The organism is Rhizobium sp. BK275 (genome assembly GCF_014193555.1).
In the GTDB taxonomy this organism is placed as follows: domain Bacteria; phylum Pseudomonadota; class Alphaproteobacteria; order Rhizobiales; family Rhizobiaceae; genus Rhizobium.
Genome location: NZ_JACHZL010000009.1, coordinates 57131 through 165154, shown reverse-complemented (window position 1 = coordinate 165154; position 108024 = coordinate 57131). Strand labels below are relative to the sequence as shown.

Genomic DNA, 108024 nt, shown 5'->3' with positions numbered 1-108024 from the left:
GCCGGCGTGCCGGTTTTCGCCGCCGATATCAAGGGCGACCTTTCGGGCATCGCCGCCAGGGGCGAGCCGAAGGATTTCCTCACCAAACGCGCCGAGCAAATCGGTTTTACCGACTATGAGTTCGACCAGTTCCCGGTCATCTTCTGGGATCTCTTCGGCGAGAAGGGCCATCGCGTGCGCACGACCGTCGCCGAGATGGGGCCGCTGCTGCTGGCACGACTGATGGACGCTTCCGAGCCGCAGGAAGGCGTCATCAATATCGCCTTCAAGATCGCCGACAAAGCCGGCCTGCCGCTGCTCGACCTCAAGGATTTCACGGCGCTGCTCAACTATATGGGCGAGAACGCGTCGGAGCTTTCCAGCCAGTTCGGCCTGATTTCCAAAGCTTCCGTCGGCTCAATCCAGCGGGCGCTGCTGGTGCTGGAACAGCAGGGCGCGGAACATTTCTTCGGCGAACCGGCACTGAAGATTTCCGATATCATGCGCACGTCGAACAACGGTTACGGGCAGATCTCCGTGCTTGCCGCTGACAAGCTGATGATGAACCCGCGCCTCTATGCCACGTTCCTGCTGTGGCTGCTTTCCGAGCTCTTCGAAGAGCTGCCTGAGGTCGGCGATCCCGACAAGCCGAAGCTCGTCTTCTTCTTCGACGAAGCGCATCTGCTCTTCAACGATGCGCCGAGGGTACTGACCGAGCGCGTGGAGCAGGTGGTACGCCTCATCCGTTCGAAGGGCGTCGGCGTCTATTTCGTCACGCAGAACCCGCTCGACGTACCGGAGACGGTACTCGCCCAGCTCGGCAACCGCCTGCAGCATGCTTTGCGCGCCTATTCGCCGCGTGAGCAGAAGGCCGTAAAGACGGCCGCCGACACGTTCCGCCCGAACCCGGCTTTCGATTGCGCCACCGTCATCACCAATCTCGGCACCGGCGAGGCGCTGGTCTCGACGCTGGAAGCCAAGGGCGCGCCTTCGATCGTCGAGCGCACGCTGATCCGCCCGCCGTCCGGCCGCGTCGGACCGGTGAGCGATGCCGAGCGTCAGCAGATCATGGACCGCAGCCCCGTGCTCGGCGTCTATGACGAGGACGTCGACCGTGATTCTGCCTTCGAGATGCTGGCCGCACGCGCCAAGAAAGCCGCCGATTCGGAAGCTGCCAAGCGGGCGCAGGAAGAGGCCCTGGCGCCACAGGAAGGCAGCACCACGTCCGGCTGGACGCTCCCCGGCTTCGGTGGTGGCGACGACGACCAACCCGCGCGAGGCCAGTCCCGCGGCCGCTCCGGCTATCAGCGCGAAACGGTCGTGGAAGCGGCGATGAAGAGCGTTGCGCGCACCGTGGCGACCCAGGTCGGGAGGGCGCTGGTACGGGGCATATTGGGAAGCCTGAAGCGGTAGTACACAGCTGAGGTTGCAGTACTGAGGCCGATAACAAAAAGTTGCAAAGAACTTAAGTATCCGCTAAAATAACTTCGGGGATCAGCTTGGAGTACTGCGATGCTGAAGTACCTTATTGCAGTTGCCTTTATTGTTGTCGCCGGAATAACCAGTCCCGAACAGACAAATGCTGCGGGTCCGTGTAATCCTGCGGTTCAGAAGTGTATCTAGGCAAACGATAAGACGCCATGAGCGATCTTATTTACGTTGGTTTCGTAGTAGCCGGCGCGATGACACTTGTCATTGAGGCCTACAGAAACTTCAACGCCCCCAACGCCAGGCATCCATTCGAGCTGCACCCAATTTTGAAGGATGTAGAGGTTCGCAACCTTTGCACGACGGGCGAGATTGTTGCGGGCTTTGCCTTCTATGCGGCGCTTTACCTAATTGCCTATTCTGTCGTCCTGAGTTCCGCCGAGGTCTACGGGCTGCTTTCACAAGCTAACAGCGCGCTCGGTGAGATCGGCGCGACCGATGGCGGCAGCAGCATAACGGAACCCGATATCAATAACGTGCTGCAACTGTCGTCAGGCGACTACAACAAACCAATAATCGTTTCTGCCCTGATCATCTCGTCGCTTTCCATTGGAGCGGTGAAGCCCATAGAAACGACCATGCGGTCGCTCGCCCACCGTCTCGCCGGCGTGCCCAGAGGCATCTATCGCGTCATCGAACACCTGCGGGATGCTGACTATGCCGTGCTGATGGCCGAACACCCAAAGCCGCTTGTAGAGAGCTTCGAAGAGCATGCGGGAGACAAAATGCCCGAGTGGCGAGAACAGATCGTCGATTCGCTTACGGCCATCGATTGCCTGCTGGTCGCAACGGACAGCAAGAACAGGCTGCTTTATTTCCCGCTCTACAATCTGGAACGACTGAGGGGCCTTTCTGAAAAGATTGCGAACGATATCGCCGATCTGCAGGATTCAATAGAAAAGCTGTCCAACGAGGACCCATCGACGCTGCATATCAAATACGCCGAACTCGCAGGCAAAGCGATCATGTGCCGCTCCAACATCATGGCCTTCTTTGCGGTGCTCTACATCCGCAATGATCACGCCGTCTTCAGCTCGCGCAGTCAGCGAGCACGCAAGGGAGATCCGATTGCCGGCCTTAAAGAGGAAATCGAGGCCGCAGAAAAGGATGAGCAGAACTCATTCGGCCTCAGCATTCTGACCGCTTTCGTGCTCGCGTTCCTGGTCACCTTCGCGCTGTACTACAAATGGCACTATTGGCAGGGTATCGACACGCCGACGATTTTCCAGCCTGCAGCCTACGCTCAGAACGTCGACGCTGACCTGCTGACAAGCTGCCAGAAGGCATTCAGCAGTGAGTGCGATCCCATCGTGTATGCCTGGCGCAGTACGCAGATCCGAACCATCCTCGCAACGGTTACCTGGGATCAATTGCAGACGCTGTTGCTGACGGTCTTCAGTGTCCTGTTCGTCATCTTGGGGCGTGAGGTCCGCATCGAGCAACAATCCTGGAGAAGCAACTGGAAATTCACCCAGTTTCCGTTCTTGAAGCTGCTCTCCATGTCGCTTCTATCGGGGCTCGCTGCAGTCTTTTTAACTGCCCTCGTTCAATTGGTACGTCTGTGGTGGGACGCCAATTTCGAACTCACGCAATCACAGATAATCATACTCTTTCAGGATAATGGCCGCTTTTTCGCCCTGCAGGCCATCTCGGGCATTATCTTGGCGATGGCAGCACTGGTCCTGATGGACAAGCACAGTGAACGGCCCGGACGCTCCACGATGATAATCGCAGCAGTGGCAGGAGCAATCTACCTGCTCTATCAATGGGCTCTTGTGTTCCTGAGCTACGGTTTCACACCAGGCCCGTCGCAGGCCTATTTCTCATGGACATTTCGCGATGCTCTGATCTTCAGCATCCTGCCGGTTTCCTTTCTACTGATTTTCGCCTTTCTTCTGGAAGTCGGCGAAGACAAAGCTGAAGGGGATACTTCCAAAGACCAAAGTTAGGATGGCCAGATGAAAGCAAGCACGCGCTTTACTTTCCTCTTCTGCATGATCTTTCTCGCCGCAGGCCTCATCACGCCACTGCGGTCAACGGCGTATGGTCAGGAGAAGCCAGAACAAACCGGACGGCTGGCGATCGGGGTACGCAGCAAGACTCAACCCTTTTCATACAAGCTGCCACCAGGCGTGATTGACAGTGATGCGACGCGCGGCCCGCTGAGCCGGGCGGGTTATGGCGGTTATATGATCCGTCTCTGCGATGCTGCCCTTGCTGAGATGCTGGTTGATCCGGATATCTCCCCGCCTATCAAGATGGAGAATATCAAAGTCTATGACATCGACGAAGGTGCCTGGGTTGGAGAAAAAGCCGCAGTCTCAAACAATCTGGTCGACGGACAGCAGGAGCCTGCCGCATCTCGTTTTCTGAATCTCGGTAGGAAATTCGATATTCTCTGCGACGCTGCGACAATTACAAATGGGCGTCGCGATACCATCGTTTCTCCTCCGGTATTCCTGACGGGAATTGGCTACCTGGCATTGAGAGGTCAGCCTGCACGGAGCGATCCCTGTGGAAAGGCAGATGCGACGCAGAAACTGGTGGACGGCAAGCCTATATCCGAATCCTCGCCCGCGCTGATTGGGCTCGTCGGCGGGACGACGGCGCAAACTCGTGGATTGCAGGCTCTCGTCGACGCAAGGGAGATGCCGGAATACGAGAGTAACCTGATCGCGGAGCTACGACAGGACAAGTCACATATGTGCCAAGACGGAAAGGTTCTCGTGAGAACTTACAAAACCCACGAGGATGCGGCAAAGGCCTTCTGCAATGATCAATCCTTCCGCTATTATGTTGGCGATCTTGAGATCATCCGCACTTATGTCAGCGCAATACCCGGCTGCAGATTCGACAATGGTGCGATCACCTACACCAACGACCGCTACGCCATATTCGGCAAAGCGGTCGGAAGCGACAATACATCCCCGGCCTCAAAAAACATGGAGCGAGAGCTTCTGGTGGCACGCTTTTTTGTCACTCTCAATCAGAAGGTCGTGTTCAACCCTTCGATCCTGGATAAGGCCTACGACGACAGCTTTCCCGGCCTGCCGCAAAGCCGCAAACTGAAACTCTTCTATTGGAGTATTCGCGGAGAACACCTGCCCGATGCAACCGACTCAGCGCCGGAGATCGATAAATCTCAGTGACGCGTTAAGTCGCGTCAGCGCTTACGGACAAATTCCGTGCGCAGGACGAGACCTTTGATCGTATCGTGACGGCAGTCGATTTCCTCCGGATTATCCGTCAGACGGATCGAGCGAATGACCGTGCCCTGCTTCAGGGTCTGGTTGGCGCCCTTGACCTTGAGGTCCTTGATAAGCGTGACGGAATCGCCATCCTTCAAGACGTTTCCCGAGGCGTCGCGAACCTCGGACGCGGCCTGTGCGGCTGCGGCCATCTCGGAGGCCGGGCGCCATTCGCCCGTCGCCTCGTCGTAAACATATTCGTCGTCGCCACCGGCCATGATATTCACCCTCGATCAGGAATTTCTTCAGTTCATGATCGGCCGCATATACGATCACGCGCTGTTGCGCAACCGCAGTGGCAGACTGGGAAGCGCGTCACGTGGGCCTGCCGGCAAATGGGCGATAAGCATGCCACGCTTCCCTGACAATGCGTCAACATCGGTGAGCGGCAATAGTGTCGGGATCAAAGCGGCCGCGACATGAAGACTTCGGTGTGGCTGATTTCAGCGGGCACAGCGTGAAAAGGCGGGCAATGAACGAAGCCGAAGGCTTCGTAGAGGGAGAGCGCGCTCTTCAAATAGGCTGCGGTATTGACGAGCATGGTAGTGCGTGCGCTCTTCTTCGCTTCGTCGAACACCCTTTGCATCAGCACATTGCCGACGCCCCGGCCGCGAAAAGCGGGGTCCACGAAGAATTTATGGATCTCCATGGCATCCGTCTCGAATGGCGCGAGTGCGATGCAGCCCGCCGGCGCTCCCTCCCATCGGGCGATGAACATCATGGCGTCGTCGGAGCCGTATTTCCGGGCGAGGCTTTCGTGATTTTCGCCGTGGAAAAGCGCCATGACGATTTCGGCGGGAACGCCGTGGGCACGCCCGAGCTCCACATCCAAGGCACCGAGCGCCTCGCAGAAGCCGGCGGCGATCACGAAATCTTCTCTGCTGCCTACCCTTGAAACGGAAATCATCTCAGGTCCCCGATCCCGGCTGATGAAGGTCTTTCATACCATCTGAGCGTGTTTACTGCCATCGTGATCCCTTGTTTCCAGCCGCAAGCAATGGTATTTCTCCGCTGCAACCGAGAAAAAAGGAGGGCTGCGCGTGAATACCTACTTCCGGCATCATCGCCAGCCTGGCCCAGTCAATGCCCTGCAGATGCGTTTGCAGGGCTGACCAGAGACCGTTTCTCGCTAATCTCTTCCTGGTCTGCCCCTAGTGGCATTGCTGCACCTGAATGCCCGCCGTTTAACCTGCAGCATTTCATAATCCGCCAAGCATAACGCGCTTTTCCGTCGATGGCTGGAAGCCCCGGATATGCGCGATCGCTCGGCAAGACCAGGATCAGATCATGACCCTCATCAATATCCGCAATCTCGGCATCGTGCTATCCACGCCGCTGTTTTCGAAGCTCAACCTCGTCGTCAATGCCGGCGACCGGCTTGGCCTCGTGGCCGCGAACGGGCGCGGCAAATCCACCCTGCTCAGGATCATGACTGGCGCACTGGAGCCGACCGAAGGCGAGATCACCAAAGCGCGGGGGCTCACCATCGGCCATGTCGAGCAGAATGTGCCGTCAGCACTTCTCGACGCCACTTTCCGCGACGCCGTCTTGCACGCCCTTGCGCCCGATCAGGCCGAAAGCGAAAGCTGGCGGGCGGATGTCGTGCTGGAATCTCTCGAAGTGCCCGAGGAGTTGCGCGAACGGCAGCTCCGGCAGCTCAGCGGCGGCTGGCAGCGCTTGGCATTGATCGCCCGCACATGGGTGAATGAACCCGATGTGCTGCTGCTCGACGAGCCGACCAACCATCTCGACCTCGAAAAGATCGCACAGCTCGAGAACTGGCTGAATATGCTGCCGCGCGACACGCCCGTCATCATCTCCAGCCACGACCGCGCCTTTCTCGATGCGACGACCAACCGGACCCTCTTCCTGCGGCCGGAGCAATCGGCTGCCTTCTCCCTGCCCTACAGCCGGGCGCGTGCCGCGCTCGACGAAGCGGATGCTTCGGATGCGCGACGCTACGAAAAGGATATGAAGACGGTCGAGCAGCTTCGCAAGCAGGCGGCGAAGCTCAACAATATCGGCATCAATTCCGGCAGCGACCTGCTGGTGGTCAAGACGAAGCAGCTGAAACAACGCGCCGAAAAGCTGGAGGAGACGGCAAAGCCCGCTCATCTGGAACGGTCGGCCGGTGCAATCCGGCTCGCCAACCGCGGCACGCATGCCAAGGTTCTGGTGACGCTTGGAGATGCCGAGGTCACGACGCCTGACGGTACCCTGCTCTTTCGCACGGGCCGGCAGTTCATCTGCCAGGGCGATCGCATCGTGCTGCTCGGCCTCAACGGCGCCGGCAAGTCGCGTCTGATCTCGACGCTGAGGGGCGCGATTGCAGAGCCGGAGACGACAAAAGCCGGCATTAAGGCCACGCCCTCGCTGGTGCTCGGCTATGGCGACCAGCTGCTGGCCGATCTCAGCGATGCCGACACACCGCTGCAGACGATCATCCGCCGCTTCGATGTCGGCGACCAGCGGGCGCGTTCGCTGCTGGCCGGCGCCGGGATGACGATCGAGATGCAGGGCAAGCCCGTGAAGCTGCTCTCCGGCGGGCAGAAGGCGCGGCTCGGCATGCTGGTGCTCAGGCTGACGCAGCCGAATTTCTACCTGCTCGACGAGCCCACCAACCACCTCGATATCGAAGGGCAGGAGGCGCTGGAGAGCGAGCTGATGGCGCATGAGGCAAGCTGCCTGCTCGTCTCGCACGACCGCAGTTTCGTGCGGGCGGTCGGCAACCGCTTCTGGCTGATCGAGCGGAAAAAGCTGGTGGAAGTGGAGAGCCCGGAAGGGTTCTTTGCGAGTGTGGGGGCTGGGTAACGGAAATTGGGGGTGGATTTCGTCTGCTGGTGTGCCATTTAGCCCCCTCATCCGACACTTCGGGCCACCTTCTCCCCGCTGGGGAGAAGGGACGGAGACGTTGCAGCCCCCCCACTTCTCCCCATCGGGGAGAAGATGCCGGCAGGCAGATGAGGGGCCACGCGGCACCCCTTACCCTCCTCATTCCGACATTCGGCCACCCCTACCGCTTGCCCGCCGAGAGGCAGAAATAGGCCCCCTGCGGATCCATCCCCTGACAGACCCAGCCGCCGGGAACTTCCATGGGACCGTTGACGACCTTGCCGCCGCCGGCATTGACGCGCTCGATCGCAGCATCGAGCGCCGGCACGGTGAAGTAATAGGACCAGAAGGCCATGCCGACTTCGGGCGGTCGGGTCATCATGCCGCCGGTCTGTTTTCCGTGTTCGGCGAAGATGTGGTAGACGCCCATCGGCCCCATGTCGAAGTCCTGATCCTTCGTCCAGCCGAAGAGCTTGGAATAGAAGTCGAAGGCCTTGGCGCCATCATTGGCGTAGAGCTCGCGCCAGCCGACATGGCCGGGCGTGTCGAAAGGCAGCTCCGGCGGCGGATTTTCCATCGGCAGCGGCGTCATGATGCAGAGCACCGCCCCGTCAGGATCGGCGACGACGGCGAAGCGGCCGATGCCCGGAATATCGGCCGGCTGGCGGCGGATGGTCCCGCCATTTGCCGAGAAGTCGCGCGCCGACTGATCGACATCGTCGACGGCGACGTAACCGGTCCAGTTCGGCGGAATGCCCTGCCCTTCAAGCTCTGCCGGAAAAGGCATCATACCGGCGACCCTGACACCGTTTGCTTCGAAGATGGTGTATTCCGGCTGGTCTGCCGCCGGCATTTTGCTCGACGTCCAGCCGACGACCGAGCCGTAGAATTTCGCCGCCGCATCGGGGTCCGGCGTCATCAGTTCGCACCATATGAACTTGCCATGCGTATTGGACATCGTGTCCTCCTGGGTCCACGCTTGAGTTCAGTCTTGAAATTTGCCAGGCGATTTCAGCCCTTTCGGGTATATCTGGCTTCCATGAACTGCTTCCAAGAGCCGTCAGGCTCACGGGTGCTCGATGTGAAGGTTCTCGTGATGTCATCGAGGAAGGTGATCTGCTCGCGATAGTCGGCAAGGCCGCTGCCGTCGAAGGCCGGCCCCTTTGTATAGAGCGACAGGACATTGCCTGACGGCTCGACCTCGCCTTCATAAGTCCACATGTAATCCATCATGGAGCCGATCCAGCTGCCGACATATTTACCCTTGCTCGGGTCGTAGCCAAGCGTGAGTATCGTCGTCGCCTGTTTGCCATCGGTCATTTCGCCGCTGCCTTCAGCGACGAACCAGATACCCTGCAGGGACCGAACGGTCTCTTCCCAGGGCTTCTGACCGGTCATGTCCGGGGCATTGACGGTCCATCGACCGACCATTCTCTCCAGAAAACTATGCTCCTTCAGCACTTCTGCAGTCTTCATCGTCCTTCTCCTCCGGATGATGGGTGGCTGACTAGATGCCTCATGCAATTCCGGACGCAAAAGCGGCTGGAATTGCGTTAGTGGCAGGATGAGGCTTGAGGGGCTTCCTCATATTCATCGTGGCGTTTTACGAAATCCATGGTCGAATCTTCGTTGCGGCCCTTGGGCGCGTGATCCAGGATCATCAGCGTACCGAGGATTTCTTCCGCGCCGCGGGCATAGCTCGAATAGGTATGGAACACTTCGCCCTTCTCATTCCGGTAAAAGGCCGAAAGTCCGGGCAGCTCATCATTGGCGTCAGAGGGCGCTATTGGAGAGAAGTTATAAAAGACCTTGTCTTTGGCAAGGTCCTCAGGCGTGAAAGATACGTGATAATCGAAGTTGAAATCGCTGCCGAAGGACGAAACCCAAGGGAAATTCCAGCCCATGCGCTTCTTGTAGGCCTCGATCTTGGCGAGCGGCGCACGGGCGACGGCAACAAGGGTCACGTCGTGGTGGTTGAGGTGGGGCAGCGTGCCGTCAAGATGATCGGCGAGGAATGAGCAGCCGGGGCAACCGGCCTCCCATTCGGGGCCGAACATGAAGTGATAGACCATCAGCTGGCTGCGGCCATCGAAAAGGTCGGCGAGCGATTTCGGCCCTTGCGGCGTGTCGAACATATAGTTCTTGTCGACTTTCACCCAGGGCAAAGCCATGCGCTCGGCATTCACCTTGTCTCTCAGATGGGTCGCCTCTTTCTCTCTCAGGAGCAAAGCTCGGCGGGCTTCGAGCCATTCCTCGCGGGAAACGACGGGATTTTGAGTCATCTTGTTCAACATGGTCTGCGCCCTCCTCCGGCGCGCCGGTATTTTCCGGCAGATAGTCTCCTCTTCTTGACTAAATACATTGATATCAATAGAAATAGACCATGTCAAACTCGATCGCGATTCCTTTTTCCACAACGCTTCTGGTGCGGGACACGTGCCTGTGCCTGCATGTTCAACGCGCCGCCCGTGCGCTCGCAAGGCTGTTCGACGACGCGCTGCGGCCCGTCGGCCTTACCAACGGCCAGTTCTCCCTGCTGATGTCACTGAACCGACCGGAGCCGCCGCCGATGGGTCCCGTCGCAAGCCTGCTCGCCATGGACCAGACGACACTGACCGCGGCACTGAAGCCACTGCAGCGCAGGGGCTTCGTCGATGTGGTGCCGAACCCGAGGGATCGGCGCGGCCGTCTGCTCTGCCTGACGGATGATGGGCGGGCGGCACTAAAAGAGGCGCTGCCGATCTGGGAAAGCACGCACGCGGCACTGGAAGCAAAACTGCCGAATGGCGATGCGGATGGGCTGAGGCGCGACCTGCTGCACCTGGCGTGATCCTGCAAAGCCGGGAATCTGACGACTGCAAAATCAGCCACAAAAAGCCTCTTGACTTAGAGTGCACTCGAAGCCGTAGCTTCCTTGGCGTCGTGACGAGAACAGGTGTCTCATGAAGATCAGTGACCTCGCGAAACGGTGCGGTCTGTCGGCTCATACGCTGCGTTACTACGAGCGTATCGGCCTGCTGCCCTATGCTGATCGCGACCGATCCGGACAACGCGACTACGACGCTTCCATCCTTTCCTGGATCGAGTTTGTCGGCCGTCTGAAGACGACGGGCATGCCGATCCGCGACATGCTGCTTTACGCAAAGCTTGCCGACAAGGGGAAAGCCACTTTCAGCGAGCGTCGAGAGATGCTCGAAGAGCATCGTGAGCGTGTCCGGGTCCATTTGGCCGATCTCGAAGCCTGCCTTCGCGTCCTCGACGGCAAAATCGCCTCTTATGCGGAGGCGGAAGAAAGGATGAGAGATGACAAACGGAACATTGCAGACACGCCGGCTCGGGCAAGGACTTGAGGTCGGATCGATCGGCCTCGGCTGCATGGGCATGAGTTGGGCCTATGGCGCAACGGAAGCGGACAGGGGCGAGGCGATTGCGACGATCCATCATGCGCTCGATCGCGGCGTAACTCTGCTCGATACCGCCGATGTCTACGGCCCGCATACCAACGAAGAGCTTGTGGGGGAAGCGATCAGAGGCAGGCGTGAGCAGGTTGTGCTTGCGACCAAGTTCGGCATTATACGCGGATTGGAAGCAATACCTGGCACCCAGACAGTCAACGGGCGGCCCGACTATGCCAAGGCCTCCTGCGAAGGGTCCTTACGGCGCCTCGGCGTCGACCACATCGACCTCTATTATCTCCACCGCGTCGACCCCAACACCCCGATCGAGGAAACGGTCGGCGCGATGAAGGAGCTCGTCGAAGCCGGCAAGGTCAGGCATATCGGCCTGTCGGAAGCCAGCCCTGAAACGATCCGCCGGGCGCATGCCGTGCATCCCGTCACGGCTGTCCAAAGCGAATATTCGCTCTGGTCGCGCGATCCTGAAGGTGGCGTGCTGCAGACGCTGCGCGAACTCGGGATCGGGCTCGTCGCCTATTCGCCGCTTGGGCGCGGCTTCCTGTCGGGCGCGATCCGGTCCGTCGACGATCTTGCGCCTGACGACTACAGGCGGAACTCGCCGCGATTCATGGGTGACAATTTCGAGCGCAATCTCGAACTGGTCGGCGTGGTCGAAGAGATTGCGCGCCGCAAGGGCGTGACACCGGCGCAGCTGGCGCTTGCCTGGGCGATGGCACAGAGCGAACATATCGTGCCGATCCCCGGCACCCGCCGCCGCAGCCGGCTGGACGAAAATCTCGGAGCGGCCGCCATCGATCTGACGGCACAGGATCTCGAGGAAATTGCCAGGACCCTGCCCCGCGCTGTTGGAGATCGCTACGGCGAAATGGGCATGCGCGAAGTCAACGGATGAACATCCTGACAGTACGAAGTCTTCTCCCCGGCATCCGGGGAGAAGACAGGACATTGTCGCGGCATCAGCGCGTCAGGTCGAGCGCTGCAAGATGATCAGGCAACCGTGACCGGAACTTCGGTCGAGGTGCGCATGGCGTGGCTGTAAGGGCAGACGATATGGGCGGCCGCAGCGAGCTTTTCGGCGGTGGCCTTATCGACACCCGGGATGTTGACCGTCAGCGCAACGTCGATGCCGAAGCCGCCGCCATCTTCACGCGGGCCGATGCCGACGGTTGCGGAAACCGTTGTTTCCTCGGGAATCTTGACCTTTTCCTTGCCGGCCACAAATTTCAAAGCACCGAGGAAGCAGGCCGAATAGCCGGCTGCGAAGAGCTGTTCGGGATTGGTGCCGGTTGCGCCGTCGCCGCCGAGTTCCTTCGGCACGGTCAGCGTGACGTCGAGAACACCGTTTTCAGAAACGGCGCGGCCTGCGCGGCCACCGGTGGCGGAAGCTTTGGTCGTGTAGAGAATAGGCATGACAATCTCCTTTGGTTGGCCCTGTTCGATCGGGTTGGATTTCTATTATTGCACAATTAAATTGTACGCAAGTGAATTTTGCAAATTGCATTCGGAATCTGAAAGGAGGAGAATGAAGACCTCCAGGGATGGCAGACATGAAGGCGAGAACGGCGAAAGTGATGGAAATACCGGAAGAGGAAAAGCGGCTGGAGAAGCAGCTCTGTTTCGCGGTCTACGCGACGGCGCATGCTTTCACCCGTGCCTACAAGCCCATACTCGACAGGGTGGGCCTCACCTATCCGCAATATATCGTCATGCTGGTGCTTTGGGAAAAGGCCGAACTGCCGGTCAAAACGATCGGCGAACAGCTCGATCTCGATTCCGGCACGCTCTCCCCCCTTCTCAAGCGGCTGGAGCAGAACGGCCTCATCAAGCGCCTCCGCGATTCCCGTGACGAACGGCAGGTCATCGTGTCGCTGACGCCGAAGGGTCAGTCGATGAAGGGCGAGATCAATACGATCATGTCTTCTATCGGCGAGGCGATCGGCTGTACGCTGGAGGAAATGGCCGCCATGCGCGACATGCTGCACCGGCTGCGGGGCAATCTCAACGCCAGCATATAGGCGGAGACGGATTACAGCCTGAAACAGACTGCCCGCGCCTGATAGGCGCGGGCAATTTGCGCTATTCCGCTGCCTGATAGGCCTGCTGGCGAACCGTAGCGGTCTTCGGGCCGACAGCGGCAAGCAGGGTAATCAGGATCGCCAGCAGCGCCACGAAGACGATGCCGCCGACATAGGGATCCCAGCCGAAGTGCGGGGCCGCAGCAAAGATCGCGGAAGCCGCCGCCAGCACGACGCCGCCGCCGATCTGGAAGGAAACAAAGAGCAGACCGGAAGCAAGACCCGACTTGTCCTCCTCGACATCGGAGAGCGCGGCGACCTGGATTGCCGGATAGGTCATGGCATAACCGACACCGAGCGGGATCTGGTTGAGGGCAACCAGAATGATCGGATCGATATGGCCGACCAGCGCCACCCAGAGGATGTAGCTCGTGGCCTGCAGGCCGACGCCGACCGCCATCAGGCCCGTCGTGCCGCGGTTCTGCGCCACCGTGGCAAAACGTGGCGCGAGGAACATGACGCAGACGCCGCCGAAGGCGAAGCAGAAGCCGGTGGCGAAGGCCGACCAGCCGATGACATCCTGATAGTAGAGCGTTGCGATGAACTGGAAGCCGACATAGGCCCCCTGGAACAGCGCGGCAATCGCATTGGCATGGCTGAGCTTTGCCCTGCGGAAGATATGCAGCGGCACCATGGGATCGGCATGGCGCGATTCCACGATCAGGAAGAGTGCGATCAGTACCACGGAGGCGACGAGCGACCCCCAGGTGAAAAAGTCATGCCAGCCGGCAGCCGCGGCATTGGTGATGCCGAAGACGAAGAGCAGCAGGCCGGGGGTGATTGTCAGCGCGCCGGCCCAATCGAAATGCTTGCGCCCCTCGCCGCGGCGCTCATCCGCAGGCAGGACGAAGGGAGCGATCGCAAGTGTGAGGATCGCGACCGGGGCGCCCATGACAAGCGTCGCCCGCCAGCTGACGATGGTGGCCGCGCCGCCGAGCACCATGCCGAGCACGAAGCCGGTGGCCCCCGTCGAGGCGAAGACGCCGAGCGCCTTTGCCCTTTTCTCGCCTTCACCGAAGACGGAGAGCAACAGGGCGAGCGCCGCCGGTGCCGTGAAAGCGGCGGCGATGCCCTTTACCAGACGGGCGGCGATCAGGGTCGGGCCGCTATCGACGAAACCGCCGGCGATGCTGGCGGCCGCGAAGATGCCGAGCGACCAGAGGAAGACGCGGCGGTGGCCGAAAAGGTCGGCGACGCGGCCGCCGAGCAGCAGGAAGCCGCCATAACCCAGCACATAGGCACTGACAGCCCATTGAAGCGAGGTTGCCGGCATACCAAGTTCGGTCTGGATCGCAGGCAGGGCGACCCCGATGGTGGACACATCCATGGCGTCAAGGAAGTTCGCAGCGCAGAGCAGCAGCAACGCCAGGCTGGCTCCGCGTGAAGATGGGGAATTGGACATCAATCTCAGTTCCTTCTTTGCTGCCGCTCTTGCCGGGAGGCTGGCCGGCGGCAGGGAACGAGAAAATGTACAGCTTCCAACCCTATTGCAAATTGATAGTACCCATGTCAGGTATTACTGATAATGATGAATGACGCTATCCTTCGCAAAATCGATCTCAACCTTCTGCTCGCCTTTTCAGTGCTGATGCAGGAGCGCAATGTCAGCCGTGCAGCCGAACGGCTGCTGCTCGGCCAGCCCGGGCTTTCCGCCGCGCTCAAGCGGCTGCGCGAGGCGCTGGATGACGAGCTGTTCGTGCGCGTCGGCCGCGGCCTGCAGCCGACGGCGCGGGCGCTGGCCATCGCACCGGCGATCGAGGATGCGCTGTCCGGCATCGAACGGGCGATCCGCCCGCCCACTGGCTTCGATCCGTCAACCTGGCAGGGTGAATTCCGCGTCGGCATGTGCGACAATCTAGAGACGGCCTTTTTCGGCCCTCTCGTCGCGCGGCTGCGTCAGCTTGCACCCGGTGCGCGGCTCGTCGGCATTGCCGCCGACAAGCGCGACGCCGCTCAGATGCTCGATGACGGTGCTTTCGAATTCAGCATCTCCGTTCACGGCGAACCGGCTTCCTGGCATATCCGCAAGCCGCTTTTCGAGCAGTGCTCGATCGCCATCTACGATCCGCAGCAATTGAAGCTGAAGCCGCCGATCAGCGTCGAGGATTTTATCGCCGCGCCGCATATCGCCATCTCCTTCCTCGGCAACGCCAGCACGGCGCTCGATGCTGCGCTCAACAAGGTTGGCCTGAGCCGGAATGTGGTGGCGACGGTTCCCCGCTATTCGGCCGTGCCGCCGGCATTGAGAGCCATGCCGTCGATCGCCGTCGTGCCGGAATCGCTCGGCCGTTGCATGGCGCAGCTTCATAATCTCGAGGTGTCGATGCCACCGATCGAGCTGCCGGCTGACCCGGTGTCGATGCTGTATCGGCGAGTGGACAGGGCGGACGAGCGGGCGGCCTGGTTTCGGCGGTTGTTTGTCGAGGTGGCGGATGCGGCGCTGCTTGCTTCGGGGTGCAAGGCGGGGATTTGCGCTGAGGCGGCTTGAGAATACTTCAAATGGAAAAGGAAAACCGCCCGATCGGGCGGTTTTTTGTTTTGGCTTGGCACCCCTCCAGCCCTTCGCCTGGGCTCAGGGCGTTCGTCGTTACAATCGATTCACTGGATCGATTGTTGCCGCTGCGCGGCATCACTCCGGCCCGGCGCTTTCGCTTCGGGCGTTCGTCACTGCAATCGATTCACTGGATCGATTGCTCGGGCTTCGCCCGACCGCTCCTCACTGCCAAACAACAACAGGGGTTTTGTTGGGGACGCGATCGTAGAGGTCGATGATGTCTTGGTTCAGCAGGCGCACGCAGCCCGAAGAGACGGCCTTGCCGATGGAGCGCCATTCGGGATTGCCGTGCAGGCGGTAGAGCGTATCTTCGCCGTTGGAGAAGATATATAGAGCGCGCGCACCGAGCGGATTCAAGAGGCCTGGCTCCATGCCACCACGCTCGATCGAGTATTTCGCAAGCTCCGGCTGGCGGGCAACCATCTCATTCGGCGGCTTCCAGCGCGGCCATTTCTGCTTCCACTGGATCACACCGTTACCCGACCATGCAAAACCTTCGCGGCCGATGCCGACGCCGTAGCGCATCGCCATGCCGCCGGGCTGGACGAGATAGAGGAAACGCGAGGGCGTATCGACGACAATGGTGCCGGGCGGCTGGCCTGTCGGATCCACGACCTGCTGGCGATAGTAGCGCGGATCGATCTGCTGGTAGGGAACGGCGGGGATGAGGAAGCCGCCGTCTTCGATTGGACCGTACATGACGGCAAGTTCTGCTTCACCGGGCACGCTCGTCGTCTGGAACGGGCGGAAAGGAGAGCGGTAGCTGATCTGCATGCCGCCATTTTCGACCGTATTCGACGTGGAGGCACAGCCTGCCAGCGCGGAAGCCGCTGTCAAAGCCGAAAAGGAAAGAAAGCTACGACGGGAGAGAGGTTTATCGAGGCTCATGACGCGGGACTGATTTCCTTCGTGATGCGGGGCTTGCAATAACGCAGCTCACCCCTGATTCGTCCAATGCCGAAATCTGCTACAGCGCCGCGCGCCTTCAGACGCGCAAAGGACGCTGCAGCACTTTAAATTGCTCATAATTTTATCCTTAAAGCGATTCCGATTTAAGGAATTATGCCAGGGAAAAATCTATCGGCTTAAACTAAATAAACCATAGCATCACGCAGACGTGTCCAGCCGCGGGCAGACGATCTCGCCTGCCCTGTTGCAGCCCTACATCACAACGATCTCGGACTTGGCCGGAACGCGGTCGTAGAGGTCCACTACATCCTGATTGAGCATGCGCACGCAACCGGAAGAGACAGCCTTACCGATGGACTGCCAGTCGGGCGTGCCGTGGATGCGATAGAGGGTGTCCTGGCCGTTCTTGAAAATATACATGGCGCGGGCGCCGAGGGGATTTGCAAGGCCCGGATTCATGCCGCCATTTTCCGCAGAGAAGGGACGAACTTCCGGCTGGCGGGAGACCATTTCGACCGGCGGTGTCCAGCGTGGCCACTTCTGCTTCCACTGGATGACGCCGCGGCCCTTCCAGCCGAAGCCCTCGCGGCCGAGGCCGACACCGTAGCGCATGGCCTTGCCATTGCCTTCGACGAAATAGAGGAAGCGGTCCTGCGTATCGACAACGATCGTGCCGGGGCGTTCGTTGGTCTGGTAATCGACCTCCTGGCGCAGATATTCCGGACGGATGCGAGTGGCGGGGATGGCCGGCAGCGTGAAATCGCCGTCCCTAACCTGGCCGTACATGCCCATATCGAGGCGCAGCGGGTTGCTGACCGGCAGGCCGTAGGTCTGGTTGAACTGCGTCTGATAGAGTTCGCGCGTATGCGGCACCGGCTGATCGGGAAGGGGCTTGACGCGACGCGGATCGACACCCGGCGGCTCGTAGAAGACCGGCGAAGTTTCCAGCACGAAGCGCGCCGGGGAATCAGCTGCGACATCCGGAACGAGAATGTTGCAGCCGCTAAGCGACGTTGCGGCAGCAACGAGCCCGGCAAACGGGAAAGCCCGGCGCAGAAAATTCATGAAACCATCCTCATCAGCGATAACAGAGACAGCATTATCTGCCCGCAGGATGGCATTCGCGGCTGGCGCGAGGCTGGCGGCCGAAGGTGAAATCGACCGAAAAAGCCTGACCCGCATCCGGCAGCTATCAGGCGGCCACACCGTGAAAGAACTGGATGCTTTGCGCGATCTCGGCCGGCAGCGCCGAGGTGTGGTTGCCGGCGACCGTATCGGCTTCGATCTGCGTACCCGCCGCACGGGCACGCGAGACGAGCAGATCGGCGCGATCGTTGAAGTGGGACTCTTCCTTGCCGTGCAGCACGTGCACCGGGCATTTGAAGCTGTGCGCGTAGCAAAGCGCCGTGCGCACCTCGAATTCATGCGCGTTGGAATCGTCGAAGCGGATGTCTTCGGGATAGCGGTTGAAGAAGCGGAAGGCATCTGCGTTGCCTGAAATCGGCACGGCGGCCCGAAAATGATGCGTACTCATAGCCGTCAGCATGGTCAGCGTGCCGCCGACGCTGTGACCGGCGATGAACAGGCGCTCGGGATCGACGCCCGGCAGATGGCGCAGACGCTCGGCCGCCGCGAGCACGTCGTCCACCTCGTCGTAAAAGCCGGAGAAATTGCCCATCTGGCCGTTTTCGCCGCGCACGGACGGCATCATCACGACATAGCCGGCATCCATGTAAGGCTTCACGAGCTGCCAGTGGCCGATGCCCATGGCATTGCCGCCATGGAGGAAGAGGATGCCGGGCTTGGGCTTTCGTTCGCGCTTGTACTTCGAAACCCAGGCGGTCAGTTCCAATTCGCCGCCGTAGCCGGAGCGATAGAAGATGCGGTCGGCATCGGCCGGTGCTGTCAGCGGCTCGTATTTGTCCGGCGCCGGCCCCTTCTGCAGCAGCTTGGTGCGGAAGTGGCGGCGAACGCCGGCATAATCATGCTTGGCGAGCCTCGGAACGTCGGGCACATCGAAGGCATTCGCAAGGCTTGGCAGCAAAAGAGAACCGGCCATGCCTGCAAGCAGGCCGCGGCGTTGACGGAAAAAGGCATTTCGTTCTTGCGAGCTCATACGCGGCACCCATCATTTCCCCGGCTCAAAAAATCTGCACCGGAAGAGCGCTGCCGCCAATACACATGCTGTTGAAAACGGCGGGCCTGCGTCATTGTTGCGCAGGCAGATGCCATCAACCCGCCTTGGCGTCGATCATAGCAATGAGGGTGCGCAGGCGATCGGCCTCGTAGGAGGGCTTGTCGGGGCGCAATCTCGCGATGCGGGGAAAGCGCATGGCGACGCCTGACTTGTGACGAGTGGATCGATTGATTCCCTCGAAGGCAACTTCCACCACGAAGCCGAATTCCTTATCCGCCCGCACTGCCCTGACCGGACCGAAGCGTTCCGTCGTATTGTTGCGCACGAACTTGTCCAGCACTTCGAGCTCAGCATCGGTAAAGCCGAAATAAGCCTTGCCGACGGGAACAAGCTGCTCGCCGTCCTCGTCGTCCGCCCAGACGCCGAAAGTGAAATCCGAATAATAGCTGGAGCGCTTGCCGTGGCCGCGCTGGGCATACATCAGCACGGCATCGACGTTGTAAGGGTTGCGCTTCCACTTGAACCACGGCCCCTTCATGCGGCCAGCCTGATAGATGCTGTCGCGGCGCTTGATCATCACGCCTTCGATGACGGGATCGGGCGGGGCGGCGCGCAGATCGTCCAGCTCCTCCCAGGTCGAGAACGGCACCAGCGGCGACAGGTCGAAGCGGTCATGGGGCGCGCGATCGATGACGTCGGAGAGCCGCCCGCGGCGCTCGATATAGCTGTTGCCGCGCACATCCTGCTCGCCGTCGAACAGCATGTCGTAGGCGCGGATGAAGGCGGGATATTCCTCCAGCATCCTTGAGGTGACCGTCTTGCGATTGAGACGCTGCTGCAGATCGGAGAAGGTGCGGGTCGGACTGTTGGAACGCGCCGTACCGCCGACCAGCAATTCGCCGTCGATGACGCCGGAAAAGCTGATCGATTCCAGGATATCCGGAAAGGCACCAGAGATGTCGTCGCCGGAACGGGAGTAGATCCTGCGCGTCTCGCCGGAGCGGGACAGCTGGACGCGGATGCCGTCCCATTTCCACTCGGCGGCATAATCGGCAGGGTGGAGGGTACCCAGATCGCCCTCTTCTACCGGATTGGCAAGCATGACGGAATGGAAGATGGCGGGCGTGGCGAGCACCGGCTTTTCTTCTCCGCCTTCCAGCCATTTGAACAGGCTTTCATAGGGCGGCTGCAGGCCATGCCAGAGGGTCTCGATCTCGGTGACGTCCCTGCCGCCGAGATCGGCGAGCGCCTGCTTGGCGAGACGGGCGGAAACGCCGATACGCAGCGCCCCGGTCGCCAGCTTGATGAAGGCGAAGCGGCCGGAGGAATCGAGCCGGTCGAGCAGGTCGCGCACGAAGCTGCGCACCTCCGTACGGCCGAGCGAATTCATTTTGACGACCACTTCGCCGAGGCGCGGTTGGGCGAGTGCGGAGCGGTCAATATCGCGCTCATTGTCCCAGACCAGCGAGATCGTTTCGGCAAGGTCGCCGACATAGTCATAGGAATAGTGAAAGAGCACCTCGTCCATGCGCTCCAGCACCAGCTCGCGCAGCATGGCGGGCTTGACGTTGCGCACCTCCAGCGTGCCGGCAATGACGGCAAGGCCGTAGCCGCGGTCTGGGTCCGGCGTGTCGCGGAAATAGTCGGTCAGCAGCTTCAGCTTGCCGTTGCGGCTGGGAGTGAGGACCAGGCGGTCGAGGAGGTCGGCGAAGGCTTTCATGCTGAGCCTCCATCCCTTCTCCCCCGCGGGGAGAAGGTGGCCCGAAGGGTCGGATGAGGGGGCCTCCAGCGCCGAATGTGAATTGTTCGTGTGACAGATAGCTCTTGCCGTGCGGCCCCCTCATCCGGCTGCCGCCACCTTCTCCCCGCTGGGGAGAAGGGATGTTTGGTCGGCCGCTCGCTAAACTTTGCGATTCGTGGTGAGGGGTTTTCGGCGACAAACTCCATCCTCAATCCCCCTCATCCTCATAGCCCACCAGATGCAGCGGCTTGGCCTTGATGCCCTGCAGCTCGCACCAGCGGACCAGCGCCTCCTCGCGGCCGTGGGTGACCCAGACCTCCTGCGGGGCGAGCTCGGTGATCGTCTCGGTCAGTTCCGGCCAGTCGCAATGATCGGAGATGACGAGCGGCAGTTCGACGCCGAGCTGCTTGGCGCGCTGGCGCACCATCATCCAGCCGGACGCGAAGGACGGCAGCGGATCGTTGAAGCGGCGTGCCCAGCGGTCGGCAAAAGCCGAGGATGGGCCAACGACGACGGCGCCCTTGAAGGCGGACTTGTCGCGGCTTTCGATCGTCGCCGGAAGGAGTTCGCCGAGATCGATGCCCTGGCTGATATAATAGTCGCAGAGCCGTTCCATGGCGCCGTGGATATAGATCGGCTCGCCATAACCGGTATCGCGCAGCAGGCGGATGACGCGCTGCGCCTTGCCGAGCGCATAGGCGCCGACGAGGTGCGTGCGTTCGGGAAACTGGCGCAGCGAGGCGAGAAGCTTGCCGGTCTCGTCGATCGGATCGGGATGGTGGAAGACCGGCAGGCCGAAGGTCGCCTCGGTGATGAAGACATCGCAGGGTACCGGCACATAGGCCTCGCAGGTCGGATCCGGGCGACGCTTGTAATCGCCTGATACGACGATGCGCGTGCCGTTCTTCTCGATGGCGATCTGCGCCGAGCCGAGCACATGACCGGCGGGATGAAAACTCACCTTCACGCCGTTGACGACGAGTTCCTCCCCGAAAGCGACCGGCTGTTCGCTGGCTGAGAAGCCGTCACCACAGCGGATGCGCATGATGTCGAGCGTCTGGCGGGTGGCGAGCACATTCATATGGCCCGGACGGGCATGGTCGGAATGGCCGTGGGTGATCAGCGCCCGCTCCACCGGCCGCACCGGATCGACGTAGAAGCCGCCTTCCGGACAATAGAGCCCCTCGGGGGCGGGATAGAGCAGCGCGTCTGGTCTCATGACAGCAAAGATAGTGGGAAATGCGTTTTGCGCCAGAGGGATACACGGTGCCAAATTTTAGCCGTGAAGGCGGGCCATGCCGCCCTCCGTCCATTGCATCCGCCCACAAGCCTCGTTAGCTTCGCCCGCGCAGCAGCAGGGAAGCGAATGAGAGACGCATGCGGACTGTTATCGAATACGGACTACTGGCGCTCGGGTTGATGCTGCCTGCCGCGGCCGCGGCAACCGACTGGCAGCCGAGCGAAGAGGTGAAGGCTTATGCGATCACCGGCCGCACCGGCATGGAACTCTACCGGTCCATCGGCGAACGCGGGCCGCAGGCCGGGCCGGGACGGGTCATCGCGCATACGACTTTCAAGCTGACTTGGACGCGCAAATACGAACAGCAGGGCAGTGCCTGCACGCTCACCTTCGCGAGACCGAAGCTCACCATCATCTACACGCTGCCGAAAGCGCCGAATGACCTCCCAGCGGCCACCAAGGCAAGCTGGGAGAGCTTCATCGCTGGCGTGCGCACCCATGAGCGCTGGCATGGCGAGACGATCATCGAAATGGTCAAGGAGATCGAGACGCTGAGCAACGGCTTCTCCGTGCCCGACGATCCCGGCTGCAAGAAGATCAGGCCCGAGCTGACGGTGCGGCTTGGAGAGCTCTCCAACAAACAGCGCCAGCGCGGCCGGGATTTCGACCGCGTGGAGATGAGCGAGGGCGGCAACATTCAGCAGCTCATCCTGAAGCTGGTGAACGGTCCCTGACAGGTTCAGAGCACGGCGAGAAAAGCGTCGACGCGGCTCCAGGTGGCATCCGCCGCCTTTGCATCGTAATCGGGCAGCGACGGATCGGTGTAGAGATGACCGACGCCGGGATAGAGAAAGACCTCCAGGCCGATATTGGCTCTTGCAGCATGCGCGCGCCATGCCGCCACTTCATCTGCCGGCTCGAAATCGTCGGGGTCTGCCAGATGGACCTGAACGGGAATGCCTTCGCGCGCATTGGCCGGAATCTCCGCGATACTGTGCAGCAGGAGCATGCCCGATGTCTGCGGTCGGCTCGACCAGAGGCTTGCGGCAATGCCCACCCCCATGGAGAAGCCGCCGAGGACGGCCGATGCCGGCAGGTCGGCAACCGCCTTTTCGGCCCGCTTGCAAAGTTCGGCCCAGCCGATCTCCTTGCGAATAGAGAAACCTTCCTCGATCGTCTGCCCTACCCTGCCGCCGTAGAGATCGGGTGTCACAACCTGATGGCCGGCCGCGCGCAGACGGGCCGCGGCATCCCGTTCAAGGGACCGAAATCCGTAGACCGAGTGAAAAAGTGCAATCGCTGCCATCACTATCTCCCTCTTTTGTGGGCTCAACATAGGGTTTCTGCAACGTGAAGGCGAGACTTAGCCGATAAATGCCGCAAATGAGCCAAAGAACCACCGGAATCGCTTTCTAGGCATTTGCCGGCGCACGACCGGAGGGGATGATGGGACAGAAGCTCAAATATGCAGGCGTGGCGGTTCTCGCCTTTGCCGCCGCAGTTTATCTCAACAATACCAGCTTTTTAGCCGAACATCGCGAGAGCAAGCCACTGCTTCTGGCGCATCGCGGCATCGCCCAGCGTTTCGACGAGACGGACCTCAAGAACGACACCTGCACGGCCGCGCGCATGCTGCCGCCGAAGCACGATTATCTGGAGAATACGATCCGCTCCATACAGGCGGGTTTCGATGCCGGTGCCGACGTGGTGGAGGTCGACGTGCATCCGACCACCGACGGGCAGTTCGCCGTTTTCCATGACTGGACGCTCGATTGCCGCACGGATGGGCATGGCGTCACGCGCGAACACTCCATGGCCGAGATGAAGACACTCGACATCGGTTATGGCTATACGGCCGATGGCGGCAAGAGTTTCCCTTTCCGTGGCAAAGGCGTCGGTCAGATGCCGACCCTTGACGAGGTGCTTTCCGCCTTTCCGGACAAACATCTGCTCATCAATGTGAAGAGCCGCGCCCCCTCAGAGGGCGAAAAGCTCGCGGCCGTGCTGAACGGCCTGCCGGTTGAGCGGCGCGCCAGGATCATCGTCTATGGCGGCAACGAGCCGATCGACCGGCTCCGGCAATTGGCGCCCGATATCCGCACGGCTTCGCGCGCCAGCCTGATGGGCTGCCTCACCGGCTATATCGGCTATGGCTGGACGGGTCTTCTGCCTGACGATTGCAAGAATGTGATGATGCTGGTGCCGATCAATTATGCGCCCTGGCTGTGGGGCTGGCCGGACAGGTTCCTGAACCGCATGCAGGACGCAAATACGCAGGTCTTCGTCATCGGCCCCTATCACGGCGGCGGCTTTTCGACGGGCATAGACAATGCCGAACGCCTCGCGCAACTGCCTGACAACTATTCCGGCGGCATATGGACAAACGAGATCGAGACGATCGCCGATCTGGTGAAGTGATCAGGCGCCGCGCGCCAGCAGCATGACGACGATTTCTTCCGGCGCCACGGGCTTGGAGAAGCGGTAACCCTGCGCCTCCTCGCATCTGGCATGACGCAGGAAATCCAGCTGCGCGTCGGTTTCCACGCCTTCGGCGAGCACCGAGAGCTTCAGCGTCTGGGCGAGCGAAATGACGGCCGACGCAATGGCGACGGCGGTCTTATCGGCAGGCAGAGCCTCGACCAGCGAGCGGTCCATCTTCAACCGATCGAAGGGGAAGGTCTTCAGCGCGGCAAGCGAGGAATAGCCGGAGCCGAAATCGTCGATCGACAGACGCACCCCAAGCGCACGCAGCGACAGCATGATGGAGAGCGCACGGGCGGCATCCTGCATGATGACGCTTTCGGTCACCTCCAGCTCCAGCCAGCGCGCATTGAGCCGATGAGTGTCGATCGCCTCTGCCACGTGGGAGGCAAAATCGGGATCGGCGAACTGCTTGGGCGAGACATTGACGGCAATGGTCAGCGGCGTCAGGCCCATGTCCTGCCAGGCGCGAGCCTGGCGACAGGCCTCGTTCAACACCCAGAGGCCGAGCGGCACGATGAGGCCGGTCTCCTCGGCGAGCGGGATGAAATTCATGGGCGGTATCATGCCCTTGGTCGGATGGTTCCAGCGCACTAGGGCTTCGAGACCGGTGACGCGGCCGGTCGCGACATCGACCTGCGGCTGGTAGAGCAGGAAAAGCTGGTTGGCAACGATCGCCTGGCGCAGTTCCTCCTGTTCGCTGAGCGGCAGGTCGACGGCATTACTCACGACGCCGTCGTGATATTGCAGCGTGTTGCGGCCAAGCTGCTTGGCACGGTACATGGCGCGGTCGGCATTGGCGAGCAATTCGTCGGGCGTCGCACCATCCCATGGGAAGGCGGCAACGCCGATGCTCGAAGTGACGGCGATCTCACCAACTTCGGAGCGGACAGGCTTGGAAATCGCCTTCTGCAGCTCGCGCAGACGCCGCATGATGCCGGCATCATGGCTGGACTGATGGACGAGCACGACGAGGAATTCATCGCCGCCGAGGCGCACGACCATATCGGAGGCGCGCACGCAGTTCGCCATGCGGGCAGCCGTCTCCTTGAGCACCTCATCGCCGGCGGCGTGGCCGCTCGTGTCGTTGATCTCCTTGAAATTGTCGAGATCGATGTAGGCAACGGTGACCTTGCGGTTGTTGCGCCGGGCCTGATCGAGGATCTTCGCCATGCGCTCCTTCAGGAAGGCGCGGTTCGGCAGGCCCGTCAGATCGTCGTGATGGGCCATGAAATGAATGCGGTCATCGACACGCTTACGTTCCACGGCAATGCCGGCGATATGGGTGGCGAGCGCCACCAGCTTCATCTCCTGCTCTGTCGGACGCCGAGGCTCTTTCGAATAGAGCGCGAACGTGCCGAGCACATTTTTCTGCGAGGTGCAGATCGGCGTCGACCAGCAGGAGCGGAAGCCGAACTGGCTGACCATCGCCCGGAAATCCTCCCAGAGCGGATCGGCCATGACGTCCTCGACGATGATGGTTTCGCCACGCCAGGCTGCCGTGCCACAGGAGCCGACTTTCGGACCGATGGCGACGCCATCGATCATCCGGCTGTAGGCGCCGGGCAAATTGGGAGCCGCGCCGTGGTAAAGCCGTGTGCCCTCGCTGTCGAGCAGCAGCACAGAGCCGGAAATGCCGGTCATCTGGCGCTCGATCATCAGCACCAGTGCTTCGAGGATCATCGGCAAGGGTTCGTTGCGGGCGATCATTTCCAGCAGGTTCGCCTGGCCGCGATAGAGCTCCTCCTGCCGCTTGCGCTCGGTAATATCGCGAGACACGCCGATGAGGCCGACGACCTCGCCGCGATCGTTGCGCAACGGTATCTTGGAGGTCAGGCGACACATGGTGCCGCCATCCGGCATCGGCACGAGTTCTTCCATGTCGATGCGAGGCTCTCCGCCCGACATGATCTCTTGCTCGACATCGAAACACCGGCGGGCCGTCTCAAAATCGAACAGGTCGAAGTCACGCTTACCGGCGATCTCGGCAGCGTTCTCCAGCCCATGACTGCGCGCCACGACAGCATTGGCGAAGACGAAGCGGCTGTCGCGGTCCTTGACGTAAAGAAAATCGGGAAGCTCGTGGACGATCGCCTTGAGGCGGAGGTTCTCTATGCCTTCGGAAAGATGATGGGCAGTCGCCACCATCATTGCCTCCGTGGCAGCTACGATACGTTGTGTCTCGGCACTGAAGCTATCACCAGATTCCCAACGCCGGGCACCCATTCCTTTCATGACGCTGTTTTCTCCCGGTAACCGCAGGCCTATCCACAATAATCACAATTGAAACCGCTTTCTAAAATAACGAGCATTTCCTTCGGGGTGCTTAAATGGAAAGGTGAACAAGACGACAATATTTTTGGGGTTTCTCTTGCTACTCGACCGACGGTTATTCTGCTGTTGCGGATATGTGTCGAAAAGCGACATTTCAGCTGGCATGAATCCTGCGTGAGACCATGACATGAAGAAAGATTTCAGCAGAGTCTCCCGGCGGGATATACTTCGCATTCTGGCGACCTCCGGAGCGGCCATGATGGCGCCGCGCGCTTTTGCGGCTCCGCTCAGTGCGGAGCAGCCCGGCATGCGCGGGTCGATCGATGCGGTGCAGTATCGCGCCATTCCCGAAAGCGGCGACAAGAAGAACCGCAATCTGCAGCAGACGATCGAGAAAGCGGCGCGCGAGAACGTGCCGGTCTTCCTGCCGCCGGGCAGCTATCGCATCTCCAACCTGACGCTGCCGGACAATACGCGGATTATAGGCGTGCCGGGCGCGACGCGGATCGTCTATACCGGCGAAGGTCACCTCTTTGCCGCAGAGAATGCAGGCCGCATCGAGCTTTCCAATCTCGTCATCGACGGATCGAACCGGTGGCTGGCAGACTATGCCGGCGCCCTCCTCCAGTTCACCGGCGTCGGTGAGGTGCTTATCGACAATTGCGAGATCGGCAGCAGCCGCAAACACGCGCTGCAGCTCGAGCGCTGTGGCGGGCGGATCGAACGCAGCCGTATTTCCGGCGCCGGGCAATCCGGCATCTATGCGGTGGAATCGGCAGGCCTCTCGGTCACAGACAATACGGTTTCCGACTGCGGAAATGGCGGTATTCTCGTGCATCGCTGGAAGAAGGCCGAGGATGGCACGATCGTTTCCGGCAACCGTGTTACCAATATCCGTGCCAATGATGGTGGCACCGGCGAAAACGGCAACGGCATCAATATCTTCCGCGCCGATGGGGTGACGGTGACCGACAACCAGATCTCCGACTGCGCCTTTACCGCCATCCGCGCCAATTCCGGCTCCAACATCCTGATCAGCAACAACCAGTGCCGCCGCTCCGGCGAGACGGCGATTTATGTGGAGTTCGAATTCGTCGGCGCCGTCGTCTCCGGCAACATGATTGACGGAGCAGCGAACGGCATTTCCATTGCCAATTTCGATCAGGGCGGCCGGCTGGCCAGTGTCACCGGCAATGTCATCCGCAACCTGACGCTCAAAGGCCCTTACAAACACGAGGTCGGCTTCGGCATCGGCATTGCAGCGGAGGCCGATACGCTGGTGTCCGGCAATGTCATCGAGGACGCGCCGCGCTGGGGGCTGCAGATCGGCTGGGGTCCTTATCTGCGCAATGTCGTCGTCAACGGCAATGTCGTGCGCAAATCGCCGGTCGGCTGCGCGGTTTCCGTCGCCGAAGGCGCGGGTTCCGCCGTGATCACCGACAATATCTTCCAGGAGATGGGCAAGGGCGCCGTCATGGGCTTCGAATGGGACAAGCAGGTCTCCGATGAGCTTGCCGATGATAGCTCCCGCTATAAGCAGCTGACCGTCGGGCGAAACCGCATTTCCTGAGCGCTATCAAAAGCTTTCATCGACATATCATCCGCAGGTGCTTTCTTCGCGGCTGCGCTGGCTTTAGGGTCTGTGTGCAGAAGAAGGGGACATTGCCATGCTGACAATCTACGGGGTCTACCGCTCGCGTTCCGCACGCGTTTACTGGATGGTCGAGGAACTGGGGATCGAATTCCAGTCGGTGCCGGTGCTGCAGGCCAGGCGGCTTGCTAATCCGCTGTCGCCGGAAGCGCCCATCAATACGCTCTCTCCGGAATTCCTCGCCATCAATCCGATGGCGCTGATCCCAGCCATCAAGGATGGCGATCTCGTGCTGAACGAGTCTCTGGCGATCAATCTCTATCTCGCGCGCAAATACGGCGGCGAGCTCGGCGGCAAAACCGTCGAGGAAGACGGTTTGATGACGATGTGGACGGTCTGGGCGGTTTCCGAACTCGATGGCAACACGGGCAAGATCGTCTCGACTTATGATGACGGCAAGCAAAACACCGAGGCGGGACGCGCCGTGATCGATGTCGCCTGCCGCACCATGAAGCGGCCGCTTTCGGTTCTCGAAAAGCACCTCGACGGCAAGGACTGGATCGTCGGCGGGCGCTTCACGGTCGCCGACCTCAACATCGCGGAAGTGTTGCGCTACGCCCAGAGCGAAACCGCTCTCTTCGAGGCGCATCCGAACATCGATGCCTGGATCAAGCGCTGCCAGTCGCGCCCGGCCTATCTGGAAATGCAGCGCAAGCGCTCGCTGGAGCCGGTCGAGGTCTGACGATCAGCCGAAGATCGCCGCCGTTTCAGCCATTTCCTCGCGGATCCAGGCCTTGAAGTCGCGAACCTTCTTCGGCTCGCGGCTGCCTTCGGCGGTTACGAAATAATAGCCGTCGCCGGTATTGGCGCGGATGCCGAAGGGTGCCACCAGCCGCCCTTCCTGCAGCGAAAAGCCGGCAAGGGTCTGCCAGGCGAGCATGACGCCCTGCCCGGCTATCGCCGAATCGAGGCAGAGCGAGGCATCGTTGAAAACATGGCGCACGGCCGGCGGTGCGCCCGAGAGCCCGGCCGCCTGCATCCAGACATCCCATGTGAACATGGCATGGGCATCGATGACGGCCGGCAGCTTCAGGATATCGGCAGGCTCCTTCAGCTTCGCGGCCATCTCGGGAGAGCAGACGGGAAACACCACCTGCTCCAGGAGATGCTCGACCTTGACGCCCGGCCAATGGCCCTTGCCGACACGGATGGCGACATCGATATCGGAGGCGGCCAGATTGACGAGTTTGGTGGTCGCGTCGAGGCGCAGGTTGATTTCCGGATGGCGCTCCATGAACCGGTCGAGCCGGCAGACCAGCCAGCGGGCTGCGAGAACAGGCGCCACCGATATGGTCAGGATGCATTCGTCCTTGCGCTGCGCCATCGCAACGGCTTCCGACAGATGGAGGAAGCCTTCGTTCAGGGCGGCAAGAACGGGCGCGCCTGCTTCCGTCACCAGCATGCCCTTCGGCGTGCGCTCGAAGAGCAGCCGGCCGAGTTGGGCTTCGGCCTTGATGACCTGCTGGCTGACGGCTCCAACGGACACGCCGAGCTCATCCGCGGCCGCCTGAAGCGAGCCAAGCCGACCGACGGCCTCCAGCGCGCGAAGGCCATTGAGATGCACGGAATTGAGATTTCTCATATAGTTTTCCTATAGCAAGAAATCGGTAATCTCAATTGAAAAGCAAGCGCTCGCCGCCGATATTGGCACCATGAGACGATTATCTCCGAGGCTATTGCATGCCCGTGCCGCCAAAGGCGATTGCAATGTCTTGCGCCGATGGCCTTCTTATGCCCTCGAGAAAGGAGAGCCACGATGTCACTGCTGAAGTTTTTCTGGAGCCAAAGAGATCCTGGCACAAGGACCGCAGAGACCAAATATGATTGGGATGACGATCTGCTCGGCCACCCCGATATCGCCTCCATGTCGCAGCGGGAGCTGGCGGACCTGCCTCTGCCGGTGCCCGCACCCAAACGTCCTCTGCAACGACAACTAGAGAAATGCGCCTGAAGCTGTACTATATTCCCGTCGAAGAATAGTCAGGGCGGGCGGTATGACGAAAAGCGTAGACGGAATTCTGGCGCGATTGAAGCGGCTGGCGAAGGAAGCCGGCCTGTCTGGCATCGAGGAAAGCACCTCTTATGGCAACCTGGCGCTGAAGGTCGGAGGCAAAAGTTTCGTCGCGGTCAAGGACGATGAAACGGTGGTGATCTCGATCCCGATCGACCACAAGGAACACCTGCTGACGATGGCGCCCGACATCTACTTTCAGACAAACCATTATGTCGGCTGGCCGCACCTGCCGGTCCGCATCGCCGCTATCGGCGACGACGAACTCAAGCAGCGGCTGATCGACGCCTGGATCTACCGAGCGCCGAAGAAGCTGATTTCCGCCTATCGCGGTTAGACCTTTTCGCGCGCCAGCGCACGCTGGACAGCAGGGCGCTGCAGCATGCGTGCATGATGCTCGCTGACCTTGGGGAAGCGCGTGGGATCGACGCCATCGGATGGCAGCCAGCCGGTCATGACGAAAAGATAGGGATCGGCGACCGTATAGGCGTCGCCCATGACCCACGGCCCCTCAAACATCGTCTTCTCGATCAGTTCGAAGCTTTCGGTCATGGTCTGCGGCACCTTGGCCTTCATGGATTCCAGCGCCGCTTCATCATCGGCCCAGCGAGAACCGCGCGGGCGATGCGCATGGTTCACGTGCACTGTCGATGAGATATACCCGTTGAACGCCTGCAGCCGGGCAAATTCGAAGGGGTCGTCGAGGGGCGCGAGCCTAGCGGCGGGCGCCATCTGGGCAATGTAAGCGAGGATCGCCGTCGACTCGGTCAGCACGCCGCAGTCGGTGGCAAGTGCGGGAACGCGCCCCTTCGGATTGATCTTCAGATAGGCTTCAGAGCGCTGTTCGTTCTCGCGCGTGTTGACCTTCTTCGTATCGAAGGAAAGGCCGGATTCCTCCAGCGTAATCAGGCTTGCAAGTGCGCAGGTACCGGGTGCGAAGTAGAGTGTGAGCATAGTGAGACTCCCCTTTCGGGGAGCCTTATAGCGCGGGTATCATGGCCAGCGGAAGACAAGTTTCATCATTCGCGCGGCTTGCACCCATCACGCGCAACCCGGCACGTCCTCCAGCCGGTACCAGACCGGAATGCCGCGCTCCCTAGCGATGCGCACGTCGTTGTCGGCGCCCTTGGAGTCGCCCGGCAGGCGCAGCACGCCTTCGCAGAGCTGCAGCAGGCGGCCGGCGACGGGATGGAAGATTTCCTCGTAGAGGTCGTCACCGACCGATTTGCCGCCGGCGGCATGCCAGATGGGCAGCGCCACCCATTCGCCAATCATCGGCACATGGCCCGCCTTGAAGAGCGCATGGGACGGCTCCTCCAGGTGCTTCAGGTTGGCAGCCATCTTTGCCGGGTCATCGCCCGTTCCGGACCTGTAAGGCCCGGCAATCAAAATCAACATTGGTGTCTCCATCAACTCCCGGCCTCATGCACGGGATTTCGCGAAAATGCACGATATTTCTTGAATGTCGAGTCAATTCGTGCATATTCACGATGTTTCGTAAATTTTCGTGCAGAGATCATCCATGCTGACCACGCAACGTAAAACTCTCATCCTCGACATTCTGCGCCGTGACGGACAGGTGATCGCCAAGCGGGTGGCTGAAGATTTCGAGCTGTCGGAGGATACGATCCGCCGCGATCTCCGGGAGATGGCAGCGGAAGGGTTGCTGAAGCGCGTCCATGGCGGCGCCCTGCCCATTGCCCCCGACCTGCCTGACCTCACGGCCCGCCGCAATGTCGCTTCCGATGTCAAGGCGCGGCTCGGCGCAAAGGCGGCGCAGATGGTGAAGGCCGGACAGATGGTGTTTCTCGACGGCGGCACGACGACGGCGGAGGTGGCACGTCACCTGCCGCGTGATATCCCCTTCACCATCGCCACCCACAGCCCGACGATTGCCGCAGAACTGGAGCATCACCCGACCGCCGAGGTGATCCTCTGTGGTGGCAGGCTCTACAAACATTCGATGGTGGCGACGGGAGCAGCCGCCATGGCCGCGATCTCCGCTCTGCGGCCGGATATCTTCTTTCTCGGCGTGACGGCTGCCCATCCCGTGCATGGATTTTCGACCGGGGATTTCGAGGAAGCGGCGATCAAACGGCACATCGCCCGCTGCTCGGGCGAAACCCATGTCCTGCTAACAGAAGAGAAGTTCGACCTCGTCTCTCCCTGCGCGGTGCTTGGAATTCCCGACGTGGCGGGACTGGTCGTGCCAGCGGAGATGACGGCCGAACGGCTGAAGCCCTATCGCGATCTCAACGCTGCGATCGTGGCAGCGTGATTGCCCTGCGAGACAGTGAACAGCGTGACACTTCGACCACTTAACGTGTGATTTCGATGCGGTCGATCGAGTAATCAGAGGCGCCGAGATCATCCGATTGACTGTGCATGACCAAGAAGTAGCGAAGTTCCTCGATATAATATCCGCTTTCCTTCCAGCTTGTGCGGTCGCACTGCAGCGGCCAGGCGCGGCCTTCAAGAGCAGCGTGGACAGTCTTCGCTTCGACCGACCGGCCAATCATGCAGGAGTTTTTTTGAAGCCCGGCTCCTCCGGACATTTCCGTATCGAAGGAAAAGGAGGCATCAGCAGCCCAAGCCGAGACGGTCAACGTCAGTTCTGTCGTGATCGCTATCCTCTGGTTTTCCGGAGGGCCGTATAAGCCCCGCTGGTTGTTTTTGGATTTCAGCTGCACCGGACCCACCTCTTCACGGTCCATGACGAAGCTTGGACTATAGACTTCCCGAACCCGGGTCGTCCCGCTTTTGCCTGGTTTGACGACAAGGGTGACCTGGTGGCCGGGCCTTGTGCTGCTCGTCGTCGTAATGCTGGCCTCTAGTGCGACAGGTCCGTTGGGCAGGATCGCCTGCAGCTTCGCGGCCGTTGCCTGCACATTTGCGGGAACGGCGACATCATCCAGCCCAGGTTCGTCGCCGTAGCCAGGCTGGCTGATCTCTTGAAGAATCGATTGAAACGATGCGCGCCCCTGGCTGAAGATTGTTTCGTCGGGATGACTGAGGCATCCCCTGAATGATCGTTCGATGAGCTGCTGGGCTTCCCTCTCACCGAATTTCTGCCTTATGACATCGAAATTCTCCATCACCGATATGAAGATGGCATTGGCACCCTCATTGATGACGGTCTGGTTATTGTCGCGCATCGCGTCGACCAGGATTTGACATTTGGATTCAGTCGTCAAACTGCCGAGGAGCGGGTTAGGCGAACCGCCGGAGGATTCTGCCGCCTGTGCGCACCCAACCCCTGCCCAGAATGCCATGACGGCAATGATGCCGAACGACCCGAATCTTGCCACCCAGATATTTTCCTTGTTGACCCGCGCTCACTCGGTCAAAGCCGAGGTCACCCTGACATCACCGACATGGATGCCGTTCCAGTTGCGCATCGATTTATTTGCCAGAGCGGTCAGCGCAGCATGTTCCTTACCGCCCTTCTCGAAGTAGCGGGCAAGCGTCGCAGCAACCATGGCTTCGGCAGCGCGTGTGGTGCCGTCATCACACTTCAGCGCAATCGCAATGCCCTGTTCCGGAATGGCGGCGCAGAAGACGCCTTCCGCGCCCGTCTTGCAAAAGATCCGTCCAGGGGCGATCTGCATCAGCTCGGTGCAGGCGCGACCGGTGCCGGCCACATAGAAGGGCTCGGCCATGCAGGCTTCGATGAGCCGGCGGGAAGCTTTCGCACGTTCGGGGCCAAGGCCATGACCCGTCGCCATCTTCGCAAAACCATGGGCAAGCGCCTTCAGCGGCACGGCGTAAGTCGGAATGGAGCAGCCGTCGGTGCCGCAGACGTCATGACCGAGTGCGGCGCCCGTCAGGTTCTCCATGGCATCGCGGATCTGCTGCTGCAGCGGATGGTCGTAGCCGATGTAACCTTTGCTATCGATGCCCTGATGGCAGCAGGTGCAGACGAAGCCGGCATGTTTGCCGGAGCAATTGTTGTGAAGCGCAGTCGGTTTCTCCAGCGTGCGCGCCTGGTGGATCAGCGTCTTCTGATCCGAGGACCAGTGCGCGCCACATTCCAGCGCCTCCACGTCACGGCCGGCCCGCGACAGCATGGAGGCGGCAAGTACCACATGTTCGTCCTCGCCGCTATGGGAGGAACAGGCGAGCGCCAGTTCCTTATTGCCGAAGCCATAGGCATCCGCCGCGCCGCTTTCGACCAGCGGCAGCGCCTGCATCGCCTTGCAGGCCGAGCGCGGAAAAACGCCCGCCTCGATATCACCCAGCGAAAAGGCGACACGGCCATCGCCATCCACGACCGCAACCGATCCGCTATGGCGGCTTTCGACGAGCAAGCCTCGAGTGACTTCGACGAGGACGGGATTGGGCATGGGCAAGAATCCGGATTGTGGGCAGAGACTGAAGGCATAGCCTCTCGCCCTCCGAAAGCCAACGGAATTTGCGGGAGATATCGGCCGATCACAGCATCTGAACAACCATCACACGAAGTGACTGCTGGTGCGGCAAACTATCGTTTTTCCGTGTAGACGCGATGCCGCGTGCGCCAGCCCGCGTAAATTATCTCGGCGTGATCCGATAGGCACAACGCCGTGCGCCAAGCAGGATATGCTCGCTGCGCTCGACATTGGCCGAGAGCACGCTGCGGAAGGTTTCGATTTCCGAACGGCAGAAGCCGGCGCAGACCGCGGCCGCCGCGCAGATCGGACAATGGTTTTCGACAAGCATCAATGACCCATCCTCCTCCTGCCAGCTATCGGCCATATAGCCCTCGCGGCTTCTGATGGCGGCCAGCCTTTCGACGCGGGCGGCAAGATCCGGCCTGCCGGCGAGTTCATCGCGATAGCGTGTCAGCGTTTCACTTTCGCGGGCGGCAATGACGGTATCGAGCGCGGCCGGGCCGAGCTGCTCGATAACGGTCGTCAGCAGGGCCGCCGTCAGTTCGGCATGCCCATCCGGGAAATGCCTGTTACCCTCAGCCGTCAGGTGCCAGAGCTGGCTCGGGCGTCCCCTGCCCTTGGCGGCTACGGTCATGGCTTCGACCAGCCCCTCCTCCGCCATTTTGGCAAGTTGCTGGCGGGCGGCCTCGCCTGATATGCCAAGTGCATCGCCGACTGCGGCAGCGAGCTGCGGCCCCTCGGTCTTCAACAGGATCAGGATGCGGTTGATAGGAGACTGGCGCATATTTTTCCAAGTTATCTCTTGTTTTAATCCCATGCCCATGTAATTTTCCAATTCATAACTTGGAAAATAATCAAGGGTCAGGAAAAACGCAAGGATTCCATTATGTCCGAGACCGCTTTGGAGCCACCCGGCTCGTCAACCTCCGTCTTCCGGCTGTTTTCTCCCGCACTTCTGCCGGCGACTTTGATGCTTGGCGGCGGCATGACGATCTCCGCAGTCGAAAGTTATATTACAGCGACGATAGCGCCCAGCATCGTGCGCGATGTCGGCGGGCTGGAGCTGTTTTCGCTGGTGACGACGCTCTACGTCGCCGCCACCATACTCGGCTCGATTTTCGTGGCGATGCGGCCGAGACGTATCGCGCTGCGCAGCGTCTATGTCCTGGCGGCCGTGGTCTTTGGCGTCGGCAGCCTGCTTTGCGCGGCTGCACCGTCGATGCCGGTCGTGCTGATCGGACGAACGGTGCAGGGCCTTGGCACCGGCGCGCTTGCCGCCCTCTGTTACGCCTTCATCCGTTTCGTCTATCCCGAGCCGCTCTGGTCGAAGGCTTCGACGCTCTATGCGGCGATCTGGGGTGTTTCGACCGTCATAGGCCCAACGCTCGGCGGCTTCTTCGCACATGACAGCGCCTGGCGTTATGCCTTTGCCGTGCTCGTTCCGCTAGGCGTGCTGATGGCATTGCTGGCGCCGCGGCTTTTACCCCAGGCTGAGGACGACCGCGAACAGACGAAAGTGCCTGCCGTACAGATCTGCCTGCTGCTTGCGGCGGTGCTGCTCGTCAGCACGGCAGGCACGGTCGAGGCGATGACGGCGAAAATCGGATTGCTCGCCATCTCGGTCGTCGCCATCGGCGCGACACTCGTCATGGAACGCAAGGGAGACAACCGGCTGCTGCCATCTGGCGCGGTAACGCTCGGCCAGCCGATCTCGCGGGTGTATCTGACGATGCTCGGCCTGAACTTCGTGCTCGTCAGCGATATCTTCATTCCCTATTTCCTGCAGACCCTGCATGGGGTGACACCGCTGATCTCGGGCTATCTGGTGGCACTTGTCGCGCTCGGATGGACGGTGGCGGCCTTCTTCAGCGCTTCCTTCTCCGGACGGAAAGCCAATGCAGCTATTGTCGCGGGCTGTGTGACGGAGGCTGTTGCGACAGCCGTTCTCGCTGCCTTCCTTGCCCGCGAGAACTCTGAGGCGAATCTCGCCATCCTCGTACCGGCGGCGATCGCCATGTTCATGATGGGCTTTGGCGTCGGCCTCGGCTGGGCACATCTCGTCGCCAAGGTTCTGAAACTGGTTGCCGACAACGAGCAGGATAAGGCATCGGCAGCCATCCCCACCATAAGTTCACTCGGCAGTGCTTTTGGCGCAGCCTTTGCCGGTGTCATCGCCAATGGCGCGGGTCTAGTGGAACCGGGCGGCATTGTTGGCGCGCTATCGGCGGCGAGCTGGCTCTATCTGATCATGGCCTTGCCGGGACTGATTGCTATCGGCGCTGCGGTGTCGCTTACTTCATCGGCCCGAAAATCGTAATCGATTTTCGGAAAGCCTGATGCGCACTCAAGGAGGTAGAGCGTCCTTTGTGCATCCAAACGGACGCACGGCGCTCTAGCCGAGCTTCAGCATGATCTTGCCGATGTGGTTGCTGCTCTCCATCAGCCGATGGGCGGCGGCCACATCTTCGAAGGCAAAGGTCTTGTAGATGACGGGGGCGACCGTGCCGGCTTCCAGAAGCGGCCATACCTCGGAAAGAAGATCGTCGCGGATCGCCCGCTTCTCCTCCGCCGTGCGCGGACGCATGGTCGAGCCGGTCACCGTCAGCCGCTTGACCATGATCGGGGTCAGGTTGACCTTCTCGGCAACCGCACCCTGCAGGAAGGCGATGATCGACAGGCAGCCGTCCTTCGCCAGCGAGGCGATGTTCTTCTCGAAATAGGCCGCGCCGATCATGTCGATGATGATATCGACGCCCTGGCCGGTCTCTTGCCTGATGACGGCGGCAAAATCCTCTTCCCGATAATTGATGGCGCGCTTGGCACCGAGCTTCTCGCAGGCCTCGCATTTCTCGTTCGAACCGGCGGTCGCATAGACCTCGGCGCCGAAAGCCCGGGCAAGCTGGATCGCAGTCGTGCCAATGCCGCTGGAACCGCCATGAACAAGCACTTTCTCGCCTTCCGTCAGGCCGGCCATCTGAAAGAGATTTGCCCAGACGGTGAAGAAGGTCTCCGGAAGAGCCGCCGCCTTCACCGCGTCGTAGCCTTTCGGGAAGGGCAGCGCCTGGCCGGCGGGCAGAAGGCAATATTCGGCATAAGCGCCACCATTGGCGAGGCCGCAGACCTTGTCGCCCAGCGAATAGCCGGTCACGCCGGTACCGATCGCGACGACCTCACCGGCAAGTTCAAGGCCGAGAACGGGGCTTGCATCCTTCGGCGGCGGATAGCTGCCCTGGCGCTGGGAAATATCCGGGCGGTTGACGCCGATCGCTTCGGTGCGAACGAGGATCTGGCCTTCGCCGGGCACCGGCACCGGCCCGTTTGCAATGACCATCGCCTCCGGCCCGCCGAAAGACGGCAGATCGACAAAGCGCATATGCGATGGCAACGACATGGCCCGGCTCTCCCTATTCCGAAGCACTGGGATAAATCAGGGCCTGGGGCTTGGGAAGGCCGGAAGTGACAGAGGCGTCAATTCGCCTCGCCTAGCGCATGAAATACGAGGCCGTCTTCATTTTCCTTGGCGGCAGACTTTACGAGGGCAATCTCGGCGCTGACACGGTTGATATCGTCGATGACGAGACCTTCGGGCAGTTCCAGGACGCCGATCGAGCAGCGCATCAGCGGGAAGAAGGCTTCCGCGCCGGTGCGATCGTGGCCGCGGATACGACCGGCGGCGCGGTCCTCATCCGAATAGAGATCGAGCACGTCATCGTGGAAATCGCTGATGAGCCGATCGAGGATTTCCGTCAGTTCCTCCTTCGTCCAGCCGACGACACCGATGAAGAAATCATCGCCGCCGACATGGCCGAGGAAGTGGCGCTCGGCGAAGAAATAGCGGCGCATCAGCGCGGCGAAGAGCGAGATCGCATGGTCGCCGAGATGGAAGCCGTAAGCATCGTTGAAGGGCTTAAAGTTGTCGAAGTCGCAATAGCAGAAGTGGCGCACTTCATCGCCGTCGCGGCCGGAATGGCGCATGAAATCGCGGATAGCGCGGTTGCCCGGCAAACCGGTCAGCGGGTTCTGATCCTGCGCCGTCTTCAGCTGCTTCTCGTTGATGACCTTGATCAGCGAGGCGGCGGAGACGACACCGGCATAACGCATGTTGTCGGTGAGGATCAGGCAGTTGCTGCCTTCCATATTGGCGAAGATCACCATGAGTTGATCAGCATCGCTGTCGAGGCCGACGATCGGCGCACGCTCGACGAAATGCGAGATGGTGCGCTCGTAGTCCTTGTTCTTCAGAAGGTCGCGGCCGAAGGGCTGATAGATATATTCCTTGAGGTGGTGCTCGTGAATGATGCCGCGCGGCTCGCCATTGGCATTGAGAACCGGGAAATAGGCCTGGCGCGGGTTGCGGCGGAAGAGTTCGAAGACCGTATCGATGGCGTCGCTCTCATAGACGGTCGGCAGCATTTCGATCTGCTTGCGAATGAGGATTTCATCGAGCGACTGGCTGTTGCCCTTGTTCTTGCCGAGCTCCTGCAGGTGCGGGAAGGCGGGCACGAGCTCGGAGAGATGCGTCGACGGACGCGAGATGAACCAGCCCTGCACGAGGTCGACGCCATAGTCGCGGCAGACGATGAATTCGGCTTCCGTTTCGATGCCCTCGGCGATCACGCGGGTGCCGAGAACGTGGGCCATGTTGACGATGCTCTTCAGCAGGTGCCGCTTGCGCGGGCTGCGATCGATATCGGCGACGAAGTGACGGTCGATCTTCAGGTAATCGACGGAATAATCGCAGAGCAGCTTCATCTCGCCGTGACCGACGCCGAAATCGTCGATCGCCAGCTTGAAGCCGGCCTTGCGCAGGCGCGAAACGAGATCCGCGAATTCCGGCACGCTGGTATTGTCGAAACGCTCGGAGAATTCGAAGCAAACGGAAGACGGCGGGATACTCGCCGTTTTCAGCTGCAGCAGCAGGCTCTCGACAAGGCGATTGCCCTGCGGGATGAGGCGGACGTCGAGATTGAGGAAAAGCGTGGCGGTTGCGAAATTCGAGAGCGTGGAAAATTTGGCAACGGCGCGGCTCGCGACCATCTGCTCGAGCTGCAGAAGCTGCCCGTGCTCATAGGCTTCGTCGAGGATTTCGACCGGCGTTTCGAAACCGATGCGCTCCTGCCCGCGCATGAGGGATTCATAACCGAAGACCGAGCCGGTACCGGCTTCGACGATCGGCTGAAACGCATTTTCGATGACGAGTTTGGCGAGGGTGACGATCTGATCGCTGGCGTAACGACGCACGACACCCGGTTCGACGCTGGCAGCCAAAGACATGCCAATCTCCACTGTGACCTTTTCTTTTTCGGTCGGACAATGGAGCAGAAGGGTCAACGAACTCTTTCGTCAGTGTGAAACTTTTATGAAACGCGCAGGCTTTCATGCGCGCTCAGCGTTTATTAGATTTCATATTTACAATCAAAGGCTTATTCAAGCCGAGCGGCGGTGTTCCGCTTCATGATCTGCAAACATATCGGCGACGCATCTGCCGCCGCTGGGAGCACTTTCATCGGCCAAGACGTCGCTGTGATATTCACTCAGTTTGCGGGCGGCATCCCACAGGCGCAGTGCCTCACGCACGACCTCGCTGCTCGATGCATATCCGCCTTGATCGACAGCATCGCGGATGCCGGCCGCCTGGAGCGGTGAGATGGAAACGGTGACCATCGGCATGGAATTCTCCTCCCATTCTATTCGGCAGAGACTGCCTCGGGGGTCTATTTTCGGCTTCTGGGGCGACAAGCGCCAATGCCGAAGTGCCTTAGCACAGGAGGCGGCTCTTCTGCGGAGCCGGCCTTCAATGACAGAATTTTAGTACCCCATCATCTTCTTGTCAAAAAAGAAGCAGCCGAAACGGACCAGCCGGCGGCCTCTCTCCACAGTTTCAAGACCGGATACCTAGGCCGAAGGCGAGCATTGTCCAGCCCTGGACAACGAGATCGATCGCCAGGAACAGGCCGAGAATCCAGAGGCTGTTGACCGGCCAACCGAGCGCAATCACGAAACCTGCAAGGGCAGTGATGACACCGCTCGTGACGATCCAGCCCCAACCTTTGAGCGGCCGCATGCGCCTGCCGACGAAGACACGAAAGACACCGGCAATGAGCAGCGCGATGGCAAGAAACAGAGTTAAAGCGGCGGATGTAAGGATGGGGTTGATGAAGGCGCAGATGCCGGCGAGCACATAGAGCACGCCGCTCAACGCCCAGAAAAGTACATGATCCCAGCCGCGCACCTGGAAGGCGTGGATGAGATAAATGATGCCGCCGGCCAGCATCAGCATGCCGACATAAAAGACTGAAGCGACGGTCGCCAACAGCAGGTTGCTGAGAGCGATGAGACCACAGATGAGGAGCAGCACGCCGAGACCAACGAACCAAACCCATTTCGACCGCAACGGGGATTCGGGCATTCCGTCGTAAATATTGGCCATTGGCGCATCTCCTGATTGCTGAAGATATGCTGCAACAATTTTGCACGGAAAGAGGTGACCCAGATCAATCGACGAAAGATTTTTATTGATTGATCAGTCAATCAAAAATACGCTCCACTTATTCTCGGAGGATTGAACTTGCCGAAGGTCGGAATGGAACCGGTGCGCCGCAAGGCGCTTGTGGATGCGGCGCTGCGGGTGATCGGCGATCACGGCTCGCTGACCGTCACCATGTCCGACATCGCCCGGCGAGCTGGCGTATCGCCAGCCCTTGCGCATCACTATTTCGGCAGCAAGGAGCAGTTGTTGATCGAGACCATCCGTTTCCTGCTACGGCAATTGCGCAACGACGCGGTGACGGCACTGAGACAAGCGGCAACGCCGCGCGAGCGGATCTCGGCCATCATCCGGGTCAGCTTCCACGCCGATCAGTTCGCGCCGCAGACGATCGCCGCCTGGCTCGCCTTCTATGCCGAGGCGCAGCGATCCGAAGAGACGCGGCGTTTCCTCGTCGTCTATGCGCGGCGCCTGCGCTCCAACCTGCTTGCGCCGCTCAAATCGCTTTGCCCTGCCGATGCCGCAGAACGCATTGCGGAGGGCGCGGCCGCGATGATCGACGGTCTCTATATCCGGCAAAGTCTGAAATCGGCGCCGATCGGCATCGAAGCCTCGATCGCGCTGACGGAAGACTATGTAACGACACAGCTCGCCCACATCAGGGCATGAGCAGCAACCGCACGTCAAACCAGGGACCAGCGACATGAAAGCCCAGCCGAAAGCATCGCACTTCATCGACGGGGAATATGTCGAGGATGGAGGCGGCACCGTCATCGAGAGCATCTATCCGGCGACCGGGGAAGTGATCGCCCGGCTCCATGCCGCAACGCCTGCCATCGTCGAAAAGGCGATCGCAGCGGCCAAGCGCGCGCAGCCGGAATGGGCAGCACTAAGCCCGATGGCACGCGGGCGCATCCTGAAGCGCGCAGCCGAGATCATGCGTGAACGCAATCGCGAACTTTCGGAGCTGGAAACGCTCGATACCGGCAAGCCGATCCAGGAAACCATCGTCGCCGACCCGACCTCGGGCGCCGATGCCTTCGAATTCTTCGGCGGCGTGGCACCCGCGGGACTGAACGGCTCGCATATCCCGCTCGGCCAGGATTTTGCCTATACGAAGCGTGTGCCGCTTGGCGTCTGCGTCGGCATCGGCGCCTGGAACTATCCGCAACAGATCGCCTGCTGGAAGGGCGCACCGGCGCTGGTCGCCGGCAATGCCATGGTCTTCAAGCCATCGGAAACCACGCCGCTCGGTGCGCTCAAGATCGCCGAGATCCTGCATGAGGCCGGCCTGCCGAAGGGGCTTTACAATGTCATCCAAGGCGATCGGGACACCGGACCCCTGCTCGTCAATCATCCTGATGTCGCCAAGGTGTCGCTGACAGGCTCGGTTCCGACGGGACGGAAAGTGGCTGCCGCGGCCGCAGGCCAACTCAAGCATGTGACGATGGAGCTCGGCGGCAAGTCACCGCTGATCGTCTTCGACGATGCCGATCTCGACAGCGCGGTCGGCGGTGCGATGCTCGGCAATTTCTATTCGACAGGCCAGGTCTGCTCCAACGGCACGCGCGTCTTCGTGCAGACGACGATCAAGGGCGAATTCCTGAAGCGGCTGAAGGCACGCACCGAGGCGATCCTGATCGGCGACCCCATGGACGAAACCAGCCAGCTCGGCCCGATGGTGTCCTGGGCACAGCGCGAGAAGGTGTTGGCCTATATCGAGAAAGGCAAGGTCGAGGGCGCGACACTGGTGACCGGCGGCGGCATCCCGAACCATGTGACGGGTGAAGGCTATTATGTGCAGCCGACAGTCTTTGCCGATGTGACTGATGGCATGATGATTGCCCGCGAAGAAATCTTCGGCCCGGTCATGTGCGTCCTCGATTTCGATGACGAGGCCGAGGTGATCAAGCGCGCCAACACGACGGAATTCGGCCTTTCCGGCGGCGTCTTCACTGCCGATCTGACGCGCGCTCACCGCGTCGTCGACCAGCTCGAAGCCGGCACGCTCTGGATCAACACATACAATCTCTGCCCGGTCGAAATCCCGTTCGGGGGATCGAAGCAATCAGGCTTCGGGCGCGAGAATTCGCTGGCAGCGCTCGAGCACTATAGCGAGCTGAAGACGGTTTACGTCGGCATGGGGCCGGTCGCTTCACCCTACTGACCTCATCGGAAATCGACGCGGCAGTTGCACACGACATCCAAAGGGAACAGCATGCAACAGGCAGATTTCGTCATCGTCGGCTCCGGCTCTGCGGGTTCGGCACTGGCTTACCGGCTTTCGGAAGACGGCAAGAATACCGTCATCGTCATCGAGGCGGGCGGTTCGGATTTCGGGCCGTTCATCCAGATGCCGGCAGCACTTGCCTGGCCGATGAGCATGAAGCGCTATAACTGGGGCTATCTTTCCGAGCCCGAGCCGAATCTCAACAACAGACGCATCACCGCGCCGCGCGGCAAAGTGATCGGCGGCTCGTCCTCCATCAACGGCATGGTCTATGTGCGCGGTCATGCGGAAGACTACAATCGATGGGAAGAGCTCGGCGCGAATGGCTGGGCCTATGCGGATGTGCTGCCCTATTTCAAGCGCATGGAGAACTCGCACGGCGGCGAGGAAGGCTGGCGCGGCACGGACGGGCCGCTGCATGTGCAGCGCGGTGTGATGAAGAACCCGCTGTTTCATGCCTTCATCGACGCCGGAAAACAGGCGGGCTTCGAAACAACCGAGGATTATAACGGCTCGAAGCAGGAAGGCTTCGGGCTGATGGAACAGACGATCCATCACGGCCGGCGCTGGTCGGCGGCGAACGCCTATCTGAAGCCGGCGCTGAAACGGCCGAACGTTGAGCTCGTCCGGGGCTTTGCGCGCAGGATCGTGATCGAGAACGGTCGAGCGACAGGCGTGGAGATCGAGCGCGGCGGCGCAACCGAAATCGTCAAGGCCAACCGTGAGGTGATCGTTTCAGCCTCCGCCTTCAACTCACCGAAGCTTTTGATGCTGTCGGGCATCGGTCCCGGCGCGCATCTGCGGGATATGGGCATCGAGGTGAAGGCCGACCGGCCGGGCGTCGGCGCCAATCTGCAGGACCATATGGAATTCTATTTCCAGCAGATCTCGACCAAGCCGGTGTCGCTCTATTCCTGGCTGCCGTGGTTCTGGCAGGGGGTCGCCGGCGCACACTGGCTGCTTTCCAAGGGTGGGCTTGGCGCCTCCAACCAGTTCGAGGCCTGCGCCTTCCTGCGTTCCGCGCCGGGGCTGAAGCAGCCGGATATCCAATATCACTTCCTGCCGGTCGCCATCAGCTATGACGGCAAGGCGGCAGCCAATACGCACGGCTTCCAGGTGCATGTCGGCTACAATCTCTCGAAATCGCGCGGCAACGTGACGCTGCGCTCAACAGATCCCAAGGCCGATCCGGTGCTGCGTTTCAACTATATGAGCCATGCCGAGGATTGGGAAAAATTCCGCCATTGCGTGCGCCTGACGCGCGAGATCTTCGGCCAGAAGGCTTTCGACCATTATCGCGGCCCGGAAATCCAGCCTGGCGAGAAGGTACAGACGGATGACGAGATCGACGCTTTCCTGCGCGAGCATCTCGAGAGCGCCTATCACCCGTGCGGCACCTGCCGCATGGGCGCGAAGGACGACCCGATGGCGGTTGTCGATCCCGATACAAGGGTGATCGGCGTGCATGGCCTGCGCGTCGCAGACAGCTCGATCTTCCCACATGTCACCTATGGCAATCTGAATGGTCCGTCGATCATGACGGGCGAGAAGGCCGCAGACCATATTCTCGGTACGCAGAGGCTGGCGCGCTCCAATCAGGAACCGTGGAGCAATCCGCGTGCGGCGGTGAGCGACCGGTAGTCAGTGATAATCTTCTTCGCGCTGATGACGGATGGCGAGGATCGTTACCTTATGGTCTTCTTCAATTTCGAAAAGTGCGACATATCCCGTAGAGCCGAACGGAACGACCAGTTCTCTCAGAAAAGAACTGTCGCCTGCCGCCTTGCGACAACTGAAGGGAAAATCCTCAAGTAAGTTTATCGCTCGTTGGAGAACGGCGTAGGATTTTTCAGCGGCATCAGGGTCCCATGTAATGAGATAGTCGTAGAGCCGCTCAAGATCCTCCAACGCTTCATCGGAATAGCGGACTTCATATTTCACTTTTTACGCGCAGCCTTCGCTGCATCGAGTTTTGCCCTTATCCGGCCGAGCACTTCTTCGGACGTGTGGTAACGGCCGGTCTGCTTTGCCAAGTCGCGAGAAGCAAGGCCTCTCGCGACAAAATCGGCCTGTATCTTGCGAAAATCGATTTGCTGCTTCACGGCCGTTTCAAGAAAGGACGAAAGCGTCTCACCCTCCCTGAGAACGCTTTCGGCGGCGGCGCGCAGTTCGGGGTCCACACGTAGCGAGGGAAGCGATGCGGTTTTCATGATTCACCTCATGCATTGCAATTGCAATGCAATATGACGGATCGCCGTGTCATGTTCAACTCTCCTATATCGTCTCCTCTCGGCCAGAGCACAAAAAACTGGACAGCATGTCACAAATGGCCGCCTCATCTCGTCCAGCCTTCTCGAACGGACAAGGTGAAGGAGATGGCGATGGCGACGCGGGATCGAAGAAGGGCCAAGCGATGACGGCGGCGGCAGAGGGAGAAGATGCCATTGCCGTCTTCAATCCGCTGCGCCCGCGATTGACGCGGGTAGCTTATCGCATGCTGGGCTCGGTGGCAGAGGCCGAGGATATCGTCCAGGAGGCGTTCCTGCGCTGGCTCGATGCCGATCGCGATGCGGTCCGTGAACCGACCGCCTTTCTGCACCGGATCGTCACACGGCTTTGCCTCGACCAACTGAAATCGGCCCGGCGCCGGCGCGAAACCTATATCGGGCCATGGCTGCCGGAGCCGATCGTCGTGGCGCCGGAAGAGGAAGTCGATGACGTTACACTACCGCTGATGCTGGCGTTGGAACGGCTCTCGCCGCTCGAGCGGGCGGTTTTCGTGCTGCATGACGTCTTCGGCGTCGATTTCGAAGAGATCGCCACGACGATCGGGCGTAAGCCGGCTGCCTGTCGCCAGCTTGCCAGCCGGGCGCGGACCAATGTTAGAAGCGCGCGGCCACGCTATGTCTTGCCGCCGGAGCACGGCTTGCAGATCGCCTCCGCCTTTTTCACGGCATCACGCAGCGGCAATGTCGAAGAGTTGCAGGCGCTGCTTGCGGATGATGCAACCGTCTATACGGACGGTGGCGGTAAGGCAGTGGCACCACGAAAGCCGGTTATCGGTCGTGACAAGGTGACGAAGCTCTTTGCGGCGCTGGCACCGATCTTCTCCGCACATATGTCCCGGCTGCTGCATTACGGTCTCGTCAACGGGTTGCCGGGCTTTGTCAGTATCGAGGAAGGCAGTTGGCTGCAGACCACGGCCCTTCAGATCGACGGTGGCAGGATCACCGCGATCTATGTGACGCGCAATCCCGAAAAGCTTGCGCATCTGGAACTGAACGCCCTGCATTAGGGCGCAACATTCACCTCAGAGGTATTCCTTTCACCCTCCGCCGCCGACTGCGGAGGCAGGCATCTGTTTTTCAAATCGGAGGAGATCGACCCATGACAAACATCGCCATCGTCTATCACAGCGGTTACGGCCATACGGCGCGACAAGCGCAAGCGGTGAAGGCCGGTATCGAACGGGTCGCCATCATGCGTGGCCTGCTGCTGACAACAGAAGAAGCGCAGAGCCGCTGGGATGATCTCGCGGCGGCAGAGGCGATCATCTTCGGCGCGCCGACCTATGTCGCCGGGCCATCCGCCTCCTTCAAGGCCTTTCAGGAGGCGAGCTCACACGCCGTCATGGCGAAGGGCTATCGCTGGAAAAACAAGATCGCTGCCGGCTTCACCAATTCGGGCGCCCAAGCTGGCGACAAGCTCGCCACACTGATGCAGATCGCCCTCTTTGCCGCCCAGCACGGCATGCACTGGATCAATCTCGATCTGCCGCCGGCAAACAACTCTTCTTTCGGCTCGAAGGCGGAACTGAACAGACTGGGTTTCTGGCTCGGGGCTGCCGCACAATCGAATGTCGATGAAGGCTCGGAAATCGCGCCGCCCGAAGCCGACCTTGCAACCGCCCGCCATCTTGGCCAGCGGGTCGCAGAGGCGACGCTGCAATTCGTGCGCGGGCGCAGGTGAACGAAATCGGAAGGACATCGCGTCAGAGAAAGCCGACCCATCGCCCCGCCACGACGGCTGCGATCCATATCAACGCCGAAAGGGCCGCGGAAAACCGTAGCGCGGGACGGACGATGCCGATTGCGATCGCGGTTCGCCACCCCTTACCGGCATGAACGATGAGCACATTGAGGAGACCAAAGGCGATCAGGCCGAGTTTGGCGAGGAAGGCGGTATTTGCGGCATATTCGGCCGGGCGGACAGTGAAGAGACAAAAGCCGGTGAGCAAAGCCAGGGCGAGGCCGATGCCTGCCGAGCGGGACAGGAAGGGTGCGATGACCTCCACCGGCACCTTGGCGAAGAGGCCGGCGAGCCTGAGATCAAGCGGGAGAATGGCGCCGACCAGAACGCCGATCGCCAGGATATGGGCGGCGTTGACGAACATGTAGAGCGTCGCGGAGCGCCTGAGCTCGACCGCAAGCGTGGTGGCAGCCAGCCATTCGAGAAGCTCCATGACGAAGCGTCAGTTCGTCTGGATGCGTTCCGGATAAATGTCGTAGCGCTTTTCACCGATGGTGATGCGCACGGCCTTCAGCCGTTTCTCATTGCGGTCCTGCGAGCGGTTTCCGAGTGCTGTGATCTGATCGCCGGGCTTTGCGACGCCCTCCACGAAGCCGGAGCGCTCCGTCTGGCGCGGGTTGCCAAGCTCGACGCGCCACACGCCGTCATCAACGGTTGCGACATCGAGCGTCGGATGCGGCCCGCCCATGGATATCTGCTGGATGGTGCCGCGGAGCTCGATCTGGTCGGCTTCCGCCCATGACCAGCCATGATGCGCCGCTGCACCCGTTGCGAATGCGGCCGAGAGCATGGCAGCCGCCAGCACTCGCTTGCCTGAAAGTGCAAACATGATCTTCTCCCTACCCGAATGCACGGGCAGGTGGAGCATGGACGACATATGAAAAGAGCACTCACCGAATCTTGAAGACCGGTGAGTGGGAGGAAAACGGATCAGGCGAGCAGGCGCGTGACCTCCGCACCCTGTTTGGTTCCCACGGCATCGGCAATCGTCGTCGAGAACAGCACCTTGCGGGTGGCGTCTGCCACCTTGGCGAAGACGTGGCGGATTTCGCAATTCTGCTCGCCGTCGCAATCATCGCACTTGCGGTAAGCAGTGATCGACAAGCACGGGAGTGGCGCGATGGGACCGTCGATGATGCGCAGGATCTCGCCGAAGGTGATGTTGTGGGCCGGCTTCAGCAACAGGTAGCCGCCCTGCTTGCCACGGCGGCTGACCACGATGCCGTGATGCTTCAAATCGAGCAGGATCTGCTCCAGAAACTTCTTCGGGATCTTCTGCTGCACGGCAATGTCGGAAATCATGACGGGTTCGTCGGCCGCAGCTTCCGCCAGAACCGTCAGCGCCCGCAGCGCATATTTCGCTTTTTGCGTAATCATCTCGGACCGTCGAACACACACAAAGCGGTGCCGAATCCCGGCATCGCACGAAAGCTATTCGCCTCTATTGCACAGCCAGCATGAACGGAATTTGAACGCGCCGGAAAAAGCCTTGAGAGACAAGTGTTTTGGCCCTGTTTTTCACCCTCGGCCAACAGTTGATAATCTACTTCAAAAAACGGCAATTTTCATCATTATCGCCATCACTTCCGATTTCCAATTGACAGGCGCCGTGTAACACTACTATTTCTATAGACATTAAGTTCGAGGCGTCTTCTTGACGTCGGCGGCTGCTTTTCTGCATTGCGGCAGGATGGGAGAGATATTTGCTCCGCTAAGCAGTCCTTTCGAAATCCCTTTTTCTGTCCGATCCGTCCTTCAGCTGTAATACTCCGGCCAACATCAAGGACAGGATCCCCCATGACTGTTATCAATCCGATCGAAGAAGCCGAGGCTTTGGCTGATAAGCTTTCCGGCCTCGACCTCGCCGGCCGGCTTTCGTTCGTCGCCGGCCTTGGCGGACGTGTGGTCTTCACCACCTCGCTCGGCATCGAAGACCAGGTCATCACTGCAGAAATCGGCACGCATCGCCTGCCGATCGACGTCGTGACGCTGCAGACGGGCCGGCTTTTCAAGGAAACGCTTGATCTGATTGGCGAGACCGAGAGCCAGTACGACATTCACATCACCCGCTATGAACCGGAGCAGGCCGACATCGACGCTTACGCGGCGAAATACGGCATGAACGGTTTCTACGAGAGCGTCGAAGCCAGGCATGCCTGTTGTGGCGTGCGCAAGCTGAAGCCGCTTGCGCGGGCTCTGGCAGGCGCGACGATCTGGATCACCGGCCTGCGCCGCGGCCAGTCGGCCAACCGCGCCGAGACGCCGTTTGCGGAATACGACGCCGAGCGCCACCTCCTGAAGGTCAATCCGCTCGCAGATTGGGATATCGACAAAATCAAGGCCTTCGTCGCCGATAACGGCGTGCCGATCAACCCGATGCATGCCCGTGGCTATCCTTCGATCGGCTGTGAGCCCTGCACCCGCGCCATCAAGCCCGGCGAGCCGGAACGCGCCGGCCGCTGGTGGTGGGAGCAGGATGAGAAGCGCGAATGCGGCCTGCATGTCGCCGAAGAAGCGGCTTCAATCGTCGCGCAGCAATAAGAAGTCTGGAGTACGAAATGCCCGATACCCGTCAGGATACGGAACTGACCAATCCGCAGAGCGCCAAGCCGCCGCTCGACCCGCATCTGAAGGCGCTGGAAAACGAAGCGATCCATATCTTCCGCGAAGTTGCCGCCGAATTCGAGCGTCCGGTGATGCTCTATTCGATCGGCAAGGATTCCTCCGTGCTGCTGCATCTTGCCCGCAAGGCCTTCTATCCCGGCCGCGTGCCCTTCCCGCTGCTGCACGTCAATACGGGCTGGAAGTTTGCGGAGATGATCACCTTCCGCGACGAGATCGTGAAGAAGTACGATCTCGACCTGATCGAGTATATCAATCCGCGCGGTGCGGCTGAGAATATCACGCCGTTCACCTTTGGCTCCGCCCGCTACACCGACATCATGAAGACGGAAGCGCTGCGCAACGCGCTGGACGCCGGCCAGTACGACGCGGCCTTCGGCGGCGCGCGGCGCGACGAGGAAGCCTCCCGCGCCAAGGAGCGCATCTATTCGTTCCGCACGCCCGACCATCGCTGGGATCCGCGCAACCAGCGCCCGGAACTCTGGAACATCTATAACGGCCAGATCCGCAAGGGCGAAAGCGTCCGCGTCTTCCCGCTGTCGAACTGGACCGAAGTCGATATCTGGCGCTACATCCAGGCCGAGGACATCCCGATCGTGCCGCTTTATTTTGCCGCCAAACGCCCCTATGTCGAGCGCGACGGCATGATGATCGCCGCCTCCGATCCGCGTCTGGAGCTACTGTCCGGCGAAACGAAGCAGGAAGATTCCATCCGCTTCCGCACGCTCGGCTGCTTCCCGCTGACGGGCGCGATCCGCTCCACTGCCACCAGCCTTGAAGAGATCATCGCGGAGCTGGAAATCGCTACGGTTTCCGAGCGCCAGGGCCGCGCCATCGACCGTGACCAGTCCGGGTCCATGGAAAAGAAGAAGCGTGAAGGATATTTCTGAGATGACTGCAGCCGTTCCCGCAAACGTCGTCGCCGTACCCGCCGCCGAGCCTCTGAAGGCCGTGCGCGACTCGCGCCCGTTGCGCCTCATCACCTGCGGCAGCGTCGATGACGGCAAGTCGACCCTGATCGGCCGCCTGCTCTGGGACACCAAGGCCGTCAAGGAAGATCAGGCGGCGACGCTCCGCCGCGATTCCACCGGCAAGCAGAACGATCTTGGCCTTCCCGATTTCGCGCTGCTGCTCGATGGCCTGCAGGCAGAGCGCGAACAGGGCATCACCATCGATGTCGCCTATCGCTATTTCTCGACCGACAAGCGCTCCTTCATCGTCGCCGACACGCCCGGCCACGAGCAGTATACCCGCAACATGGCGACCGGTGCCTCCACCGCCGATCTCGCCGTGCTCCTGGTCGATGCCCGCGCCGGCATCCTCGAGCAGACGCGCCGTCATGCGACGATCGCCTCGCTGCTCGGCATCAAGCAGTTCGTGCTCGCGGTCAACAAGATCGACCTGACGAACTATGACCGTGCCGGCTTCGACAAGATCACCCACGAGTTCAGGGAATTTGCGCTGTCGCTCGGCGTCAAGCAGATCACCGCGATCCCGATGTCGGCGCTGAAGGGTGAAAACGTCGTCTATTCCGGCCAGGCAGCAATGCCCTGGTATAATGGTCCGACGCTGGTCGAAACGCTGGAGCATGCGACCGTCCGTTCCGGCCAGTCAACCGGCTTCCGCCTTTCCGTCCAGCGCGTCTCGCGCCCCGGCGAAAGCTTCCGCGGCTATCAGGGCACGGTCGCCGGCGGTTCGGTCAAGCCGGGCGACAGCGTCATGATCCTGCCCTCGGGCATGGTGGCCAATGTCACCAAGATCGTCACCTTCGATCTGGTGCGCAACGCGGCCGTTGCCGGTGACGCGGTCACACTCGTTCTCGACCGTCAGGTGGACGTGGCGCGCGGCGACATGATCGTTTCGATCGACTCGCAGCCGCAGACGGGCCTTTCCTTCGATGCGCAGGTCGTTGCCCTGCAGCCTGAGGGCATCGAGGCCGGCAAGCGCTACTGGCTAAAGAGCGGTTCGCGCCGCCAGCGCGTTCAGGTGGAACCCGTCAGCCAGCTGGAGCTGAAGACCGGCACGTGGAATTCCGCCCAGCGGCTCTACATGAACGCCATCGGCAAGGTGCGCCTCGTATTCGACGAAGCCGCGATCTTCGATCCCTACGAGCAGAACCGCGCTACCGGCTCCTTCATCCTGATCGACCCGGAGACGAACAACACCATTGCCGGCGGCATGGTGACCGGCAAGCGCGCCGATGTCAGTGGCCTGCACGGCAGCGATGCCCGTGTGATCCTCTCGCTTCCGGCCGATCTTGCCGAGCAGATCATGGCGAGCGAGCTGTTTGCCCAGCGCCGCCATGAGGCGGAAGTGCGCCGCATGACAGCATCGGAAGCAGCCGAGCTCTGGTCGAGCGCGGCAAGCGACATCTAAGGAAAAGGGGCCGATCGGCCCCTTTTTTATGCTCTTCGTTTATTGCTGCGGTCCCGGGCGCGTCGAACCGCGCTCGATGATCGAAAAGCCGAGATCGACCCTGTGTTCTTCCGGCGGCTCTTCGCGGATGGCGCGCAGCAGCATGTCGGCGACGCGGCGGCCGAGGTCGTGACGCGGGACATGAACCGTCGTCAGAGACGGCGAGGTGAATTGTGCGAATTCCAGATCGTTGAAACCGCAGATGCCGAAATCATCGGGCACGCTGATGCCGCGCTCGTTGCATTCGATCAGCGCGCCGAGGGCGAGATCATCATTTTGCGCAAGGATCGCATCGAGATCCGGTACCCGCTCCAGCAGCTCGCTGAACAGGCGCCGTCCGAGACCGATGCTGGTGGAACCGTCTTCGCCATGCATCAGCGACGGATTATCGAGACCGGCCTGGCGCATGGCTTCCTCATACCCCGCACGGCTGCGGCGAGAGCGGATATCGCTGAGCCCGCCGATGAAACCGATCCGCTTGTATCCCTTCGACAGAAGGAAACGGGTCGCAGCAGCAGCGGCAACATGATGCGACATGCCGACGAGCAGCGTTGCCGGCGGTTGGCTGAGGTCGGCGACGTGGGCCACCGGAAATGCGGCCGTATCGATCAGCAGTGCGAGCCCGTCATAATATTCCGCATTGATAAGGATAATGCCGGCCGGCTTCTGCGCCAGGAAGGATTTGAACTGGCTGATCTCCTGATCGCCGTCATCGAGCGTGTTGGCATATTGCACCCGCAGATCCGTGGCACGCAGCCGCTCCTCGATGCCCATCATGACGCCTGTGAAGCAGGGGTGATGAAGCGACGGCGTGATGACGCCGACGATGCCGCTATGGCGGCCGGCAAGCGCGCGGGCGGCAAGGTTGGGAATATAACCCATCTCGTCGACGGTGCGCAGAATGATCTCGCGCAGCTCTTCGGAGACGATTTCAGGGTTGCGAAGCGCACGCGAGATGGTGATCGGACTGACCCCTACCCTCTTTGCAACATCACTCAACTTTACATGGGAACCGCGCTTCTTTTCCCGCCCCGGCTTCACTGAATCCCTCATCGCTCTCCCGCACGTCGCCGCGAACCTCGCCCCCGTCGATTCGCAACTCCTTCTTTCTGAAGAATAAATAATTTAGAATCCACTAAAATTTCAAGTTCGCGCATCAACCGAAACGCGAAAAATCCGAAATAAGTGCCGCGAGTGGTTCAACTTATTACGCAGCCGAGAGGCCGGCGGATCACAGGAAATGAAATATGTTTCACTGTTCTGGCACTTCAGACGCGGGCAACAGCAAGGTATTCGCGAAACGAAGGCGATGCCGGGTCAGACAAGATTAAATTATAGTAATGTCTTACGATACCGTAATATAAACATGATCAATGTTTAATTTGTAAATCCCGCAGAACGGATCATATAGGTATCAAGCGCCAATTGCTCCTGACTACAGTAATATCTGCTTATAACCGGTGAAATTCAAGTAACGGTCAGCAATAATTGGCGAAAATACTCCTCGACGCCTAGGTCCATGGCATGGAACCAAGCGTCATCTGATGCCAACGCTCTCGCAAGGGACTTCCACCATGTCAAACATTCTTCGCAAGCACAGGGCTGCAGCACTTGTCGGAGCGGCTATCGTTCTCGGTGCGGCCTCCCTGCCCTTCGCCATCTCTTCCTCCTCGACGGCTCTTGCTGCACCGGCCGAGACCGGCGGCATGCTGGCCTCCAACGGCTCCTTTGCTTCCATCGTCGATGCCGACAAGCCGGCCGTGGTGACCATCACCACGACGATGAAGGCCACCAATGCCAGCGCCGACAGTTCACCGATGGACGAGCAGTTCCGCCAGTTCTTCGAACAGCAGGGCATTCCCCTTCCGCATCAGGCGCCGCAGCAGCACGAGTCGCAGCATGCCATGGCGCTCGGCTCCGGCTTCATCATCAGCCCCGACGGTGTGATCGTCACCAACAATCACGTCATCGACAATGCCATCGACATCAAGGTCACGCTCGACGACGGCACCGAGCTGCCGGCCAAGCTGCTTGGCGCCGATGCCAAGTCCGACCTCGCCGTTCTGAAGGTTCAGGCTCCGCATCCGCTTGCGACCATCGCCTGGGGTGATTCCGACAAGCTGAAGCTCGGCGACCAGATCCTTGCCATCGGCAATCCGTTCGGCATCGGCACGACGGTGACGGCCGGTATCGTCTCGGCCCGCGGCCGCGACCTGCACAGCGGCCCCTATGACGACTTCATCCAGATCGACGCGCCGATCAACCATGGCAATTCCGGCGGCCCGCTGGTCGATCGTGACGGCAATGTCGTCGGCATCAATACCGCCATCTACTCTCCGAACGGCGGCAGCGTCGGCGTCGGCTTCGCCATTCCTTCATCTGAAGCAAAGACGATCGTCGCCAAGCTGCAGAAGGACGGTTCGATCGATCACGGCTATCTCGGCGTGCAGATCCAGCCGGTCACCCAGGATGTCGCCGATGCCGTCGGCCTCTCCAAGGCTGAAGGCGCGCTGGTTGCCGCCGTTACCAATGGGACGCCTGCTGCCCATGCCGGCATCAAGACGGGTGACATCGTAACCGCCGTCGGCAGCGAAAACGTCAAGACGCCGAAGGACCTGTCGCGCCTCGTTGCCGACCTGTCGCCGGGTGCCAAGGAAACGCTGGCCGTCTGGCGTGACGGCAAGACGGTCGATCTCAACGTCACCGTCGGCGGCAATGAAGACACCCAGAAGCAGGCCGCCGCCGTCGAGAGCAGCGACGATCAGGGCCAGGCTGCCGGCCAGCCGAGCCTCGGCATCGGCCTTGCCGATCTGACCCCTGATGTCCGCCAGCAGCTCAACCTGCCCCACGGCGTCAACGGTGCCGTCGTTGCCAACGTCAACCCGGACAAGTCTGCCGCTGCCGCCGGCATCCAGCCCGGTGATGTGATCGTCTCGGTCAACGACAAACCGGTGCATGATGCCCGCGACGTCAAGACCGCCGTTGCCGATGCCGGCAAGGCCGGCCGCAAGTCGGTACTGCTCCTGATCGAACGTGGCGGCAACAAGACCTTCGTGGCCGTGCCCTTCGCCGCCGCTTGAAGGGCACCCACGTGAGCGCTGCGCCCGGACCAGTTCCGGGCGCATGCGTTTCTGAGCAATTCCAGCAAAGTGTGCAGCGGTTTTGCGTCCGGAATTGCGTGAAAACAAATGGCTAAAGCACAGCCTTGAGATCGGCTGCCAGTCTTTGAACGGCGGCCGCTTCCGCTTGCGAGATACCGAAGAGAATGCCGGGGGCGGATTTGCCGATAAAGAAACCCGACATCGGCATCAGACCATATCCTGATGCATTCACCTTCGCGACGACCGCCCGGTCATCCACCGTCTCATCGCGAAACCAGGCCGCAAGCTGCAATCCGCCATTGCCGCCCGAAATGAAAAGCCTTCCGCCAAAGTGGCTTTCCAGCATTCCGATCGTCCGGGCCATGCGCTCGGCATATTGCTGGTTCATGCGCCGCAAATAGGCGCGCAGACGGCCCTCATCGATGAAATCGGCAAGGGCGGCCTGGACATGGGTGGAGACGGCAACGCCCCTGCGATGCAGCGCCTCGGAAGCCTCCGATACCAGCCAGCGCGGCACGACCGCGTAGGCGACGCGCAGGCCGGGCGCCAGCACCTTCGAGAAGGTGCCGACATAGGCGACGACCTCCGCCTTGTCGATGCCCTGCAAGGCGGCGATCGGCCGCGAGCCATATTGAAAGTCGCTGTCGTAGTCATCCTCGACGACAAGGCTCTCGTGACGGCGCGCCGCCTCCAGCAGCGCCAGCCGGCGCGGCAGGCTCAGCGTGGCGCCGGTCGGATATTGATGGGATGGCGTCACATAGATCAGTGCTGGGATCAGCGCTGGGATCAGCGCCGGCTGCGGGCCGTCCATCCTGGAAACGTCGATGCCCTGATCATCGCAGGGAACCGGCACGACTTCGGCGCCGGCATCGCCAAGCAGCAAGCGCGCGGCGGGATAGCCGGGATCTTCCATCCATGCGGCTCTGCGCCCGCTCCTTCGCAACATGGTTCTCGCCAGCATGTCGATCGCCGCGCGCGTGGAGGGCACGATCATGACCTGCTCCGGCTCGGCGACCACGCCGCGCGTCACCGAGACATGCTCAAGGATGGCTTCGCGCAGTTCGCGGATACCGGTTGCATGCTCATAGCCGAGATGATGGATGCGCAAAGACCGGCTGCGTGCAGCAAGATGGCGGCTCCAGACGGCATGCGGGAAATCCGATATGTCAGGCGCGCCCGGCCGGAACAGGGCGCGGTAGGGCGGCTGCTCCGGACTTTCCTCCTTCACCGGCACGCGGTCGCCCTGCTGCCGTTCGGGCCGCATCCGTGCAAGGGCGGCAATCCGTGTCGCGGCGCCGGCGGAGGCTTCGATATATCCTTCGGATTTCAGGCGGTCGTAAGCCTCGACGACCGTCGAGCGCGCAACACCAAGAGACGCCGCAAAAGCGCGGGTCGACGACAGCTTATGACCGGCCGGAAGCTGGCCGAGCAGGATACGGTCGCGCAGGCTTCGATAGATCTGGCCGGCGAGATCGCCTCCGTCGCGATCGAGGTCGAGCCATGCAGGTGTCGGCGTCATTCTTCCACTGGTCTGCTCAAAAGGTCAGAACTGGACTTTTACTCCAGTCCATTTGCAGGGCAAGACCAGTCAGGTTTGATGCAACAATGGATAAGACGATGGATCTCTCCAACTGGAAGGGTGTCGCCCGCCCCGCCCGCGCCCCGATTGAGGGCCGTTACACCCGCCTGGAGCCGCTGGACGCCGCAAGGCACGGCGCCGATCTGCTTCGCTCGGCGCAGCAGCCCGGCGCGGAAGACCGCTTCCGCTATCTCTTCGAAAGCGCACCCGCCGATATGGCAGCCTTCACCCCCTGGCTCGAAAGGTCCGTGGCAAGCGAGGATCCGCTGTTCTTCGCCGTCATCGACAAGGCGACGGGACGGGCCGAGGGCCGGCAGGGACTGATGCGCATCGATACCGCGAACGGCGTCATCGAGATCGGCAACATTCTCTGGGGACCCTCGATCGCCCGCACGCGGGTTGCGACCGAAGCGCTCTATCTCTGCGCCGCTTATGTCTTCGACACGCTCGGCTACCGGCGCTTCGAATGGAAGTGCAACAACCTCAACGAACCGTCGAAGCGGGCGGCACAACGCTTCGGCTTCTCCTTCGAGGGCATCTTCCGCCAGCATATGGTGCAGAAGGGCCGCAACCGCGACACCGCCTGGTTTGCCATGACCGATGGGGACTGGCCGAAGCTGAAGGCCGGCTATGAGGCATGGCTCGCGCCTGAAAATTTCGATGCCGACGGGCAGCAGAAGCGCAAGCTCAGCTTCTGAATGAGACCTGAAGCGTGCCACGATCTTTCAGATACGCTGTCACGCTTTGGGCGACATACTGAAAGCGGCGGCGACAAAAAAGCCGCAGCCCCGATGACAAGAACTTCATTGCTACCAATATGTTCATGGGCCTCAATTGCCGTTAAGGATTGGGCCTTTCACGTAAAGCACGAAGTTATTCTGTCAGGAGCTCATATGACCAGTTCGTCCGAGTATACGCCCCCCAAGATCTGGACCTGGGACAAGGAAAACGGCGGCCAGTTCGCCAGCATCAATCGCCCGATCGCCGGGCCGACGCATGACAAGGAACTGCCAGTCGGCCGCCATCCGCTGCAGCTTTATTCGTTGGGAACGCCGAATGGCGTGAAAATCACCATCATGCTGGAGGAACTGCTGGCGCTCGGCCATAGCGGCGCGGAATATGATGCCTGGCTGATCAAGATCGGCGATGGCGACCAGTTCGGCAACGGCTTCGTCGAGGTCAACCCGAATTCCAAGATCCCGGCGCTGATGGACCGCAGTGGTGAAAAGCCGGTGCGCATCTTCGAATCCGGCGCGATCCTCACTTATCTCGCAGAAAAATTCGGCGCCTTCCTGCCGACCGATCCGGCCAAGCGCGCCGAATGCTTCTCCTGGCTGTTCTGGCAGGTCGGCAGCGCACCCTATCTCGGCGGCGGCTTCGGCCATTTCTATGCCTATGCGCCGACGAAGATCGAATATGCGATCAACCGTTTCGCCATGGAAACCAAGCGCCAGCTCGACGTGCTCGACCGGCGTCTGGCCGAAAGCGAATATATCGCCGGCGACGAACTCACCATCGCCGACATGGCGATCTGGCCCTGGTATGGCGGCCTCGTGAAGGGCTGGATGTACGGCGATTCCGCCGAATTCCTGCAGGTGCAGGAATACAAGAACATGAAGCGCTGGGCCGACCTGATCGGCGACCGCCCGGCCGTCAAGCGCGGCCGCATGGTCAACCGCGTCAGCGGCGAGCCCTCCAGCCAGCTCCACGAACGCCATGACGCCAGCGACTTCGAGACGAAGACGCAGGACAAGCTGCAGGCAGCCGAGTGACGATACCGGAAAGGCGGCGCGTCGTTACGACGGCGTGCTCTCCTTGCCAAAAAACGGCGCAAGGCCGAAATCGCAAATTTTCCCACTAAAAATTACGGGTTTTTAAGCGAACTGTACCGAATCCGGCAAAAGTGCCCTCGCCTCATTCTTCCAGTCTTGCTGAAATGCAAACGCTCTCCTGCCACCTTTCGGAGAGCTTTCCCTATCTACCCCGCCGAAAGCCACCGGCGGGGCTTTTTATTTCAGCATCCGGGACATGAGAAAACGCTGCGTCAGAGCAGAGCGACGCGCAACGATCGCATTCATCGCTTGAGGTGAAGACGGCTTCCGGTCTAGCGCCACTTCGGCTGAGGCGTGGACGCGTTTGCCTGGATCTCATGAAGGGGCGCCCGATGGCCCAGGAGCTTCTTCAGCTTCTTCTCCTCGGCGGGGCCTATCCCGAATTTTCGGCAATGCTCAGCGATATCCTGATCTTTCGGGCCGGGAATCCGGACTTGGCGATTGTTCATCTGCTTCATTGACGCTTCCTCCTCCGAGGGAAACTAGCTTAGCGGCTATTTGTTCGTTAGCAATGTCTAAAATTTAACGGTTTGCTTGGCCGTTGGTCGGTCCTGGGCGACGTGGACGACGTCAAGGGCTCTGATCAACGCCGAAGATCATGGCCGCGCTGAAGGAATCAAGCCTGCCGATGAAGCCTGGCGAGATCGCCACGGCAAGCGGCCTCAAAGGCGAGAACGTGCGCTATCTGTTGCAAAAGATGGTCGAAGCCGGCGAGATCGAAAAACTCGCCTACCGGTGTTAGCTTACCTGGCTATCGCAAGTTCCACTCAAGGATGAGGTGCGACAAATCACCCAACCGGATGTCTTGAAAATGACGTGTTCAACTGTCATAAGGCATCTATGGATTAGTCGCTGGAACAACGATCTTCATGATTGGTTAACCCGGCGGCGATACAAAAGAAGCGGCGGGTGCGAGCCGCCGCTTTATTCGGAGAGCTAAAGCGAAAATTGGCTATCCGAAAGGAATGTGGTCAGTGATGACCCGTGTGATAATCGTAACAAAAGCCGGGACTAGGTAGGTTGCAACTACCGTAAGACGTGCCCGGCTTTTGTGTTTCTGCTGCTTGCCTAAGCTCGCGAGCAGGGTCTTGCGCTCATCTTCGAGGAAGGCCGCGCAATCACCTTCCCGGCCGCTGTCGCGCAAGTAATCCAGATGGTCATCGAGCGCCCGAAGCGCGGAAACGCGCGTGACCGTGTCCGGAATCAACTCGTAAATCAGATCACGAATATCCTGGGGTATGCCTTGCCGCATCGGCGGATCCTTTCCTGAAACGCGGGTAATCCGCGAAGTTTCAACTGCTGTCTTCATCGTTGGGTCCTCGTCTCACCAACATTGAAAAAATACCCCGGCGCCGCGGTTAGGCGGCGACGTGGCTGTTTGCCTCAGCAAGAAGCTGAGAGTTCATCACAGCAAGCCTAAAAGCCTCGCGACCAGCGCCGTGAATTGTGTAAGTCCGCGAACGATTACCTCCCTTGTCAACGACTTCGTTCTGGCAAAGGAGCCCGCGATCAATCAGACGCTCAATGCTCCTGTAGACCATGGTGATATTCATAGCCTTTCCCGTGAATCGGTCAGTCAGCTTCAGGATGTCAGCGTATCCCAAAGGCAAATCCTGCCTCTCCATATACAAAGCACAAGCCAGGACTTGCACCTCGTGCTTCCCGAGCGGTTCGACGAACATCTCAGCCGACGCTCCAAGCTCAATCATTGCCTCATCATGCACATTCGTTGTGATTGCTGGCGCGAGGAGAGCAAGCATTGCGCTCAACGAACGCTCTGCTTTTTCCTCAAGCTCGTGCCTTTCCTTGGTCGGGGGTCGCGAGACGGAGCCGGCGTCGTGCTCCTCCGCCCCGCCCCTCCTCTTGAATGATGTCACGCTCATGATAGATTCCCTTTGTGCCTTTCAACGCTGGTCTTACCGTCTGCTGCCAGCGACTCGAATCTCTCATTTTACGATCATAAAATCAAACCATTTTTACGATCGTAAAAACATCGCTCAGTAGGAATACCTCACCCCCCACCATCTTCTTACGGAGCTGTGCCGCCCATAGCATTAGCGCAAATACAGGAATTTGCCTCGCGTACGCGCAAGCGCGCTAGTCAGTGCCCGCCCGCCAGCGCGATTACGGCAACAACGTAAGAAACGGCGATCATAAGATAGGCGAGCTGGAGAAGGGTCACGGTCCATCCTTTCGTTGGTGGACTTCTCACATACAGCCTTTTTTGCACCCTGCATCAACATTTCAAATGACTGTCTCGTGATCGAAAACCGGAAACGATCATCAATGCCCGGCGAACATGGCGACGACGGCAACGACGTAGCTCACGGCAATCATCAGGTAGGCAATCTGGAGAAAAGACATTGGTCGTCCTCGGTTGTTAAAGGCGACCTCCCAGATATTCCGATGGTTCACGGATGTCATTGAAACATTCCGCAAAGAAGTTTCCTTGACTTTTGGCTCCACTGCTGAGCCGCCGTTGACAAATTTGTAAATCGGTCACAGCGTTTAGACATCGGCACGACTTGACCTATCGGCATGTTTACACCACCGTCTTCCCCATCAGCCAATCAAGAGCCGCGGAAAGCGGCCGGAACGATCTCCAAAGTCAAGGTGACAGCATGACTGAAGAAATCCCGGTCTTTGACCGGCGCGATACCTATTGCCGATTGTCGAAAGTCCAGATGAATGGGCGCGGCGCGAGCTGACATCAGATACAACGGCGCCCGTCTTCAAAAATGCCGAATGGCGGTCCGGATATCAAATGGCGCTAGGCTGCCCGCCTTGCTGCCGATCGGCGCATGTCTGGCAAGCCTGGTTTGTCAAAGAGCAGGGTGGCCGTACATCGACCTTGATGCGGGTGTTTTTTATCGAGCTTGGGAGGGCGAAGCGGTCGCCGACAATAAGCGTGCCCTCCTATTCGCCTTCCGGGCCGCCTGCTCGCTCATATGCGCCGCTGGCATCGGATGGGCGAAATATGTCGTCGAGTACAACGGCAAGCCCGCCGACCCGAAGCGCGCCTTCAAGAACCTCGTCGATCAGGTCTTAGGTGAAGACGCGAAAGGCGTCGTCAGGCACGCGCTTCGGCATGCTGCGCCACTTGGCTGATGCAGGCCGTGGCGAACAAGTGGGAAACATCAGGCTACCTGGGTATGACGCTTGAGACGCTGGAGAAGACATACGGCCACCACCACCCGGATCATCAGGCAAATGTCGGCGCAGCATTCACCACCGGCCGCGCGGGGGGAGGAGGTGACCATTCATTGCCGTAATCGTTGACGTGGATTTTTCGACCCCTACAGCCACAAAAGAAAAAAGCCCGCTTTCGCGGGCTTTTCGGCTGGTCGGAGTGGAGTGATTCGAACACTCGACCCCCACGTCCCGAACGTGGTGCGCTACCAGACTGCGCTACACTCCGTGACCAGCGGCGCCTCTATAGACCGGCCTATCATGTTGCGCAAGCGCCAAAATTCAAAAAGTCGCGGGAATTTTTGACAGGCTCGTGACAAGCCCTTTCAGCCGGCCGTGCAGCAAAAAGCCACACTCTCGACAAATTCTCCGGAAGCGGCCAAGTGGCAATTTTCTTTTGCCGGGTTACGCGCTAAAGGGCTTGGCGGGACAGGCGAAACCGTCGTGAAGGCGGCTTCGCAGCCACTGGCTAGATATCAGGGACGATACGATGAAACTCCGCACCATGACCGGGGCCGCCGCGCTTGCGATTGCGCTTGCCGGATGCACCACCATACCTACTCCCGGCAACCCGATCGAAGCACGCTGGGTCGGCCAGTCGGCCGGCAAGTTCTTTGCCGCCTACGGCCCGCCGCTCAGCGACCGCGACGAAGGCTCTTCGACGATCTACACCTGGAAGGGCGGTTACAAGACGGTGCGCGTTCCCGCGAAATATGCCGAAGGTGCTGACGGTAAGCGCGGCAAGCAGATTGCGAGCGCCCGCACGCTCTACCTGCGCTGCCAGGCCGAAATCACCACCAATTCCGACTACACGATCCGCGACATCCGCACCGTCAACGATATCCCCGGCGTGGACGGACCGTCCTATTGCGCCGAATTCCTGGCACCGGCTCAGAAGTAAGTCTGACTGCCTGAAAGACGTTCGATCGAGGCTCGCCGGTGAAAATCGGCGGGCTTTTTCTTTGCGTGGCTAGAAAAGCGCAAAAGCCTCGCCCTGCTTCGCGACAGGGCCTTCGATAGCATGATCGGTATCTGGAAATGTGGCTGGGGCGCCTGGATTCGAACCAGGGGATGGCGGTACCAAAAACCGCTGCCTTACCGCTTGGCTACGCCCCACCAGAGCCGAAGCGCGTGCCGCTTCGCCAAAACGTGGCCTGATTAGCAAAGGTCTGTCTGCCCGACAATCACTAAGTTCACTGCGACGTCATATTTGTATGCGCTGTCCCGCCGGCATGGTAGGACTTCTGGGATCGACACAGCCAATGGAGCAACCGTTGAGCCAATATCGCGCCCGTCCGCCTGCACTTGCCACGCTGATCCTCGACGATGCCGTCGTGCGCATCACCCAGTGGGATTTCGAGCCAGGTGCCGATACCGGCGTTCATACGCATGGGTTTGGCTATGTCGTGGTGCCGATGACCGATTGCCAGTTCCTGATCGAGGATGCCGAGGGCAGTCGCAGGGTGGATGTCGCCAAGGGAGCGGCCTATCGCCGTGAGGCCGGGACGGAACACAATGTCGTCAATGCCGGCGACAAACCCATGTCCTTCATCGAGATCGAATATAAATAGACATGTCCGGCGCGAACTTCGATCTCTTCTTCGATCCGGCCTATGGCCAGGCAGTTGCCGTCGCCGATGGTATCCAGCGCCTGACGGCAAAAAATCCGAGCCCTTTCACCTTCCATGGCACGAACAGCTATATCGTCGGCGGCTCGTCGGTCGCCGTCATCGATCCGGGTCCTGAGAACGAAGCGCATTTTGAAGCGCTGATGGCAGCACTTGCCGGCCGGCAGGTGACGCATATCTTCGTCAGCCACACCCACCGCGACCACTCGCCGCTCGCAAGGCGGCTGAGGCAAGAAACGGGAGCGCTGACGGTCGGCGAAGGGCCGCATCGCCCATCACGACCGCTACGCGACGGCGAGATCAATCCCTTTGCGGAGAGCTCGGACATGGATTTCCTGCCCGATATCGCTATTCGTGATGGAGAGACGATTTCCGGCGACGGCTGGGCGCTGACGGGCGTGCTGACGCCGGGCCACACAGCCAATCACACGGCCTTCGCGCTCGAGGGCCGCGGCATCCTGTTTTCTGCGGATCATGTGATGGCCTGGGCGACGACGATCGTCGCACCGCCTGATGGTTCGATGGCGGACTATATGGCCTCGCTCGACAAGCTGCTCGGCCGCGACGACCAATTGCTGCTGCCCGGTCATGGCGGACCGGTCACCTCGCCTGCGCCCTTCCTGCGCGGATTGAAGACGCACAGGCGCTTACGGGAGCGATCCATCATCGAGCGTCTTCGGAAGGGGGACAGCACCATCTCCAAAATGGTCGAGGTGATCTACCGCGATACCGATAAGCGGCTGCATGGTGCTGCGGCACTCTCGGTGCTGGCGCATATCGAGGAATTGATGGAGCGCGGCGAGGTCAGCACCGATGGGCCGCCGTCTCTCTTTGCGCATTATCGATTGGCGGGAGACTGACGATGGCGGCGCATGCGGATTACAGCTATCGCGACGATCCTTCCGTGCCCGCTTTTGCCGACGACAAGCCGCTGATCCTCTTCGACGGCGAATGCGTCTTCTGCTCCGGCTGGGTGCAGTTCCTGCTGAAGCGGGACACGGAAAAGCGCTACCGCTTCATCGTTGCCCAGACGCCGCTCGGCGAGGCGCTTTACCGGCATTACGGGCTGGAGACGCGCGACTACGAGACCAACCTGCTCATCGACAAGGGCCGCGCCTATTACAAATCCGATGCGACAATCCGCATGCTGGAAGGGCTCGGCATGCCGTGGGCTCTCACCGGTCTGCTGCGGATCGTGCCGCGGTGGATTGCGGATGCGGCTTATGGGGTGGTTGCGCGCAACAGGCTGAGGATCGCGGGGCGCAGGGAGAGCTGCGTGGTGCCGACGGCGGATATGCGGGAGCGGTTTTTGGGGTAGGTTTGGGGCCACACAGCACCTGTTGGCTCGTCGCATTTTAGGAGAGGTTTGCAGTAAGGGCGTTTCAATATGCCTCACCGTATCCCGGCCCTTCGCATGGCTCAGGGCGTTCGGCCCTGCAATCGATTCACTGGATCGATTGCTGCTGCTCCGCAGCACCGGGCCTCACCCACCCGCGATCCCCAGGAGTTCGGAGTCGAGGGCACCGAGATATTGCTCGGCCACTTCGGCGCTGAAGCCGAGATCGTGCTGGCCATAGCGCGAGGCGACGCGCACGTCGACGAAGGTGGTTTCAGCTTCTTCACGCAGACGGATGATAATGTCGAAACGCAGACCGAGGATGAAGGTGCGGGTCGTGCCCTGCACGATCACGCCATTGGCCCCGCGGATCAGCTTGGCAACACTATCCTCATAGGGTCGCGGCGTCGGCACGGGGATGACATCGGGTGAGTCGGCCACACCGCTTTCCGGCTGAGCGGGAACGGGCTTGTCCTCCAAGTCGCGGCCGGGCGTCGTATCGCCTTCGCTTTTGGTGATGGTGATGCCGTTCTGCTTGGCGACCTTCTTGACCGCCTCGAGAACGCGGTCGAGAGCGCCGTCGTAGCGGCGGCCGGTCAGCTCCGGATAGGCGACAAGCTGCCTCTCGCGGTCGCCCGGCGTGATCACTGGGTCGCGCGGAAGCCAGATCTGGTCGGCCTGCGGCGGCGAGAGCCAGTCGGGTGTGGCGGCGGTATCCGTGGTCACGTCATAGACCGCCGGCAGGGTGAAGTAGCGCTCCGCCGCAAAGGCGCCGATGCCGAGCGGAAAGGCGGCGTAGATGAGTGCTGCCAGCGCATTCAGCCCGCCTTCGGCACCCGTCATCCAGAGGCTGCGCAGGCCGATTGCGGCCAGCAGGGTGGCGAGGACAGCGCAGCCGACGGAAACGAGCAGCACCAGGATGAGATAGGGTGTCGCCAGGCCGCCGAAGCGATGGGCGATCAGCACCGCCACCGAAAGCACAAGCGCAAACGCCCCGAAATGCCGCGAAAAGCGGGCAGCGCTGGAAACGGGACGATCGAAGCGGATGGCCATTAAATTTACCGGTTGGTCGGCGGCAGCTTTTGAATGCACCTGCCGCCATCAACTTTTCTAGTGCAAGATTCGTCTAAATTGAAACTCTTGTCTGAGGATTGCCGAAGCAATCCACTTCAAAGGCCAAATCAAAGAGCACACGATCTCCATAAGCCATTGCTGATATGCCGTAAAAAGGCCATTCTGCCGGGGTCTCATGTATTTCCCACGAAACAGGAGAGACAGATGATCTCATCCCAGACGATGGAAAGGCAGCAGGCTTCCTCGCTTGGCGGCATTGACCGCGCCGAGCCGCTGCTGCCGCTGGAACTTCTCGAACTCGAACTTTCACTGGAAGGTTATGCTGGCGGCGAGGCCGGCTTCTGCGAGGCGGTGCGCAAGGCAGCGACTGAAACGCGCGGCGAATTTCTCTTCGACCTGCCGGCGGCAGGTCTTGTCGAGGATTGCCGGCGCATTGCCGTGCTGCGCATCCCGACGTCGGACAAGAAGATGCGTGTGGTTCTTGCCCTGCTCGATCAGAATGGCACGGAAATCCGCATGCAGGCGCCCGATGAAAATACCGAGCATCTGGTGCGTTTCGCCGATGCCTTCATCGAAGTGCTGGAGCGGATTTAGAGCATCAGTCGCGGCCGGCTGCGGCTTCCGCCAGCGAGCGGAAGGGAAACTTGCGGCCGCATTCGCATTTCAGCATGAAGCTTTCCTGATGGACCGAGGGGCGCTGCACGAAGAAACCGCGCGGCAGCTGATCCACCTTGAAGTCGGGGGTTTTGCGCTTGGCGTCGTCGATCTCGGAGGCTTCGGCAAAGCCACTATTGCCGCATTGCGGGCAGGTAAGTTTCTTCGAAAATCGATCGCGGATCGCCATGGTGCTCTTTCCAGTGCTGCTGTCTTTGCTCTTACATAGGAACGCATGGCGGGGAAAGTGGAACCAAGCATGCATCCTGTCGTTCCTTCCTCGATGAAGGAGGCGAATCATGCCGAACAAAGATCCGATTCCCACTCCCGGCGAAGAGACGCCGCTTGGCCCGCAGCCGACCCCAGGCATTCCCGACCGCATTCGGGAAAAAACGCCGCTGCCGCCAGTACAGGACCCGAGCGACACGAAGAACCCGGAAGGCAAGCCGCTTGACCCGGCGCTGCTGCCGATTGGCGACCCTGCGGGCGCGGCCTGATATCACAGTCAGGTTGATGAGCCTGGCAGGTTGACGGCGCCTGGCAGATGGATTTTCCTGGTCGGACGTTGATGCTCCAAGGAATAAATCGATGCGCCCATATGTTCTGCCGCTTCTTGCCGTTCTGGCCGTCGGGCTTGCCGCCTGCCAGACCCTGACGCCCGAGGAGCGCCGGGCTCGTGACGAGCAGACCTGTCTCGGCTACGGCTTCAAACGCGGTACGGACGGTTTTGCCAATTGCCTGCAGCGCATCGATCTCGACCGCCGCGCCCAGGCCCGCTACGACAGCGACTGGGTGATGGCCGACATGGCCTATAATCTGAACGGCCCCTACGTCTATCCGCGCTATTACCGCTATCGTCACTGAGCGCCTGAGATCACCGCCTGGGCCGCCGCAAGCCGGGCGATCGGTACGCGGAAGGGCGAGCAGGAGACATAGTCGAGGCCGATCGTCTCGCAGAAATGGATCGAGGCGGGATCGCCGCCATGTTCGCCGCAGATGCCGAGCTTCATGTCGTTGCGCGTGCGCCGGCCGCGCTCTGCGGCGATGCGAATGAGTTCGCCAACTCCATCGAAATCCAGCGAGATAAAGGGATCGTGCTCGATGATGCCCTTACGCTGATAGGTCGGGATGAAGGCCGAGGCATCGTCACGTGAAATGCCGAAAGTGGTCTGCGTCAGGTCGTTGGTGCCGAAGGAAAAGAATTCGGCCGCTTCCGCAATGACATGGGCGCGCAGTGCGGCGCGTGGCAGCTCGATCATCGTACCGACGAGATAGTCGATCCGCATCCTGGCTTCCGACATGACATCCTGCGCCACGGCATCGATCTTCGCCTTGACGTAATCGAGCTCGGAACGCAGGCCGACGAGCGGCACCATGATTTCGGGAACGACGGCGGCACCGGTTTCCTGTGCCGCGGCGACGGCTGCCTCGAAGATGGCACGGGCCTGCATCTCGACGATTTCGGGATAGGAGATGGCAAGGCGGCAACCGCGATGCCCGAGCATCGGATTGAACTCGTGCAGCGCATCGACGCGCTGGCGCAGCGCCGTGGGTTCCATGCCCATTGCATAGGCGACCTCGGCAATCTCCTCATCGCTCTTCGGCAGGAATTCGTGCAGCGGCGGATCGAGCAGGCGGATCGTCACCGGCAGGCCGTGCATGACGGTGAACAGGCCGGTGAAATCGCTCCGCTGCATGGGCAGAAGCTTGTCGAGAGCGCCCCGCCTGCCCTTCTCGTCCTCAGCCAGGATCATCTCGCGCATGACATGGATGCGCTCACCCTCGAAGAACATATGCTCGGTGCGGCAAAGCCCGATGCCCTCGGCGCCGAAGGAGCGCGCCGCGCGGGCATCCGCCGGCGTATCGGCATTGGTGCGCACGGTCATGCGGCGGGCGCGGTCTGCCCAGCCCATGATGCGGCCGAAATCGCCTGACAATTCCGGCTGGATCATCGGTACTTCGCCCTTCAGCACCTGGCCGGCGGAACCATCGATGGTGATGATATCGCCCCTCTTCAGCGTCACGCCGATACCGATCAGCCTTTCGTTGCGGGCGTCGATGCGCATGGTGCCGGCGCCGACAACGCAAGGGATACCCATGCCGCGGGCAACCACGGCCGCATGGCTGGTCATGCCGCCGCGGGTGGTGAGAATGCCTTCGGCGGCATGCATGCCGTGAATGTCTTCGGGGCTCGTCTCGACGCGCAGCAGAATGACCTTGCGTCCTTCGGCCTCCGCCTCGACCGCCTCTTCCGCCGTAAAGACGATCTCGCCGGTTGCCGCCCCCGGAGAGGCCGGCAGGCCGGAGCCGATCACCTGGCGGGTGACGCGCGGATCGATGGTCGGATGCAGGAGCTGGTCGAGCGTCGAGGGCTCGATGCGCAGGACGGCTTCGTCCTCGGTGATCACGCCTTCGTCCACCATGTCGACGGCGATCCTCATCGCCGCGCGCGTCGAACGCTTGCCGGAGCGCGTCTGCAGCATCCAGAGCTTGCCGCGCTCGATGGTGAATTCGATATCCTGCATGTCCCGGTAGTGAGATTCGAGCTCGGCGCAGATGCTGCCGAACTCCTCGAAGGCCTCCGGCATCAGCTTTTCCATCGAAGGCTTCTCGGAGCCTGAGGCGATCCGCCCCTCCTCGGTAATACTCTGCGGCGTGCGGATGCCGGCGACCACGTCCTCACCCTGCGCATTCACGAGGAATTCGCCGTAGAGGATCTTCTCTCCGGTCGAGGGATTGCGGGTGAAGGCAACACCTGTCGCCGACGCATTGCCGAGATTGCCGAAGACCATGGCCTGGATATTGACCGCCGTGCCCCAGGCTTCCGGAATATTGTGAAGCTGGCGATAGGTAACGGCGCGTGCGCTCATCCAACTTGCAAACACCGCACCGACAGCGCCCCAGAGCTGTATTGCCGGATCCTGCGGAAAAGACTCGTCAAGCTCTTCCTCTATCAGCGCCTTGTAGAGCGAAACGACGTGCTGCCATTCAGTCGCGCTGAGCTCGGTATCGAATTCATGGCCAAGGCGTGCCTTCTCATCCTCGAGAATTTCCTCGAAGAGATCGTTGCCGAGACCCATGACGACATCGGCATACATCTGGATGAAGCGGCGATAGCTGTCCCAAGCGAAGCGTGCGTCACCGGCATCATGGCCGAGCGCCTGCACCGTCTCGTCATTCAGGCCGAGATTGAGCACCGTATCCATCATGCCCGGCATGGAAACACGGGCACCAGAGCGAACGGAGAGCAAAAGCGGCTGGTTGCCCGCACCGAAACGGCGGCCGGTTGTCTGCTCGATGCCGGCAATGCCCGCAAGCACCTGCTCCTTCAATGCCGGATCGATCTTGCAGCCGTTCTTGTAATAGGTGTTGCAGGCTTCGCTGACGATAGTGAGGCCGGGAGGAACCGGCAAACCGAGGCTGCACATTTCGGCGAGATTGGCGCCCTTGCCGCCAAGAATCTCCCTATCTCGCGCCCGGCCTTCAGCCTGGCCGTTGCCGAACGTATAGACCCACTTGGTCATCTTCCCCCCAACACCATTTCGGGGACCAGCTTAATCCCTTGGTGTTGAAATGAAAATCGACAATTGCGGCGAAATGTTGCGCCGCACAATAAATCCCTAAGGGTATACAGAATCAAACGATTGAAAATCGTGAGGCGCATAAAAAAAGCTTTGCGGGACTGCAACAACGGTCCCGCAAAGCCTTGTTTCCGTCCGGCCAGGAAAACCGGACGGGGGGTCCACTTATGCCTGGCGGCCTTCGGTCCCCACCCCGCCCGAAGACTGCATTGCAAATTCCACTGAACGCAACGACCGATTGCTACTTATCCGCAATGACACGGTTGCGATAAAACAACTTCTAATGCAATACGCGCAAAAGAGCATCACCCAAATGGGGTACGTACCCGATGTGAAGGTGACCTTTTTTGGTCTTTAATTAAAATGCCGCCTCACGCCGTCTCGCGCAGACGCTCTGCGGTCTGCAAATCGACCGAAACAAGCTGGGAAACACCCTGCTCGGCCATTGTGACGCCAAAGAGGCGATTCATACGGGCCATGGTGATGGGATTGTGGGTAATGATGACGAATCGCGTCTCCGTAGACGCTGCCATCTCATCCATCAGATTGCAGTAACGCTCGACATTATGGTCGTCGAGCGGGGCGTCCACTTCATCCAGCACGCAGATCGGCGCAGGATTGGTGAGAAAGACGGCAAAGATCAGCGCCATCGCCGTCAGCGCCTGTTCGCCACCCGACAGCAGCGTCATGGTCTGCGGCTTCTTGCCCGGCGGGCGGGCGAGGATTTCGAGGCCAGCTTCCAGCGGATCGTCTGATTCGATGAGCTGCAATTCCGCCGTGCCGCCGCCGAAGAGGTGAGTGAAGAGGCGCTGGAACTGCGCATTGACGACATCGAAGGCGGCGATCAGGCGTTCGCGACCCTCGCGGTTCAGGCTCTGGATTGCGCCGCGCAGCTTGCGGATAGCGTCGATGACGTCGTCGCGTTCCTTGACGAGCGTCTCCAGCTTCTCGCTGAGCTCCTTCTGCTCCTCCTCTGCCCGCAGGTTGACGGCGCCGAGACGCTCGCGCTCGATCCGCAGCCGCTCGACCTCGCGCTCGACCTCATGCGGATCGGGCAGGCTCTGCAGCCCCGGCCGGCCGGCAAGGCGCAGCGCCTCATGCGGAGCCACGCTCAGCGCCTCGCGAATGCGCTGCTCGCTCTCCTGCCGCTTCTCGCGAGCGGAGACGAGGCGTTCCTCGGCGCGGCCGCGGCGCTCGCGGCTTTCGGCGAGTTCGGAAAGTGCCGTCGCCGCCTTGTGGTCGGCATCGCGCTGCAGCAGTTCGGCCTGGGCCAAGAGATCGGCAGCATGGCGACGGGCTTCCTCGGCCTTCTGCAGCTCCGTCAGCAGCGCGCGGCGCTTGTCGTCGAATTCGTCCGGCGCCATTTCCAGTTCGGCGGCCTCTTCACGCGCCTCTTCTTCGCGCTCGCGGAGCGTGGCGATGTGGTCCTCGGCGCTGGCAGCGCGCTGGCGCCATGTCTCGCGCTCCTGGCCGATGGCGACGATGCGGCGCTGGCGGGCGTCATTCTCCCGGTTGAGGCTCTCGTGGCGGGCGCGGGCTTCGGCAAGGGCGCCGCGATCCGTCGCGACCTCGGCCTGCTGGAAGCGCAGCCGTTCATCGAGCGCAGTCAGATCCGGCGCGTCTTCGAGTTCGATACGGGCATTTTCTTCCTGAACGGCGATATCCTCAAGCTGGGCCTGCAACTGGCTGACAGCTTCGGCAATGACATCGCGGCGGCGAATGAGATCACCGGAAGCGCGCTCGGCAGCGGCAAGCGCTTCCCGCGCTTCAGCCAGATGGCGGGCGGACAGGCGGCTCATATCACGGGCGTCGGCAAGCCGGCGCTCTTCGCCGCGGATGGTTTCGGCGGCCGCCGCAAGGCGCTCCTCAGCCTCGGCCAGAACATCGCGGGCAAGCTCGGCTTCGCCTTCCAGCTCGGCGAGGCGGTTCTTCTGGGCAAGACGGAGTGCTGCCGCACTCGGCGCATCCGCGCCAGTGACATGGCCATCCCAGCGATAGACCGCCCCTTCCCTGGTGACCAGCCGTTGGCCGGCCTTGAGCTCCTTCACCAGACGCGGTGCGTCAGCGGCAGTGACCAGACCGATCTGGCGCAGGCGGCGGATCAGCGCGGCAGGTGGGCGGACATGGTTCAGCAACGGATCGGCGCCGGCAGGAAGGGTCGGATCGCCGACACCGTCGCCGTTTTCCGACCAGTAGGCAGGTGCATTCGGATCGAGCGGGGATTCGAGATCGTCTCCGAGAGCGGCACCGAGCGCCGTCTCGAAACCACGATCGACCTTCAATTCCTCGGCAACCGGCGGGAATTCCCCTGCCGCGGCGCTGGCCAGCATGCGCTGGATGGTACGGGCTTCCGTTTCCAGCGCGTTGAGCTTGCTGCGCGCCTGCTCAAGCGGGGCGCGGGAGAGCGCCTCGGTCTCGCGCGCTTTAGCAAGCGCCTGTTCGACAGACTGGATCACCGCCTCAGCCTCCGCGACGGCAATCTCGCCGGCATCGACCATGGCGCGCTTTTCGTCCGGATCCGGCAGTGTCGCGATCTTCTGCTCGATGCCGGCGAGCTCACGGTTGGCCTCTTCCATCTGACGTTCGAGGCGCAGCTTGCGGTCGGAGAGGTCGCGGATGGCGCGTTCAAGCTGATTGCGGCCGGCGGCGGCTTCGGCGCGGTCTGCCGTCAGGGTGGTGAAGATGCGCTCGCTGTCGGCAAGCTCGGCGGCAGCCTCCTCGAAAGCCTGCCGCGTCTCCTCGGCATAACGGCCGGAATCGGCCAGGATTTCGGCGATATCGGCCTCTTCGGCATCAAGCCTTGCGAGGATCGTGGCATTATCGGCGACAAGCCGCTCCTCACGCCTGATGTCTTCGGCAAGCTGCGTCAGACGACGGGTAAGTTCGTCGCGGCGGCGCAGGATGCGGTTGGCATCTTCCTCGAGCTGGCTGCGGGCGATCTGCAGGCGCTGAAGTGCGGCGGCAGCCTTCGCCTCGCCTTCACGCAGTTCCGGCAGCTTCAGGGCGGCGATGCCCTGGTTCTTTGCCGCATCCATCTGGATCTGCGCCTTCTCGGCGACGACGACGGTTGCCTGGTTGAGCGCGCTGTCGGCTTCGGCCTCGGCCTCCTTCGCCTGCACCCAGCGGATATGCAAGAGCATCGCTTCGCGGGCACGGATATCGGCGGAAAGCGTCTTGAAGCGGTTTGCCTGGCGGGCCTGACGCTTCAGGCTCTCGATCTGGCTTTCGAGCTGAGAGGTGACGTCGTCGAGACGCTCCAGATTGCTTTCGGCCGCGCGCAGGCGAAGCTCTGCCTCGTGGCGGCGGGAATGCAGGCCGGAAATGCCGGCGGCCTCTTCCAGCAACTGGCGGCGAGCCTGCGGTTTTGCGGCGATCAGCTCGCCGATGCGGCCCTGCCCGACCATGGAGGGAGAACGCGCGCCGGTGGAGGCGTCGGCGAAGAGAAGTTGCACGTCCTTGGCCCGGCTTTCCTTGCCATTGATGCGGTAGATCGACCCTTGTTCGCGCTCGATGCGACGCGTGACCTGGATTTCATCGCTGTCATTGAAGGCGGCGGGTGCGGTGCGCTCGCCATTATCGAGATAGAGGCCGACTTCAGCGGTGTTGCGCGCCGGGCGGTTTCCCGAACCCGAGAAGATCACGTCGTCCATGCCGGACGCGCGCATGTTCTTATAGGAATTCTCGCCCATGACCCAGCGCAGGGCCTCGACGAGATTGGACTTGCCGCAGCCGTTCGGACCGACGACGCCGGTCAGGCCGCGCTCGATGATGAATTCGGTCGGTTCGACGAAGGATTTGAAGCCGACAAGGCGAAGCTTGTTGAACTTCATGCCGCCGCCTCACCAAATGCTTCACCAAACGAAAAAGCGGGCGCACGGCTTTCGCCGTCGCCCGCCTTCGCAAAACGGTACGGATCAGAGGAGGCTGTCGATGAGGGCCGACATGGTGTCAACCGGCATGTCTCCAGAATAGCGCTTGCCATTGATGAGGAACGTCGGTGTGGCGTTGACGCCAAAATCCTTGGAACCCCTTTCCCGCGTGGCATTCACTTCATCCAGCAGCTTCTGGTTCGTCAAGCACTTCGTGAAGCTATCCTCAGTAAATCCGGCGAGCTTCGACATCTGAAGCAGCGCGGCGCGGCCATCATCGGCGGCAGCCCAGACCTGCTGCTGCTTGAAGAGCATGGCGACCATCGGGAAATATTGCTCGGGCGTTGCGAGCTCTTCCGGCTTCTGCGGGTTGCAGCGGGCGAGCATGAAGGCAGCGGCAGCGCGCGGATCGAAGGGGAATTCGCGCAGGATGAACTCGACCTTGCCGGTGTCGATATATTTCTGCTTGATCGTATCGAAGGTGGTGTTGTGGAAGTGGGCGCAGTGCGGGCAGGTCATCGACATATATTCGACGATCTTGACGGGAGCGTCGGTCTTGCCGAGCGCCATTTCCGGCAGCGCGCCAGGGGTCATCACCTTGGCCATATCCACATCGCCATCCGGCTTCGGGATTTCGACGGCTGCCTGCGCCGTGCCGTATACCGCCATGGATGCAGTTGCGGCGGCGACACCGCCCAGAAGCTGGCGTTTCGTCAGTTGCATTTCAGAGATGCGCATGGGTTCCCCATAAACAAGTGTGGCAGCTGATTGTGCGATATAACGGCCAGAAGCCACGAACAAGGCACGCTTCGCCAACTTTCTTCAAAGAATTGTGACCTACGAAAGACGAGTAGTCAAAACCATGCAGGATTTCTCATTATCGATACACATCGCGGCGATTGCCGATGCGCACAATCAGAATGCGAACCGCGCCATCATTGATGTCAGCGATTACGCGATAGTCTCCGACACGGTATTTCCAGAAGTTTCCCAGCTCGGCGCCCTTCAGCGCCTCTCCGACCGATCTTGGATCGTCCAACTTTGAAATGCGGTCGTTGAGAAAGCGGAGGATACGGCTGGCGGCGTCGCGGCCGAGCTTTTCGAGTTCACGCTCCGCAGCCCGGTGAAACTCAATTCTCCACGCCATACCGCGCCATCAAGTCCGAGAGCGGCACCGTATCGGTTTCTCCCTTGCGAAGCTCCTCAAGGCGCTTTTCGGCAAGGAAGATGTCTTCCATATCATCGAGGTGTTCCAGGATGGCCTGCCGCGCATAAAAACTCTTGCTTCGTCCAGTGCGTTTGGCAAGCGCATCCAGCCGAGCTTCAATTTCGGGCGGCAATCTTAGAGCGAGCATGGGAACCTCCGTTGCTATACATGTATAGCACGTGGGCCGATACGATATCAAACGAAACCTATCTGCCCCGTTTTCCCAATACCGCCGTGCCGAGCCTGGCAATCGCCTGTCTGATCTTTTCGTCCTCCAAGCCCTGCATCATGCTTTCCAGCTTGCGGGCCGCCTCGCCCTTCAGTGGCGGGGGCGTGCGGGAGCGCTTCACCGGCTGGTAGACCGGCTTCTGGACGATGCGGATCTGATGGACGGCGGCAAAACCGAAGAAGCTGTTGATGCGCTGGATCAGCTCGCCCTGGGCGTGGGTGAGAAAAAGCGCGCGCGCCCCCTCGCAGGCAACCGTCAGCACGCCGGGGCGGAAGCTGCCGTCATCGCCGCCGCGCGCCCAGGCGATCTTTTCCGGGCGGGTGCAATCGGCGAAATCCTCGCCGGCGATTTCGTCCCAGGAACCAAGAAGCGCGGAGTTGATGCCGGCGCGGCGGGCGAGAACGGGATCGATGATGCCGTTCGTCAGCTCGGAAATCTGCTTCTCACCTTTGCGTGGATAACTCATCGAAACCTTGGTAAGCGGTGGTCTTTCGAAGCCGCCGGCTTGATCGCGCTGCGTTGTTTCGCCAAGTATAGAGCACTTCCCCTGATCGCGGCAAATAATGACGACACGCACACTGGACGCGCCGACCGCCTCCTTACTCCTTGAATGGTATGACCGCCATCACCGCGACCTGCCCTGGCGCGTATCACCGCCGATGGCGAAACGCGGCATCAAGGCCGACCCGTATCGCGTCTGGCTATCGGAGGTGATGCTGCAGCAGACGACGGTTCCGGCAGTAAAGCCCTATTTCGCCAATTTTCTGGCGAAGTGGCCCTCGGTGATCGATCTCGCAAAGGCGCCGAGCGAAGAAGTGATGGCCGCCTGGGCGGGGCTTGGCTATTATGCGCGGGCACGCAATCTGAAGAAATGCGCCGAAGCCGTTGCCAGCGAATATGGCGGCATTTTTCCGGACTCCGAAGAGGGTCTGAAATCCCTACCCGGCATCGGCGACTATACGGCGGCAGCGGTTGCGGCAATCGCCTTCAACCGGCAAGCGGCCGTTATGGACGGCAATGTAGAGCGGGTGATCTCACGGCTCTATGCCATTGCCACCCCACTTCCGGCCGCCAAGCCGCTGATGCGCCAGAAAGTGGCACTGCTGACGCCTGCCGACCGGCCCGGTGATTTTGCGCAGGCCATGATGGATCTCGGCGCGACGATCTGTACGCCGAAACGCCCGGCCTGTTCGCTCTGTCCCTTCAACGGGTCGTGTGAGGCCCTGCGGTTGCACGATCCCGACCAGTTCCCGGTCAAGGCTGCGAAGAAGGAAAAGCCGATCCGCCGTGGCGCAGCTTTTGTGGCAGTTACCTCCGAGGGTGAGATCCTGTTGCGGCGGCGTGTGGAAAGCGGCCTGCTCGGCGGCATGACGGAAATTCCGACGACGGCGTGGACGGCGCGACAGGATGGCGAAACGTCGGCAGAGGCTGCACCTTTCGAAGCCGGCTGGGAAAGTGCCGGCACCGTCACGCATGTCTTCACGCATTTCGAGCTCAGGCTTTCGATCTTCCGCGCGGCAATCCCGGCCCCTGTCCAGACCAATGACGGATGGTGGGAACCGGTTACAAATCTTGAAGCTCAGGCGCTGCCGACCATCATGAAAAAAGCGATCGCAGCGGCTATTCCTCTCGCGTTCAAAACAGCCAAGGGATGACTATGGCAAACGACATCAAGCATATCGTTTTCGATATCGGTAAAGTTCTTATTCATTACGATCCCCATATTCCCTTCAGCCGCCTCATTCCCGATGAGGCCGAGCGCAACTGGTTTTTCGCCAATATCTGCACCCATGACTGGAACATCGAGCAGGACCGCGGCCGCACCTGGGCCGATGCCGAGGCATTGCTGATCGAGCAGCATCCGACCCGCGAAGAGCATATCCGCGCCTTCCGCAAGCACTGGCACGAAATGGTGCCGCATGCCTATGAAGACAGCGTCGCGATCATGGAAGGCTTCATCAACGAGGGCCGGGACGTGACGATGCTGACGAACTTCGCCGCCGACACGTTCCGCGAGGCGCAGGAGCGTTTCGCCTTTCTCAAGAAGCCGCGCGGCGTGACCGTTTCGGGTGATGTCGGCCTCATCAAGCCCGATATCGCGATCTACGAAACCCATACCAAGAGCTTCGGCCTTGAACCCTCGGCGACGATCTTCATCGACGATGCGCCTCTCAATGTCGAGGGCGCAAAGGCAGCCGGGTGGAACGCCGTGCTCTTCACCGGCGCCGACAAGCTGCGCGCCGATCTTGCCGCCTACGGACTGAAGGCCTGAGCCATGTCTTTCGATCCCGCTGATGCCATCGACCGCTTCCATGCGGCGATCAACGCGCTCGATTTTCCCGAGATTGAGAACTGGTTCGCGGAGAACGCGGCCTATGTCTCCAACGGGGTCGGCAGCCTAGCCGGCCGGGCGGAGATCATGGCCGCCTTCCGCCGCTACTTCGACGATTATCCGGATCAGACGGCGGAGAATTCGCTGGTCGAAACGCTGACGCCGCTTTCCGGCCGGGCTGTCTGGTCCGTTCGCGCAACACACAGCAAGACCGGAAAGCCGCTGATCCGCGAGGGCGAAGAGACGATCACCTTCAACGAGGAGGGTAAGGTCACACGCGTCGACGTGATCGACTATCAGGAATTCTGAAGAAGAATTTCCTGAAACAAGAGGCCCGGGTTTTTCGACCCCGGGCTTCTTTTTCTTCTTCCGTAACTGGAGGTACAAACCGGAAGAAAGGTTAGTCTCAGCCTTGCAAGGTGCTGCTCAGCCCACCTTTGCGAGGTCAGTGCGGATGATGGATCGCAATTCGTCGATCGGGCGCAGGGATTGCCCGTCGTCGAAATGCCAGAAGGTCCATCCGTTGCATGCATCAAGGCCCTGCACTTTCGCGCCGAGGCGATGAATGGAGCCGGCCTCGCCGCCCGAGGCGACCGTGCCGTCGGCGCGCACTACGGCGCTGTAACGGCGCCTCGCATCCGTCAACACCTGACCGGGCTTGATGAGGCCGCTTTCGACCAGCACGTTGAAGGCGATGCGCGCTTCGGCCTTCTTGCCGGTCATGACGGTCAGTTCCGCCTTGCCGAGCGGTTCGACGGCGGCGATGCGGGCAGAGGCCGCATCGATATAGTCCTGCTCGCGCTCGATGCCGACGAAGTGACGGCCGAGACGCTTGGCGACGGCGCCGGTCGTTCCCGAACCGAAGAAGGGATCGAGAATGATATCGCCGGGCTTCGACGAGGCCATGATGACGCGGGCAAGCAGCGCTTCCGGCTTCTGCGTCGGATGCACCTTCTTGCCGTCCTCACCCTTCAGGCGCTCGTTGCCGCTGCAGATCGGGAAGAGCCAGTCGGAGCGCATCTGCACATCGTCGTTGGCGGCCTTCATGGCATCGTAGTTGAAGGTATAGCCCTTGGCCTTGGCGTTCGGGCTTGCCCAGATCATCGTCTCATGGGCGTTCTGGAAGCGGCGGCCCTTGAAGTTCGGCATCGGATTGGTCTTGCGCCAGACGATGTCGTTGAGGATCCAGAAGTTCAGATCCTGCAGCGTGGCGCCGACGCGGAAGATGTTGTGATAGGAGCCGATGACCCAGATCGTGCCCGTCGGCTTCAGCACGCGGCGGCAGGCGAGCAGCCAGGCGCGGGTGAAGGCGTCATAGGCTTCGAAAGAAGCGAACTGATCCCATTCGTCGTCGACGGCATCGACCAGCGACTGGTCCGGACGGTGCAGTGTGCCGCCGAGCTGGAGGTTGTAGGGCGGATCGGCAAAGATGACGTCAACCGACTGGTTCGGAAGAGCCTCGAGGGCTGCAACGCAATCACCCTTGATGATCGTGTCGACCCAAGAGCCCGGCTTTGCGGAAGTCTTCAGGTCGGCAAGCGGGAAAACAGACGCCATGTAGATACTCACTCATACGCTCTACGCTTAACTCTCCGTTATGGTTACGCAAGTTGGTTACCAAAGCCTGAAGCACCGACCCGTTTCGAGAAAATATTCCGGTTTGCGTATGATTGAGAGGCGGACTCCCGGCACAGCCCGCCCCGATTTCACTGCGCCGCCTGAGGCGCGTGAACCTGCCTGCTGTCCTCAGGTGCCTCGGCCCGCTCAAGCATGCCGTAGTCTCTGACGACATGGCCGATGCGCAGGCGATAATCGGCGAAAATACCGTTGCGGCCGGCCTTTTGCGCCGCCCGATGGGCTTCGAGATTACGCCACTCGCACACAGCTTCCTCATCGCGGAAGAAAGACAGCGAGAGGATCTTGCCGCGCATCGTCAGGCTCTCGAAACGCTCGATGGAAATGAAGCCGTCGATCTTCTGGAGTTCGGATCTAAGTTCGCCGGCAAGATCAAGATATTTGTGGCGCTCGCCGAGATAGGGAATGACTTCGAAGATGACGGCGATCATGGCAGCACCAGCTTCGCATGCGGGGCCGAGACGTTCTTCAGAAAGATCCGGTCCTCTTTGAGAATAAAGCGCTCGCGGCGGGCGAACTCATAATTCTCCCGGCCGAGCGGATCGGCGGTTAGCCTTGCACGGTAAGCCTCGTAGGCTGCGAGGCTTTCGATGTTATAAACGCCGTAGGCCGTCGTCGCCGAACCCTCGTGCGGACCGAAATAGCCGATCAGGTCGGCACCGTTGCGCGGGATCGCCTGTCCCCAGTTGCGGGCATATTCGGCAAAGGCATCCTTGCGGAAGGGGTCGATCTCATAGCGGATGAAGCAGGTAATCATCGGTTTCTCCTTTCGTATGAGAGGAGTTTTCGCACATTGCGCTGCAGAGATGCTTCGGTTACGATCGAACTATGAAGGAAGGACCTGACATCGCGCAGATCGGTGCGCTCATCGGCGATCCGGCCCGCGCCAACATGCTGGCGGCACTGACGGGCGGCCGTGCGCTGACGGCGACGGAGCTCGCCGCAGCCGGCGGCATCACGCTGCAGACGGCGAGCTCACATCTCTCAAAGCTGGAAGGCGGTGGCTTGCTTGCCCAGCGCAAACAGGGGCGGCACCGCTATTTCACCCTGGCCGACGAGGCGGTGGCCCGGCTGATCGAAAGCATGATGGGTCTTGCCGCAAGCCGCGGGCATCTGCGCCACCAGCCCGGACCGAAGGATCCGGCACTGCGCAAGGCGCGCATCTGCTACGATCACCTCGCCGGCGATTACGGCGTGCGCATGCTGGACAGCCTGGTCGCATCGGGATCGATCGATGCCATCGGCGACGGGCTTGCGGTAACAACCAAGGGCGAGAGCGATCTGCAATGTATCGGCATCGATATCGGCAGCCTCAAATCCTCTCGCCGACCGCTCTGCCGCTCCTGCCTCGACTGGAGCGAACGCCGCGCCCATCTCGCCGGCAGCCTCGGCAAAGCACTGCTGGCGAGTTTCATGGAGAAAGGCTGGGCGCGACGAATACCGGAAAGCCGCTCGGTGGTCTTTTCACCCGAGGGCGATCGGCAGTTTCTGAAGCTGTTTCCGCTGCAAAGTTAGCAGGGCACGACTTGGTCCCTAAATGATGGTGAGCGGCCGTGCCGCAGCCGCTCGCCGCAAAAGCTGCCCGCGCCGCGCATTCCAGCCATGCCCCACCATCGGTTGAGCTTTCGTCCGCCATCGTGTAAAGCCGCATCATCCCCGAACAAGGCATGAGTATATGGACGGTTTCGACCTCATCATTTTCGACTGTGACGGCGTTCTGGTCGATTCCGAAATCATCGCAGCGGATGTCGAATCCAAGCTGCTGACGGAAGCAGGCTATCCGATCAGCATCGAGGAGATGAACGAGCGCTTCGCCGGTCTCACCTGGCACGACATCCTGCTCCAGATCGAACGGGAAGCGAGCATTCCGCTGTCAGCGTCCCTCATCGATCAGTCGCAGAAGCTTCTGGATATCCGGCTCGAACAGGAAGTCCGGGCCATTCCCGGCGTCGAATTCGCCATCAGCCGCCTGTCGATGAAGCGCTGCATCTGCTCGAATTCATCGAGCCAGAGGCTCGACATGATGCTTGGCAAGGTCGGCCTGAGGAAGCTCTTCGCGCCCAACATCTTCTCTGCGAAGGATCTTGGCCCCGATCGCGCCAAGCCGAAGCCGGATATCTTCCTGCATGGCGCAAGCCAGAGGGGCGTTTCGCCTTCCAAGACAGTCGTCGTCGAAGATTCCACGCACGGTGTCCACGCCGCGCGCGCTGCAGGCATGCGGGTGATCGGCTTCACCGGCGGCTCGCACACCTATCCCTCGCATGCCGACAAGTTGACGGATGCAGGCGCGGAGACCGTCATCTCACGCATGAACGATCTGCCGGGCGTGGTCGCCGCGCTGGCAGAGTGGGAAGGCGTGCTCTAAGCGCTTTTATATGTGGATGACGGTTTGTCGCGTGCCGCACGTTCCGCGCCACTACAGCGCGTTCGACCGTACGAGATCGCGAGCAGCCGATTGCCTAGCTGCTCTTCTTGGAATTTTTGGCGTTCTTGGCGGGCTGGGTGTCGAAGCCGACATTGACGCGAACCAACGCACCGGAGCCGACCGGCATCTTGATGCCTTCGTGGCGGAAGATGACCTGCGTGGCAGGGGAGCCCGCCGGAATTTGCGTCGGGAAGTTGACGACTTCCGATGACAGCACGTCCTGACCATCCAGCACCGAGATGCGGATCGGCAGGGTGACCGGACCCGGCGTGCCGCCCGGACCGGCGACGAGGCGAAGCTGCGCCACGACGGTCATGGAGAGTGCCGTGTCGCTGAGCATGCACTGACGGCTATAGTCGCCGAAAGATGCCTGGAAGACGACCTGCTGCGGATCACCGGTCTTCGCACCTTTCGCATAGGTGCGGTAGATCGCGTCCTTGTCACGCATGAAGATCTGCGGGCATGCACCCTGCACAACGGGTGCGACCGTTCCTTGCGCCGTGATGCCGGTGCCGATCGGGGCCTGGTTCGACGAAGGATTGGTCGGCGCGACCGGCATGATCTGGGCATTGCCATTCGGCTGAAGCGGAGCGGGGCCGCTGCTCGCAGCTGCGGCTTCAGGCTTGCTGTCGCCGCCGAGGCCGAGCGAATTGCAGCCAGCGAGGGCGGCAAAAAGCGATGCAGAAACAATGAGACGCGAGACCTTGCCGAGCACGATATTCCACCCCTTGCAAACGCTTTTCTTCTAGGTGCTTGCGACTTTCGCGCAAGGCCTTTCATGACAGTTGGCGATGGTCTATATCAGCGGCGCAAAGAAAAATCGATTGGGTAAGCACCGTTTTGATGCACTTTTCGGCGCCGGATGCAGGCAAGTTCAATAGGATACCTGCGACATTGCCCCAACAGGCCGGCAAGCTTCCGGTTTTCGGCGGAACGGCAGCGTCTCGTTTCCGCACCGACTTTCTCCAGCCATAGATCAAGGATGACGAACGTGGACTATATCTCGACCCGCGGCGAGGCCCCTTCCCTCGGCTTTTGCGACGCCCTTCTGGCGGGGCTGGCGCGCGATGGCGGGCTCTATGTTCCCCGCAAATGGCCGAGCTTTTCAAAAAAGGAAATCCGGGCGCTCCGCGGCAAAAGCTATCAGGAAATCGCCTTCACCATCCTTTCGCCCTTCACCAATGGCGAAATCCCGGATGAAACCTTCCGGGCGATGATTAACGAGGCCTACGGCACTTTCCGCCATCCGGCGATCGCACCGCTGGTCCAGACCGGCCCGAACAGCTTCGTCATGGAGCTCTTCCATGGCACGACGCTCGCCTTCAAGGACGTGGCGATGCAGCTTCTCGCCCGCCTGATGGATTATGCGCTGGAGAAGCGCGGCGAGCGGGCAACCATCGTCGGCGCCACCTCGGGCGATACGGGCGGCGCGGCGATCGACGCCTTTGCGGGCCGCGAGCGCACCGACATCTTCATCCTCTTCCCGCACGGCAAGGTCTCGCCGGTGCAGCAGCGGCAGATGACGACGTCAACGGCCGGCAATGTGCATGCGCTTGCCGTCGAGGGTAATTTCGACGATTGCCAGAACCTCGTCAAAGCCATGTTCAATGACGTTGCCTTCCGCGACAGGGTGAAGCTTTCGGGCGTCAACTCGATCAACTGGGCGCGCATCATGGCCCAGATCGTCTATTACTTCACGACGGCGGTGGCACTCGGCGGACCGGACCGGAAGATCTCCTTCACGGTACCGACTGGGAATTTCGGCGATATCTTCGCCGGCTATTGTGCCAAGCGCATGGGCCTCCCGATCGACAAGCTCGTCATCGCCACCAATGAGAACGATATCCTGGCGCGGACGCTGAAGACCGGCCGTTATGACATGAAGGCGGTGAAGGCCACCACCTCTCCATCCATGGATATCCAGATATCTTCCAACTTCGAGCGGCTGCTGTTCGAAGCCTATGACTGCGACGCCTCCAAGGTGCGTGCCGCAATGGAGAGCCTCAAGCAATCCAATGGTTTCGAAATTTCGCCCGAAGCGCTGAAATTCATCAAAAAGGATTTCCGTGCCGGCCGCGCAAGCGAGCGCCAGGTGGCGGAAACGATCCGCAAGACCTATGCGGAAACCGGCTATCTGCTCGATCCGCATTCGGCGATCGGCGTCTTCGTGGCCGCCAAGAGGGAAAAGCCTGATACCCCAATGGTGACGCTTGCCACCGCCCATCCGGCAAAATTCCCGGCGGCCGTAAAATCCGCCTCCGGTATTGACCCGGCGCTTCCGACGTGGCTTGCTGATCTGATGCACAGGGAGGAGCGCTTCCAGATCATCGAGCCCGAGCTCAAAGCGGTTGAAACCTTTATCGGCAAGCATGCCCGCAGCTAGATGACGGCAGGCGCAGAAAGATAGCACATGACAGTTGAGTGCACCCGGCTCAAATCCGGGCTGACAGTAGTCACACAGACCATGCCGCACCTTGAAAGCGCTGCGCTCGGAGTCTGGATCAAATCAGGTTCGCGCAACGAGACGGAAGACGAGCATGGCATCGCCCACCTGCTCGAGCACATGGCCTTCAAGGGCACGGGGCGACGCTCCGCACGCCAGATCGCCGAGGAAATCGAGGATGTCGGCGGCGAAGTGAACGCCGCTACCTCCACCGAGACGACCTCCTATTATGCCCGGGTTCTGAAGGACCACGTGCCGCTCGCCGTCGATATCCTGGCCGATATCCTGACGGAATCCGCCTTCGAAGAGGAAGAGTTGGAACGCGAGAAGCAGGTCATCCTGCAGGAGATCAATGCGGCCAACGACACGCCCGACGATGTCGTCTTCGACCGTTTCTCCGAGGTGGCCTATCGCGGCCAGACGCTCGGCCGGCCGATCCTCGGCACTCCGGAAACCGTCGTTTCCTTCACACCACAGCAGATCCGCACCTATCTCGGCCGCAACTATACGACCGACCGGATGTTCGTCGTGGCAACCGGCGCCGTCGAGCATGACGAATTCGTGCGTATGGTCGAAGACCGTTTTGCAAGTCTGCCGACCGCGCCCAATGCGCCGCCGGTCATGGAAGCCGCACGTTATATCGGTGGCAATGTGCGCGAACCGCGCGATCTCATGGACGCACAGATTCTGCTCGGCTTCGAGGGCAAGGCCTATCACGCCCGCGATTTCTACTGCTCGCAGATCCTCGCCAATATCCTCGGCGGCGGCATGTCCTCCCGCCTGTTCCAGGAAGTGCGCGAGTTCCGCGGTCTCTGTTATTCGGTCTATGCCTTCCACTGGGGCTTTTCCGATACCGGCATCTTCGGCATCCATGCCGCAACCGGCGGTGAAAACCTGCCGGAATTGGTGCCCGTCATCATCGACGAACTGCACAAATCGGCCGACAATATCGACCAGAAGGAAATCGAGCGAGCCCGCGCCCAGATCCGTGCGCAGCTTCTCATGGGCCAGGAAAGTCCTGCGGCGCGTGCCGGTCAGGTCGCCCGACAGATGATGCTCTACGGCCGTCCGATCTCCAATCCGGAGATGATGGAACGCTTGGAAGGCATCACGATCGAGCGCCTGACCGATCTTGCCGGCCGCCTCTTCTACGATACCGTCCCGACGCTTTCGGCGATCGGCCCGCTCGAGCAGCTTGCGCCGATGGAAGACATCACCGCCTCGCTTTCGGTTTCGGCACCGAAGACGAGGCAGGCAAGCCGCTGACGGACATATCCGTTGCGTCGGGGGTTATCGATGCCAAAATCGGTTTTTCGGTTCCTGTCGCGACAGCCTGAAGCGGTCGAACTCGAAGACGACAAATATATCCTGCGCCTGCCGCGCTACCAGGATTTCAACCAGTGGCACAGGCTTCGCGCCGACAGCCGCCGTTTTCTGGAACCCTGGGAGCCGACATGGCGTCGCGACGAACTGACCGAAGGCTCTTTTCGCGCCCGGGTGATCCGCGGTAAGCAGGAATATGCCTCGGGACAGGCGATCCCGCTCTTCATTTTCCAGAAAAAGGATATGGCGCTCGTCGGCGGTATCACCATCGGCTACATCCGCCGGGGCGCCGCCCAGAGCTGCATGATCGGTTACTGGATGGGCGAGCGTTATGCCGGCCAGGGCCATATGTTTGCCGCACTTCAACTGGTTATTCCCTATATCTTCGCAGAGCTTGAGTTGCACCGTATCGAAGCAGCCTGTATTCCAGACAACGCACGGAGCATTCGCCTGCTTGAGAAAGCCGGGTTCCAGCGGGAAGGCTACCTGCGCGGATATTTGAAGATCAACGGTCAGTGGCACGATCACGTGATGTTTTCACGCTTGGCCACCGACGCGGATACAGGCAGGAAACCCAACAGCCGATGAACAAAGACCGCATGCTGCCGACGTCACCGTCCGGACGAGTGATCGCGGTGATCGCAGCCCTTCTCCTGTCTGTGTTCGCCCTTGCGGCGGGAACCGTGCAGGCGGCCGAACCGGTGAAGATTTCCCGCGACGACACCGCGCTGGACCTGACTGCCACGACTGAAATCTACGCCAACCAGGGCGAGGCCTTCCAGGTTTCCACCGCTGCCGGCGCCGACGGCATCCGCCGGCGCATCGAAGTGCGGTCGAGCTCGGAAAACCATCAGGGCGACTGGGCGGTCTTTGCACTTGCCAACGTTTCGGAAGAGCAGCTTGAGCGCGTCATCGTCGCGCCGCACTTCCGTCTCGTCAATTCCAAGCTGTTCTGGCCCGACCTCGGCTCGCAGCGCATCATCGCGATCACGCCGAGCGAGGGTTTTGCACTCGACCGGCAGCCGAGTGACGATGCCGACGTCTTCCGCATCACGCTGAACCCCGGCGCGGTCATCACCTTCGTCGCCGAGCTTGCAACGCCCAATCTGCCGCAGATTTATCTGTGGGAGCCGAACGCCTATAAGGACACGATCAACGCCTTTACGCTTTATCGCGGCATCGTTCTCGGCATTGCCGGCCTGCTCGCCGTCTTCCTGACGATCCTCTTCGTCGTCAAGGGAACCTCGATGCTGCCGGCGACGGCGGCTCTCGCCTGGGCTGTGCTCGGCTATATCTGCGTCGACTTCGGCTTTCTCGGAAAGCTGATCAGCGTCGCCTCGGCGGATCAACGAATATGGCGCGCCTGTGCGGAGGTGGCGCTCGCCTCCAGTTTCGTCATCTTCCTGTTCACCTATCTCAATCTCAATCGATGGCATGTGCATCTCGGCTATGCCACGCTTGCCTGGGTGCTGGGCCTCGCGCTGCTGTTCGGCGTTGCGATCTACGATCCGTCGATCGCGGCCGGCATCGCGCGGCTGTCCTTCGCGCTGACGGCGGCGACCGGCCTGTTGCTCATCATCTATCTCGGCTTCAACCGCTATGACCGCGCCATCCTGCTCGTGCCTGCATGGGCGCTGACGCTCGTCTGGCTGTTCGGTGCGTGGCTGACGATTACCGGTCGGCTCGATAATGACATCATCCAGCCGGCACTTGGCGGTGGCCTCGTTCTCATCGTGCTCCTGATCGGCTTTACCGTCATGCAGCATGCCTTTGCCGGCGGCGCCTTCCAGCAAGGTCTCTTCTCCGATCTCGAGCGCCAATCGCTGGCGCTGACGGGCTCGGGCGACACGGTCTGGGACTGGGATGTGGCGCGCGACCGCGTCGTCACCATTCCCGACGTTTCCGTCAAGCTCGGGCTGTCGCCGGGTGCGATGCACGGCGCGGCGCGCAACTGGCTGCCGCGGCTGCACCCTGACGATCGCGATCGCTTCCGCGCCACGCTCGACGTGCTCTTGGAACATCGCCGCGGGCGGCTGAACCACGAGTTCCGCATCCGCGCCGAAGACGGCCATTTCCATTGGCTGCTGATCCGCGCTCGGCCGGTTCTCGGCTCGAACGGCGAGATCATCCGCTGCGTCGGCACGATTGTCGATGTGACCGAACAGAAGAATTCCGTCGAGCGGCTGCTGCACGATGCATTGCACGACAACCTGACGGGGCTGCCGAACCGGCAGGTGTTCCTCGACCGTCTGCAGTCGGTGCTGACGCTGGCGCCGGGCGGCGAGACGCTGCGCCCGACCGTCATGGTGATCGACATCGACCGCTACAAGCTGGTCAACGATTCCCTCGGTGTCGCCGCAGGCGACAATATCCTGATCGCGCTTACCCGCCGTTTGCGTCGCCTCCTGAAACCGCAGGATACGCTGGCGCGCCTTTCCGGCGATCAGTTCGGCCTCATCCTCGTTTCCGAGCATGATCCGGCCAAGGTCGCGGATTTCGCCGATGCAATGAGCAAGGCGATCATGGTGCCGATCAACTTCTCCAACCGGGAGATTATCCTGACAGCCTCCATCGGCCTCGCCTCCTGGGTGGACCAGCAGGAGAGCGCGTCGGGTCTGCTCAGCGACGCCGAGCTTGCCATGTATCGGGCCAAGCGCGCCGGCGGCAACCGCGTGGAGCCCTTCCAACCGGCCTTCCGCGATTTCGGCACCGACCGTTTGCAGCTCGAATCGGATCTGCGCCGCGCCATCGAGCGCAAGGAGCTTTCGATGGTCTACCAGCCGATCGCCCGGCTGGAAGATGTCGAGATCGCCGGCTTCGAGGCATTGATGCGCTGGGAACACCCCAAGCGCGGCAATATCCCGCCATCCGAGTTCATCCCGATCGCCGAAACATCCGACATTATCGGCGCACTCGGCATTTTCGCACTGGAACAGGCGACCAACGACCTGATGGCCTGGCAGAACCAGACCGGCGAACTGCCGATTTTCGTTTCCATCAATCTGTCCAGTGTGCAGCTACTCAACAACGAGCTCTACGACGACGTCCGCTCGGTGCTGGCGAAGACCCATTGCAATCCTTCGCAACTGAAGCTCGAGCTGACGGAATCCATGGTGATGGAGAATCCAGAACAGGCGCGCCTGGTGCTGCAAAAGCTGAAGGAAGCCGGCCTCGGCCTGGCGCTCGACGACTTCGGCACCGGCTATTCCTCGCTCGCCTACCTTACTCGCTTCCCCTTCGACACGATCAAGCTCGACAGGGCACTGGTGCGCGACAATAGCGACAAGAAGGCGACCGTGCTGAAATCAGTCATTTCCATGGCGCGCGAGTTGGAAATGAAGGTTGTGGCCGAAGGTATCGAATCCAACGAGGATGCGATCGAGCTTGCCAAGATGGGCTGCAGTTATGGCCAGAGCTACCTCTTCGGCCCGCCGATGCCGTCGGAATCGGTGCTGCGGCTGCTGAGGGAACGCTTCCCGCTGACGAAGCGGGCTTGAGACGGGGAAGAAGCGGTTTACCGCCTTGCCCTCACCGCCATGACAGCTATTCTGCCGAAAAATACAACCGGGAGGCACCATATGATCCTGCACTGCGTATTCATGCGACTGAAGAGCGCCATGACGCCAGACGACAAGCAGGCGCTGTTCGACGCCATCGTGGCGCTGAAGCAGGTGATACCGGGGATCCTCGATATAAAATACGGGCCGAATGTTTCGCCCGAGGGGCTGCATGGCGGTTTCGTCGACGGCTTTGCCGTGACCTTTGAGAGCCCCGAGGCCCGGGACGCCTATCTGGTGCATCCCGAGCATGTAGCCGTTGGCGAGCGTATCGTTACGTCGACGGATGGAGGCCTTGCTGGCCTCCTGGTTTTCGATCTCGTCATCTGAGACCTTGGTAACTCAGCTCGACTTCGCCATGGCGGTGGAGAGCTGGTCGACATTGTAGCGGAACATCTTCTCGTAGGTCGGGGCTGGGCCTTTCGAGTCCGAGAGAGATTCGACATAGAGCTCACCGCCCGGCTCGGCACCGGTCGCGGTGGCGACCTGCTTGACGAGGCGCGGATCGTTGGAGTTTTCGAAGAAGTAGGTCTTTACGTGTTCCTGTTTGATCTGCTCGATCAGCTTGGAGACGTCGGCTGCGGAGGCTTCGCTTTCTGTCGAGAGACCAAGCGGTGCCAGGAAGCTGACATTATATTCACGGCCAAAATAGCCGAACGCATCGTGGCTCGTCAGCACCTTGCGGCGGTCATCGGCGATCTTGTCGAATTTGGAATGCGCATAGGCATCCAGTTCGTCCAGTTTCTTTGTATATTTCTCGGCATTGGCCTTGTAGGCGGCGGCATCGGCCGGGTCGGCGTCGGACAACGCCTTCTCGATATTGGCGACCCAAACCTTCACGTTGACGGGGCTGTTCCAGACATGCGGATCGGTGACGGTCTTGCCGTCCTCTTCCATCGTGCGGGTATTGATGCCCTCGGAGACCGTGACCGGCTTGCCCTTGTAGCCAGAGGCAGTGATCAGGCGGTCCATCCAGCCTTCCAGCCCCTCGCCGCTGACGAAGGTGACTTTAGCGGCATTCAGCGCCTTCGCATCGGCCGGCGACGGCTCGAATTCATGGGGATCGCCGTTCGGTCCGACGAGGCTCGTGACCTTGACGTGGTCGCCGCCGACCTGGCGGACGACATCGGCAAGCACGGTGAAGGAGGCGACGACCTTCAGCGTGTCGGCGGAAGCCGGCACGGCCGAAAGCGTCATCAGGACAGGCAAGGCGGCGGAAAGAAGCAATCTGCTAGGTAACATCGATGTCTCCTGTAATCAGCCCTTCAGATGCGGGCGGGGGAAGAACCGCCGGGCAAGGCCCGACGGCGCGAAGAAAATGGAGAGACCGTAGAGCAGAGCCGCGGTCATGATGATCGTCGGGCCGGAGGCAAGCTCCAGGTGATAGGAGGCGATGAGGCCGAGATAGCCGGAAGCCGCGGCACTTGCCGCCGCAATGATCATCATGGCGGACAGGCTGCGCGACCAGAGTTGGGCGATCGCAGCCGGCAGCATCATCAGGCCGACGGCCATCAGCGTGCCGAGCGCCTGGAAGCTCGCAACGAGGTTCAGCACGACCAATAGCAGGAAGAGGAAATGATAGACCGGTCCGCGCCCGCCGACGGCGCGCAGGAAGCCCGGATCGAAGCATTCGGCGACCAGCGGCCGATAGATGACCGCGAGCGCCAGTAGTGTGACCGACGTGATGGCGCCGATCTGCGTCAGCGCCGGCGCATCGATGGCGAGGATGGTGCCGAAAAGCACATGCAGCAGATCGATGTTGGAGCCACGCAAGGAGACTATAAGAACGCCCAAGGCCAGCGATGCGAGATAGAAGCTCGCAAAGCTTGCATCCTCCTGCAGCACGGTCATGCGGCTGACGACACCCGACAGCAGCGCGACGGAAAGACCGGCGACAAGTCCGCCGATACCCATCGCCGTCAGCGACAGCGAGCCGGCGACAAGATAACCGACCGCCGCACCGGGCAGCACGGCATGGCTCATGGCGTCTCCCATGAGGCTCATGCGGCGAAGCATCAGGAAAACACCGATGGGGCCGGAACCAAGCCCCAGGCACAGGCAGGCGACGAGGGCGCGGCGCATGAAGCCATAATCGGCAAAGGGGGCGAAGAAGATATCGTAGGCCGTCATGCCGCCGGCTCGCAGGCTTCGGCATCCTCATCCCAACGTTCGGCCATGGCGCGGGCCTGCAGAAGATTGGCAGACGACATGACCTCCTGCGTCGGCCCCCAGCCGACCAGCCGGCGGGCGAGCAGCAAGGTCTCCGGGAAATACGCCCTCACCTGTTCGAAATCATGGAGCACGGCAATCACCGTCCGCCCGTCGCCATGCCAGCGGACGACAATGTCGAGCAGATCCCTGGTCGTGCGGGCATCGATGGCGGTGAAGGGTTCGTCAAGCAGGATGATGCGCGCATCCTGCAGCAGCAGGCGGGCGAAGAGCACACGCTGGAACTGGCCGGCCGAAAGCGAGCCGATATGGCGCTTTTCGAACCCCTCGAGTCCGACGGTGGCGAGTGCGTCGCGGGTGCATGCGGCGTCTTGCTTTGCGATGCGGCCAAAGGCACCGGCCGAGCGCCAGCTTCCGAGCAGCACGGTATCCAGCACCGAGATCGGAAAGCGCCTGTTGATGTCAGCCGCCTGTGGCAGATAGCCGAAATCAGTGCGTTGCAGCCGATGCTCCACCCTGCCCTCGGCCGGGCGCAGTTCCCCCATGATCGCCTTGAGCAGCGTGGATTTTCCCGCACCATTCGGCCCGGCGATTGCCGTCAGGCTGCCGGACTGGAACGTGCCGGAGAGATAATGGACCGCAGGATGACGGTCGTAGGAGACCGTCAGATTGTCGAGGCGGATAACCGGCACGCTCATGGCAGCAGGATCGCCCAATGGATCGCCAGCCAAAGAAGCGCGACGATGGCACCCGCACCGCTCAGGCGCAGAAACGCCGACTGCCCAAGGAGACTAATGGCAAAATGTGCGGATATGGGCGGCATTCTCAATTCCTTTACGTAATAACATTACCGTTATGTTATAACAATTGCGGCAGGAATGAGGCGAGGTTCATTCTTGACGTGATGCTATTCAATGCGCATATTTTGTTATCGAGATTGGACGGAGACGATTGCTATGAACGTGTCCATTGGTGAACGCTGGGAGAAATTCGTCGAGCAGGCCGTCAAGGATGGCCGATATGGTTCGGCAAGCGAAGTTGTACGCGAAGGATTGCGACTGGTGGAGGAGCGGGAGGCGAAGCTGAATGCGTTGCGCCGTGAAATCGGTGAAGCAATCACAGCGGGCGGCGAGATCACTGAAGAGGAGCTACAGGCATCGCTGGACGAAGTAGAGGCCGAATTGGCAAAGGAAGGTTATTGATATGCCGCAACTTCGCTTTCTACAGAGCGCGAAGGCGGATATCGGCCAGATCTTCAGGTTTCTTACCAGAGAAAGCGGCAATCGCGGCATTGCACGCAATTTCACGAATAAGCTCATCCAGAAATGCTCGGATCTTGCATCGCTCCCCGGGCACATCGGACGACCGCGCCCGGAACTTGGCGACGGAATCCGCAGCTTTGCCTACAACAACTATGTCATCATATTCCGCTATGTCGGCGATGACTTCGAGGTCGTCAAGATTTTCGAAGGCCATCGCGATATCGATGCGCATTTCAACACCCAGCATTAAAAAGGCGCCCAAGGGCGCCTTTTGATCGGTATCGATCCGTTTCCGGCTCAGAGTTGCTCAAGCATCGCCGCCGCGCCGGAAACCGTTGCCTGGCCGGGCGTTTCTTCGACATTGAGCGACTTCACGACACCGTCCTCGACCAGCATGGAATAACGCTTGGAGCGCACGCCGAGGCCACCGGCAGAGAGATCGGCATCGAGACCGACAGCCTTGGTGAAGCCGGCATCCCAGTCGGCAAGAAAATGGATCTTGCCGAGGCCGCCCGAAGACTGTGCCCAGGCGCCCATCACATGCCAGTCGTTGACGGCAAGAACGGCGATATCGTCGACGCCCTTGGCAAGAATGGCATCGCGGTTTTCCAGATAGCCCGGCAGGTGGTTCAGCGAACAGGTGGGCGTGAAGGCGCCGGGCACGGCGAAGAGCACAACGCGCTTGCCGCCGAAGAGTTGCTCGGTGGTGATTTCGACCGGGCCGTCGGCAGTCTTTTCCTTGAAGGTGGCGGCAGGAAGCTTTTCGCCGATCGCGATGGTCATGGATTTTCTCCTCGGTTCAGGCTGGTCGCGGCATGGCCGCAGGGGATCGAGAGGGACTATAAGATGCGGTCAATCAAAGGCAAGCGTAGTCTCCATGGCACGGGCACCGTCAACGATGAGCACCCCCCACTGTTTGCCCTTGATATCGTAATTTTTCGGGAGCTTTCCGATGGCGATATCGGCGGAATAGGCCTTGCCGCTGCGCCCCACATTCATCTGCTTGGTGAAGGCATAGCCGCTCGGGCCGGTGACGGTGATTTCGGGCGTTCCATTCCCCGCTTCCGGCAGAGTAACTTTCAGCGAGAGTTGCTTCAGGTCGGATGACATCGCATGTGCGACAACCTCGAAATCAGCAGACGGCGCTTCGGGAAGGCGGGCAGCGGCGCTCTGAAGAATCATCTCCTCCTGCGGGCGCGACTGGGCGGCAGCACCAATTTTCAGTGAAAGCTGCGCCTGGAAAGGAATGCAGATATCCTTGCAGATGCCAATGAAAGCGGTAGCGTCGAGAACGACCGGCCCCACTTTCGAAGCCGTCAGCGATAATGGCAGGGTCACCGGCGCCTCATAGCCGATGTCCTCGACCTTGCCGTTAGAGATATGTTTCGGAACGGGATAGGAAATGGCGTCAAGCGTTATGCCGCTTTGCGGTGCGATGGTGATCTGCGGCGGGATGCCGTTATTGCCCGGTTCACGCCAATAGGTGATCCAGCCAGGCTTCGGCTCGATCTGGAGGCCTGCCCTTATATGGCCGGCAGCGTCCGGCGGCAGTGCCACGAGACGCATCCGGCCGCCGTCGTTCTGCGCCCAGTCGCTCATTTCCGCATGCGCCGGACGCAACAATCCGAGCATGGACGCAGCCAAAATGACCGCAATTAATGGCGCGCGCGCGAGCAATGAAATAACTCTCATGGAACAAGGGTTTACCGAAACTTGCCAATTGCCGCCAGAAGTCCTGCCCATTTAAATCTTCATTTTCAGTTGATTGATTTGTGACATTGCCCCATGTTTCTCTTGTCGGAGCCTTTGTGCGGTCTGGCGGCAGGAGGAACCATGTCCCTAGCAACGCTGAAGAACAGACGGGAACGCGGATTTTTCGACGGTCAGTTTCTGATCGCCATGCCGGGCATGGAGGATCGCAACTTCGCGCGCACAGTGATTTATATCTGCGCCCATTCGGATGCAGGGGCCATGGGCTTCGTCATCAATCGCCCGCAAAGCCTCACCTTCACCGATGTCCTGCTGCATCTCGACATGATCAAGCAGGAAGATTCCATCGTACTGCCGAAGGATGCGCGGGAGTTTCCGATCCAGACCGGTGGGCCGGTCGAGAGCGGGCGGGGTTTCGTGCTGCATTCCGACGATTATGTCAGCGACTCCTCCATCCCCGTCAGCGACGATATCTGCCTGACGGCGACGCTCGATATCGTGCGCGCGATCTCCAAGGGCGGCGGCCCGAAGCGGGCGACCATGCTGCTCGGTTACTCCTCCTGGGGCGCGGGCCAGCTCGAAAACGAGGTGGCCTCCAATGGCTGGCTCAATTGCGCGGCCAATGAGGAATTGATCTTCGATCGCTGCCTCGATGACAAGTATGAGCGGGCGCTCGCCAGCATGGGTATCACGCCTGCCATGCTTTCGGCCGAAGCCGGCCACGCCTGACTGCATCATTCCGGAACGAAACTCATTCATTAGCGTTTTCCGTCGGCAATGCCTGCGGCACCCCAGCGGCGGGCATTTAGGGGGCTGCCATGAGGTTGTTTGCCTGCGACAATTGCGATCAGGTCATCCATTTCGACAACAGGCAGTGCGTGCGCTGCAATCATCGCCTCGGCTTCTTTGCGGGCGATCTTTCCATGCATGCACTGGAATCGTTCGATGAGGCAAATTGGCAGCTCGTCTCCGATCCGAACCGGCTCGTGCGGTTCTGCGCCAATGCGGGCCTCGATATCTGCAACTGGCTGGTCGATGACAACAATGATTTCTGCATCGCCTGCCGGCATAACCGGCTGGTGCCGAACACCGATACGCCAGAAGGCATCGACCGCTGGCGGCGCATCAGCCAGGCGCAGCGCCACCTCTTCTATTCGCTGCTGCGCTGGAACCTGCCGCATCCGGATCGGCAGGAAGACCCGCAAGGCGGGCTCGTTTTCGACTTCCTCGAAGACGCCGTTCAAAACGACGGCAATGTGGTCCCGGCCATGACAGGGCATGAAGAAGGGCTGATCGCCATCCGTGCGGCGGAGGCGGATGACGTGACCCGCGAGCAGGCGCGCACGGCGATGGACGAGCCCTATCGCACCCTGCTCGGCCATTTCCGTCACGAGGCCGGGCATTTCATCTGGAACAAGCTGGTGCGCGACCGCAATGGTTTCGACGAGTTCCGCGCCGTCTTCGGCGACGAGCGGCACGACTATAGCGCGGCATTGCAGGACCACTATGCCAATGGGCCGGTTCCCGGTTGGCAGGAGAGCTTCATCAGCGCCTATGCCTCCGTCCATCCCTGGGAGGATTTTGCGGAATGCTTCGCGCATTACCTGCACATCGTCGATACGCTGGAGACCGCGCGCAGCTTCGGCATGGCGATCGATCCGCGCGGCCATGAAGAGATTGCGGCGGAGGTGGATTTCAGTCCCTATCGGGCACAGAGCGCCGAACAGCTCGTCAGCGCCTGGGTGCCGCTCAGCCTTGCGATCAATGCGATCCAGCGCAGCATGGGCCAGCCGGATTCCTATCCCTTCGTGCTGTCTTCGCCAGTCGTAACGAAGCTCGAATATCTGCACCGACTGATACAGAATGCAGCCAACGAGCAGCGACAGGCAGCTTGATCAGCCTGCCTTCTTGCTCTTCTTGAACGGCTCCATGCCCTTGCGCGCCAGTTCGTCGGCACGCTCGTTCTCAGGATGGCCGGCATGGCCCTTGACCCAATGGAGCGTCACTTTATGCTTGTTGCGGGCCTCCTCCAGCGCCTGCCAGAGCTCGGCATTCTTCACCGGCTTATTGTCCGATGTCCTCCAGCCGTTCTTCTTCCAGCCGAAGATCCATTTGGAAATGCCGTCTTTCACATAGGCGCTATCGGTATAGAGATCGACCTCGCAGGGCTCTTTCAAGGCGCTCAGCGCGGAGATGGCAGCCAGAAGTTCCATGCGGTTGTTGGTGGTTTCAGCCTCGCCGCCGGAGAGCTCCCTCTCGACCTCGCCGTAGCGCAACACGGCACCCCACCCGCCGGGGCCGGGGTTGCCGGAGCATGCCCCGTCGGTGAAGATATCGATGTGCTTCATAGGCTCAGTCCATATTCCGCCGGCGAGGAAATCTGGCGGTGGAAGCGCAGCTTGCGCAGATATTCGAGCGGGTCCTTCTTGGTGACCATCGCGCCTTCCGGCGTCGTCAGCCAGTCGTAAAGACGGGTCAGGAAGAAACGCAGGGCCGAACCGCGGGAGAGGACCGGCAACGCCGCGATCTCCTGACCACTCAGCGGCCGCACGCTCTGGTAACCCTCGAGCATCTGCGTGCCCTTGGTGATGTTGTAGGCACCATCCTTCTCGAAGCACCAGGCATTGAGGCAGATCGAGACGTCATAGGCGAGCAGATCGTTGCAGGCGAAGTAGAAATCGATGAGGCCCGAGAGTTCGTCACCAAGGAAGAAGACGTTATCAGGGAAAAGATCGGCGTGGATGACGCCAGCGGGCAAATCCTTCGGCCAATAGGCCCGCAGGAAATCGAGATCGCTGCGGATTTCGTTCTGCAGGCCGAACTCCACCTCGTCGGCGCGTGCCTCTGATTTGTCCCAGAGCGTCTGCCAGCCTTCCAGCGACAACGCGTTCGGCCGCGTCAGCGCAAAACCTTCGCCAGCGACATGCATCTGCGCCAACGCCTTGCCGACTTCGCGGCAATGTTTCGGTTCCGGCTTTCTCAGCCACATGCCTTCGAGGAAGGAAATGAGCGCTGCGGGACGGCCTGACAGCGTGCCAAGCAGAGCGCCGTCCTTGCGCGGCAGCGGCAGCGGGCAGGACAGGCCGCCGGCCGACAGATGCTGCATCAGGCCGAGGAAGAACGGCAGATCGCTCTTTTCCACCCGCTTCTCGTAAAGCGTCAGGATGAGCGGCGCCTTAGATGTATGCAGCAGGAAGTTGGAATTCTCCACGCCTTCGGCGATGCCCTTGTAGGAAAGCAGCGTGCCGACATCATATTCGGTGAGAAACCATTTCAGATCGTCTTCGGCGATATCAGTATAAACTGCCAAGGTGGGTCTCTCACTGTAGAGGCGGTCTGATCAGATGGGGCAGGATGGAGGGGATCCCCTCGCCTCACTCCCCGTTCACGAATGCCATGTCAGCCGTGGTCAGTTCAAGACTGCGCAGCTCGCGATTGACGAGGAAATGTTCGTTTTCCTGCACGGTTTCGGCAAGCTCGACGCGGGCATCGAAGCGGGTGCGGAAGGCCTCGATGATCTCGTTGACGATCACTTCCGGGGCGGAAGCACCGGCGGACAAGCCAAGCGTGGCAATCGGGCCGATCTCATCCCAGTCGAGTTCGGAAGCGCGCTGCACGAGGATCGACTTCTTCGCCCCGGCCCGGAGCGCCACTTCGACGAGCCGCTTGGAATTGGACGAATTCGGTGCGCCGACGATGATGAACAGATCGCAGCCGGGGGCAGCTTCTTTCACCACTTCCTGGCGATTGGTCGTGGCATAGCAGATGGAATCGGCAGCCGGCGCCTTCAGATTGGGGAAGCGTTCTTCGAGCCGCTTGATAACGCCGGCGGTATCATCGACCGAGAGCGTCGTCTGGGTGACATAGCCGAGATTATCGGGATCGGCGGGCTCATAGGCATCGACGTCCTCGACGGTTTCGACCAGAGAGACAGTACCCTCGGGAAGCTGGCCCATGGTGCCGATAACCTCGGGATGGCCGGCATGGCCGATCAGGACGACATGGCGGCCGAGGCGATTGTGGCGCATCGCCTGCTTGTGGACCTTAGAGACCAGCGGACAGGTGGCGTCGAGATAGAAGAGGTTGCGGGCATTCGCATCCTCGGGCACGGATTTCGGCACGCCATGGGCGGAAAAGACGACAGGCTGGGCACGATGTTCCGCCGGGATCTCGTCAAGCTCCTCGACAAAGACCGCGCCCTTGGCTTCCAGCCCTTCCACGACATAGCGGTTATGAACAATCTCGTGGCGGACATAGACGGGCGCGCCATAGGCCTTCAGCGCCAGCACGACGATCTGGATCGCCCGATCGACGCCGGCACAGAAGCCGCGCGGACCGCAGAGCCTGATCGTCAAAGGAGGTTTTGCCGCAATGTTCATGACATATCCAGGTTAAGCTTCAGGGACCTCTAACCCAATATGGGATGGAATTGAAGCGATACTATTGCGCGGCACCCTTGCGGCGGAACCAGGAGATTGCGACGACGACGGCCAGCACCACCGCCAGCCCGTACCAGGTGAAGGCATATTGCAGATGGTCGTTCGGTAGATCAATCTGTGTCACGCCACCGATCGGAAAACCCGCTGGGTTGGGCGTGGAATCGGCATCGACGAAGAAGGGCACGACATCAGCCTTGTCGAGATCGACGCTCGATGCCATCACATCGAGATCCTTCCAGTAGAAGATGTTCTTCGCCATGTCATTGTCAGGCACGAGCGAGGAAGGTTTGCCAGGGAGTTTGGCACGCGCGAGGCCGGTTACCGTCTGCTGGCCAGTCAACTGGCCCTGCATACGCATTTCCGGCTCCTTGTTCTCATAGGGAACGAAGCCTCTGTTGACGAAGAGGTAGCGCCCGTCTTCAAGCTGCAGCGGGGTATAGACGTAATAGCCGGTCTGGCCGCGCCAGGTGGCGAAGAAGTGGCGCTCTTTGTTGTTGATATAGCGGCCGGCGGCGGTCACCGTGCGGTATTCGATATCACCGCCCTGCTCCGCCATAGACTCTATATCCGCAAGCGGAACCGGGACGGCTGCACGACGCTCGGCGATGTCCGCGAGCAGGCCTTCCTTCCAGTGAAGGCGCTCCACCTGCCAGGTGCCGAGCGAGATCAGGATGGCGAGCGCAATGAGAACCGCTACGCCGGTAAAGACCGGCAGCTTGCGGCGCGGGGCCGGACTTTCAATATCAATCACTCAAGCGTCCCTCACGGGCATTGTGGCGATATTGCATGGCGATGAGGATACCCTTGCACCAGCGAAGCGCTACCAGGGAAAGGATGACCGTCAGCGGACCGAAGAGCAGGATGTGGACCCAGATCGGCGGAGCGTAGTTGACCTGCAGCCAGAGCACCGAACCGATGATGATGAAGCCGACGATGAGAATGACGAAGACGGCGGGACCATCGCCTGCATCGGCGAAGGAATAATCCAGGCCGCAGGCGGCGCAGCGTGGTTTCAGGCCAAGGACACCATCGAAGAGCTGACCATGACCGCAGCGCGGGCAGCATCCCTTGATGCCGGTCTTGACCGGGTCGACCGGTGGAAATTGTGCGTTGTCTTCACTCATGACCATCTCCCTGCCGACGGCTTTTCGTCGTCTGCCTTAACTCTCCCATAAAGTATTCGCATCCCGAATGGAAAGGCCTGCGCGTTTTCGCCTCAGTGATTCGCGCCAAACAGAAGAAGAAGACTGATGAGCGATGATAGCCATGCCGGACAGATCATAATCCTGAACGGCGCGCCGCGAAGCGGCAAATCCAGCATTGCGCGTGCAATCCAGGAAGAATTCGAGGGGCCGTGGATCAACCTCGGCGTCGACACCTATAATGCCATGACGCCGAAGCGCTACCTGCCCGGCATCGGGCTGAGGCCGGGCGGCGAACGGCCGGACCTGGAGGAACTGGTACCGTTCCTCTACGCAGCGCTCTATGAATCGATCGCCATCCATGCCGGATTGGGCCTCAACGTCGTCGCCGATCTCGGCCATCACGACAGCTATTCGCAGCCGCTCGGCATCCTCGGCGACTGCGCCCGGCGGCTGGAGGGCTTTCCCGTCCTGTTCGTCGGCATACGCTGTCCAATCGAGACGATCATGCAGCGGCGGGAAATTGTGGAGGAAGGGCGCGAGACGCTTTATCTGCGCGCCACGGAGGACGCGTCCATTCCCAAACCGGTGCAGCGCTGGCAGGACGAGGTGCATCGTCCGGGTCTCTACGACATGGAGGTCGATACATCCGTGCTGACTGCGCTCGAATGCGCCGAGGCGATCCGCCATCAGCTGGATCTCGGTATTCCCGAGCCTTCGGCCTTCGAAAGGCTGGCCAACGGTAAGATGACGGGCAGCGGTTGAGACAAAAAGACTCGGGATTTACACCGATCCCGACAGCAATAAACTTCGGGCTGTCTGCTACGCGAACGACTGAGATACCTTTGGGAGGCGGAATGGCTGATACGTTTGATATCCACCCATTGACGGCCGATCGTTGGGCCGATCTTGAAGACCTTTTTGGTCCATTGCGCGGAGCCAATTCGGGATGCTGGTGCATGTGGCCTCGCATCAAGGGCGCTGACTACAAGGCGATGGAGAAAACTGGCCGGAAAGATGCCTTCCGGGCGATCGTGGAGGCTGGGCCGCCGCCGGGGCTGATTGCATATCATCGCGGGAAAGCGGTCGGTTGGTGTGCGATCGGCCCGCGGCCTGCCTCCTCACGCTTCCAGGCCGCAAAAACTTCACGGCCGCCGGAAGATGTGAGTGAGCCTGACGCTTCGAGTGTCTATGCCATCACGTGCTTCTTCATTCGCACGGGCTATCGCCGGCAGGGCCTCATGCGGCATCTTGCCAGCGCCGCTGTTGAATTCGCGATAGCCAATAATGCGGTTGCAGTTGACGCCTGCACTATCGATCCCGAAAAACCTCTGACATGGGGGGAGGGTTTTGTCGGCATCGCCTCGGTATTCAGGAAGCTTGGATTCTCGGAGATCGCGCGCCGATCCCCGAGACGACCGTTGATGCGGCTCAAACTCTCCGAGCGTTAAATCAAACTCCTGCCTCAAAAACCGCAAAGTCAGAAATTCGCGCCTAATACTTGCGACAGGGAATATTCCACATTTCGATCAGGCGGGTCAGAGCACCCGCCTTTTCAATTCCTCTATCCGGTCTCGATCAGCCTGCGGCGACCGGAGCGCCCCAGCCGCCCCAGACGTAGATGCAGAAGAACAGGAACAGCCAGACGACGTCGACGAAGTGCCAGTACCAGGCAGCCGCCTCGAAGCCGAAGTGCTGCTTCGGCGTGAAGTCGCCGCGCAACGCACGAAGGAGGCAGACCAGCAGGAAGATGGTGCCGACCAGAACGTGGAAACCGTGGAAACCGGTGGCCATGAAGAAGGTCGCGCCGTAGATCGAGTTGCGGAACTCGAACGGTGCATGGGCATATTCATAGGCCTGGACGGAAGAGAAGAGCACGCCGAGCAAAACAGTCAGCGTCAGGCCCTGGATAAGGCCCTTGCGGTCGTTGTGCAGCAGAGCGTGGTGAGCCCAAGTCACCGTCGTGCCCGAGAGCAGCAGAATGACGGTGTTGTAGATCGGCAGGTGCCAGGGATCGAGAACCTCGATACCCTTCGGCGGCCAGACACCGCCGGTATAGGCAAGGCGCGAAGCCTGGATGGCTTCGTGCGGAAAGAGGCTGGCGTCAAAATAGGCCCAGAACCAGGCGACGAAGAACATCACCTCCGAAGCGATGAACATGATCATGCCGTAGCGCAGGTGCAGAGACACGACGCGCGTATGGGCACCCTCGTGGGCTTCCTTCACGGTGTCCGACCACCAGCCATACATGACGTAGAAAACGACAGCGAGGCCGATGAAGAAGACCCACGGATGAGCCCACTCGATACCGAGAACATGCAGCGAGCCGCCGTTCAGGTAGCGCATATAGCCGACGCCGCCGAAGGCCATCAGGAATGCGCCGAGCGAGGCCAGTATCGGCCACGGGCTCGGAGCTATGATGTGATAGTCGTGATTCTTCTGATGAGCATCGGCCATGTCAGATCCCCGGTGTCTTCCTTCTCCGCTTCCGGCACCGCCGGAAACACTCCTCAATCAAAGTTTCTTTTCAGCCTGTCCCGTTCCACCCTCATTCGAAGCCACCGGCTTCGGACCCTCTTTGGGATAGAACGTGTAGGACAGCGTGACCGTGTGAATGCTTTTCGATTCAGCGGCCTTGGTAATATCCGGATCGATGTAGAACACGACCGGCATTTCAAGCTTTTCGCCCGGCTTCAGGTCCGTTTCATTAAAGCAGAAACATTGCACCTTGTTGAAATAGGCGCCCGCCTCGCCCGGCGTCACATTGAAGATCGCCTGGCCGCGCTGGGTTTCGTTGGAACGGTTTTCGGCGATGAAATTGACCTGGATGGTCTCGCCGATCTTCGGATTGACCTCGCGTTCGACCGGCTTGAATTCCCACTGCAGGCCAGGAGCGACGTTGGCGTCGAACGTGACGCGCATCGTGCGGTCGAGAATGACGCTCGAAACCTGATCGACGCGCTGGGTCGTACCGTTATAGCCGGTCACTTGGCAGAAGAGGCGATAAAGCGGCACGGCGGCATAGCTCGCCGCGCCCATGCCGACGACGAAGCTCAGGCACATGAAGACGACGGCGGCATTGTTGCGCGGCTTCTTCGGTGCGTTGACGGCATCGCTCATCGTATCAGCCTCCATGTCCCAGGAATTTGATGATGGTGATGGCGTAGAAAAGAACCACCAGACCGGCGAGCACGACACCAAGCGCGATGTTGCGATTACGGCGCGACTTGCGTTGCGCCTCAGTGAGCTTGACCAATTCCATCAGAACGAGCCTCCTGCATACGAGACCAGCATCGCAACCAGCCGGTCGAGCATCAGCGCGGAGAACACGGCAAAGAGATAGAAGATCGAGAAGCCGAACAACTTCTTCGCCGGGATCATCTTGAGATCGCCATCGGGCATACGCCAGACGGCGATGGAACAGTATATGAAGACCGCGCCAAGCGCTGCGGCCACCACACCGTATCCGACGCTGGCAAAACCGAGGAAAGTCGGCAGCACGGCGCAGACTGCGGTCAGCACGGCATAGGCGACGATCTGGTGCTTGGTGGTGCGTTCACCCGAAACGTTCGGCAGCATCGGCACGCCGACAGCTTCGTAATCGCGCATCTTGAAGAGGGCGAGCGCCCAGAAATGCGCCGGCGTCCACAGGAAGATGATGAGGAAAAGAACAGTGCTTTCGATCGTGACGGAATTGGTCACGCAGGCCCAGCCGATCATGGGCGGGAAAGCGCCGGCCGCGCCACCGATGACGATGTTCTGTGGCGTCGAGCGCTTCAGCCACATCGTGTAGATGACGGCATAGAAGAAGATGGTGAAGGCGAGGATGGAGGCCGACAGCCAGTTGACGGCGAGACCCAGGATCGTCACCGAGAAGCAGGAGAGGACAAGGCCGAAGGCCAAGGCTTCCTTGGGCATGATGCGGCCGGCCGGGATCGGGCGATTGGCAGTGCGGCTCATCACGGCGTCGATGTCGGCGTCATACCACATGTTCAGCGCACCCGACGCGCCTGCGCCGACGGCAATGCAGAGAATGGCGATCAGGCCGAGGACCGGATTGATGTGGCCTGGCGCCAGCACGAGGCCGGCAAAGGCCGTGAAGACCACGAGCGACATGACCCGCGGCTTCAGAAGCTCGAAATAATCGCGCGCACCGGCTTCCGACAGGCGAAAATCGCCTTCGTCCGCAAGAGCCTCGTGATTGTCGACAACCGTCATCATTCCGTCCTGATCTACTAATCGCCAGACGCCGCAGAGGCCTGCGGCGTCTGGAAGTCCGGCATCTTACTTGATGCGCGGAAGCTGTTCCCACTGGTGGTACGGCGGCGGCGAAGGCAACTGCCATTCGAGGGTCGTTGCACCCTCACCCCACGGATTGTCACCGGCAACGCGCTTCCTAGCGAAGGCTTCCCAGACACCGACAAGGAAGATGATCACGCCGACGAAGGAGATATAGGAGCCGATCGACGAGACATAGTTCCAGCCGGCGAATGCATCCGGATAGTCGATGTAGCGGCGTGGCATGCCTGCGAGGCCGAGGAAATGCTGCGGGAAGAACACCAGGTTCACGCCGACGAACATGACCCAGAAGTGCAACTTACCGAGGAACTCGTTATACATGTAACCGGTCATCTTCGGGAACCAGTAGTACCAGGCAGCGAAGATGGCGAAGACGGCACCGAGCGACAGAACGTAGTGGAAGTGAGCCACGACGTAATAGGTGTCATGCAGCGAGCGGTCGAGGCCGGCGTTTGCGAGCTGGACGCCCGTGACGCCACCAACGGTGAAGAGGAAGATGAAGCCGATCGCCCAGATCATCGGCGTACGGAAGGTGATCGAGCCACCCCACATCGTTGCGATCCAGGAGAAGATCTTCACACCCGTCGGAACGGCGATGACCATCGTCGCGAAGACGAAGTAGCGCTGCGCGTCAAGCGACAGGCCGACCGTGTACATGTGGTGAGCCCAGACGACGAAGCCGACGGCACCGATGGCGACCATGGCATAGGCCATGCCGAGGTAACCGAAAACCGGCTTCTTCGAGAAGGTCGACACGATGTGGCTGATGATACCGAAGCCCGGCAGGATCAGGATGTAGACTTCCGGGTGACCGAAGAACCAGAACAGATGCTGGTAGAGAATCGGGTCACCGCCGCCTTCCGGCGCAAAGAAGGCCGTGCCGAAGTTACGGTCGGTGAGCAGCATGGTGATGGCACCAGCCAGAACCGGCAGCGACAGCAGCAGCAGGAAGGCGGTGATCAGCACAGCCCAGGCGAAGAGCGGCATCTTGTGCAGCGTCATGCCCGGAGCGCGCATGTTGAGGATCGTGGTGATGAAGTTGATCGCACCGAGGATCGACGAGGCGCCAGCGATGTGCAGCGCGAAGATCGCAAGGTCGACCGCCGGTCCCGGCTGACCGCCGACTGCGAGCGGCGGGTACATGGTCCAGCCGCCGCCTGTGCCGTATGCGCCGGCCGGGCCTTCGACGAACATCGAGAGGCACAGCAGCAGGAAGGCGGGAACGATCAGCCAGAAGGAGATGTTGTTCAAACGCGGGAAGGCCATATCCGGCGCGCCGATCATGATCGGCACCATCCAGTTGGCGAAACCGCCGATCATCGCGGGCATGACCATGAAGAAGATCATGATCAGCGCGTGAGCGGTGGTGAAGACGTTGAACATGTGCTTGGCGCCATCGATCGCAGCATCACCTTCGAAGCCGTAGACCATGGAGGCGAGGCCATGGAAGATCTGGATGCCCGGCTCCTGCAGCTCCATACGCATGGCGACGGAGAGAAGGCCGCCGACGATACCAGCGAAGATCGCGAAGATCAGGTAAAGCGTGCCGATGTCCTTGTGGTTCGTCGAAAAGAACCAGCGGTCGGCAAAGCTCGGAGCATGAGAGTGATCGTGGTGGTCGTCATGCGCATGAGCGTCATGAGCATGGTGATCATGAGAATGATCGTCGTGAGCGGAAGGTCCAGCCATTGTCCCGATCCCCTATCTTACTTTGCGACGTTTTCAGCGACATCGACGGTCTTTGCAGAACCATCGGCAGCGGCGATCAGTGTCTTATAGGCGCCGGGCAAGTCGCTGGCGGCCGTGGTCAGCCACTGCTTGTACTTGTCTTCGGAAACGACGCGGATGGCGATCGGCATGAACGCATGGTCCTTGCCGCAAAGCTCGGAACACTGGCCATAGAAGAGACCTTCACGCTCGGCGCGGAACCAGGTTTCGTTCAGGCGGCCCGGAACGGCGTCGATCTTGATGCCAAAGGACGGCATGGCGAAAGCGTGGATGACGTCGGTGGGCGCGGCGGTGACGAGAACACGGACGGTCTTGTCGACCGGCAGCACGAGTTCGTTGTCGACGGCCAGCAGGCGCGGATAGACGGAAAGATCAGTCTTGCCGGCAGCGGCACGATCCGGCTCCTTCAGAAGATAGGAGTCGAAGGCAACGGGCGCTTCGCCCGAGCCTTCATATTCATAGTTCCACTGCCACTGGGTCGCGGTCGCCTTGATGGTCACATCGGGGTTGTCCGGCAGCGTCAACTGCGCAGTGAGCAGGCTAAAAGAGGGAACTGCAAGGAAGAGAAGCACGAGGACCGGCCCCACGGTCCAGATGACTTCGATCAGCGTATTGTGGCTCGTCTTAGAGGGAACCGGGTTCGCCGAAGCGCGGAACTTGAAACAGACGACGATAAGAAGAACGAGAACGAACAGTGTGATCGGAACAATGAACCACAGCGTATATTGTTCGAACCAGCGGATCTCCCGCATGATCGGCGTCGCTGCCGGCTGCAGGGTAGCCTGCCACGGCATCGGCTGATCGGCATATGTGCCGGAAGCAAAAAGCAGACAGACCAGCGCGGTCAGAGCTGCAAAAGCCTTCTTAATCACCTTGTAATCTCCCTCGAGCGCTGATCTGCATCAATTCGGACGCAGAATCCTTGCCATCTTCTGCGCTTCAAACCACAGTTTGGCATCCGCCGCAACAGGCAGAAGCAATTGTCTATGCGGCATTTTTGCTCCAGCACCGCATCGTCGGGTATGGCAAAACATTGCAAGCTTTTCATCAGCATACGAAAAACGCGCTTTGGGGCCAATCCGCTCGCGGCACATTCTTTTGGCGAGGTCCTATTTCTGCCGCAGTCCCCCGGTTTTCACGGGGTGGGGCTTTTCATTTTTTGTGGGCAGCTTCACAAATAGCGGCAATGATTCGATATCCAGAGGTTTTCATGGGTTTCCGTTCCCTCGCGCGGTCGTTTGTTCTGACCGCAGGCATCGCGGCCGCCGCGACGAGCCCCGTTTTCGCGCAGCAGGCACCAGCGCCCGCGCAGTCGCGTCCCGCCACGCCTGCCCCGAAGCCCGCTCCGGCACAGCCGTCTGCGACGCCGAACGTCGAGCAAGTGACGCCTGGGCAAACGCAGCCACCGGCTCCCGGCACGGTTCGTTCCAACCACGGCGCATGGTCCGTCGTCTGCGACAAGCCGCCCGGCGCTTCGACCGAGCAGTGCGCATTGATGCAGAACGTCATCGCCGAAGACCGGCCGGAGGTCGGCCTGTCCGTCGTCGTCCTGAAGACGGCTGACCGCAAGTCGAAGATCCTGCGCGTGCTGGCACCGCTCGGCGTGCTGCTGCCAAACGGCCTCGGCCTCAATGTCGACGGCAAGGACATCGGCCGCGCCTATTTCGTGCGCTGCTTTGCCGATGGCTGCTATGCCGAAGTCGTTCTCGAGGACGAACTGCTCAAGACCTTCCGTAGCGGCGCCCAAGCGACCTTCATCGTCTTCCAGACGCCGGAAGAAGGCATCGGCATCCCCGTCGACCTCAAGGGTTTTGCGGAAGGCTACGACGCCCTGCCCTGATCCGTCGGGGCTTGCTCGCGCAGCACAACAGACCTACATCGGCTATTGAGCACTCCCGCTCTTCTTGCGGAGCAAAAGACATGACCACCGATCTCCTGACGCTTTTCGATGCCGACGAAGCGACGATGCGCAAGCATGTCGCCGAGGCGCTTTCCGGCGCCGATGACGGCGAGCTCTTCATCGAGCACGCGCAGGCGGAATCGCTTACCTTCGATAACGGCCGCCTCAAGGGCGGCAGCTTCAACACCGAGC

General features: G+C 60.7%; 119 protein-coding genes and 2 tRNA genes (2 of these 121 only partly in view). 55 read left to right on the top strand and 66 right to left on the bottom strand.

Annotated elements, in window-relative coordinates:
• The 3 genes from FHT82_RS26265 to FHT82_RS26255 form a co-directional block, all read left to right on the top strand.
• A protein-coding gene (locus tag FHT82_RS26265) for a helicase HerA-like C-terminal domain-containing protein (protein WP_183735634.1) crosses the window boundary here: on the top strand, positions 1-1392 show its 3' portion. It extends 171 nt beyond the left edge of the window; 1392 of the gene's 1563 nt are visible here — the last part of the coding sequence; its start codon lies beyond the left edge, outside the window; its stop codon occupies positions 1390-1392.
• A 227-nt stretch (positions 1393-1619) separates the two neighbouring features.
• Entirely contained in the window at positions 1620-3416 is a 1797-nt protein-coding gene (locus FHT82_RS26260; protein WP_183735633.1) for a hypothetical protein, read from the top strand.
• Between the two features lie 9 nt (positions 3417-3425).
• Positions 3426-4616, top strand: coding sequence for a hypothetical protein (locus FHT82_RS26255; protein ID WP_183735632.1), 1191 nt, complete (start codon positions 3426-3428; stop codon positions 4614-4616).
• Between the two features lie 14 nt (positions 4617-4630).
• On the opposite strand, the gene FHT82_RS26250 is transcribed toward FHT82_RS26255, so the two are convergent.
• Positions 4631-4933 carry an alkylphosphonate utilization protein gene (locus FHT82_RS26250; protein ID WP_183735631.1) on the bottom strand — a complete coding sequence of 101 codons (303 nt, stop codon included), beginning with the start codon at positions 4931-4933 and terminating at the stop codon, positions 4631-4633.
• 185 nt (positions 4934-5118) lie between these two features.
• Positions 5119-5622 (bottom strand): GNAT family N-acetyltransferase, encoded by a 504-nt coding sequence (locus FHT82_RS26245; RefSeq protein WP_183735630.1) that lies wholly within the window; start codon positions 5620-5622, stop codon positions 5119-5121.
• A gap of 380 nt (positions 5623-6002) precedes the next feature.
• Here FHT82_RS26245 and FHT82_RS26240 point away from each other — a divergent pair, with 380 nt between their 5' ends.
• Positions 6003-7526, top strand: a complete 1524-nt coding sequence (locus tag FHT82_RS26240) for an ABC-F family ATP-binding cassette domain-containing protein (protein WP_183735629.1) — start codon at positions 6003-6005, stop codon at positions 7524-7526.
• Positions 7527-7728: 202 nt separating this feature from the next.
• On the opposite strand, the gene FHT82_RS26235 is transcribed toward FHT82_RS26240, so the two are convergent.
• From FHT82_RS26235 to FHT82_RS26225, 3 genes are all read right to left on the bottom strand, one after another.
• Complete coding sequence (locus FHT82_RS26235) at positions 7729-8505, bottom strand: VOC family protein (RefSeq protein WP_183735628.1); 777 nt, start codon at positions 8503-8505, stop codon at positions 7729-7731.
• Between the two features lie 53 nt (positions 8506-8558).
• On the bottom strand, positions 8559-9023 hold the full coding sequence (locus FHT82_RS26230; protein ID WP_183735627.1) for a DUF1579 domain-containing protein: 465 nt from the start codon (positions 9021-9023) through the stop codon (positions 8559-8561).
• Between the two features lie 77 nt (positions 9024-9100).
• Entirely contained in the window at positions 9101-9841 is a 741-nt protein-coding gene (locus tag FHT82_RS26225; protein WP_183735626.1) for a thioredoxin family protein, read from the bottom strand.
• An 89-nt stretch (positions 9842-9930) separates the two neighbouring features.
• Here FHT82_RS26225 and FHT82_RS26220 point away from each other — a divergent pair, with 89 nt between their 5' ends.
• The 3 genes from FHT82_RS26220 to FHT82_RS26210 all read left to right on the top strand — a co-directional run bounded on the left by FHT82_RS26220 (position 9931) and on the right by FHT82_RS26210 (position 11855).
• Complete coding sequence (locus FHT82_RS26220) at positions 9931-10377, top strand: MarR family winged helix-turn-helix transcriptional regulator (RefSeq protein ID WP_183735625.1); 447 nt, start codon at positions 9931-9933, stop codon at positions 10375-10377.
• A 112-nt stretch (positions 10378-10489) separates the two neighbouring features.
• A complete protein-coding gene (locus FHT82_RS26215; RefSeq protein ID WP_183735624.1) occupies positions 10490-10897 on the top strand; it encodes a MerR family transcriptional regulator in 408 nt (135 codons plus the stop codon).
• A complete protein-coding gene (locus tag FHT82_RS26210) occupies positions 10866-11855 on the top strand; it encodes an aldo/keto reductase (protein ID WP_183735766.1) in 990 nt (329 codons plus the stop codon). The genes FHT82_RS26215 and FHT82_RS26210 overlap by 32 nt, the downstream gene beginning before the upstream one ends.
• Positions 11856-11950: 95 nt before the next feature.
• On the opposite strand, the gene FHT82_RS26205 is transcribed toward FHT82_RS26210, so the two are convergent.
• Positions 11951-12373: an organic hydroperoxide resistance protein gene (locus FHT82_RS26205; protein ID WP_183735623.1), complete on the bottom strand. Its 423-nt coding sequence runs from the start codon at positions 12371-12373 to the stop codon at positions 11951-11953.
• Positions 12374-12501: 128 nt separating this feature from the next.
• Between FHT82_RS26205 and FHT82_RS26200 the strand changes: the two genes are divergently transcribed.
• Positions 12502-12978, top strand: a complete 477-nt coding sequence (locus FHT82_RS26200; protein ID WP_183735622.1) for a MarR family transcriptional regulator — start codon at positions 12502-12504, stop codon at positions 12976-12978.
• Between the two features lie 61 nt (positions 12979-13039).
• On the opposite strand, the gene FHT82_RS26195 is transcribed toward FHT82_RS26200, so the two are convergent.
• Entirely contained in the window at positions 13040-14440 is a 1401-nt protein-coding gene (locus tag FHT82_RS26195; RefSeq protein ID WP_183735621.1) for an MFS transporter, read from the bottom strand.
• A 123-nt stretch (positions 14441-14563) separates the two neighbouring features.
• On the opposite strand from FHT82_RS26195, the gene FHT82_RS26190 reads away from it, so the two are divergent.
• The gene (locus tag FHT82_RS26190) at positions 14564-15526 is read left to right on the top strand and encodes a LysR family transcriptional regulator (RefSeq protein ID WP_183735620.1); all 963 of its coding nucleotides are present in this window, start codon (positions 14564-14566) and stop codon (positions 15524-15526) included.
• Positions 15527-15754: 228 nt separating this feature from the next.
• Here FHT82_RS26190 and FHT82_RS26185 read toward each other — a convergent pair whose 3' ends face one another.
• The 5 genes from FHT82_RS26185 to FHT82_RS26165 form a co-directional block, all read right to left on the bottom strand.
• The gene (locus tag FHT82_RS26185) at positions 15755-16480 is read right to left on the bottom strand and encodes a L,D-transpeptidase (RefSeq protein WP_183735619.1); all 726 of its coding nucleotides are present in this window, start codon (positions 16478-16480) and stop codon (positions 15755-15757) included.
• A 273-nt stretch (positions 16481-16753) separates the two neighbouring features.
• Positions 16754-17566: a L,D-transpeptidase gene (locus tag FHT82_RS26180; protein ID WP_183735618.1), complete on the bottom strand. Its 813-nt coding sequence runs from the start codon at positions 17564-17566 to the stop codon at positions 16754-16756.
• Positions 17567-17693: 127 nt separating this feature from the next.
• Entirely contained in the window at positions 17694-18617 is a 924-nt protein-coding gene (locus FHT82_RS26175; RefSeq protein ID WP_183735617.1) for an alpha/beta fold hydrolase, read from the bottom strand.
• Positions 18618-18732: 115 nt separating this feature from the next.
• A complete protein-coding gene (locus FHT82_RS26170) occupies positions 18733-20358 on the bottom strand; it encodes a cisplatin damage response ATP-dependent DNA ligase (protein ID WP_183735616.1) in 1626 nt (541 codons plus the stop codon).
• Positions 20359-20587: 229 nt separating this feature from the next.
• Positions 20588-21598 (bottom strand): ligase-associated DNA damage response exonuclease, encoded by a 1011-nt coding sequence (locus FHT82_RS26165; RefSeq protein ID WP_183735615.1) that lies wholly within the window; start codon positions 21596-21598, stop codon positions 20588-20590.
• 158 nt (positions 21599-21756) lie between these two features.
• Between FHT82_RS26165 and FHT82_RS26160 the strand changes: the two genes are divergently transcribed.
• Positions 21757-22353, top strand: coding sequence for a DUF922 domain-containing protein (locus FHT82_RS26160; protein ID WP_183735614.1), 597 nt, complete (start codon positions 21757-21759; stop codon positions 22351-22353).
• 5 nt (positions 22354-22358) lie between these two features.
• On the opposite strand, the gene FHT82_RS26155 is transcribed toward FHT82_RS26160, so the two are convergent.
• Positions 22359-22925, bottom strand: coding sequence for a dienelactone hydrolase family protein (locus FHT82_RS26155; RefSeq protein WP_183735613.1), 567 nt, complete (start codon positions 22923-22925; stop codon positions 22359-22361).
• A 140-nt stretch (positions 22926-23065) separates the two neighbouring features.
• On the opposite strand from FHT82_RS26155, the gene FHT82_RS26150 reads away from it, so the two are divergent.
• Positions 23066-24037 carry a glycerophosphodiester phosphodiesterase family protein gene (locus FHT82_RS26150; RefSeq protein ID WP_183735765.1) on the top strand — a complete coding sequence of 324 codons (972 nt, stop codon included), beginning with the start codon at positions 23066-23068 and terminating at the stop codon, positions 24035-24037.
• Here FHT82_RS26150 and FHT82_RS26145 read toward each other — a convergent pair whose 3' ends face one another.
• Complete coding sequence (locus FHT82_RS26145) at positions 24038-26335, bottom strand: EAL domain-containing protein (RefSeq protein ID WP_183735612.1); 2298 nt, start codon at positions 26333-26335, stop codon at positions 24038-24040.
• 226 nt (positions 26336-26561) lie between these two features.
• Between FHT82_RS26145 and FHT82_RS26140 the strand changes: the two genes are divergently transcribed.
• Positions 26562-27944, top strand: a complete 1383-nt coding sequence (locus FHT82_RS26140) for a TIGR03808 family TAT-translocated repetitive protein (RefSeq protein ID WP_183735611.1) — start codon at positions 26562-26564, stop codon at positions 27942-27944.
• Between the two features lie 97 nt (positions 27945-28041).
• The gene (locus FHT82_RS26135; protein ID WP_183735610.1) at positions 28042-28707 is read left to right on the top strand and encodes a glutathione S-transferase family protein; all 666 of its coding nucleotides are present in this window, start codon (positions 28042-28044) and stop codon (positions 28705-28707) included.
• Positions 28708-28710: 3 nt separating this feature from the next.
• Here FHT82_RS26135 and FHT82_RS26130 read toward each other — a convergent pair whose 3' ends face one another.
• Positions 28711-29607, bottom strand: coding sequence for a LysR substrate-binding domain-containing protein (locus FHT82_RS26130; RefSeq protein WP_183735609.1), 897 nt, complete (start codon positions 29605-29607; stop codon positions 28711-28713).
• A 174-nt stretch (positions 29608-29781) separates the two neighbouring features.
• Here FHT82_RS26130 and FHT82_RS26125 point away from each other — a divergent pair, with 174 nt between their 5' ends.
• Positions 29782-29976 (top strand): hypothetical protein, encoded by a 195-nt coding sequence (locus FHT82_RS26125; protein ID WP_183735608.1) that lies wholly within the window; start codon positions 29782-29784, stop codon positions 29974-29976.
• Positions 29977-30019: 43 nt separating this feature from the next.
• Positions 30020-30373: an MmcQ/YjbR family DNA-binding protein gene (locus FHT82_RS26120; protein ID WP_183735607.1), complete on the top strand. Its 354-nt coding sequence runs from the start codon at positions 30020-30022 to the stop codon at positions 30371-30373.
• On the opposite strand, the gene FHT82_RS26115 is transcribed toward FHT82_RS26120, so the two are convergent.
• Both FHT82_RS26115 and FHT82_RS26110 read right to left on the bottom strand, forming a co-directional pair.
• Entirely contained in the window at positions 30370-30990 is a 621-nt protein-coding gene (locus tag FHT82_RS26115) for a glutathione S-transferase family protein (RefSeq protein WP_183735606.1), read from the bottom strand. The two genes, FHT82_RS26120 and FHT82_RS26115, sit on opposite strands and share 4 nt — an antisense overlap.
• An 87-nt stretch (positions 30991-31077) precedes the next feature.
• The gene (locus tag FHT82_RS26110; RefSeq protein WP_183735605.1) at positions 31078-31434 is read right to left on the bottom strand and encodes a DUF4406 domain-containing protein; all 357 of its coding nucleotides are present in this window, start codon (positions 31432-31434) and stop codon (positions 31078-31080) included.
• 124 nt (positions 31435-31558) lie between these two features.
• On the opposite strand from FHT82_RS26110, the gene FHT82_RS26105 reads away from it, so the two are divergent.
• Positions 31559-32314, top strand: a complete 756-nt coding sequence (locus tag FHT82_RS26105; RefSeq protein ID WP_183735604.1) for a DeoR/GlpR family DNA-binding transcription regulator — start codon at positions 31559-31561, stop codon at positions 32312-32314.
• Positions 32315-32354: 40 nt separating this feature from the next.
• Here FHT82_RS26105 and FHT82_RS26100 read toward each other — a convergent pair whose 3' ends face one another.
• From FHT82_RS26100 to FHT82_RS26090, 3 genes are all read right to left on the bottom strand, one after another.
• A complete protein-coding gene (locus tag FHT82_RS26100; protein ID WP_183735603.1) occupies positions 32355-33308 on the bottom strand; it encodes a hypothetical protein in 954 nt (317 codons plus the stop codon).
• A gap of 63 nt (positions 33309-33371) precedes the next feature.
• Positions 33372-34379 (bottom strand): asparaginase, encoded by a 1008-nt coding sequence (locus FHT82_RS26095; RefSeq protein ID WP_183735602.1) that lies wholly within the window; start codon positions 34377-34379, stop codon positions 33372-33374.
• A 187-nt stretch (positions 34380-34566) separates the two neighbouring features.
• Entirely contained in the window at positions 34567-35190 is a 624-nt protein-coding gene (locus FHT82_RS26090; protein WP_183735601.1) for a metalloregulator ArsR/SmtB family transcription factor, read from the bottom strand.
• Positions 35191-35292: 102 nt separating this feature from the next.
• Here FHT82_RS26090 and FHT82_RS26085 point away from each other — a divergent pair, with 102 nt between their 5' ends.
• Positions 35293-36723 carry an MFS transporter gene (locus tag FHT82_RS26085; RefSeq protein ID WP_183735600.1) on the top strand — a complete coding sequence of 477 codons (1431 nt, stop codon included), beginning with the start codon at positions 35293-35295 and terminating at the stop codon, positions 36721-36723.
• Positions 36724-36798: 75 nt separating this feature from the next.
• Here FHT82_RS26085 and FHT82_RS26080 read toward each other — a convergent pair whose 3' ends face one another.
• The 4 genes from FHT82_RS26080 to FHT82_RS26065 all read right to left on the bottom strand — a co-directional run bounded on the left by FHT82_RS26080 (position 36799) and on the right by FHT82_RS26065 (position 40836).
• Positions 36799-37797, bottom strand: a complete 999-nt coding sequence (locus FHT82_RS26080) for an NAD(P)H-quinone oxidoreductase (protein WP_183735599.1) — start codon at positions 37795-37797, stop codon at positions 36799-36801.
• A 77-nt stretch (positions 37798-37874) separates the two neighbouring features.
• The gene (locus FHT82_RS26075; protein WP_210276911.1) at positions 37875-39680 is read right to left on the bottom strand and encodes an EAL domain-containing protein; all 1806 of its coding nucleotides are present in this window, start codon (positions 39678-39680) and stop codon (positions 37875-37877) included.
• A 153-nt stretch (positions 39681-39833) separates the two neighbouring features.
• On the bottom strand, positions 39834-40076 hold the full coding sequence (locus FHT82_RS26070) for a type II toxin-antitoxin system ParD family antitoxin (RefSeq protein ID WP_183735597.1): 243 nt from the start codon (positions 40074-40076) through the stop codon (positions 39834-39836).
• Positions 40077-40287: 211 nt separating this feature from the next.
• On the bottom strand, positions 40288-40836 hold the full coding sequence (locus FHT82_RS26065; RefSeq protein ID WP_183735596.1) for an HdeD family acid-resistance protein: 549 nt from the start codon (positions 40834-40836) through the stop codon (positions 40288-40290).
• Positions 40837-40974: 138 nt separating this feature from the next.
• On the opposite strand from FHT82_RS26065, the gene betI reads away from it, so the two are divergent.
• The 3 genes from betI to betA are packed head-to-tail and all read left to right on the top strand — an operon-like array spanning position 40975 to position 44764.
• Positions 40975-41562, top strand: a complete 588-nt coding sequence (betI, locus tag FHT82_RS26060; protein ID WP_183735595.1) for a transcriptional regulator BetI — start codon at positions 40975-40977, stop codon at positions 41560-41562.
• 34 nt (positions 41563-41596) lie between these two features.
• A complete protein-coding gene (gene betB / locus FHT82_RS26055; RefSeq protein ID WP_183735594.1) occupies positions 41597-43060 on the top strand; it encodes a betaine-aldehyde dehydrogenase in 1464 nt (487 codons plus the stop codon).
• Positions 43061-43111: 51 nt separating this feature from the next.
• Positions 43112-44764 carry a choline dehydrogenase gene (gene betA, locus FHT82_RS26050; RefSeq protein ID WP_183735593.1) on the top strand — a complete coding sequence of 551 codons (1653 nt, stop codon included), beginning with the start codon at positions 43112-43114 and terminating at the stop codon, positions 44762-44764.
• Here the strand turns inward: betA and FHT82_RS26045 are convergent, their stop codons facing one another.
• Both FHT82_RS26045 and FHT82_RS26040 read right to left on the bottom strand, forming a co-directional pair.
• Positions 44765-45064, bottom strand: coding sequence for a type II toxin-antitoxin system RelE/ParE family toxin (locus FHT82_RS26045; RefSeq protein WP_183735592.1), 300 nt, complete (start codon positions 45062-45064; stop codon positions 44765-44767). It abuts the gene before it with no gap.
• The gene (locus tag FHT82_RS26040) at positions 45061-45333 is read right to left on the bottom strand and encodes a YlcI/YnfO family protein (protein ID WP_183735591.1); all 273 of its coding nucleotides are present in this window, start codon (positions 45331-45333) and stop codon (positions 45061-45063) included. Before FHT82_RS26040 ends, FHT82_RS26045 begins: the two co-directional genes overlap by 4 nt.
• Before the next feature lie 203 nt (positions 45334-45536).
• Here FHT82_RS26040 and FHT82_RS26035 point away from each other — a divergent pair, with 203 nt between their 5' ends.
• Together FHT82_RS26035 and FHT82_RS26030 are read left to right on the top strand one after the other, a co-directional pair.
• Complete coding sequence (locus FHT82_RS26035) at positions 45537-46418, top strand: sigma-70 family RNA polymerase sigma factor (RefSeq protein WP_183735764.1); 882 nt, start codon at positions 45537-45539, stop codon at positions 46416-46418.
• Positions 46419-46510: 92 nt separating this feature from the next.
• A complete protein-coding gene (locus tag FHT82_RS26030) occupies positions 46511-47092 on the top strand; it encodes a flavodoxin family protein (protein ID WP_183735590.1) in 582 nt (193 codons plus the stop codon).
• A 22-nt stretch (positions 47093-47114) separates the two neighbouring features.
• Here the strand turns inward: FHT82_RS26030 and FHT82_RS26025 are convergent, their stop codons facing one another.
• The 3 genes from FHT82_RS26025 to FHT82_RS26015 all read right to left on the bottom strand — a co-directional run bounded on the left by FHT82_RS26025 (position 47115) and on the right by FHT82_RS26015 (position 48529).
• Positions 47115-47585, bottom strand: a complete 471-nt coding sequence (locus FHT82_RS26025) for a DUF6644 family protein (protein ID WP_183735589.1) — start codon at positions 47583-47585, stop codon at positions 47115-47117.
• 9 nt (positions 47586-47594) lie between these two features.
• Positions 47595-47981 carry a DUF6152 family protein gene (locus FHT82_RS26020; RefSeq protein WP_183735588.1) on the bottom strand — a complete coding sequence of 129 codons (387 nt, stop codon included), beginning with the start codon at positions 47979-47981 and terminating at the stop codon, positions 47595-47597.
• A gap of 101 nt (positions 47982-48082) precedes the next feature.
• On the bottom strand, positions 48083-48529 hold the full coding sequence (locus tag FHT82_RS26015; RefSeq protein ID WP_183735587.1) for an Rrf2 family transcriptional regulator: 447 nt from the start codon (positions 48527-48529) through the stop codon (positions 48083-48085).
• Between the two features lie 420 nt (positions 48530-48949).
• Here FHT82_RS26015 and FHT82_RS26010 point away from each other — a divergent pair, with 420 nt between their 5' ends.
• The 3 genes from FHT82_RS26010 to cysN are packed head-to-tail and all read left to right on the top strand — an operon-like array spanning position 48950 to position 52150.
• Positions 48950-49693: a phosphoadenylyl-sulfate reductase gene (locus tag FHT82_RS26010; protein WP_183735586.1), complete on the top strand. Its 744-nt coding sequence runs from the start codon at positions 48950-48952 to the stop codon at positions 49691-49693.
• A gap of 17 nt (positions 49694-49710) precedes the next feature.
• A complete protein-coding gene (gene cysD / locus FHT82_RS26005; protein WP_183735585.1) occupies positions 49711-50664 on the top strand; it encodes a sulfate adenylyltransferase subunit CysD in 954 nt (317 codons plus the stop codon).
• Between the two features lies 1 nt (position 50665).
• On the top strand, positions 50666-52150 hold the full coding sequence (gene cysN, locus FHT82_RS26000) for a sulfate adenylyltransferase subunit CysN (protein ID WP_183735584.1): 1485 nt from the start codon (positions 50666-50668) through the stop codon (positions 52148-52150).
• Between the two features lie 39 nt (positions 52151-52189).
• On the opposite strand, the gene FHT82_RS25995 is transcribed toward cysN, so the two are convergent.
• A complete protein-coding gene (locus FHT82_RS25995) occupies positions 52190-53242 on the bottom strand; it encodes a LacI family DNA-binding transcriptional regulator (RefSeq protein WP_183735583.1) in 1053 nt (350 codons plus the stop codon).
• Between the two features lie 521 nt (positions 53243-53763).
• Here FHT82_RS25995 and FHT82_RS25990 point away from each other — a divergent pair.
• Positions 53764-55269 (top strand): DegQ family serine endoprotease, encoded by a 1506-nt coding sequence (locus FHT82_RS25990; RefSeq protein ID WP_183735582.1) that lies wholly within the window; start codon positions 53764-53766, stop codon positions 55267-55269.
• Positions 55270-55381: 112 nt separating this feature from the next.
• On the opposite strand, the gene FHT82_RS25985 is transcribed toward FHT82_RS25990, so the two are convergent.
• Positions 55382-56809: a PLP-dependent aminotransferase family protein gene (locus FHT82_RS25985; RefSeq protein ID WP_183735581.1), complete on the bottom strand. Its 1428-nt coding sequence runs from the start codon at positions 56807-56809 to the stop codon at positions 55382-55384.
• A 98-nt stretch (positions 56810-56907) separates the two neighbouring features.
• On the opposite strand from FHT82_RS25985, the gene FHT82_RS25980 reads away from it, so the two are divergent.
• Together FHT82_RS25980 and yghU are read left to right on the top strand one after the other, a co-directional pair.
• On the top strand, positions 56908-57567 hold the full coding sequence (locus FHT82_RS25980) for a GNAT family protein (RefSeq protein ID WP_183735763.1): 660 nt from the start codon (positions 56908-56910) through the stop codon (positions 57565-57567).
• 195 nt (positions 57568-57762) lie between these two features.
• Positions 57763-58641: a glutathione-dependent disulfide-bond oxidoreductase gene (gene yghU, locus FHT82_RS25975; protein WP_183735580.1), complete on the top strand. Its 879-nt coding sequence runs from the start codon at positions 57763-57765 to the stop codon at positions 58639-58641.
• Positions 58642-58973: 332 nt separating this feature from the next.
• Here the strand turns inward: yghU and FHT82_RS25970 are convergent, their stop codons facing one another.
• Positions 58974-59159 (bottom strand): hypothetical protein, encoded by a 186-nt coding sequence (locus tag FHT82_RS25970; RefSeq protein WP_183735579.1) that lies wholly within the window; start codon positions 59157-59159, stop codon positions 58974-58976.
• A gap of 140 nt (positions 59160-59299) precedes the next feature.
• On the opposite strand from FHT82_RS25970, the gene FHT82_RS25965 reads away from it, so the two are divergent.
• A complete protein-coding gene (locus tag FHT82_RS25965; protein WP_183735578.1) occupies positions 59300-59443 on the top strand; it encodes a hypothetical protein in 144 nt (47 codons plus the stop codon).
• 210 nt (positions 59444-59653) lie between these two features.
• Here FHT82_RS25965 and FHT82_RS25960 read toward each other — a convergent pair whose 3' ends face one another.
• The 3 genes from FHT82_RS25960 to FHT82_RS25950 form a co-directional block, all read right to left on the bottom strand.
• Positions 59654-60010 carry a hypothetical protein gene (locus tag FHT82_RS25960; RefSeq protein ID WP_183735577.1) on the bottom strand — a complete coding sequence of 119 codons (357 nt, stop codon included), beginning with the start codon at positions 60008-60010 and terminating at the stop codon, positions 59654-59656.
• Between the two features lie 49 nt (positions 60011-60059).
• Complete coding sequence (locus tag FHT82_RS25955; RefSeq protein WP_183735576.1) at positions 60060-60584, bottom strand: helix-turn-helix transcriptional regulator; 525 nt, start codon at positions 60582-60584, stop codon at positions 60060-60062.
• A gap of 400 nt (positions 60585-60984) precedes the next feature.
• Complete coding sequence (locus FHT82_RS25950) at positions 60985-61125, bottom strand: hypothetical protein (RefSeq protein WP_183735575.1); 141 nt, start codon at positions 61123-61125, stop codon at positions 60985-60987.
• Positions 61126-61485: 360 nt separating this feature from the next.
• Here FHT82_RS25950 and FHT82_RS25945 point away from each other — a divergent pair, with 360 nt between their 5' ends.
• Positions 61486-61809 (top strand): hypothetical protein, encoded by a 324-nt coding sequence (locus tag FHT82_RS25945; protein ID WP_210276910.1) that lies wholly within the window; start codon positions 61486-61488, stop codon positions 61807-61809.
• A gap of 233 nt (positions 61810-62042) precedes the next feature.
• Here FHT82_RS25945 and FHT82_RS25940 read toward each other — a convergent pair.
• Positions 62043-62119, bottom strand: a tRNA-Pro gene (locus FHT82_RS25940).
• 261 nt (positions 62120-62380) lie between these two features.
• Between FHT82_RS25940 and FHT82_RS25935 the strand changes: the two genes are divergently transcribed.
• Complete coding sequence (locus tag FHT82_RS25935; protein ID WP_183735574.1) at positions 62381-62791, top strand: hypothetical protein; 411 nt, start codon at positions 62381-62383, stop codon at positions 62789-62791.
• A gap of 140 nt (positions 62792-62931) precedes the next feature.
• On the opposite strand, the gene FHT82_RS25930 is transcribed toward FHT82_RS25935, so the two are convergent.
• A tRNA-Gln gene (locus tag FHT82_RS25930) sits at positions 62932-63006 on the bottom strand.
• A 158-nt stretch (positions 63007-63164) separates the two neighbouring features.
• Between FHT82_RS25930 and FHT82_RS25925 the strand changes: the two genes are divergently transcribed.
• Genes FHT82_RS25925 through FHT82_RS25915 form a run of 3 tightly spaced genes read left to right on the top strand, consistent with a single transcriptional unit; the run spans position 63165 to position 64836 of the window.
• Entirely contained in the window at positions 63165-63461 is a 297-nt protein-coding gene (locus FHT82_RS25925) for a cupin domain-containing protein (protein ID WP_183735573.1), read from the top strand.
• 2 nt (positions 63462-63463) lie between these two features.
• Positions 63464-64378: an MBL fold metallo-hydrolase gene (locus tag FHT82_RS25920; RefSeq protein WP_183735572.1), complete on the top strand. Its 915-nt coding sequence runs from the start codon at positions 63464-63466 to the stop codon at positions 64376-64378.
• A gap of 2 nt (positions 64379-64380) precedes the next feature.
• A complete protein-coding gene (locus FHT82_RS25915) occupies positions 64381-64836 on the top strand; it encodes a thiol-disulfide oxidoreductase DCC family protein (protein WP_183735571.1) in 456 nt (151 codons plus the stop codon).
• 165 nt (positions 64837-65001) lie between these two features.
• On the opposite strand, the gene FHT82_RS25910 is transcribed toward FHT82_RS25915, so the two are convergent.
• Positions 65002-65907, bottom strand: a complete 906-nt coding sequence (locus FHT82_RS25910; RefSeq protein WP_183735570.1) for a DUF1499 domain-containing protein — start codon at positions 65905-65907, stop codon at positions 65002-65004.
• A 225-nt stretch (positions 65908-66132) separates the two neighbouring features.
• Between FHT82_RS25910 and FHT82_RS25905 the strand changes: the two genes are divergently transcribed.
• Entirely contained in the window at positions 66133-66522 is a 390-nt protein-coding gene (locus tag FHT82_RS25905) for a hypothetical protein (RefSeq protein ID WP_183735569.1), read from the top strand.
• 4 nt (positions 66523-66526) lie between these two features.
• On the opposite strand, the gene FHT82_RS25900 is transcribed toward FHT82_RS25905, so the two are convergent.
• Positions 66527-66772 carry a hypothetical protein gene (locus FHT82_RS25900; protein WP_113427151.1) on the bottom strand — a complete coding sequence of 82 codons (246 nt, stop codon included), beginning with the start codon at positions 66770-66772 and terminating at the stop codon, positions 66527-66529.
• Positions 66773-66881: 109 nt separating this feature from the next.
• Here FHT82_RS25900 and FHT82_RS25895 point away from each other — a divergent pair, with 109 nt between their 5' ends.
• Both FHT82_RS25895 and FHT82_RS25890 read left to right on the top strand, forming a co-directional pair.
• The gene (locus FHT82_RS25895; protein WP_183735568.1) at positions 66882-67079 is read left to right on the top strand and encodes a hypothetical protein; all 198 of its coding nucleotides are present in this window, start codon (positions 66882-66884) and stop codon (positions 67077-67079) included.
• Positions 67080-67170: 91 nt separating this feature from the next.
• Positions 67171-67446, top strand: a complete 276-nt coding sequence (locus FHT82_RS25890; RefSeq protein WP_183735567.1) for a hypothetical protein — start codon at positions 67171-67173, stop codon at positions 67444-67446.
• Here the strand turns inward: FHT82_RS25890 and ppdK are convergent.
• From ppdK to FHT82_RS25860, 6 genes are all read right to left on the bottom strand, one after another.
• A complete protein-coding gene (ppdK, locus tag FHT82_RS25885; protein ID WP_183735566.1) occupies positions 67440-70106 on the bottom strand; it encodes a pyruvate, phosphate dikinase in 2667 nt (888 codons plus the stop codon). The two genes, FHT82_RS25890 and ppdK, sit on opposite strands and share 7 nt — an antisense overlap.
• A 428-nt stretch (positions 70107-70534) precedes the next feature.
• Complete coding sequence (locus tag FHT82_RS25880; protein ID WP_183735565.1) at positions 70535-73993, bottom strand: chromosome segregation SMC family protein; 3459 nt, start codon at positions 73991-73993, stop codon at positions 70535-70537.
• Between the two features lie 84 nt (positions 73994-74077).
• The gene (locus FHT82_RS25875) at positions 74078-74770 is read right to left on the bottom strand and encodes a DsbA family protein (protein WP_183735564.1); all 693 of its coding nucleotides are present in this window, start codon (positions 74768-74770) and stop codon (positions 74078-74080) included.
• A 139-nt stretch (positions 74771-74909) separates the two neighbouring features.
• Entirely contained in the window at positions 74910-75179 is a 270-nt protein-coding gene (locus tag FHT82_RS25870; protein ID WP_183735563.1) for a type II toxin-antitoxin system RelE/ParE family toxin, read from the bottom strand.
• Positions 75163-75387 (bottom strand): DUF6290 family protein, encoded by a 225-nt coding sequence (locus FHT82_RS25865; protein WP_183735562.1) that lies wholly within the window; start codon positions 75385-75387, stop codon positions 75163-75165. Before FHT82_RS25865 ends, FHT82_RS25870 begins: the two co-directional genes overlap by 17 nt.
• A 58-nt stretch (positions 75388-75445) precedes the next feature.
• A complete protein-coding gene (locus tag FHT82_RS25860) occupies positions 75446-75934 on the bottom strand; it encodes a DUF721 domain-containing protein (RefSeq protein ID WP_183735561.1) in 489 nt (162 codons plus the stop codon).
• A gap of 97 nt (positions 75935-76031) precedes the next feature.
• On the opposite strand from FHT82_RS25860, the gene mutY reads away from it, so the two are divergent.
• From mutY to FHT82_RS25845, 3 genes are read left to right on the top strand one after another with little or no spacing between them, the layout of a single operon-like run.
• Positions 76032-77123 carry an A/G-specific adenine glycosylase gene (gene mutY, locus FHT82_RS25855; RefSeq protein ID WP_183735560.1) on the top strand — a complete coding sequence of 364 codons (1092 nt, stop codon included), beginning with the start codon at positions 76032-76034 and terminating at the stop codon, positions 77121-77123.
• Between the two features lie 2 nt (positions 77124-77125).
• The gene (locus FHT82_RS25850; RefSeq protein WP_183735559.1) at positions 77126-77740 is read left to right on the top strand and encodes an HAD family phosphatase; all 615 of its coding nucleotides are present in this window, start codon (positions 77126-77128) and stop codon (positions 77738-77740) included.
• Between the two features lie 3 nt (positions 77741-77743).
• Entirely contained in the window at positions 77744-78109 is a 366-nt protein-coding gene (locus FHT82_RS25845) for a nuclear transport factor 2 family protein (protein ID WP_183735558.1), read from the top strand.
• Between the two features lie 117 nt (positions 78110-78226).
• Here FHT82_RS25845 and FHT82_RS25840 read toward each other — a convergent pair whose 3' ends face one another.
• From FHT82_RS25840 to FHT82_RS25830, 3 genes are all read right to left on the bottom strand, one after another.
• Positions 78227-79357, bottom strand: coding sequence for a site-specific DNA-methyltransferase (locus FHT82_RS25840; RefSeq protein WP_183735557.1), 1131 nt, complete (start codon positions 79355-79357; stop codon positions 78227-78229).
• 149 nt (positions 79358-79506) lie between these two features.
• A complete protein-coding gene (locus tag FHT82_RS25835; protein ID WP_183735556.1) occupies positions 79507-79866 on the bottom strand; it encodes an antibiotic biosynthesis monooxygenase in 360 nt (119 codons plus the stop codon).
• Entirely contained in the window at positions 79863-80192 is a 330-nt protein-coding gene (locus FHT82_RS25830; RefSeq protein ID WP_183735555.1) for an NIPSNAP family protein, read from the bottom strand. The genes FHT82_RS25835 and FHT82_RS25830 overlap by 4 nt, the downstream gene beginning before the upstream one ends.
• Positions 80193-80263: 71 nt before the next feature.
• On the opposite strand from FHT82_RS25830, the gene FHT82_RS25825 reads away from it, so the two are divergent.
• A complete protein-coding gene (locus tag FHT82_RS25825; RefSeq protein WP_183735554.1) occupies positions 80264-80950 on the top strand; it encodes a helix-turn-helix transcriptional regulator in 687 nt (228 codons plus the stop codon).
• Between the two features lie 160 nt (positions 80951-81110).
• Complete coding sequence (locus FHT82_RS25820) at positions 81111-81800, top strand: HAD family hydrolase (RefSeq protein ID WP_183735553.1); 690 nt, start codon at positions 81111-81113, stop codon at positions 81798-81800.
• Positions 81801-81894: 94 nt separating this feature from the next.
• Here FHT82_RS25820 and FHT82_RS25815 read toward each other — a convergent pair whose 3' ends face one another.
• Positions 81895-82578, bottom strand: a complete 684-nt coding sequence (locus tag FHT82_RS25815) for a hypothetical protein (RefSeq protein ID WP_183735762.1) — start codon at positions 82576-82578, stop codon at positions 81895-81897.
• 264 nt (positions 82579-82842) lie between these two features.
• Here FHT82_RS25815 and thrC point away from each other — a divergent pair, with 264 nt between their 5' ends.
• The 5 genes from thrC (at position 82843) to FHT82_RS25790 (ending at position 89513) form a co-directional block, all read left to right on the top strand.
• Entirely contained in the window at positions 82843-84243 is a 1401-nt protein-coding gene (gene thrC / locus FHT82_RS25810) for a threonine synthase (protein WP_183735552.1), read from the top strand.
• A gap of 27 nt (positions 84244-84270) precedes the next feature.
• Positions 84271-85569, top strand: a complete 1299-nt coding sequence (locus FHT82_RS25805) for a pitrilysin family protein (RefSeq protein WP_183735551.1) — start codon at positions 84271-84273, stop codon at positions 85567-85569.
• A gap of 30 nt (positions 85570-85599) precedes the next feature.
• The gene (locus FHT82_RS25800) at positions 85600-86214 is read left to right on the top strand and encodes a GNAT family protein (protein ID WP_183735550.1); all 615 of its coding nucleotides are present in this window, start codon (positions 85600-85602) and stop codon (positions 86212-86214) included.
• Positions 86211-89123 carry a sensor domain-containing phosphodiesterase gene (locus tag FHT82_RS25795; protein WP_183735549.1) on the top strand — a complete coding sequence of 971 codons (2913 nt, stop codon included), beginning with the start codon at positions 86211-86213 and terminating at the stop codon, positions 89121-89123. Before FHT82_RS25800 ends, FHT82_RS25795 begins: the two co-directional genes overlap by 4 nt.
• Positions 89124-89204: 81 nt before the next feature.
• On the top strand, positions 89205-89513 hold the full coding sequence (locus FHT82_RS25790) for a Dabb family protein (protein ID WP_183735548.1): 309 nt from the start codon (positions 89205-89207) through the stop codon (positions 89511-89513).
• 12 nt (positions 89514-89525) lie between these two features.
• Here the strand turns inward: FHT82_RS25790 and FHT82_RS25785 are convergent, their stop codons facing one another.
• The 4 genes from FHT82_RS25785 to FHT82_RS30580 are packed head-to-tail and all read right to left on the bottom strand — an operon-like array spanning position 89526 to position 92175.
• Positions 89526-90425 (bottom strand): zinc ABC transporter substrate-binding protein, encoded by a 900-nt coding sequence (locus FHT82_RS25785; protein ID WP_183735547.1) that lies wholly within the window; start codon positions 90423-90425, stop codon positions 89526-89528.
• A 15-nt stretch (positions 90426-90440) separates the two neighbouring features.
• A complete protein-coding gene (locus FHT82_RS25780; protein WP_183735546.1) occupies positions 90441-91313 on the bottom strand; it encodes a metal ABC transporter permease in 873 nt (290 codons plus the stop codon).
• Positions 91310-92050 (bottom strand): ABC transporter ATP-binding protein, encoded by a 741-nt coding sequence (locus FHT82_RS25775; RefSeq protein ID WP_183735545.1) that lies wholly within the window; start codon positions 92048-92050, stop codon positions 91310-91312. Before FHT82_RS25775 ends, FHT82_RS25780 begins: the two co-directional genes overlap by 4 nt.
• Positions 92047-92175 (bottom strand): hypothetical protein, encoded by a 129-nt coding sequence (locus FHT82_RS30580; RefSeq protein WP_281411216.1) that lies wholly within the window; start codon positions 92173-92175, stop codon positions 92047-92049. The genes FHT82_RS25775 and FHT82_RS30580 overlap by 4 nt, the downstream gene beginning before the upstream one ends.
• Before the next feature lie 133 nt (positions 92176-92308).
• Here FHT82_RS30580 and FHT82_RS25770 point away from each other — a divergent pair, with 133 nt between their 5' ends.
• The gene (locus tag FHT82_RS25770; protein WP_183735544.1) at positions 92309-92554 is read left to right on the top strand and encodes a type II toxin-antitoxin system ParD family antitoxin; all 246 of its coding nucleotides are present in this window, start codon (positions 92309-92311) and stop codon (positions 92552-92554) included.
• Between the two features lies 1 nt (position 92555).
• Positions 92556-92864: a type II toxin-antitoxin system RelE/ParE family toxin gene (locus FHT82_RS25765; RefSeq protein WP_183735543.1), complete on the top strand. Its 309-nt coding sequence runs from the start codon at positions 92556-92558 to the stop codon at positions 92862-92864.
• A 47-nt stretch (positions 92865-92911) separates the two neighbouring features.
• Here the strand turns inward: FHT82_RS25765 and FHT82_RS25760 are convergent, their stop codons facing one another.
• Positions 92912-93397 carry a peroxiredoxin gene (locus FHT82_RS25760; protein WP_183735542.1) on the bottom strand — a complete coding sequence of 162 codons (486 nt, stop codon included), beginning with the start codon at positions 93395-93397 and terminating at the stop codon, positions 92912-92914.
• A 69-nt stretch (positions 93398-93466) separates the two neighbouring features.
• A complete protein-coding gene (locus tag FHT82_RS25755) occupies positions 93467-94246 on the bottom strand; it encodes a protein-disulfide reductase DsbD domain-containing protein (protein ID WP_246698225.1) in 780 nt (259 codons plus the stop codon).
• Between the two features lie 201 nt (positions 94247-94447).
• Here FHT82_RS25755 and FHT82_RS25750 point away from each other — a divergent pair, with 201 nt between their 5' ends.
• Both FHT82_RS25750 and FHT82_RS25745 read left to right on the top strand, forming a co-directional pair.
• Positions 94448-95053: a YqgE/AlgH family protein gene (locus FHT82_RS25750; RefSeq protein WP_007818010.1), complete on the top strand. Its 606-nt coding sequence runs from the start codon at positions 94448-94450 to the stop codon at positions 95051-95053.
• 89 nt (positions 95054-95142) lie between these two features.
• Positions 95143-96219 (top strand): putative zinc-binding metallopeptidase, encoded by a 1077-nt coding sequence (locus FHT82_RS25745; RefSeq protein ID WP_183735540.1) that lies wholly within the window; start codon positions 95143-95145, stop codon positions 96217-96219.
• Here the strand turns inward: FHT82_RS25745 and rnhA are convergent, their stop codons facing one another.
• The 5 genes from rnhA to FHT82_RS25720 form a co-directional block, all read right to left on the bottom strand.
• On the bottom strand, positions 96220-96672 hold the full coding sequence (gene rnhA / locus FHT82_RS25740) for a ribonuclease HI (protein WP_183735539.1): 453 nt from the start codon (positions 96670-96672) through the stop codon (positions 96220-96222).
• Positions 96669-97634, bottom strand: coding sequence for a homoserine kinase (locus FHT82_RS25735; protein ID WP_183735538.1), 966 nt, complete (start codon positions 97632-97634; stop codon positions 96669-96671). Before FHT82_RS25735 ends, rnhA begins: the two co-directional genes overlap by 4 nt.
• 64 nt (positions 97635-97698) lie before the next feature.
• Entirely contained in the window at positions 97699-98703 is a 1005-nt protein-coding gene (ispH, locus tag FHT82_RS25730) for a 4-hydroxy-3-methylbut-2-enyl diphosphate reductase (RefSeq protein WP_183735537.1), read from the bottom strand.
• Between the two features lie 61 nt (positions 98704-98764).
• Positions 98765-99514: an SURF1 family protein gene (locus tag FHT82_RS25725; protein WP_183735536.1), complete on the bottom strand. Its 750-nt coding sequence runs from the start codon at positions 99512-99514 to the stop codon at positions 98765-98767.
• Positions 99507-99887, bottom strand: a complete 381-nt coding sequence (locus tag FHT82_RS25720; protein ID WP_183735535.1) for a DUF983 domain-containing protein — start codon at positions 99885-99887, stop codon at positions 99507-99509. Before FHT82_RS25720 ends, FHT82_RS25725 begins: the two co-directional genes overlap by 8 nt.
• Before the next feature lie 126 nt (positions 99888-100013).
• Here FHT82_RS25720 and FHT82_RS25715 point away from each other — a divergent pair, with 126 nt between their 5' ends.
• Together FHT82_RS25715 and FHT82_RS25710 are read left to right on the top strand one after the other, a co-directional pair.
• Positions 100014-100670 (top strand): chloramphenicol phosphotransferase, encoded by a 657-nt coding sequence (locus FHT82_RS25715; protein ID WP_183735534.1) that lies wholly within the window; start codon positions 100014-100016, stop codon positions 100668-100670.
• A gap of 92 nt (positions 100671-100762) precedes the next feature.
• Positions 100763-101356, top strand: coding sequence for a GNAT family N-acetyltransferase (locus FHT82_RS25710; protein ID WP_183735533.1), 594 nt, complete (start codon positions 100763-100765; stop codon positions 101354-101356).
• 127 nt (positions 101357-101483) lie between these two features.
• Here FHT82_RS25710 and FHT82_RS25705 read toward each other — a convergent pair whose 3' ends face one another.
• From FHT82_RS25705 to coxB, 6 genes are all read right to left on the bottom strand, one after another.
• Positions 101484-102362, bottom strand: a complete 879-nt coding sequence (locus tag FHT82_RS25705) for a cytochrome c oxidase subunit 3 (protein WP_183735532.1) — start codon at positions 102360-102362, stop codon at positions 101484-101486.
• Between the two features lie 57 nt (positions 102363-102419).
• Positions 102420-103025 (bottom strand): cytochrome c oxidase assembly protein, encoded by a 606-nt coding sequence (locus tag FHT82_RS25700; protein ID WP_183735531.1) that lies wholly within the window; start codon positions 103023-103025, stop codon positions 102420-102422.
• Between the two features lie 4 nt (positions 103026-103029).
• On the bottom strand, positions 103030-103167 hold the full coding sequence (locus tag FHT82_RS25695; protein WP_183735530.1) for a hypothetical protein: 138 nt from the start codon (positions 103165-103167) through the stop codon (positions 103030-103032).
• Entirely contained in the window at positions 103167-104123 is a 957-nt protein-coding gene (locus tag FHT82_RS25690; protein ID WP_183735761.1) for a heme o synthase, read from the bottom strand. Before FHT82_RS25690 ends, FHT82_RS25695 begins: the two co-directional genes overlap by 1 nt.
• A gap of 66 nt (positions 104124-104189) precedes the next feature.
• A complete protein-coding gene (ctaD, locus tag FHT82_RS25685) occupies positions 104190-105893 on the bottom strand; it encodes a cytochrome c oxidase subunit I (protein ID WP_183735529.1) in 1704 nt (567 codons plus the stop codon).
• A gap of 17 nt (positions 105894-105910) precedes the next feature.
• Entirely contained in the window at positions 105911-106804 is an 894-nt protein-coding gene (coxB, locus tag FHT82_RS25680; RefSeq protein WP_183735528.1) for a cytochrome c oxidase subunit II, read from the bottom strand.
• Between the two features lie 314 nt (positions 106805-107118).
• Between coxB and FHT82_RS25675 the strand changes: the two genes are divergently transcribed.
• Both FHT82_RS25675 and tldD read left to right on the top strand, forming a co-directional pair.
• Positions 107119-107772, top strand: coding sequence for an invasion associated locus B family protein (locus tag FHT82_RS25675; RefSeq protein ID WP_183735527.1), 654 nt, complete (start codon positions 107119-107121; stop codon positions 107770-107772).
• A gap of 80 nt (positions 107773-107852) precedes the next feature.
• On the top strand, positions 107853-108024 hold the 5' end (the start) of the coding sequence (tldD, locus tag FHT82_RS25670; RefSeq protein WP_183735526.1) for a metalloprotease TldD. The gene runs 1244 nt beyond the window's last position; the window shows 172 of its 1416 coding nt (coding positions 1-172); the start codon lies at positions 107853-107855; its stop codon lies beyond the right edge, outside the window.

Excerpts from the sequence above, each read along its gene's own strand:
- FHT82_RS26220 (WP_183735625.1), top strand. The coding sequence starts at position 9,931 with ATGTCAAACTCGATCGCGATTCCTTTTTCCACAACGCTTCTGGTGCGG.
- FHT82_RS25845 (WP_183735558.1), top strand. The coding sequence starts at position 77,744 with ATGTCTTTCGATCCCGCTGATGCCATCGACCGCTTCCATGCGGCGATC.
- FHT82_RS25850 (WP_183735559.1), top strand. The coding sequence starts at position 77,126 with ATGGCAAACGACATCAAGCATATCGTTTTCGATATCGGTAAAGTTCTT.
- FHT82_RS25960 (WP_183735577.1), bottom strand. The coding sequence starts at position 60,010 with ATGAAGACAGCAGTTGAAACTTCGCGGATTACCCGCGTTTCAGGAAAG.
- FHT82_RS25905 (WP_183735569.1), top strand. The coding sequence starts at position 66,133 with ATGATCTCATCCCAGACGATGGAAAGGCAGCAGGCTTCCTCGCTTGGC.
- FHT82_RS25750 (WP_007818010.1), top strand. The coding sequence starts at position 94,448 with ATGTCCCTAGCAACGCTGAAGAACAGACGGGAACGCGGATTTTTCGAC.
- FHT82_RS25965 (WP_183735578.1), top strand. The coding sequence starts at position 59,300 with ATGGCCGCGCTGAAGGAATCAAGCCTGCCGATGAAGCCTGGCGAGATC.
- FHT82_RS26260 (WP_183735633.1), top strand. The coding sequence starts at position 1,620 with ATGAGCGATCTTATTTACGTTGGTTTCGTAGTAGCCGGCGCGATGACA.
- FHT82_RS25985 (WP_183735581.1), bottom strand. The coding sequence starts at position 56,809 with ATGACGCCGACACCTGCATGGCTCGACCTCGATCGCGACGGAGGCGAT.
- FHT82_RS26020 (WP_183735588.1), bottom strand. The coding sequence starts at position 47,981 with ATGTTTGCACTTTCAGGCAAGCGAGTGCTGGCGGCTGCCATGCTCTCG.
- FHT82_RS25800 (WP_183735550.1), top strand. The coding sequence starts at position 85,600 with ATGCCAAAATCGGTTTTTCGGTTCCTGTCGCGACAGCCTGAAGCGGTC.
- FHT82_RS26180 (WP_183735618.1), bottom strand. The coding sequence starts at position 17,566 with ATGAATTTTCTGCGCCGGGCTTTCCCGTTTGCCGGGCTCGTTGCTGCC.
- FHT82_RS25745 (WP_183735540.1), top strand. The coding sequence starts at position 95,143 with ATGAGGTTGTTTGCCTGCGACAATTGCGATCAGGTCATCCATTTCGAC.
- FHT82_RS25900 (WP_113427151.1), bottom strand. The coding sequence starts at position 66,772 with ATGGCGATCCGCGATCGATTTTCGAAGAAACTTACCTGCCCGCAATGC.
- FHT82_RS26160 (WP_183735614.1), top strand. The coding sequence starts at position 21,757 with ATGCGGACTGTTATCGAATACGGACTACTGGCGCTCGGGTTGATGCTG.
- FHT82_RS26170 (WP_183735616.1), bottom strand. The coding sequence starts at position 20,358 with ATGAAAGCCTTCGCCGACCTCCTCGACCGCCTGGTCCTCACTCCCAGC.
- thrC (WP_183735552.1), top strand. The coding sequence starts at position 82,843 with ATGACGAACGTGGACTATATCTCGACCCGCGGCGAGGCCCCTTCCCTC.
- FHT82_RS26035 (WP_183735764.1), top strand. The coding sequence starts at position 45,537 with ATGACGGCGGCGGCAGAGGGAGAAGATGCCATTGCCGTCTTCAATCCG.
- betA (WP_183735593.1), top strand. The coding sequence starts at position 43,112 with ATGCAACAGGCAGATTTCGTCATCGTCGGCTCCGGCTCTGCGGGTTCG.
- ppdK (WP_183735566.1), bottom strand. The coding sequence starts at position 70,106 with ATGACCAAGTGGGTCTATACGTTCGGCAACGGCCAGGCTGAAGGCCGG.
- FHT82_RS25990 (WP_183735582.1), top strand. The coding sequence starts at position 53,764 with ATGTCAAACATTCTTCGCAAGCACAGGGCTGCAGCACTTGTCGGAGCG.
- FHT82_RS26145 (WP_183735612.1), bottom strand. The coding sequence starts at position 26,335 with ATGAAAGGAATGGGTGCCCGGCGTTGGGAATCTGGTGATAGCTTCAGT.
- FHT82_RS26090 (WP_183735601.1), bottom strand. The coding sequence starts at position 35,190 with ATGCGCCAGTCTCCTATCAACCGCATCCTGATCCTGTTGAAGACCGAG.
- FHT82_RS26105 (WP_183735604.1), top strand. The coding sequence starts at position 31,559 with ATGCTGACCACGCAACGTAAAACTCTCATCCTCGACATTCTGCGCCGT.
- FHT82_RS26185 (WP_183735619.1), bottom strand. The coding sequence starts at position 16,480 with ATGAGCCTCGATAAACCTCTCTCCCGTCGTAGCTTTCTTTCCTTTTCG.
- FHT82_RS26190 (WP_183735620.1), top strand. The coding sequence starts at position 14,564 with ATGATGAATGACGCTATCCTTCGCAAAATCGATCTCAACCTTCTGCTC.
- FHT82_RS25935 (WP_183735574.1), top strand. The coding sequence starts at position 62,381 with ATGAAACTCCGCACCATGACCGGGGCCGCCGCGCTTGCGATTGCGCTT.
- FHT82_RS25880 (WP_183735565.1), bottom strand. The coding sequence starts at position 73,993 with ATGAAGTTCAACAAGCTTCGCCTTGTCGGCTTCAAATCCTTCGTCGAA.
- FHT82_RS26225 (WP_183735626.1), bottom strand. The coding sequence starts at position 9,841 with ATGTTGAACAAGATGACTCAAAATCCCGTCGTTTCCCGCGAGGAATGG.
- FHT82_RS25705 (WP_183735532.1), bottom strand. The coding sequence starts at position 102,362 with ATGGCCGATGCTCATCAGAAGAATCACGACTATCACATCATAGCTCCG.
- FHT82_RS25830 (WP_183735555.1), bottom strand. The coding sequence starts at position 80,192 with ATGATTACCTGCTTCATCCGCTATGAGATCGACCCCTTCCGCAAGGAT.
- FHT82_RS25795 (WP_183735549.1), top strand. The coding sequence starts at position 86,211 with ATGAACAAAGACCGCATGCTGCCGACGTCACCGTCCGGACGAGTGATC.
- FHT82_RS26135 (WP_183735610.1), top strand. The coding sequence starts at position 28,042 with ATGCTGACAATCTACGGGGTCTACCGCTCGCGTTCCGCACGCGTTTAC.
- FHT82_RS26125 (WP_183735608.1), top strand. The coding sequence starts at position 29,782 with ATGTCACTGCTGAAGTTTTTCTGGAGCCAAAGAGATCCTGGCACAAGG.
- FHT82_RS25710 (WP_183735533.1), top strand. The coding sequence starts at position 100,763 with ATGGCTGATACGTTTGATATCCACCCATTGACGGCCGATCGTTGGGCC.
- FHT82_RS26065 (WP_183735596.1), bottom strand. The coding sequence starts at position 40,836 with ATGGCCAATATTTACGACGGAATGCCCGAATCCCCGTTGCGGTCGAAA.
- FHT82_RS26025 (WP_183735589.1), bottom strand. The coding sequence starts at position 47,585 with ATGGAGCTTCTCGAATGGCTGGCTGCCACCACGCTTGCGGTCGAGCTC.
- FHT82_RS25970 (WP_183735579.1), bottom strand. The coding sequence starts at position 59,159 with ATGAAGCAGATGAACAATCGCCAAGTCCGGATTCCCGGCCCGAAAGAT.
- cysN (WP_183735584.1), top strand. The coding sequence starts at position 50,666 with ATGACTGCAGCCGTTCCCGCAAACGTCGTCGCCGTACCCGCCGCCGAG.
- FHT82_RS25865 (WP_183735562.1), bottom strand. The coding sequence starts at position 75,387 with ATGCTCGCTCTAAGATTGCCGCCCGAAATTGAAGCTCGGCTGGATGCG.
- FHT82_RS25715 (WP_183735534.1), top strand. The coding sequence starts at position 100,014 with ATGAGCGATGATAGCCATGCCGGACAGATCATAATCCTGAACGGCGCG.
- FHT82_RS26070 (WP_183735597.1), bottom strand. The coding sequence starts at position 40,076 with ATGCCGATGGTCACCGTTTCCATCTCACCGCTCCAGGCGGCCGGCATC.
- FHT82_RS26100 (WP_183735603.1), bottom strand. The coding sequence starts at position 33,308 with ATGGCATTCTGGGCAGGGGTTGGGTGCGCACAGGCGGCAGAATCCTCC.
- FHT82_RS25920 (WP_183735572.1), top strand. The coding sequence starts at position 63,464 with ATGTCCGGCGCGAACTTCGATCTCTTCTTCGATCCGGCCTATGGCCAG.
- FHT82_RS26075 (WP_210276911.1), bottom strand. The coding sequence starts at position 39,680 with ATGTCTTTGGCTGCCAGCGTCGAACCGGGTGTCGTGCGTCGTTACGCC.
- FHT82_RS26095 (WP_183735602.1), bottom strand. The coding sequence starts at position 34,379 with ATGCCCAATCCCGTCCTCGTCGAAGTCACTCGAGGCTTGCTCGTCGAA.
- FHT82_RS25755 (WP_246698225.1), bottom strand. The coding sequence starts at position 94,246 with ATGCTCGGATTGTTGCGTCCGGCGCATGCGGAAATGAGCGACTGGGCG.
- rnhA (WP_183735539.1), bottom strand. The coding sequence starts at position 96,672 with ATGAAGCACATCGATATCTTCACCGACGGGGCATGCTCCGGCAACCCC.
- FHT82_RS26165 (WP_183735615.1), bottom strand. The coding sequence starts at position 21,598 with ATGAGACCAGACGCGCTGCTCTATCCCGCCCCCGAGGGGCTCTATTGT.
- FHT82_RS26245 (WP_183735630.1), bottom strand. The coding sequence starts at position 5,622 with ATGATTTCCGTTTCAAGGGTAGGCAGCAGAGAAGATTTCGTGATCGCC.
- FHT82_RS25700 (WP_183735531.1), bottom strand. The coding sequence starts at position 103,025 with ATGAGCGATGCCGTCAACGCACCGAAGAAGCCGCGCAACAATGCCGCC.
- FHT82_RS25870 (WP_183735563.1), bottom strand. The coding sequence starts at position 75,179 with ATGGCGTGGAGAATTGAGTTTCACCGGGCTGCGGAGCGTGAACTCGAA.
- FHT82_RS25805 (WP_183735551.1), top strand. The coding sequence starts at position 84,271 with ATGACAGTTGAGTGCACCCGGCTCAAATCCGGGCTGACAGTAGTCACA.
- FHT82_RS26250 (WP_183735631.1), bottom strand. The coding sequence starts at position 4,933 with ATGGCCGGTGGCGACGACGAATATGTTTACGACGAGGCGACGGGCGAA.
- FHT82_RS25955 (WP_183735576.1), bottom strand. The coding sequence starts at position 60,584 with ATGAGCGTGACATCATTCAAGAGGAGGGGCGGGGCGGAGGAGCACGAC.
- FHT82_RS25790 (WP_183735548.1), top strand. The coding sequence starts at position 89,205 with ATGATCCTGCACTGCGTATTCATGCGACTGAAGAGCGCCATGACGCCA.
- FHT82_RS25760 (WP_183735542.1), bottom strand. The coding sequence starts at position 93,397 with ATGACCATCGCGATCGGCGAAAAGCTTCCTGCCGCCACCTTCAAGGAA.
- FHT82_RS26175 (WP_183735617.1), bottom strand. The coding sequence starts at position 18,617 with ATGAGCTCGCAAGAACGAAATGCCTTTTTCCGTCAACGCCGCGGCCTG.
- FHT82_RS25890 (WP_183735567.1), top strand. The coding sequence starts at position 67,171 with ATGCGCCCATATGTTCTGCCGCTTCTTGCCGTTCTGGCCGTCGGGCTT.
- FHT82_RS25825 (WP_183735554.1), top strand. The coding sequence starts at position 80,264 with ATGAAGGAAGGACCTGACATCGCGCAGATCGGTGCGCTCATCGGCGAT.
- FHT82_RS26195 (WP_183735621.1), bottom strand. The coding sequence starts at position 14,440 with ATGTCCAATTCCCCATCTTCACGCGGAGCCAGCCTGGCGTTGCTGCTG.
- FHT82_RS26155 (WP_183735613.1), bottom strand. The coding sequence starts at position 22,925 with ATGGCAGCGATTGCACTTTTTCACTCGGTCTACGGATTTCGGTCCCTT.
- FHT82_RS26115 (WP_183735606.1), bottom strand. The coding sequence starts at position 30,990 with ATGCTCACACTCTACTTCGCACCCGGTACCTGCGCACTTGCAAGCCTG.
- FHT82_RS26110 (WP_183735605.1), bottom strand. The coding sequence starts at position 31,434 with ATGTTGATTTTGATTGCCGGGCCTTACAGGTCCGGAACGGGCGATGAC.
- FHT82_RS30580 (WP_281411216.1), bottom strand. The coding sequence starts at position 92,175 with ATGCCGCCCATATCCGCACATTTTGCCATTAGTCTCCTTGGGCAGTCG.
- FHT82_RS25995 (WP_183735583.1), bottom strand. The coding sequence starts at position 53,242 with ATGAGGGATTCAGTGAAGCCGGGGCGGGAAAAGAAGCGCGGTTCCCAT.
- FHT82_RS25780 (WP_183735546.1), bottom strand. The coding sequence starts at position 91,313 with ATGACGGCCTACGATATCTTCTTCGCCCCCTTTGCCGATTATGGCTTC.
- FHT82_RS25840 (WP_183735557.1), bottom strand. The coding sequence starts at position 79,357 with ATGGCGTCTGTTTTCCCGCTTGCCGACCTGAAGACTTCCGCAAAGCCG.
- FHT82_RS26130 (WP_183735609.1), bottom strand. The coding sequence starts at position 29,607 with ATGAGAAATCTCAATTCCGTGCATCTCAATGGCCTTCGCGCGCTGGAG.
- FHT82_RS25720 (WP_183735535.1), bottom strand. The coding sequence starts at position 99,887 with ATGAGTGAAGACAACGCACAATTTCCACCGGTCGACCCGGTCAAGACC.
- FHT82_RS25690 (WP_183735761.1), bottom strand. The coding sequence starts at position 104,123 with ATGACGGTTGTCGACAATCACGAGGCTCTTGCGGACGAAGGCGATTTT.
- FHT82_RS25915 (WP_183735571.1), top strand. The coding sequence starts at position 64,381 with ATGGCGGCGCATGCGGATTACAGCTATCGCGACGATCCTTCCGTGCCC.
- FHT82_RS26030 (WP_183735590.1), top strand. The coding sequence starts at position 46,511 with ATGACAAACATCGCCATCGTCTATCACAGCGGTTACGGCCATACGGCG.
- FHT82_RS26015 (WP_183735587.1), bottom strand. The coding sequence starts at position 48,529 with ATGATTACGCAAAAAGCGAAATATGCGCTGCGGGCGCTGACGGTTCTG.
- FHT82_RS25980 (WP_183735763.1), top strand. The coding sequence starts at position 56,908 with ATGGATCTCTCCAACTGGAAGGGTGTCGCCCGCCCCGCCCGCGCCCCG.
- FHT82_RS26205 (WP_183735623.1), bottom strand. The coding sequence starts at position 12,373 with ATGCCTATTCTCTACACGACCAAAGCTTCCGCCACCGGTGGCCGCGCA.
- FHT82_RS26240 (WP_183735629.1), top strand. The coding sequence starts at position 6,003 with ATGACCCTCATCAATATCCGCAATCTCGGCATCGTGCTATCCACGCCG.
- FHT82_RS26235 (WP_183735628.1), bottom strand. The coding sequence starts at position 8,505 with ATGTCCAATACGCATGGCAAGTTCATATGGTGCGAACTGATGACGCCG.
- FHT82_RS26140 (WP_183735611.1), top strand. The coding sequence starts at position 26,562 with ATGAAGAAAGATTTCAGCAGAGTCTCCCGGCGGGATATACTTCGCATT.
- FHT82_RS25875 (WP_183735564.1), bottom strand. The coding sequence starts at position 74,770 with ATGCGCATCTCTGAAATGCAACTGACGAAACGCCAGCTTCTGGGCGGT.
- FHT82_RS26085 (WP_183735600.1), top strand. The coding sequence starts at position 35,293 with ATGTCCGAGACCGCTTTGGAGCCACCCGGCTCGTCAACCTCCGTCTTC.
- ispH (WP_183735537.1), bottom strand. The coding sequence starts at position 98,703 with ATGAACATTGCGGCAAAACCTCCTTTGACGATCAGGCTCTGCGGTCCG.
- FHT82_RS25910 (WP_183735570.1), bottom strand. The coding sequence starts at position 65,907 with ATGGCCATCCGCTTCGATCGTCCCGTTTCCAGCGCTGCCCGCTTTTCG.
- FHT82_RS25835 (WP_183735556.1), bottom strand. The coding sequence starts at position 79,866 with ATGATCGCCGTCATCTTCGAAGTCATTCCCTATCTCGGCGAGCGCCAC.
- FHT82_RS25860 (WP_183735561.1), bottom strand. The coding sequence starts at position 75,934 with ATGAGTTATCCACGCAAAGGTGAGAAGCAGATTTCCGAGCTGACGAAC.
- FHT82_RS26150 (WP_183735765.1), top strand. The coding sequence starts at position 23,066 with ATGGGACAGAAGCTCAAATATGCAGGCGTGGCGGTTCTCGCCTTTGCC.
- betB (WP_183735594.1), top strand. The coding sequence starts at position 41,597 with ATGAAAGCCCAGCCGAAAGCATCGCACTTCATCGACGGGGAATATGTC.
- yghU (WP_183735580.1), top strand. The coding sequence starts at position 57,763 with ATGACCAGTTCGTCCGAGTATACGCCCCCCAAGATCTGGACCTGGGAC.
- FHT82_RS26230 (WP_183735627.1), bottom strand. The coding sequence starts at position 9,023 with ATGAAGACTGCAGAAGTGCTGAAGGAGCATAGTTTTCTGGAGAGAATG.
- FHT82_RS26010 (WP_183735586.1), top strand. The coding sequence starts at position 48,950 with ATGACTGTTATCAATCCGATCGAAGAAGCCGAGGCTTTGGCTGATAAG.
- FHT82_RS26255 (WP_183735632.1), top strand. The coding sequence starts at position 3,426 with ATGAAAGCAAGCACGCGCTTTACTTTCCTCTTCTGCATGATCTTTCTC.
- FHT82_RS25775 (WP_183735545.1), bottom strand. The coding sequence starts at position 92,050 with ATGAGCGTGCCGGTTATCCGCCTCGACAATCTGACGGTCTCCTACGAC.
- FHT82_RS25695 (WP_183735530.1), bottom strand. The coding sequence starts at position 103,167 with ATGGAATTGGTCAAGCTCACTGAGGCGCAACGCAAGTCGCGCCGTAAT.
- FHT82_RS25770 (WP_183735544.1), top strand. The coding sequence starts at position 92,309 with ATGAACGTGTCCATTGGTGAACGCTGGGAGAAATTCGTCGAGCAGGCC.
- FHT82_RS26120 (WP_183735607.1), top strand. The coding sequence starts at position 30,020 with ATGACGAAAAGCGTAGACGGAATTCTGGCGCGATTGAAGCGGCTGGCG.
- FHT82_RS25765 (WP_183735543.1), top strand. The coding sequence starts at position 92,556 with ATGCCGCAACTTCGCTTTCTACAGAGCGCGAAGGCGGATATCGGCCAG.
- FHT82_RS25820 (WP_183735553.1), top strand. The coding sequence starts at position 81,111 with ATGGACGGTTTCGACCTCATCATTTTCGACTGTGACGGCGTTCTGGTC.
- mutY (WP_183735560.1), top strand. The coding sequence starts at position 76,032 with ATGACGACACGCACACTGGACGCGCCGACCGCCTCCTTACTCCTTGAA.
- ctaD (WP_183735529.1), bottom strand. The coding sequence starts at position 105,893 with ATGGCTGGACCTTCCGCTCACGACGATCATTCTCATGATCACCATGCT.
- cysD (WP_183735585.1), top strand. The coding sequence starts at position 49,711 with ATGCCCGATACCCGTCAGGATACGGAACTGACCAATCCGCAGAGCGCC.
- FHT82_RS25785 (WP_183735547.1), bottom strand. The coding sequence starts at position 90,425 with ATGTTACCTAGCAGATTGCTTCTTTCCGCCGCCTTGCCTGTCCTGATG.
- FHT82_RS25950 (WP_183735575.1), bottom strand. The coding sequence starts at position 61,125 with ATGACATCCGTGAACCATCGGAATATCTGGGAGGTCGCCTTTAACAAC.
- FHT82_RS25895 (WP_183735568.1), top strand. The coding sequence starts at position 66,882 with ATGCCGAACAAAGATCCGATTCCCACTCCCGGCGAAGAGACGCCGCTT.
- FHT82_RS26200 (WP_183735622.1), top strand. The coding sequence starts at position 12,502 with ATGGCAGACATGAAGGCGAGAACGGCGAAAGTGATGGAAATACCGGAA.
- FHT82_RS26080 (WP_183735599.1), bottom strand. The coding sequence starts at position 37,797 with ATGTCGTTGCCATCGCATATGCGCTTTGTCGATCTGCCGTCTTTCGGC.
- FHT82_RS26040 (WP_183735591.1), bottom strand. The coding sequence starts at position 45,333 with ATGAAAACCGCATCGCTTCCCTCGCTACGTGTGGACCCCGAACTGCGC.
- FHT82_RS25675 (WP_183735527.1), top strand. The coding sequence starts at position 107,119 with ATGATTCGATATCCAGAGGTTTTCATGGGTTTCCGTTCCCTCGCGCGG.
- FHT82_RS26215 (WP_183735624.1), top strand. The coding sequence starts at position 10,490 with ATGAAGATCAGTGACCTCGCGAAACGGTGCGGTCTGTCGGCTCATACG.